The organism is Rhizobium sp. 01T437, from assembly GCF_056398505.1.
This window is the reverse complement of sequence record NZ_JBFTPM010000003.1, coordinates 1-113751: the sequence shown is the minus strand read 5'-3', so window position 1 is coordinate 113751 and position 113751 is coordinate 1. Positions and strand designations below refer to the sequence as shown.

Here is a 113751-nt window from a genome sequence, read left to right as displayed (position 1 = left end):
GGTCGATCCTGTCGACCGCCATCAGGCAAGTGCAGAGCGCACCGGCCGTCGGGCCTTTCAGCATGACCACCTCGGAACGGCCGTTGGTGCTGAGGTCAAAGATCCGCTCGTAGGAATATTTGACGGCATCCAGCTGGTCGACGAGGAAGAGGAAATGCGCGTCGCTGCCGAGCGACTTCATGTTTTCGATGGCCCACAGGATCATCGGCTTTCCGGCCACTTCGATGAGCGGGCGCGGATAGGCATAGTCTTCCGGGCTGAAATGCGGGCTTGTGCCCGTGGTGGGGAACAGGACGATCATGCCATCACCTCCGATACACGCTTGATCTCCGACACGATCCGGCCGTAGACAACGTCGGCCGGTGTTCCGATCTGCATGACGTAAGCGCCGCTGTCGCGCGCGGCCTTCAGGCCGTATTCATTGTCCTCGAGGATCAGGCATTCATCCGGTCTGAGGCCGAAGCGCTCCATCGTCGTCACATACATTTCCGGATCCGGCTTGGCACGGGTGACATCCTCGTTGGACACGATGAGGTCGATATATTCTATCAATCCGGCGCGCCGCATCATGGACTCGATGGTGACACGGATCGAGTTCGAGCAGACGGCGATCTTGTAGCCGTCGTGCTTGAGACGGCTGAGCGCGTATTGATGGGCAAACACCGGCTTGCAGCGGGTGTAGATCAGCTCCATCGTATAGTCCTGCTTCAACTCGTGGATCAGCTCGTTGAGCCCCTTCGGCAGGCCATTGGTACGGGAGAGGATCTCCAGCTTGCGGCGGGTCGGCAGGCCATCGAACGTGGTCAGATGTGCCTGGCGATCGATCGGCATGCCGAAAAGATCGAGCGCCCGGTTCAGCGCCTCATAATGCCATTCCTTGGCATCGATCAGCACGCCATCCATGTCGAACAAAACAGCACGGATCATGTGACTTCCTCCTCAACCATCCAGGCAAAGCTCTGCTCGGCTGCATCGGGCAGATCGGTACAGATCATCAACCGCTCGAGCGGAAGACCACTCTTCGCAGCCTGTCGCAATGCGCCAGACCAGGCGGCCCAGACCGCTTCATGCGGGCGCTTGTGCAGTTCCGGCGAAACCATCGCGACATATTTGCCGCGTCTCAGATCGTCGATTGCGCGTTCGATCGAGGCCGGCTTCTCGGTGAAGGAATCCACCCAGACGCCCTCACAGCGTTCGTAGAAGGACGGGTAGAGCTCGACCTCACTGTAGCGGGTGAAAACCGGGATATCGCTATCGAGATAGGGCCTGAGATCGGGAACCGACGCGTCGAAAACGAAGGAGCGTTTCGTCACCCCATATTGTTCCAGCATCGGCAGCAGGGCAGGGCAGAGGCCGTCCGCCTTGATATTAATGGCCAGCCGTCCCGGAGCGCCGTTTGCTGCATAGCACTCAAGAACGCGCGCAAAGGACAATGCCCCGGCTGTGGCAGGATCGTGTGAAATTACAAGTTCGCCATTCAGATCGCGAACATCCAGTTCAACGCCGTGTCCGGCGGCAAATGCCTTGTCGAATGCCCCTAAAGTGTTCCGCTCATGGGGTGCAAGCCACCAGCCACGATGTGCGAGTATCATCATTATGTCCCTCCGGCCCAATTGGCCAACAAACGATTTTGTGTCGTCACAAAGGGCCGGATGAAATCCATGCATGTGCCGACCAATCTTCATATGCATGATTGTAATTTCATCTTGACTATGCAGAAGTGAGTATAGATCGTCAATATCGAATATACATCAAAGTTGTTACTTCGGTAACACATGTGATGCGCGCAATAATGCCAATATAAACCCCAGATAAACTCAAAAGAACATGTGACCATGGGCACATCTAGTACGGCATCACTACCCGGCGCAGAGGAAGACCAGGAGCCGCGTAGTGTCTCTACATCACGGGATGCGCTATGGGTTTCGGGCGCCCGTCTGGTCAGCCAGATCTGCGGTATCGGTACGTTGCTGGTCGCAGCCCGCGTCCTCTCACCGGCCGAGGTTGGCGTCTTTGCCATGGTCTCCTCGACCGTTTTGCTGCAATCGAAGATTGCTGAAGCCGGATGGAGCGAATATCTGATTGCTGCACCGCATGATAGGGAACTGCCCGGAACGGTTCTCTATTGCGCGCTTGCAAGCGGACTCGCCTTCACCATCCTCGGCTTGATTGGACTTGCTGTTTCCCTCGTCTGGCTGGCGCCGACCGGGTCAATCTTCTTCACTCTTCTGCTGCTGATGGCGACCATCGTGCCCGGCACCTTCATCATCTGTCAGAGCGGCGTATTGGTCAGGAGGCGACGCCTGCGCGAACTTGCCTTCTATCAGGCGGCCTCGGAATTTTCGGGCCTTCTCGTGACGACCGGAGGATTATTGCTCGGCTGGGGCATCGTCGCGCTTGCGGCAGGACGCTGTTGCGTCGTGCTTGTCGCACTCCTGATGTCCACCGGCTTTGCGCGCTGGCTTCCGCGCTTCGAATTCCAGCTCACGACTGCCCGCCAGGCGCTTGCCTATTCCACCCGGCTCCTGGCATCGCGCCTCATGCAATTTGCACAAAGTTACGGCGCGGAGTTCCTGATCGTGTTCTTCATCGGCGCGACGGAGGTCGGCCTCTATAGAATGGCAAGCCGCATCGTCGGCGCCGTCACAGAGCTGATTTCCGAACCCGTGCGGATGCTGGCATGGAGCTATTTCTCCCGTCAGCAGAGCGCGACGGGCAGCGGGGCGGAAGGCCTCAGCCGGCTCATGGGATTGATCATGGCGGCCACCGCTTTTGCCGCTCTTCCCGTCTTCATGGGCCTTGCCGTCATATCTGAACAACTCGTCAATGTGCTGCTCGGGGTGCAGTGGCTCGCAGCCGCGCCAGTCCTCATCCTGCTGGCGGCTGCGCGCGGCATTGCCGTCATCCAGATGCTCAACGAGCCTGTGCTCAGCATCATCGGCCGGGTTGCCCTGCTGCCGCGGTTGAACATGCTGTTTACGGCAACAAGCCTCGCTTGCCTTGCGATCGCCGGCTGGATCCGACCGGACCTCGTCAATATCGCTGTTGCGCAGGTCGTGGCCGCGGCATTGACGACTTCAGTGTCTCTCTACTTCCTGCAGCGCGGCACCGGATTCCGTTGGCCCTCCTTGTTGCGTCGGATCCTGCCGGCCGGGCTGGGCGCCTGTGTCATGGTCGGCGCCGTCGGCCTGGCTCTCCATATGGCAGGCGATAGCCTGCACCTTCCCTTGGTGGACTTGTTCATGGGAGTTGCGGTTGGGGGCCTCGCCTATGTCGTCATTGCATGGTCCAGCGGTCGCGCCTTGATGGCGGAACTCAACCATGTGACAGGTGCGCAATAGCGGCATGGATGTGGATGCCTGCTAAAGCCGAGCTTTCGTTGGTCGCCTTAGCCAACGCTCGAAAGCCATGCCACCAAACAACTGTATCCTTCGGGGTATTTCACTCTCAAATGGGCGGCTGAGATCGCCTCGCTCGACTGCTGCTGCTCCGGATCCAGGCGCAACGCGGGATGTATCAGCGAGCTTCGAACTTATGACGGCTGAGCGCGTTCTCATTTTGTGATAATCGACTCGCCGGATGGGAGGTGCCTATGACGGATATACGCACGCGCGGATTCAAGACGAAGGCCGAGCTTGACGAACATCTTGGCGACATTGAAGAGGCCGCCGAAACGGAAGAGGCTCTGTCACCTCCGGTCGATTACGCGGTGGAAAAGCAGGAGACCGTCGAGCTCGCAAGATTGCAGGAGGATCTGACGCTGCTGCGCAGACACCTCGCTCTTCTTCGCGAGCAGGCGAACACGGCGATCTCGGCACGCGCCCAATGGGCGGATGCGGACGCCCATGAGCAGCTTGGAAATTATCCCTGGCTGAAACTCGCTGGGGTCATTGCCATAACATTCCTGGCGGCCAGGCGGTTGCGGTTGCTGCCTGCTTCGGGAATGGCGACGATGCCTCTCGCTTTTTCACGCTTCAACCGAATGTGATCAGACTTTTGAGCTCAAAGCTCGGTATACGCACCTGTCCGTCGTGAACCAGCGGACGCCTGTCAGATCCGATCCTCCACGAATTGTTCCGCGCCGTCGACCGGCTGCAGCCAGGGTTCTCGCCGCTTGATCCAGAGCTCATAGGTGGGCTTGAGGCCGGTCGGCGCATCCTGCAGTGTCCCGAGTTTGATCTCGGCCTCGTCTTCGTCATAGGCAAAGACCCGCGAACCGCAGGCCAGGCAGAAGCGGCGGCCTTGATGCACTGCGGTTTCCCCGGTGGTTTTGAAGGCGGACGTCTGCCAGATCGCGTAATAGGTAAAGGCTGCGCCACTCTCCTGGCGGCAGTCGGTGCAATGGCAAAGCCCGACGCGTTTGGGTTCTCCCTCCACCTGATAGCCCACCTTGCCGCAATTGCAGCTCCCGTATCGAATGATCATCCGAAGCCTCCCTTAATGTTTCACCCCGAAAGGCGGTTGATCGTCGTCAAAATTGCCGTTGCTCAGACTGTCGTAGCGATTGAGGCTCGGCTCGCCGCCTCGGGTGCCAAAGGGTGTCAGCTGCACCATCATTTCCCTCGCACGATCGATTGCGTCTTCTTCGCTCAGCGCCGCTGCCTCGGGAAGGCGCACCGTCAGTTGCTCACCGGCGTCGCCGAAGAAATCGACATGCCAGGCCTTCTGCCGATGCGTCACCTTTGCCTCGTTCAGATGCATTGAAACCTCCGTTCGGCCTTTCTGCTGGTTTCGCTTCTCTCGGGCATGGAGATCAGTGTATAAACCGATSTACTGGCGATWGGTTCCGAGTTCTCCCTCCTTCGGGTCTTCACTGCCGGCTTGCCGGCCTGGTTCACTCAAGGCTTCACTCCGCTGGCACCTGTCGAAGAACATAAGCTTTCATTGAAGAGCAGCGATCGGCACAGTTTTCGTTCGGCGGTCATACATAGAGATGATCGACGCATCTATTTGCGGTCCTCTGCGTTCACCGCAAGGACGAATCTTGTTCGAACCCTCGAAAGGAACGCAGATGAGTTTTCCAGCCCCGACAAGCAATGATCCCACGCGCCGGTTTCAGGATGCGACCGATGCTGCCCGCGTTGCCCTGGAGGCGCTAATCGCCGATGCCAACGCTGCGGGTTGGAGCACGGACGAGATGACCGTGGCACTCGTTGAGGCAGCACGGTCTCTCAAAGACGCAAACACCAGGGACCCCGACCCTGCCGACGATCCGCCAATCAGCGGCGTCGATGCGAGGCAAGGGCAGATTGGACGTGGCGAGTTATTTGACTGAGTGACGACCCAGCGGTGCTCACAACAGGACAAGCGCCAGGAGGGAGACCGTATTTCGCACCCCATCGCCTCATCAGATCCTGATCTGCAGTAGACCCCCTCGGGCTACCTGTCTGCCGTGGCACCAGAACGGATGGATCATGTCATTGATGGTCAGGATGTCGGCACATGGAACAAGTGGCGACCATCCTTCATTGGCATCGAGCCCGACAAAGGCCAGCCTTGTTAGGGATCTTGTACCTGCCAGCAGATCTTCGTCATCGATGGTAATGTCCACCAGCAGCACTTCCGGCGCCCGCACGGAGCAATCGACTGCTTCCCGAGCGATTGTCGTCACCGACGTGCTTGCTCCGATATAGTAGGCCATGACCGTATTGTTGTCGAAATCGGCGATGGCGGGAATGAGCAGATTTGCGGGCAGGGCCGTCAGCGTATCGCGTGCACCGTCAAACCGGTGCCCGGTTGCGTCCTCGCCTGCGAGACTGCGATTTCCCGAAAATTGATAGAAGACCTCGCGTCGTGTCAGATATTCGACCGTCCAGCGACCGGAATGGTCTGCTGCGGTAGAAGTCGCGAGCGCCTCGATCTCCGAGACGACTTCATGGAAGGTGGTGCGAGCGTTGGCCATGGCGATTCTCCTTGAGGGGAACAAAGGCGGATGGCGGGTGAATGTTCCTGCCAAAAGAGAATAACTTCCTATGCGGGCCTGATAACCAATGACGCCGATCATGACGCGGTGCCTTCGGTATGGTTCCGCTGAAAGGCACAAATAGCGCCATCATATTGACGCAGTGCGCGTTAACCCTTGAGAGCGAAAGGAGATGAGCATGGCCGGACACGATAGCTACTATATCGAGATCACCACGCGTCTTCGATCGGTGCGATCCTTCTGCGACTTCCTGTCGAGTGGCGGGACTGTCGGCGTTGCTTCGGCGGACGGCTCACGCTACGGCGATGTCACCACCGATCTGCTTGCAAGAACACGCAAGGAAGCAGAGGCCCTCGATCGCATGCGCCGTCAACTCTTTCCGGATCGTGCAGACGAAGAGGTTTCGCCGGCACTCTATACTTGTGGACTCACCGCCTCCCGCCGGTCGCGTAAGGCAGGTCGAGCTCAATCATGACTGGCGCATGATCGCTCGTATGGTCCCAGCTCCGCGGATTGCGCCGGACGTTGGCAGAGCGAAGATGCCCAGCGAGGTCGGGACTGAGAAGAACATGGTCGATCCGCAGTCCCGCATCCCGTTCGAACGAGTTTCTCCAGTATTTCCAGAAGGTGTAGATCCGCTCATCCGGGTGAAGATGGCGAAGCGCATCCGTCCATCCCTGTTGGACCAGCCTGGCATAGGCCTTTCTGACCTCAGGTCTGAACAAGGCATCATCGCGCCATCGTTGCGGGGAATAGACATCCAGGTCCGTCGGCATGACGTTGAAGTCGCCGATGAGTAGGGTCGGGACTTTGAGGTCCAAGAGCTCTCCGGCATAGTGATGCAGGCGCCGAAACCAGCGCAGCTTGTATTCGAATTTCGGGCCAGGCACCGGGTTGCCGTTTGGAAGGTAGAGGCAGCCGATCAACATCCCGTTTATGGCAGCCTCGATGTATCGGCTGTGGGTGTCGTCCGGATCGCCAGGCAGGCCACGGCGTGTCAGCACCGGCAAAACGCTTCTCGCAAGGATCGCCACACCATTCCAGCTCTTTTGGCCATGCCAGACGGCACGATATCCGGCGCTTTCGATTTCCCGTCGCGGGAATTTATCGTCAGAGGTTTTCAGTTCCTGAAGACAGACGACATCAGGCGCATCTTCTTCCAGCCATCGCAGCAGTATTGGAAGGCGGCCGATGATCCCGTTAATATTATAGGTGGCTATCTTCAATCGACCTCCAAAGGGTGTGATGGGCCGGACAGGTTGGGCGCTCGTCTGCCATTCGTCGGCCATGGCGGGAAACCGGAAAAAGCGCCATGTTCGCCATCCCGTCGCGTCCGGTTGACACGGCCCTCGCTCGGCAAAGGGAATGTGCATGGCTTCAGAAGGTTCCCGTCGGGCCGTTGGAGGCGGATCAGGCTGCCTTGCAATGCCGCTATGCCTTTCTTATTTACCTCCCATCACCCCAATCGGTTTGGTCAGGCCCAGAGAACGATGCGTAGCCCTCCAGAAGAGGTGTACGCGCTCCAGCCAGGACCGTTACAGATATCGGCTACTGGCCGTTCAGCTCATGATGCAGCCACACTGACGCAACGCGGCGGCAAAGCGCGATCCTCTGATCGTTTCAGCTAAGGCTTCCTTCGATTGCGCCATTTGCGCAGAACGAATGCCGAGAGATCGCCAGCCGAGCGGGCTCAACACCTTTATCCGCAAGGAGAAAACATGCAGGTCATTGTCAGAGACAACAATGTTGAACAGGCTCTCCGCGCCCTGAAGAAGAAGATGCAACGCGAAGGACTATTTCGCGAAATGAAGGAACGCCGGGCCTATGAGAAGCCCTCGGAGCGGCGTGTCCGCGAAAAAGCCCAGGCAATTGCCCGACAGCGCAAGGCTGCCCGCAAGAAGATGCAGCGCGAAGGGCTTCTGCCTGCCGCAAGACGCCGCGCGTCCACACGTTGATGACAGCGGCGCCGCCGCAATATGCCGGCGGCGCTTTATTCCGGCCCTCTATTCTAGGAAGGGACATCATGGAAGAGTTGCGTAGTTTGATGGTTTCCGATGATCGGCTTGACGACTGCCGCGAGGCTATTGGCCCGGATCTGCAGGATCTGATCAATGCGAGTGTCGCCTCCGGGTTTACGATCGAGGAAACATTGATCGCGATCAGCGAACTGGTGGCAGAAGATTTCGCCTCCGCGGTGAAACTCCCGAGCGTTCACTGAGGCGGAAGATCAGAGAATGGTTGCGAGCGCATCAGATCAGCCAGATCCGAGAGACGTTGGAGATTCGATCACTCAAGCGCGCGACACGCGGTCGCGAGACGGTGCATCATGGCTGTCGCCCACTTTTTCTTCTCCATCGAGGGCGTTTTGCATTTCTTCGAGAACTCGAATGAGCTGCGAGGTCGCCGGCGCATTATCGCCTGAGGAGACTGTGTCGGAAGCGATATTGGCGGGCGTTTTCTGGCCCGTTCGCGATAGCACCGGTAGCAGGTTGACGATGAGTGAGGCGAAGAACTTCTTTCGGCGTTCTGCGACTTCCGCCAACAGGAAGCAAAGGATGAAACAGGCGACGAGCAAGGCAGCCGCCATCGGAACGTGCTCCTCCACCGGATGCAGGAAGGCCGCAAACATCAGGATGAGCGGCTGGTGGACAAGATAGAGCGTAAAACTGCCGCCCGCCAGCCATTTGATCGTCGGCCCTGTCTTCTCGAACAGTACCGGAGCATCATAAAGCAACGATGCCGCGCCGATGAGGTGCAGGACCACCGCAACGCCGATCAGATTGAAGTATACGAAATTGATCACTTCCTGAGACAGTGACCAGGTATCGTACATGTTGGTCGCAGCGCGATCGGCGAAAAACTTCAGGCTGAAGAACAGCAAAAGCGATGCGCCGATCATTGCGATGGAGACGGCGCGCCGGAATGGCGGGCGTTCGATGACGCACTTCATCGTCAACCAGCCCATGAGCCACAGCGGCATATACATCAGGATTTTCGGGCCGGCGACCGCGGCCCATAGGCACAGCAATGGTATTTTCGCGCGCCGCGGTGAAAAGGCGAACAGGGCGAAGAACAGGTAGTACTGAACTTCGAAACCAAGCGACCAGTATGGTTCGCCACTGCCAAAAACGGCATGGGCAAACCACAACTGATTGGTGAAGGTCACATAGGCGAGCGCGGCTTCGATTGATACCGGAGTGAAAAATCCGGTGTTGATGAAATCATAGTAAAAGGCGTTTGCGTGCATCCCGATGCTGTCGGCCACGAAGATCACTGCAATCGCCAGCAGAGCAACAGGCATTATTCGAGCGAGACGCGCGACGAGGTATACGCGCCATTCTCTTTCGCTCACCTGCCCGACGTAGCTGATGACAAATCCTGAGAGAACAAAGAAAACCGCGACGGCTTCCCGTCCCCAACCAAGAGGTCCGATCTTGATGGTGGGGAGCAGGAAAACATGCGCATGGGAGAGAAATACGACAACGGCTGCGCCGAGCCGCAGCAGATCAAGATAGATGGAAAGATTGCCGTCAATCTTCCTGCCTTCGATCGCGCGCATGACTGTTTTCCCGTCGGATGACAAAGGGCATGTTCAGCTGGAAGCCGCTTTGTTCAGGAGCTGATTTCTGCGCGGATGCGCGAGGGCGCATTCGATCAAGCAAACCTTTTAAAAATGTTTACTGAACAAGCTTAAATATTGAGGAAACGGTTGATATTAGTGGGAATATCGCGTCGGGCGAGCGTTGATTTGTTCGTTACAACCGTTCTGCCCAGGCCGTCGTATATTCGGACAGTCGCCGCATATGGTCGCCAGTGGAATATCCGGAGATCTTCTTTCGCGGCTTGAGATCGTGGTCGCCATCTTCCAGCCAGAGCAGATCGATCTGATCTGAGAGCGTATAGGATGCGACCTCTTCCCTTGATCCGAAGGGATCACGCGTTCCCTGGCAGATCAATGTGGGCGTGCGCAGGCTTTCCAGATGCGCGGTGCGAAGCTGGTCCGGCTTTCCCGGTGGGTGAAACGGATATCCGAGGCAAAGCAGGCCCCGGACTTTCTTCGCCACAAAACTCTCGTCGGCGATCATGCTTGCAACGCGGCCTCCCATCGACTTACCACCGATGATGAGTCTGCCGGCATTTAGTTCGCCGATCGCCGCGCGATATTCATCCAGGAGATGGTCGGCACGCGGAGGAGGCTTGACCGCTCCGGTCAGGCGGCGCTGCGCCATATAGGCGAACTCGAATCGCGCCACCCTAAATCCTCCGTCTGCGAGCGCTTTCGACAGATCCGTCATCGACGCGGAATCCATCGCTCCGCCTGCGCCATGAGCCAGGAGGATCGTGAAGGTGGCCGTTTCCGGTCCTGTGATCAAAAAGCTGGTCATTCCTTTTCCGTATGCTCTTATTGTGAGTCCATCATATTGGTAGCGTCATTCTGCGAGCGAACGCGCGATTTTAGCAAGAGTATGGCGTTTCATTCGAACAAAGGCTTTCCGATTTCCTGTTGCGTTTGAAATCAAGAAAGGCCCTGATTTTTCGTGAGAAGGCCCAATTGTAACCGGCTGGAGGCGCGAAATTTGTGGGTGGGTCGCCGCCGCTTCCGGGCGCCATTTTTTGGTCCCGCCAGCCCTGCGTTAACGATTTGTTAACCATGAAGCAGCTAAAGCTTTTAAATCGAAATTAACCAAGTTTACTAACGTGTTAACCGAAGCGCGCTCCATTCGTATCAAAGGCAGATCGTTTCTTGCGGTCGTGCTGACGCCTGATCTGCCATTCGAGGACTGGCTCGTGCGCCTCGACGACCTCGCTGCGCGCTCCGCTGGGTTTTTCCTCGGCAGGCCGGTGGTTCTGGATGTGAGTGAGCTCTCACTGGATCGTGCCGCGCTCAAGGCAATGGTTGCGGCTCTCGGTGAGCGTGGCGTCAGGGTGATGGGCATTGAAGGCGCACGGCCATCGCAGCTCGATGCCAGCATGCCACCCGGGATGGTTGGTGGGCGCCCGGCTGCTGACGTGGAGATGCCCGCAGCTGATGCCCAGGCGCAAGCGCAGAAGCCAGGTAAGGCGCAGCCGGCCGAGGTGCGGGAAGTTGTTGCGCCGATTGTGCGCGCTGCTCTGTCGTCGCTGGTATTGCACGAACCGGTACGCTCCGGCCAGTCGATCGTCTTCCCTGAAGGGGATGTAACGGTCATTGGATCCATCGCTTCGGGGGCTGAAGTTATCGCTGGTGGCTCGATCCACGTTTATGGCGCGCTTCGTGGACGCGCACTTGCCGGATCGATCGGTAATTCGGCGGCGCGAATCTTTTGCCGCAAGCTTGAGGCCGAGCTTCTGGCAATCGACGGGATCTACAAGACGGCGGACGATCTGCCGGCGGAGCTGCGCGGTCAGGCCGCACAGCTATGGCTTGAGAACGACGCGATCATGGCATCGCGACTGACTTAACTGGGTGAATGGTTGAAACAGGAGAGGGATATGGGAAAAGTCATTGTTGTAACCTCGGGTAAAGGTGGCGTTGGCAAGACAACCTCGACTGCAGCGTTGGGGGCGGCGCTGGCGCAAAGGAACGAGAAGGTTGTCGTCGTCGACTTCGACGTCGGTCTTCGCAACCTCGATCTCGTCATGGGTGCCGAACGTCGGGTCGTCTATGACATGATCAATGTCATCCAGGGCGATGCGAAGCTCACGCAGGCTCTGATCCGCGACAAGCGGCTGGAGACACTATTCCTGCTGCCGGCATCCCAGACCCGCGACAAGGACTGCCTCACCGAAGAAGGTGTCGAGCGCGTCATCGGCGAGTTGAAGAAGCATTTCGACTGGGTCATCTGCGATAGCCCGGCCGGTATCGAACGCGGCGCAACGCTGGCGATGCGGCATGCCGATATTGCTGTCGTCGTCACCAATCCGGAAGTTTCCTCGGTGCGTGATTCAGATCGCATCATCGGCCTTCTGGATGCCAAGACGGAAAAGGCGGAGCGCGGCGAGCGCATCGAAAAGCACCTGCTTCTGACCCGCTACGATGTCACCCGCGCCGAACGCGGCGACATGCTGAAGGTGGATGACGTGCTCGAGATCCTGTCGATCCCGCTGCTCGGCATCATCCCGGAAAGCATGGATGTGCTGCGTGCTTCCAACCTCGGCGCTCCGGTGACGCTTGCAGACCAGAACAGCACCCCGGCAAAGGCCTATTTCGAAGCAGTCCGCCGCCTCAACGGTGAGGTTCTCCCGGTGACGGTACCAGGCGAGAAGCGGGGTCTGTTCGGTAAGATCTTCGGACGGAGGGCAGCATGAGCGTATTCGATTTCTTTCAGAAGAGAAAAACCGCGCCGGTTGCGCGCGAGCGCCTGCAACTGCTTCTGGCACACGAGCGTATGTCTCCCGGTTCGGATCTCGTATCTCTTCTCAGGGAGGAGATCCTTGCCGTTATCGCCAAACACGTCGAGATCGAGGGCGATCGCCTGCAGATAAGGATTGATCGCGGCGAGAACGTCTCGATCCTCGAGATCGACGTCGAGATCCCCGCCAAAGCCGCCCGGGCGGCATGAGGTTCGAATAGACTATCCGGGAGATCGAAATGTCTCCCGGATAGGTCATCGTGATGGCACGCGGCAGATTTCTGTTGCTACAGGATCACCGGCGACAGACCGCAGTCCGCGCGAAACGCCTTAAAACCACTGAGCGCACGCAGCGAGCGGCCGTCATCGATGGCGGCGAGGTCGAGAATGACAGCATTGGCGATCGTCATGGGAACGACGAGTGACTGAGACTCGCCGGCTTCACCGCGGGAAACCGAGATCTGACGGTCGGGTGCAGGATCGATGCGGGCGCTGAGCAGATCGGTCAGCGCCAGGACCTTGGCGCCTGTTTCTGCGGCAATCTTTCTGATCTGATGGATGAGTGGCGAGGCCTTGCGGAAAGCGAGCAGCCAGACGACGTCGCCAGGTCCCAATGTCGCGAGCGCTTCGGCGATCAGATGCATCTGGCTGGCGAGATCGACTGCCGGATAGCCCGAGCGATTGAGCCTCAGCGCGATGAGCGAGGCAAGGGCGGCAGAATGACCACGCCCGAAGACGAAGACCCGGCGGCAATCGCGCAGCACTTCCGAAAAGCCTCTGACATCGGCGTCGGAGACGGCGTTGCGCACCTGTTGGAGGGCTGCAATCTCGCTATCGAGAACGGAGGAAAGCACGCCGCCGTCTTCTGCCCGGACGAGACGGGCGGCCATGCGGGCGGCCGGACTTTCGAAATCGCCGCCGCCTTCGATGAGATTCGCCTGCAGGAAGGTGCGGAATTCAGGATAGCCTTTGAAGCCGAGGCGGCGTGCCAGCCGCACGGCTGAAGCCGGGTGCACTCCGGCGCGGAAGGAGACGGCCTTGCCGTTTTCCATCGCCGCGCGAATGGGATCCTGCATCATCACGTCGAGAAGGCGCGTGTCGGCTTCTGTAAGCTTTGTCGAGTTGCGGCTGATAAGATCGCCGAGAAGCTGCGGAATTTCGCTCTGTCTTTCCATTGCATCACTTCTTGCGGTGCCGCTTCCGAGACCGGAGCGGTCAGCGGCGTCTAAATTCGACGATCTCCGGCTGAAAGATCGACGCGGCTCCCGCTCTGGTTATCGAAAAACACCGCCTGGTCAAGGTCGCACATGACCCAGAAGTTGTCGGCATGGCGCGGCACGTCCTTGCGCGAACTGGTGAGCGTGATGCGTCCGGCCGGGCTGTCGCAGTGCAGGATGATATCAGAACCTGTCATCTCTGACAGCATGAGCCGTACGGGTAGGGCGGGTTGCGCAGGTTCTTCGGCGCGGATCGCCATGGATTCGGGCCTTAATCCGGCGGTCAGTCCCTGCCGGCCCTGCCAGCCGGGAAGATGTTCGACAGGCAGGAAATTCATCGCGGGAACGCCGAGGAAGCCCGCGACAAAGCGGTTCTGCGGCTGGTCATAGATCGCTTCAGGAGTGTCGAACTGCAGGAGATCTCCGTCCTTCATCACCGCGATCCTGTCGGCCAATGAGAGTGCCTCGGTCTGGTCATGCGTCACATAGACGATGGTGGCGCCGAGCTGGCGGTGCAGCTCCTTGATTTCGGTGCGCATGGCGACGCGCAGCGCGTTGTCGAGGTTCGACAGCGGCTCGTCCATCAGGAAGATCGAACTGTTGCGCGCCATTGCCCGGCCCATCGCCACACGCTGACGCTGGCCGCCGGAAAGCGCGCCCGGCTTGCGGTTGAGATAGGGTTCGAGCTGCAGTGTCTTGGCCACACTTTCAGCCCGCGCATTGCGTTCGGGCTTGGGCATGCCGCGCAGTTCGAGGCCGAAGGCGATGTTTTCGCGCACGGTCATGTGCGGATAGAGCGCATAGTTCTGGAAGATCATGGCAATGTCGCGATCCTGCGGCGCAAGATCGTTGGCACGCCGGCCGCCGATTTCGATATCGCCCTCTTCGCAGCGCTCCAGCCCGGCAATCAGGCGCAGCAGGGTGGACTTGCCGCAACCCGACGGGCCGACGATGACCACGAACTCGCCCGACTTGATATCCATGGACACGCCGTGCAGGATTTCCGGCCCACCGGGGTAGGACTTTCTGATGTCGCGAAGGGTGATACCGCTCATTGTGCGGTCTCCGCTTCGAAGCGATTGCGAATGGCGATGGCAAGGCTCGGCCGGTCCGTCGTGAAGACCTTGACGCCGAGCGCTAGCACCTTCTCGATCTGCCGTGCCGAATGGGCGGCCCAGCAACCGAAATCGAGACCGGCTGCCATGATTTCGGCCATCAGAGCGGAATCGGCGGTATCCACATGGACGCCGATTTCGGGGATGTCATGCGCTTTCGCGACTTCGATCACAGCCTTGGTCCCAAGCTGACGCAGCACTGGCGGGCTGACGAGCCAGAGCTTCGGCTGGCTGGTGGCTGCCGACAGCGCATCCTGCGATTCCAGTAGAAAGGAAGAGAAGATCGTCCTTTCGAGCATGCCGTGGCGCGCGAGCGTTTCGACGACGCGGGGCACGAAGTTGTCGTAGGGGCGGCCATCGACGCCAGGTTTGATCTCGCAGCGAAAATTTACCGTGCTGTCGGAATAGATCGCACAGAGTTCTTCCAGCGAGATCGGATGTCCGCCGGCGCCGTAATTGATGACGGCGGCGCGAACCTCCGCTTCGCTCATGGCGGCGATCGCGCCGGTCCGGTCCGTCGTGCCGTCAAGCGTTGCGTCGTGATGGATCATGATCGCGCCATCGGCTGTCGGATGGACGTCGAACTCCACCTCTTCCAGCGGCATTTTTGCGGTTGCAACGAAACCTTGCGGCGTGCTGTCGCCGAACTCCAGAGTGCCGCCGCGATGCGAAGCGATGCGTGTCATTCTATGCTTGTCCTTGTTCATGATTATTTGACCGCGCCGAGCGTGATGCCGCGCACGAGATGGCGCTCGACCAGCAGGAAGCCGAGCAGCACGGGCAACATGCTGAGGGTGCAGGCGGCCATGACGAGCGGCCAGTCGACCAGGCCCTCGCCGGGATTGATACGATAGAGGCGGGCAAGGCCGATCTGCAGCGTGTAGAGGTCTTCCTTGCCGACGGCGACCAGCGGCCAGATGTAATTGTTCCACTCGGTGATGAAGATGTAGAGGCCCATCGAGAAGATGGCCGGCCTGGCAATCGGCACGATCACCCGCCAGAGCACCTGCAGCGGTGTTGCGCCATCCATATAGGCGGCTTCGTCCAGCGCTTTTGGAATGCCCTTGATGTACTGGCGCAGGAAAAAGGCAGCAAAACCGTTCGAGATCGCCGGTAGGATGAGGCCAGCATAGGTATCGAGCAGGCCGGCCTTGGCGAGTGTCAGATAATTAGGGATCAGGCTTATATGGCTCGGGATCATCAGCGTGGCAACGGTGGCGCCGAAGAGCAGGTTGCCGCCGCGAAATCTGTAGCGTGCAAAGGCGAAGGCAGCCATGGTCGCGACCGTGATGCCCAGCAGCGTCACCAGACCGGAGACGATGATGCTGTTCAGAAGATAGCGAGCGAAATTGTACTCGGTGACGGCACGAACATAGTTGTCCAGCGTGAACTCGTACCTGCCCGTGTAATAGGCTTGCACCGTCTCGAAGGACATCCAGATCGAATAGAGCACGGGCGACAGGAAGATCAGCCCGGCAAGCAGCGCGAGGCCGGTGACGATTGGGTTCTCAAGCTTCATAGTGGACCCTCCGGCCGATGACGAGGGCTTTGATCAGCGCCAGCAGGATCAGGAAGATGAAAAGCAGGACGGCGAGCGCCGACCCCCTGCCGATGTCGAAGAGGGTAAACCCGACGCGATAGAGCAGGTTGACGAGCATGTCGGTAGCACCTGCAGGGCCGCCATGGGTCATGATGTTGACGATGGTGAAGACCTGGAAAGCCTCGATCACGGAAATCACCAGCAGGAAATAGGTGGTCGGCATGACGAGCGGCACGGTGATCCGGCGGAACACATGGAAGCGCCGGCCGCCATCGACGGCGGCGGCATCATAGAGCTCCTGCGGCACAGCCTGCAGGCCTGCGATATAGATGACGATATCGTAGCCGAGCTGTTTCCACGTATTGACGAAGATCAGCACCCACAGAGCAAGCTGCGGATCCTGCAGCCATTGCACCTTGCCGAGGCCGAGCGAGGTCAGCGCGGCGTTCACCATGCCGTAATCGGTGGCGAAGACCCAGGAAAAGACGACCGCAATCGAGACGGTCGATGTGACTGAGGGGAGGAATAGCGCCCCGCGCAAGAGCCGCGAGGGCAATGTCTCGCGGACGAGATAGCTTGCGACAGCCAGCGCCAGCGCCAGTCTGATCGGTACTGAAATCAGCGCGAAGATGGCGGTGACCTGCAGCGAGTTCCAGAAATCGCGGGAGTTCAGAAGCAGGCGGTAGTTCTCAAAGCCGACGAAAGGCATGGTCGGCGACAGGAAGTCCCAGTGCCGGAAGCTGAGGTTCACGCTGGTGATGACGGGAATATAGGTGAAGACCGTGATGAAGAGGATCAGCGGTGTAACGAGAAGATAGGGTGTGAGTTTGCGCAGCATGGGACCGGTACAGTTGAGACGACGGGCCGTTCAAGGCCCGCCCTCTTGGCTTGGGGGAGAGGCTTAGTTGCTGGAACGTTTGGCTTCTTCTCGGGTCTGTTCAGCGAAGTCCTTCATCGTCTCTGCGACATCACGCTGGCCGAGTGCCATGGCTTCCCACATCTTGTACTCGGTCGTGCGCATCCAGGTGACGACAGGCGGACGGGCGCGGCCATGGGCGAATTCGAGCTGTTTGATGGCGACGTCGATACCCTGCTTCTTGGCAAGTGCTTCGGCGGCAGCCGGCTGAGCGGCGCTCTTCTTGTTGATCGGCAGGTAGCCGGTTGCGGCAAACCAGATGGCATTGGCTTCCGGCGAAGCGGCATAGCTGATGAATTTGTAGGCAGCGTCCTGAACATCCTTCGGCGAGGTCGACAGGATACCGATACCGGCACCGCCGATCGGAACGGAGCAGATCTTGTTGCAGGGCATCGGGCGGACTTCGAGCTTGTCGCCGAGCGCCTTCTTAGCGCCACCATAATCACCCGTCGAGTTGAGTGATATGCCGACCTTGCCAGCGAAGAAAGCGTCGCGGCCGACATCCTCATCGGTGACGCCATCGGGAGAGGCAACCTTCTGGTCATGAACCAGCGACGCCATCCACTGATAGGCCTCGATCGTGTTCGGTGAGTCGAGCAGGATATCGTTGGTCTTGGAATTGATCAGCTCGCTGTCGTTGGACATCACGAGACCCCAGCGGGCGAACTGGCCGGGGGCCGCAATACCGCTGATGCCTTCCGAGCCGAGCTTCTCGGTGATTGTCTTCGAAACGGCAAGAATATCTGCGAAAGTCTTCAGCGAGGGTTCCGTCGTAAAGCCGGCACGCGCCAGGATGTCCCTGTTGTAATAGAGGACAGGCGTCGAGGAGTTGAACGGAACGATGTAGTTCTTGCCGTTGTAGACGCCGACCTCACGTGCATAGTCGTATAGGTCGTCCTTCAGCGGGTCGGCGTTGAAATAGGGCGTGAGGTCGATCAGCGCGCCGCGGTCGGCGAAGAGACCGTAGCGGGTGACTTCCATGATGACGGCATCCGGCGCACGTTTGGCGGGAATGGCCGCCTGCAGCTTGGCGACGATATCATTGTAGTCACCGACGAATTCGCCTTCGATATGGATGCCGGGATTGGCGGCTTCGAAATTGGCGATGATCTTGTTGAGCGCCTCGCCGGAGGATTTGCTGAAGCTGTGCCAGAACTTCACGGTCGTATCGGCATGCGCCGAACCGACCATGGACATCAGGGCGACAATGCTGGCTGCGACTGTATTCTGCAATTTGTTTGACATAAATTTCTCCTCTGCAAAAAAAATTGCATTCCGTTTTGGCGACGATTAGCGCGCAGACGAGACAGTTTCTTGAAGGCTGTGTGAAGTTTTGGTGACGGAGGAGGTGGTGCGATCCCCGAGCCGCTATGCGCAGCGGAAGAGAGCTTCAATCCCAGCGGAAGCGAATGGGCCGGCGAGCGGCGATCTGGTTGGATTTTCGTAGGTTAGCGCGAATGAAGTTGCTTTCCGGTACGCGCAATAACGTTCTTCTGCTGAAAGTTGACTCCAGCCTATCAACATCGTTCCGGGTGGGCTCAGCGTGCGCCGCGGGCGCTTTGTGCTTTGCACGTCGCCGACAGCGTGATATTCCCGACAACGCCCGCCTTTATCTCAAATGCTAAATAGAGATCATATGTCCCAGCAAGAAGACGCGGCGAAGACGTCGCAGATGGATGCAGCCCCACAGCCCGTAGCAAGACCTCAGCGCAAATGGCTGGGTGATATCGAACGCCTCAAAGGATTGGCTATCATCCTCGTCGTCTGGGGGCATACCTATGACGCTGCCTTCCCTGTATGGGCTATTGATCTGCGCAAGGCGATCTATGCTTTCCATATGCCGCTCTTCATGTTCCTGAGCGGTTATGTCTTCGTCTATGTCGGCGCCCACAAATTGAAGGGTTCGTTGTCCGCCTATACGTCGAAGCGAGCAAAGCGGCTTCTTATTCCGTTCTTCATTATGGCCGCGATCGTCATTCTCGGAAAATTCTTCGCGGGCCAGTTCGTATCGGTCGACAAACCCGTCAATGACCTGCTGCTCTCTGTCCAGCACGTCTTCATCCACACCGAGCAGAGCCCATCCATGTTCGTATGGTACCTGATCGTACTTTTCTACTTTTCGATCGGTACGACGTTTCTCTTCTCGCGCATGAATGTAAGCCTGAACATATTGTTTGCGGCGTCGATCATCATGTTTGGCCTGCATGTCGTGATGTTCTACAGTGACGCGATATTGGACTACATCTATATAAACCGCATCTTCATGTTCTATGCCTTCTTCATGGCCGGCTGCACTGCCTGCCTGCACAGGGGCGTTTGGGAGCCGTTCGTCGAGCGGTATTTCATTCCTGCAATAGCTGTCTTCCTCGTGCTTCTCTATGTCTCGTTCGATTCCGAATGGCGCTATTTTCTCGTTGGCATGGCATCGCTCGTCGTGTTCCATGGCCTCATCCGCTCCCGGCTTTGCAATCAGAACCGTCTCCTGGAATTCATTGGCCAGAACGCCTTTGCCATCTATCTGTTGAACACGATGTTTGTCGGTGCGGTGAAGGCCGTCTTCGGGCGGTTCTTCTCGGTCAGCGATCAGGCGCTGCTGCTTCTCGTGCTTGCAACAACGGCAGGCGTTGTCGGGCCAATTATCGTCAAGTATGCGATCGGCCGCATCGGATCGCTGCGTCCAATTGCGGCTGCCATGGAATGAGGAGAGAGGCGCGGTCAGAACGGGCCGCGTATTCAGTGCAGCTTAGGCTGAACCAGCGGAGCAGCCACACTCTCTGTTTCAGGTAATTTCAGGCGGCAAGTGCTTGACAAGTTGCCCATCGAAAACGGCTTTCCCAACAAGGAAAGCCGTTTCGGTCACTTCCCGCTTCAGCTGGCGGTGCGTGTTCTCGCTTCGGAGACATCAGTCTCATCATCGGTCGGTACCGTCCGGTAAACCTTCTGGCGTTCGTCTTCGACGCTCTTGCTGCCGGCTTTCTTGGACCAACGCTTTGTCGCCGTCGTCGTCAGGTTATAGAACGCATAGGCTATAACGATTGTCAGGATCAGGCTCGTTGAGAACTGTAGCCAGTAGTTTCCGGCAAGGACAAGCCCGACGACAAACCATACGTGCAGATGCCAAAGATACATCTCGTAGCTGATGCGCCCGCCCATCTGGATGGGTCGCCATTCTGCCAGGCGAACGAGTTTCTCCGTTGCTGTTCCGAAAACAAAGGCGTTGATCAGCAGAAACATGCCGAGACCGTGAACGGTGTAGCGGAAGGTATCCTGGAAAAACTCATTGCGGAAGGCAATGCCGCCAAGCAGAAGAATGATGGCAAACAGGAAGGTCTTCCAGCCACGAAATTTGACCAAATGGTTTCTGGTTGCTTCATTCGCGAGCCCGAATGTCAGCAGGCAGCCCCAGGCGATCGAATCCAGGCGCGTCAGCGTAAAATAATAGTTGAAGCTTTCCGGGTCTGTAACGGTGCAGGCGGCCAGGATGCGCAGTACCAGGCTGAAAATCAGGACGCCGATAAGAAGAGTAACGCGAGAAGACCATGTGCGCAGGGCCAGAAGCAGGAACGGGAAGAACATATAGAAATGCTCTTCGACAGCCAGCGACCACAAGGGACCGTAGCTGTGAATTCCTTCGGGCATCGGAGTGAAGACATTCATCACGACCGGTACGTTGCCGAGATAGAAGATCGCCAGCAGAATCTGGCTGAGCACCACGTTTTCGCGATCGAAAATCAGGTAGATCGGCAGGGTTATCGCGATCATCAGAAAAAGCGGCGGCATCAACCGTAGAAATCGTCGGGCAAAAAAGCGCGGCAGGGACATTTTCCCATAATGCCGTTCTTCCGATAGCAGCAGCCTCGAGATCAGAAATCCGCTGATCGCGAAGAAAATTGTGACGCCGAAACCGCCGGGGATCGCGGCAGAGAGGCGGAAATGCGCCACGACGACGATCAGGACCGCGGCAAGCCGCAAGCCGTCAAGACCTCTTATGTAACCATAGGCGGGGCTGTCGGCCGGCGGCGGGGAAGCAGGTGCTAGCAGCGTCATTGAAAGCCTTTCGTTCGCTCGATTTTCATCGATGATTCAAGCAAGATTTTTACCGCTGTCACCCATGCACGCCGGTCTATGCTTCCGCGTGTCATTATTGGCAGCGGTTATGTCTGTCGGTACCTGAGAAGAGCCGAGAACGATTTTGTCCCTGCTTTCTTAGGACCCCAGAGTCATCGCGTCCAGAAGCATTTTCTCTCCGGCTTCAATTCGGATAGGAGAAATTGGCGACGAATTCCGATATGATACCGCATTGCAACAAAATTCGGAACGGTTCCTAGCGAGATCACAATATTTCGCGAAATTGTCACAGTCGCGCCGTTTGCGCTTCCTTCCGTTGTGCTACGGTGCCAATCGAAAATGGCTCGCTGCTATGCTGGCGTGAAGGGGCTTATGGCTTGGCACGGCTGCATTCCGTTGATAGTCTTGGGCCTGATTTAAGTGTAGAAGCTGGAGAGCGCTCCATCGCCAACCCTTCCAAACGGCTCCAGAATTCCGTCAAAGCTGCCCGATGAAGCTCCAGGACGTCTGTTGCGGTCGACATCGATGGCCGGACGCCAGGTTCATCTCTTCGGTCTGATATCAATACCTGCCAAGGAACCAGTATGCACGAAATCTATCAGAAGGTATTCGGTGTCGGCAAAGCTATCAAAGGTCTCGACGGCCTTCGAGCGATATGTGTTCTCTTCGTTCTGACCGATCATGCAGGCCTGACCAAAAGGTCGGAGTCGGGCACGCTTGCCGTTTGGGTATTCTTCGCCTTGAGCGGCTTTCTCATCGTGCCAATCCTGTTTCGGGCGCGGCAGCGCATCGAAGCGGGCAGCTCCGATGCTCCGACCGAGATCGTGCTTTTCATGCGCAATCGAGCCTTGCGGATATTCCCGGTCTATTATCTGACGCTCGCTTTGATCTTCCTGTCGACCGTCACCGTCGTCGCGGGCGACAATGTCGACAAATTTTACGGCAGTATCAGCTGGCTCCTGACCTACACGACGAATGTCTATATCGGCTTCGTCAGACATGATTGGCTGGGGCCGTTGTCTCACCTGTGGACGCTTGCGGTGGAGCAGCAGTTCTACGTGCTGTTCCCGCTGCTGTTCATCTGGCTGCCATCCCGATTCTGGCGGTCCAGCCTTCTGATATTCCTGKTTCTGTTGCTYGCGGTTTCGAGCCTGTGGGTGTTCGGCGACGAACTCATGTTCCGCGTCAATTCGCTGTCGGGCTTTTATGCTATTACAGTTGGCGGAGTTTTTGGCCTCGTCGCCAGACAGCTTGGCGCGGTCAACTTACGTTTTTCCGGTTTGGCGATCCTTGCGCTCGGTGTGATTCTGGTTCTGCAGCACCTCTATTTCATTTTTGGCGGACATCCGAACGCAGCCCTGATCATTGCTCCGCTTCTGTCCGGATTGCTGATCTTGCTGGTGACGGTCTGCCAGAACTCTAGCGCGACCCGATTTCTTGAGCTTCCGCTGATCCGCGGCGTGGGCGTTGTCAGCTATGGTTTCTACCTGTTTCACGGTCTGCTGCTTGGTCCGTCAGGACGGCTTGTCGCGATAGCAACGGGGATGCGGGACGGGACGGTCTTCCAGATCATGCAGATTGTTACGGCCTTCATTCTGACGATGGTCGTATCGATTGCTTCCTTCGTCTTCTTCGAAGAGAAGATCATGCAGATGAAGAAACGGCGAGCGGCGCCCACAACCGTTGCCGCCGGTTCGAATGGCTGATGAAACTTGCTGCCGGTTTGATCGCTCTCTTTCTTCTGCAGGGGGCTGATGTGGCCGCGGCAGGACTGAAGATCGCAACATTCGGAACATCGCTAACGGCGCGGGGCGGGTGGCAGGCAAGTCTCGAGAATGCTCTCGAGCAGTGCCTTCACCGTCCCGTTGATATCACCGTTGTGGCTAAGAGCGGCTCAACGACGGAATGGGCCTTATCTTCTGTGGACCGCGTGATCGCCGAGCGCCCGGATATAGTGCTCGTCGAGTTTTACGCCAACGATGCTGCCCTGAACCGCTGGATGGGGGTCGGCGTCAGCCGGCGGAACTTTTCAACCATCCTCGAAAGGTTGCGGATGGGACTGCCCGATGCACGAATCTTCATGATGGTGATGAACCCGATGTCGGGCTTGCGGGGGGCGATCAGGCCGTTTCTAGAGAGCTACATTTCGGCTCACCGCAGCGTTGCCGCAGAATGGAACGTTGCGGTCATCGATCATAGCGCCGGCTGGGCGAAGTTATCGAGTGACGAGCTCTCGACGGGCATCCCGGATGGCGTCCATCCGACCGCTGCGGCTGCGGCAAGTGTCATGGTCCCGACAATCGTCGAGGCGATTGGCGGGACATGCTCCGACTGACGTCGGTTCAGGCAAGATTATCATGCCCGAAAGAAGGCTCTCGACGACATCTGAATGCATTGGGCGCTTTAATGAAGTTCGCCAATCGATTGCCGGTTGGCAGCGATGTTCGGTCAGCGATTGTTGTTTGATCTTGGCTGGACGATGGCGGGGCCGGGCGCTTCTTTGTATTTGATCTTCGCCGGCACGCCGACAGCGATAGCTCCGGCCGGCACGTCCTTGACGACGACGGCGTTCGCGCCGATGACAGCACGTTCGCCGATGACAACGGCTCCCAGGATCTTCGCACCCGCGCCAACGTCCACTCCATTGTGCAGGATCGGAACCTCGTTGGGCTTGTCGGCCGATTTGTTGCCGATCGTCACACCTTGACGCAGACGGACGTCATTGCCGATCCGCACTTCCGAATGGACGATAATCGATCCGAAATGCTCAATGACACATCGCTCGCCGATCTTCGCGTTGGCTCCGATATATATTCCGAAAARGATCTCGGAAAATTTAATAAGAAAGAGGTGAATGACTTTCAGTGGCAGACGGATAGGCGCGAATTTTATCGAACGTACAGCGCTTCCGTATCTGTGAAAGGCAAGCGCCCAGAAGCCTTGTGAGATCAGCGCTCTCTTATGACTTCGAAAGTCTCCAGCTATTTCTCTAAACATGACGACTCGTTTCCTTGGAAAATTACGCCTTTTTCCAGGCTCTTATCATTCGCGCTCTATTCCACCATCCACGCAGGGCGTCCCGGTCGAGCAGCCCGATACCAACAACATAAGTGGCGACGAACAGCATTCCCAGCATCAGCGCCTTCAGCAATATGGGATAATCCGGTGAGATGGCATAAGACCTTGTCAAATGAACCGCGGCTAAAGCGGCGAGGGCCGACAAGAAGAAAGCTCCGCACTTACTTATCATTGTTTTTACTGAAACCTCAGTTTTATGAGATCCGTAAAGTATACCTCCAACAATAACTGTTATATGGCAGCAAACATATGCTGTTACAAGTGTAAACACGCTGCTATGTTGAAGAATAGTCAACATCGCCGCGACGAGAAGTGCGGCGCAGCATTGCATGCGGAAAACGACACGCGGCAAGCCCCATGCGTTCAGCATGACCTCATTACAGTAACCGATGGATTGGGCTGCTCCGAGAATCGCCGCCAGGAACATGATGTAATCGGAATCTATGCCGTTGCTTCCAAAGCAGATGCGGGCGATCTCAGGCGAAAGCGCCGCGATGAAAATGAAGGCCGGCGCGGAAATCATCGAAAGCGATCGCAGGCTCGTATAGAATGCCTCCCTGAGGAGCGGTGGCCGGTCAACCAGACGGGAAAAGTGCGGGAGATTGACGTCGACCATCACGGCGGTCAGCATCTGTGCGACCACCGCCGGAACACGCGATCCCATGATATAGAGTGCGAGTGCTGCTGGCCCGAAAAAAATCGGAATGACGATCTCGATCATTCGAAGCGAGGCGTAATTGAGCACGCGGGAGCCGAAGATACCCAAGGCGTAATGGAGAACGTGCTTCATTCCGGTAACTTGCGGAGCAGCAGGCCGCAACACGGGAGGGTACCAGAGAAAGGCGACGTTTATCAGCGTGGTCGCCAGCAGCTGGCCGACCATGCTGTAGACGCCGAAACCCAGGAAAGCCATAGCCAGTCCGGTCAGTGCGCCGAACACGGTTGACGCTAGTGAACGGAACGCAAGACGCTTGAACTGAAACTCCTTGCGCAGCAAGGCCTGCGGAACATAGCCAAAGCTGTTCAGAACCAGCGAGAGGCCAACGAGTTGCAGTACCGGCTCTATGCCTGTGACGCCAAGGAGGCCGCCGATTTCGGCGGAGAAAAGCGTCAGCAGTCCATAAATAAGGACGGCAAGGCCGAAGTTCAGGATCAGGATGCTGGTCGCCATGCCGCGCGTGACGTCCTGAGTACGCACGATTGCATCACCGAAACCGTTATCGGCAAACAACTCCGTCAGTGATACAAGCGCGTAGGCAGCAGCGAACATCCCGATCTCGGTTTTATCGAGAATACGGGCCAGCACGAAAAAGGTGAGGATCGTGCCAAAGCGCGGTCCCCAGTTACGAACAGCCGACCAGAGTACGGAACTACGATTCATGCGCGCCTCGTTTTGACATTGAGCGAAGACGTCAAGAGCTTCTCACCGCCATTACGCATTCCGCACCGCAGCAATATAGCTTGAAAGCGGCAGTTTTCCGCTCATCACCAAGGATGCGCCGACAAGAAGTTTGCGTATGAAGGCGACTACGCCGGGCAGGCTGCGCTTCTTGTGAGCGGCGATGGCATAAAGCGTCCCCGGGAAATATTTCGGCTTGAGGCTTGCGTCGTGATCCCGGTGGCCGACGAGCGCGGCATCCGTAAAAAGCGTGCCACGGGCGAGATAGAAAGCGCGTATCGCGTAGTCGGTATCCTCGCCGCCATTGAGACGAGCACCGACTCCCAATGTTTCGTCGAATGCCGCCAAGTTCGGCAGCAGCCGTCCGCGGAAGAAGAATGTGTTCGATGATGCTCTCGATATCACTTTCTGCAATGCAGGTGCTTCCGTTGCCAGAACACTTCGGATTTCGGGTGTTGAGCTATAGCGGCAGAACCAAAAATCAATCTCCGGCTTCTCTGAAAACAGATTGGCAACCAGCGTTAGAAATTTTTCCGGATACCAGCAATCGTCATCAGGGAAGGCATAGATGCTATCGGCGGTTACGATTCCGGCCTTGGCCACGTCCTGAAGAAGGAGATTGCGAGCCGCCGAAAGCGAAATCTGATGATTGATACGTCGTGTGCTGATCCACTCCGGAAAGTCGGGATCGGCGGCATCGTCGGGAATATTCTGCAGAAGAAGATAAAGGTGGACATCGATCGAAGGGTCTGCGGCCTTGGCGCTTGCAATCGAATCAATCATCCTCTGGAGATGCTCGGAGCGACCCTGCTTTAGATTACTTGTCGAGAAAAGTGTGATTTTCGGCATGACTACTCTATTGTTCGAGAATATGTCAGTAGAGCTGTTTAACCTTCAGCGTGCGGCACGGCGTGCGGCCCTGATCTTGCGGTGCAACATAGACATTGCGGTCGGGGTTGAAAAGGAGAAAATGGCCGGTAAACGTTAACTTTGCCGCAAACATCCCTTTATGGTTATCTGCCACGAACAGCACGGCCAATCACCGGAATCGGAGAGACATATGCCAATGGCTTCAAAGGCCCGCCGGAAGGCAGAGCCTTTCAATCGCGTTGTATTGTGGCTGATTTTTGCCCTGCTGGTATCCGGAATTCCGGCAAGCGCCGAAGAGCCGCTTCGATATCTTTTCGAGCTGCCAGCTGGCAAGGTTCAAGATGCCGGTGCTGGCAAGAAAGCTCGTCCTTTCATATGCCCGGTACCAGTCGCGCCATTGATCGACATGAGTAAGCTGTTCAGCTTTTATAAGCCAAGCTACACGCAGTCGGAGGTCGATCCAGTCGCGATGAAAGCCTTCGCAAAGCGCTTGTGGCCGACAGGTGCCGTGACGAAGAGCATGCTGGAAATGATGCAGACGGCGCTTGACGTGCCAAGACAGCGAAGAAACGCCGCCAATTGCATCGTGCGACAGACCCGCGTCTGGGCGGATGCCAATGCGCTACTCGGCGGGGTCGAGGACAATGATCCGCTCGGACATCGTCAGGCGGTTCTCGCAGGGGGGTGGACAACGATTTCCTTTTCGAACGCCTATGCGGTGGCAAAGGAAATCGCGCCGCCGCCAAGCTCTGCCGATGCGCCCATCAGGGCCTGGTTCACCAAGCTTTCGGATATGCTCGTTGCAGAATTCACGCCGGCGCCGCGCGAGCCCAAATATGTCTGGCTCGACGGCAACAGCAACCATCGATACTGGGCCGCGGCTGCAGTTGGCCTGATGGCAGTTCATCTGCAGGATCGCAAGCGGTTCGACTGGTCGATGGATATTTTGAAGTCAGCGCTGGATGAAGCGCCCTATGACGGCGGATTGCCGCGTGAGCTTTCCCGAGGCGGACGTTCGCTGAAGTATCAGAATTTCGCCATGGATGCGATCGCGATCCTCGTGCGGCTTGCCGATGTCAACAATGTCACGCTCACTCCTGACCAGGAAAAGAGGTTGCGGGCAATCGCCGGATTTGCCGCGACGATGTATCTCCACCCCGACCAATTGGAGGCAAAGATAGGATATCCTCAGGAGGTCGAGCCCGGTATGGTCACCTGGATCGATGTTCTACTGCCGCATTTCAGGAGCCGCGATCCGGAGCTTGCCGAAAAGCTGGACGGGATAGCGCGACCCTTGCGGCCGATGACCAATACCTTCGTCGCTTTGCCTGCCACCCGCCTCTTCGAAAATGGTGGGCGCGACTAAGAGACTAATGCCTATGCCTTTCGGACATTCGTGCCGCTCTTCCTCTGATCGGCAGCACGCTCCGCTTCGGGGATGTCAGCGAACAGGAAGCGGCCGTAGGGGCCGACCTCGATGTTTTCGCGAATGATGGTTGCTGGATTGCCGGCTGCGATGCAGCGCGACGGTATGTTCTTGGTCACGACGCTTCCTGAACCGATGACGCACTCGTCGCCAATCTCGACACCCGGCAGGATTATGCTTCTGGCGCCGATGAAGCAGTGCTTGCCGATCTTGGTGTTGCGATAAAGGCCACGCGTTCTGTCGTGAGTAAGAATGGCCACGTCGAATGCGACATACGACTTTTCGCCGACATAGATGCCCTTGGGATAGGTCTTGTCCAGCCGAACGCTCAGCGAGAAGGTTGCCGTCGGATGAATGTTCATCCCCCAGAACCTCGTATAGTAATGGTACTTAGCCTTTACCAAAAGCGATCTCAGCCAGAGGAATTTGTTCAAGCTGCGTGCCATTAAACACCATCTCCTTGTTGCGCGAACATCTCAGTTCTATCGGTGCCGAACGCGGGGCATATAAAGCATGGACAACAGGCCGGTGGAAGCTGCTTTGTGTGCAGTGCCAGAAAAAGCTTTGGATTGTCCGTTGTCATTTTGGGTGGCGCCTCCCCGAATTTCTGTTAGCGTCGCAACGCCATCAGGGCGGGCAGAACCTTTAGGCTCATCCTGACGGGCCTGATGGTTTCATCACGCCGCACGAGATCCGAGTAGGCTCTATCTCATTCTTTAACCCCGAGGCATTTTCGCATCGCAGGACCCGATATGAATGAGACATAATGTTTTTCGCGTTGTCTGCATCATCGTTTCTCTCCTTCTCCTCCTCGTTTCCGTCCAATACGTCGCCGATCTTTGGCCCATGGCGATCGTCGGTGCGCTGCAGATGCAGATCGGTGCCGTGTGCCTTGCCATCATCCTTCTTTCCGCTTTCTTCGTGCGGCACTGGTATAGCCTGCTGCTCGGCACGGCTTGTGTCGTGTTGATCGCGCACCCGATTCTGGCGCTCAGGGAATTTGCTCAGGCGCCTGAGCCAGGTGCGGTGCCGGCTTTGCGCTTGCTGTCGATCAAGATTGTCGATGAAAAGGTGGACGATGTGGCACTAGGACAGGCGATCGACCAGGCCAATGCCGACATTCTTGTCGTGACAAGTGCCAGCTCTCTTGCCAGCCGGCGTGATCTCGCCCGCCAATCTTATCCATTTCACGTCGGCTGCGACGATCCAGCCAGTTCACGCTGTACCGTCATGCTTCTGTCGCGCCGGCCTCTTGCGGATCCTCGTTTCCAGCAGCTGAGCCCTATTGGCAGTGAGTTGGCCGCCGCTTCCCTTTCTATTAATGGAATGCGTGTGCGCGTTTTTGCCACTCGTCTTTCCAAAATGTGGTTCGACACATTCCATAACTTCGAGCTCTTCACCATTACACGCACGCTACGGGAGACCCGCGAGCCTGTTCTGCTGGCCGGAGATTTCAGTGCGCCCGTCATCGTGCCAGACATGCGGTGGTTCCTTGGCAACAATAGGTTGAGCAGCACCTATCCGGAGCCGGCCACCTGGCCGGTCTCTTTCGGCCCCCTCGGCATCAGCAACGATCACATCTTTTTCAAAGCGCCGTTTTCCGTCCTGTCCCTCAAACGCACCGATGAAAGGGGGCAATCGGGATATATTTCGCTTCTTTCCGATGTCGCAATCAAGACGGAATAAGATTCTCGTTATGCGGGAGTTTTTCGCCTTTCGGTCGCGGGCTGTCTCGGATTATTCCAAAAAAAGCGATAGTTGATTAAAACTTTAACGGTTGTTTGATGCCGATCTTAAAACTGTGGCCCTCAAAATAGCTCCTGCAGCACTGATGCTCCTGGAGATTTTGATGCCCAGCACGATCTATCTCGATGCCACAGCCGGTGAAGCCGAATTGCGGAAAGCGCTTGCGACCGTCGCCAATGGTGGCGGCACGGTTGTCCTGGCAAAGGATGCCGATATTACGGTCAGCAAGGCCATCTATGTCGCAATCGGATCAGGCGATGTCACCATAGATCTCAACGGCGGCACCCTGCATCAGGTCACGGCTACTGAGAGAGTTCTCGGCGTTGGGGGAGCGGAATCGCCCCTACAAAGCGTCACGCTCGGATCCGACGCATCGAACAATGCAACCATCACCTATGCAACCCTGCCACAGAACATACAGGTCGGCAGTTGGATAAAGGTGACTGCAGATGACAGCCTGCCAGGAGACCACATAGATCCCGGTGATGCGGGCCAGACGACGAAGCTTGGGCAGGCGGCCAAAGTCATCGCCATCAATGGTAACACGGTCGTTCTGGAGGGCTCGCTCGTCGAGCAGAACCTTTACGCGACCAATGTCCGTGCGACCGTCTATGCCGAAGGCCAGTTTACGATCAAAAATGGCACGATCGACGGCGTGAGCGGCGAATACAGCACGACCGGCGGCGATCTGCTCAACCTGCGCAATCTGGTCGATGCGGTCGTCGATAACGTTACGATAAAGGACGGTTCCGGTGGCATCAATATCGTTAACAACGTCAATGCCCACCTGACTGATATCATCGGCGCCAATCTGTATGCTGCCATTCACACCGGCGCATCGTTGAACACGCTGATCGACGGCCTCTTTGCCGAGCACGTCGGCCAGGCCATTGCGGTTCAAGGCATCGGAACGATCGCAAACGCCGCAAGCGCATCGGCCTATGGCGCCGAAATCAATTTCCTTGCCAAGAATTCGGTCGTCTACGACGCATCGAACTCGGCATACGACTTTCATTCGGAGAGCCGGAACGGGGTCTATACGGATGATCTTTCGTTCTATTCGCGCATGTTCGGCGATTTCCGCGGCATAGGAAATTCCTTCACGAACAGCGGCAGTGTCGGCGATGCCTACGGTATACAGTTCTATGAATATGGCGATGGCGACGCCCGCAATTCGCTTGTCGACAACCTAATCCTGCGTGAAATACAGAACTACGCCTTCATCATATCGAATTCGCCGGAGGCGAATATCGTCAAGAACAGCGTCTTCGAGAGCCTTCTGCAGGGATACAACATCCCTGAGTCGATGGTCAAATTCATCAATACGGTGCTGCTCACTGGCGTCGTGCCCGGGAATGACACCCTTGTCGGCACGGCGGCTGCCGACAAGCTTCTTGGCGGTCTGGGCGCTGACAACCTCTCGGGCGGCGACGGTGACGACTATATCTGGGGCGGTGACAAAGCCGATTTGCTTACCGGTGGGGCCGGACACGACCGCTTCGCCTATCATGCGCTGGGCGAAGGCGGAGATACAATCACGGATTTTCAAGTCGGCGCGAATGGCGACGTTATCGATGTCTCGGTTCTAGCCGCGCGCTTGGGATGGGGAAGCGGTAGTGACCTGATCGCAGATGGCCATATCCGGGTCATCCAGAGCGGAACATCAACTGTGGTTCAGGCCAATGACGGTCAGGGCTGGTCTATGCTCGCCATGTTGCAAAATACGGTTACCGCGAACTTCGATACGCACAATCTCCAGACGTCGCTCTCTGCGACCATGCAATGGGCAGACGACACGCCTACGTCTCCTTCGACGCCCCCCACACCACATACAGGCACGGACAGGGCCGATAGTTTCGCCGCCGGCAAAGGTGCCGATCTCTATTACGGTTCCGCCGGTGACGACAGCTATGTCTTCAACGATACCCGTGATCACGTCACCGGCGAATTGGCCGACGGCGGCAAGGATACGATATGGTCTTCCGTCGGCGTCGATCTCCGCGGCGAGTCATTCGTCGAGAATTTGCGGCTTACCGGGGCCGCCGAAATCAGCGGTATCGGCAATGCTCTCGCCAACATGATTAGCGGCAATGCCCAGAGCAATACAATCGCTGGCGCCGGCGGCATTGATTCTCTTTATGGAGGTGGTGGAGCGGACACGTTCCACTTTGCCGAGATGGGGGCGGCAAACAAAGATACCATCTGGGACTTCAGTGACGACGATAAGATCATGCTATCGGAGTCGGTATTTGCGGGGCTCGATTCAAATGGCGATCATATTCTTGATGAGGCGGCGTTCACGATCCTGACCAAGGTAGGAGCATTTACGACGAGCAGCGGACCGCAAGTGATCTACAATTCGGCAAGCGGCGTAGTCTCTTACGACGCGGACGGATCTGGCGGGAAGGCGGCGCAGGACATCGCTTTTATCGGTGCAAACAAAGCGTTCTTCGGTTATGACGACGTGATATTGACCTATTGACCTCGGGTAAAAGGGGCAATCGATCTTTAGTACTGCCACGGATGGACCCATGGACGCGAGTTGTCGTCCAAATTTGGGCTGATTTGATGTAGATATCTCAACAAGCGCTAAGTTGTTTTATCTCTTGGCTTTCCTGCTGTGTTGTTATGCTCTCTCGAGGCGCATGTTGACATTAATTTTGTTGAGAGATTCTATTTTACCCAAAATTTATTTTATTTTAGGTTCGAGATCGGAGGCGCGACCTTGCCGTCGCAGTGTCGCATATCTTTTAAGACGTTTCTGTGATGTTACAGAGTAGATCGCCGGAGGGGGAATTACCTTTGAGCGCTGTTCAGAAGGTGTCGAAGATTTGAATAATTTGATAGCTGGCTTTGTGCTGCCACGGAACAAGAACACGGGTGCCGAGGCTTTCTCGCGCTGTAAGAGCGCGTTCGTGGTCGTCGCACTGGCAAGCGCTCTGGTCAATATTCTCTATCTGACCGGTTCGTTTTTTATGCTGCAGGTTTACGACCGCGTCATTCCCAGTCGAAGCATCCCTTCTCTCATCGCGTTATCGCTGCTCGCACTTTTTCTCTACGTTTTCCAGGGCGTTTTCGATGTTTTGCGCGGCCGTATGCTCGTCCGTATTTCCGGCGTCTTCGATGAGGTGCTGAGCGGGCGTATTTTCAACTCGGTCATGATGGGACCAGTCAAAACAAAGGTTGACGGCGACGGGCTGCAAACCCTTCGCGATTTTGACCAGATTCGCAGCTTTCTTTCGAGTTCTGGCCCGGCGGCGTTTCTGGACCTGCCCTGGATGCCCATCTACATTGCGATATGCTTTATGTTTCATCCGATCATCGGCGCGATTGCCATCGGAGGCGCATTGGTTTTGGTCGCGCTGACATTCCTCACCCATCGAGCAGCACAGGTGTCCACAAAACAGGCGACCGAACTCGGCAATCGGCGCAACGCTTATCTGCAGGCCGCCCAGAGGAACGCCGAAGTCGTTCAGGCCATGGGAATGAGGGGCGACTTGGCCGACAGGTGGCTCGAACAGAATGATGCATACCGGATGATGTCGCGCGCAGGTTCCGACACTGGCAACGTCTATTCCACGATCTCCAAAATTTTCCGGGCGGTCTTGCAGTCTGGAGTGCTTGCAACTGGCGCCGTTCTGGTGATCGAAAACCAGGCGACCGGCGGGATCATTATCGCATCGTCGATCCTTACGTCGCGATCACTGGCGCCTGTCGAACAGGCGATTGCCAACTGGCGAGGGTTTGTTTCAGCCCAGCAAGCATGGAAACGTCTCAAGACTACCTTCCGTGAATTGCCGGAGAACACGACCCCGCTCAGACTACGTGCACCTTATCGCCAGCTGACGGTGGAACAGCTCGTGAGTGGCCCCCCCGGCAGGCAAGACTTCACCATCGCGGGAATCAGCTTTTCGGTCGATGCAGGTAGCGCTGTCGGCGTAATCGGTCCCAGTGCATCCGGTAAATCGTCGCTCGCCCGCGCGATTACCGGGATCTGGCCTGCCTATCGCGGTTCGGTCCGGCTTGACGGCGCTGCACTCGATCAATGGGATGACACCGCCCTTGGTTCACATATCGGCTATCTGCCACAGGATATCGAGCTTTTCTCGGGCACTGTTGCCGAGAACATCTCGCGATTTCAGCCAAATGCTGAGGCTGAAGCGGTTATTGCTGCTGCTGAAATCGCCGGAGTGCACGAGATGATCCTGCGGTTGCCGAACGGCTATGAAACCCAGATTGGTCCAAGTGGTTCGATGCTGTCTGCTGGCCAACGGCAACGCGTCGCGCTGGCGCGCGCGCTTTACAAAGATCCTTTCCTTGTTGTCCTGGACGAACCCAATTCCAACCTGGATGCCGAAGGAGAAGCTGCACTTGCAGAAGCCATTCTTGCCGTGCGCCGGCGCGGCGGTATCGTGGTTATTATTGCGCATAGACCTAACGCGCTTGCCGGTTGTGACTTCGTGTTGATGATGAAGGACGGTAAACTTGCGGCATTCGGGCCCAAGGATGAGGTGCTTGCGCGCGTTCTACGGCGGGAAATCAAGCCAATTCCGGCAGAACGATCGACCCTGAAAATCGTTGGCGACTCCCAGGAGCAGTAACATCGTGACGGTATCTGAATCTCAGCGTTCGCTACGGCGCCATTCGGTGATGGTCGTTGCAATGGCAATCTTACTCATCGGCAACATCGGGGGGTGGGCAGCGACAACAACACTTTCAAATGCCGTTGTCGGCGAGGCGACTGTTGTTATCGACGACAACGTCAAGAAGATACAGCACCTTGTTGGTGGTATTGTTTCCGAAATCTCGGTCAGCGAAGGCAGCCATGTCAACGCAGGTGATGTGCTGCTGAGGCTCGACGGGACTTCGGTTAAGGCCAATCTCGGTATCATCAACAGTAACCTCGCGCAGCTCTACGTGCGTAGAAGTCGTCTCGAGGCGGAACGACTTGGGCAGCCCAGTTTTTCAATGGACGAACTGCAGGCAAAGGGCGTCGATCTCGAAGGAAACAAACTGCTGATTGATGGCGAAATGCAACTCTTCAAGACGCGTCAATCTTCAATGGTCGGGCGCAAAAAGCAGCTTGAAGAGAAAATGGCTCAGCTTGACGAGGAGATCAAAGGCGACACCATACAACTGCAGGCGATCGACGATGCCACCTCCCTCGTCAACGAAGAGCTTGCCGCAACGGAAGAGCTTTATGAAAAAAAGCTCGTGACCATGCAAAAGATCAACAGTCTGAAACGTCAGAAGGCCGATCTTGATGGCAGTCGCGGTAGTCGGGTAGCATACCGCGCGCAGGCGGAGGGCAAGATTGCCGAGATCAAACTGCAAGTTCTTCAGCTTGATGCGGACCAAAGTGCCGAAAACTCCAAGGACCTCACGGATGTTGAGGGCAATATTGCCGAGATGGAGGAGCGTCGTATCGCTGCCCTCGATCAGCTTCAGCGGCTGGATTTGAAGGCTCCGCTGAGCGGCCGAATTTACCAGCTCTCAGTCCACACGGTCGGCGGCGTCGTCACTCCAGGCGAAACGCTTATGCTGCTGGCGCCGGACAATCGTGCACTCACGGTCGAGGCAAAGATCGCAACGCGCAACATCGACCAAGTGCATGTCGATCAGGATGTTGACATTCGATTCACCGCATTCGATCAACGGTCGACGCCTGAAGTTCAGGGCAAGGTCTTGTCGGTATCTCCAGATGCCATCACCGAAGAGCGGACAGGCGCAAAATATTATCCGGTGCGCATAAGACCGGAACCCGAAAGTCTTGTAAAGCTGCAGGGCATGAAGCTCTACCCGGGCATGCCGGCTGAAATCTTTATCAAGGTTGCCGACCGCTCAGTCATATCCTATCTGACCAAGCCGCTAACGGACCAGATGAAGCACACCTTCCGCGAGGAATAGTCGATTACTGGACTGCGTTTGGAGACCCGCTCAAAAAAGCATTGCTGAGATCGCGGGTAGAGCGACCACGGTGAATTGCGAAGGCATTGCAGCTTGGGGATTCGCTGCCGATAACCCATCAATGGGTGAGCAATAAAGATAAAGCCGCATGAGAGCAAACTCATGCGGCTTTTTGTTTGCGCTTGCTTGCTAACGAAAATCAGCTCTGCCGCTTCACCTTCTTATAGGCAGCGATCAGATTGGGGATCTGGTACGGCCATGCAAGGCTGCTTGCGACACGTTTGCGGCCAATGGCGCCCATCCGCGCACGCTCTTCCGGATTTTCAAGGAGGGCCACGATTTTCTCAGCGAAATCCTTCGCATCGTTGGCCTTTGCGTAAAGCGAGGCTTCCTCGGCGCTGCGTCTGCCTTCGGTGACGTCAAACTGAACGATCGGCTTGCCGAGCGCCATGTATTCGATGATCTTGTTCATCGTCGACTTGTCGTTCATCGGGTTGACGCGGTCGGGATTGACGCAGACGTCGGATGTCGACAGCACTTCGAGAAGATCATGGTCGGATACGCGTCCCGTGAAGGTCACGCACTCTGCAAGGCCCATTCTTTCCGCATCGGCAGCCAGGCCCTTGGCGCTTGGGCCGCCACCGACCAGGACGAATTGAATGTCGTCGCGACCCATCTGGTTCTTGATATAGGCCACGGCATCGAGAAGGATATCAACGCCTTCCTGAGCACCCATCACGCCTACGTAGCCAACGAGGTACTTTCGGCCCTTCTTGAGCGCTTCATTGGGTTCGACGGCAACGAAGCGTGAAAGATCAGGTCCGCTTCTGACGACGTAGATATCCTCGGCTTTCTTGCCTCCGCGCACCTGGGCGATTTCGCGATAGCTTTCGTTTGTCGAGATGACGACGCGAGCGCTCTTGAAGGTGATCCACTCGAAGCAGCACATCAGTCTCCAGAAGAAGCCGCGCTTTTCGTACTTAGCCTCGTAGAGCTCGGGATTGATGTCGTGATGATCGAAGATATACGGAACACCAAAGAGCCGGAACTGCCAGGCCACCAGGAAAATCAGGTCCGGCGGATTGCAGCCGTGAACTGTATCGAAGCCGTGACGGAAGAAAATCTTCCAGGCAAGGACAGTTTCCCAAAAGAGCGCGACACCATATTCCAGCAGGTAGCCTAATGCTCCGCTTGCATCGAGCGGCAGGGGATGCCGGTAAACATGGATTCCCTCGATGCATTCGTAGCGTTCGGTGAAGCCCTTTCCAGTCGGGCAGATGACGCAAACCTGCGCACCGGCGGCGGTCAAGGTCCGGGCTTCCTGCCAGACGCGACGGTCGAAGGGAACCGGCAGGTTCTCGACGACGATCAGCACTTTTCGCCCTTTCAGGGGCAAGACACTGAGATCCGTCGCATCATCCGGGGCCATATCGATTGTTTCTTGAATTGCCATCGATTGCCTACTCTCGATAATTCTCAAAGAATCGGCCCCCGGAGAGGCCGACGGCGTGTTTTTGCTTCTTAGTGCAAAGTATTTGTGTCGACTGTCTTTGCAGCCTTCACATCTATCTTTGCCAAACTTCCGTTTGTGTCGATCACCAGATCGTATTCGGTGCTTTCGGCCTCTTCCTTGGAAACCATGATTTCCGAGATGGATGGAAGGTGCGAGAAGGCATAGCCCATATTCTGACCCAGCAACTGCGTTGGCTTGACGGCCGGATCATAGATGCTGAGCTTGTACCCGGAGGTGATCAGCTTGTGGGCTAGGTTAAGCTGGGGGCTTTCGCGCAGGTCGTCGCTTTCTGCCTTGAACGCGAGTCCAAGCATGAGGATGTTCGCCTTCGGCGCGACGTCGCGCGTAACGTAGTCGAAGATGAAGCGTTTGTGCGCCTCGTTCGAACGCAGCAACGAATCGACCAAGTGATTGAAAGCGCCGACCTCCTCGGAGATATGGGCCAGTGCCCTCACATCCTTGGGAAGGCAGGAGCCGCCGAAGGGGCCACCGGGGCGCATATAATAAGGCGAGATATTCAGCTTGGTATCGGAGATGAAGATCTTGTGTACGGTCTGAGGGTCGATATCAAGCTGGACGCAGACGCGGCCGATTTCGTTGGCGAATGCGACCTTGACCGCGTGCCAGGTGTTATCGACGAATTTGGTGAACTCGGCTTCGCGGTAGCCGGTTACGAACATTGGCGCACTGATATTCTTGTAAAGCTCAGTCATGCGCTCGGACGGCTGACCGTTCTGAGTGCCAACGACGATCTTCGGCGGATTGAAGTAATCTTTGATCGCCACGGATTCGCGGAGAAATTCAGGATTGTAGACGATTTCGACCAACTTGCCGAAATCCTTGCCAAGATGTGCCTTGAAGATCGGTGCAATCAGTCCGTCGATCGAACCCGGCCGGATCGTGCTGCGGAAGACCACGGTCAACGGCTTCTCACGACCAGCGTTCACGCCCAGAGCAATCTGACGCGAGACTTCGGCAATGAATGTCATATTATGCGAGCCGTCAGCTGCACTCGGTGTACCGACGCAGACAATGGCCAGGTCACATTCCGAAAGCAATGTTCCGACCTTCGAGACGACCGTCAGGCGATTGTCAGCCAGACCTTCAGTCAGGAGGTCGTCGAGCCCGGGCTCATAGATTGGCGAATGACCGGAGAGAATGAGTTTTACCTTGTCTTCGTGAGGCTCCACGCCGACGATGGAATGACCTTCTTTGAGCAGGCATCCGGCACCTGTGAGGCCGACATAGCCAAGGCCAAAGATTGCAATTTTCATTCGCACGCTCCTGGGGTTTGTGACTGTGCGGAGATAGTCGAAAATTTACATCGATTACGCAACCGCAAAAAAATGAACGTTTTGCCGATGATCAATTTCGATCACATTTGTATAGTGCATATGACATTTTCGAAATAGCCATTCTGGGGATTTTTTCGAAAACGGGCAGGCGAAGCTTCGACTGCTGGCGGCATCGAATTGTTTTTAAACGCGTTTTTCAGTTTTCTCTTTGCTCCCTTTATGCTCGTCGGGCATGACGGCACATTTCTTGGCTGGTCGCTGCAGCAACGGCGATCCAGTCAACGAAAAATTGTGCAATGCAGCATGCACGTTGTATTTGGGGGCTCGAAAGGTCGCGATTGATCCATGAATTTGAGAAATTTAGTGCCAGCTGTGATTTAAAAACGACAAGCCCACCGCTCCCTCAAGGGGGGTCAGATGGTCTGAACTGGCTGTTCCCTGGGTCGCCAAAACGATGTTTGCAGGGTCAGAATGCCGATGGCGTCATCAAATTCAGACGCAGAATACCTGCGTTCAGAGGACGCCACCTGGGGTGATGCCATCTGAACGCTGGAATTCTCTAGTAGCGATTTGAATAGAAAGCGCCGGCCGCCAGCAGCTTCAGAGCACGGGTGACGTTTTGCGGGCCTGCGTTCGCCGACAGGCTCTTCCATGCATGCTTAAAGCCCATGCTAGGAGAGCCGATTGTGCGAACTGCAATTTCAGCCATCTTCATCTCATGGGCGGCGATGATGATATTTCTCTGCCGCTGATTGCTGACGCTCGCCAATATTTTGTCGCGCATCATGTTGTGGCCAAGAATGAGCTTGTCGATATTGCGGGAAAGCTTGTCGTTTCCGTCATAGCTATAGCGCACCATTATTTCACTGGTGCTCAGGAGCGAAGAAATCTGCGACAGACGGAACCACAGATCCCAGTCTTCACAATTCGGCAGGCTTTCGTCAAATCCACCAATATCCATGAAGCTGCTTTTGCGGATAAGCGCAACAGAAGCCGAGCCGAAGATATTTCCCTGGCTCAGATGTTCGAGCGTGATCACCCGCGGCGGCACGCGCGAAACGCTTGGCCTATCGATGTAGTCGTATTTCATGCCGCAGCCGGCTGCAGGGCATTTTTCGTCGTCCGACAGGAGCTTCAACTGCAGCTCCATTTTTTCGGGAAGCCACTCATCGTCGGAATCAAGCAGAGCAAGCATGTCGCCCGACGCCGCGCGGCAGCCTTCATTTCTTGCACCAGAGGCGCCTCGGCTTTTGCTCAGGAAAATTGGCTTAATAATTGAATGCGCTTCGGCAAGCTGGCTGATTACCGCCGGAGTAGAATCTGTCGAGCCGTCATCAACGATGACTATCTCATGTGGAACTACCGTTTGAGCTAAAATACTGTTTACGGCTCGGATGATCTCGGTAGGCCGATTCTTAACAGGTATTACTGCTGATACAGCGTAAGCCATTAGAATTCCTCGCGAATGAATCCCTACGCCCCGTTCAGGCCTAGAATGGATATTAATATTCCCTGGCGATTGCAACGCCTAAATCTCTGTGGAAATTGGCGACATTGCGGCCTGACTTTGACCTTCATAAAGAAATAATGGCGGGCCAACTGGATCCCCAGGGCCAGCATAAGCTCGATTAGCGCAGTGAAAACAAATGGCTAAGGCTTCACGTGATGCACGCTGACGGCCTTATTTATAAGTGAATGAATGCGCGCAAATTGGCTTTGAAAGGCACTGCCTGAACGCGGCTCACCGATGGTTTCCACAGGCGATGATCAATCGATATCTTTGGAATTGAGCCGTGGGTCCGACAAGCAGGGTGCCTCATGACCTGCATACTATAATGTGCGCAAAAGTCTCAAAAGGGCACTCCATGGAGGCTCGCGATCACATCTTTAAATATGATCCGTGCCAGTTCATCGCTCAACGACGTGTGAAAAAGTTTGCGACCGTGTCGCCACATGACCGACAGTCGTTGATGGATTTTCGCTCGTGGTCCGTCACATCCCGGCACCAGCCCTCCTGGCATGTTTCTGAACCTGAACATTAGTCGTTCCAGCTAGAATATCGGCGGCTCAAGACGAATAAATGAAGTCGATTGAGCTCTCAGTCGCCATTCCCCGCGACAGATAGAATGAAACGTGTCTGCGGAACGCCCTGCGGCATTGAAAGTCCGCAGGCAGCGTTGGTTTCTCGGCTGCGCTATCCCGCCTAATTGGCGTCCCTCAATATCGCTATTCTTGTAATTCCCTCTGTTGGATATTTTAACGTGCAATAGTTGCGATACTCCGCTGTTGAGCACGAGTACACTTTAAGCGAGTGATCTCGAGTTAAGTATATTTTTATCAGCCCAATTTTGTTCTCAACTTCAGGGTTTACAATAAATTAATTCTTTAATAGTCAAGGGAACGAAAGCCGACAGCGCTTCACTATAAATATCTTACTTGTGTTTCAAAGGGAGAATCGAAATGGCTAACGTTCTGGGTACCAATTCAGACGACACTCTCAAGGGTACGGCTGGAAATGATGAGATTCGTGGGCGCGACGGTAACGACGCAATCTATTCTGGTAACGGTGACGACAAAATACTCGGCGGCAACGGCAACGATCTGATCGGCAGCGGCACCGGAAAAGATGCAATCTACGGTGATGCTGGCGACGACGTAATCAACTCGCGTGGAGGCGACGACTTCGTCTTCGGTGGTGCTGGTAATGACATCATTGCCTCCGGCGACGGTAGCGACCATGTTTGGGGTGGCGAAGGCAACGACGCGATCTACGGCGGCGCAGGCAACGATTTTCTGGGCGGTGGTGTTGGCAACGACATCGTGCGCGGCGGTACCGGCGCTGATTTCATCACTGGCGATGCTGGCGATGACCGCGTTTACGGCGACGAAGGCAACGACATCGTTCACGGCAACGAAGGCAATGACCGCGTATACGGCGGCGTCGGCAACGATAAGGTGCTCGGCGACGACGGTAACGATTTCGTCTTTGGCGATGACGGCGATGACGATGTCTATGGCGGCGCTGGCGACGATTTCCTTTACGGCGGCGCAGGCAACGATTACCTTGTAGGTGGCACCGGTAAGGACACTTTCGTTTTTGAAAGCGGTTCGGATTACATTGCCGACTTCACCATCGGCCAGGACAAGCTGAAGTTCGGCGCTGCTGGTGTAAGCCAGTACAAGTTCGCCGACATCATTTCGCATGCTGCTCAGGACGGCGCCAATACCGTCATCACCCTTGATGCGAACCATATCGTGACGCTGCAGAACGTTAATGTAGCGGATCTCCACGCTTCCGACTTCCTCTTTGCATAGTCGAAAGCCGGAACGTCATAACCGGTTCGGTCTGGCTTGCAAAAAGGCGTGACAGGCGGATTGGAGATTTATTAGAGAGTTTAGGGCGGCAGTATCGGTGGATATTGCCGCCTTAATTGTGGGCAATTGAGCGTTTCCCCAGTGGCGGCTCTCGCGCCCGATGGCAGATGCTGGCGGCATTTCGAGTGCCTAGCCACGAAATAGCCTGGATACTCTGCCCAAATTGGGTGCTGGAAAATCAGGACGATGATTGCGGCGAGTCCGCTGGCACGATGCCTGAAAATTCTGGATCAAGGGAACATGCCGGGTTGCTTAATTATACGCGCGCCATCGTTCGACGCTTGATGGTGCATTGCGAAAAAATGAGGATTGAAGATATATAGGTCCTTGAATGTTGACGGCGACAGGCCGAGCACGCTTCGTCTGGAGAAGGCCATATTGCTGAATCGATGCGCCAGTTCGACAAGGACCATACTCGATTCGGTTTTGTTGATACGAAAGAGCATATCAATTACGTCCTTCTAGTTAAGTTAGGTCAATTGGAAGCGATATATGGCGTTTAGAGCGATCTTCGTCTTTTCTCTTGTGTTGCTGGTATTTAATATCGGCGCAGCCCTGCATCTTGCCGGTAGCAACGCTATTGAGAAGTCTTTTTTTATACTTGCTTCTTTCGCGATTTTGTTTCGCGGTCGCCCCGACAGAACGATATTGGCGCTTCTCTTTGCGGAATTGTTGCTTGTAATTATTCTGGGTGCATCGACGCCCTATAACGGCTTCAGTTGGTCTGTTCTATTTGTTTCTCTGAACCAGATCATTGTTCTCTTCGCGTTGCTGGCCGGAAAAACCAGCTACCGAGATCAGCAGCTCATCTGGAAAGTAACCGCGTTCCTGCCGTTGGTGTGCGTGGTCCTCGGTTTTGCCTATCAGGCCGTGGGCATCAAACCCATGATCGCCACCGAGTTTGCAACCGGTGTTCCGCGCTATCTGGGTTCGTTGTCGGCGGCAGCATTCACATCTGCGCTCGGAATGTGCGGCGTATTTGCCGGTGTGCAGTTGGTGCTTGGCGGTCAAAAGAAATACGCGGCGCTCGTGCTCATCAGTCTGCTGATTCTCGTTGCTGCTGGAGGCAGGGCGACCCTGGCGGTTTGTGTTGTGGTGACAGGTGCTTCGGTGCTCGTTCAACGCGGCGTAACCATCACGACCAAGATTTCGCTGGTGGTGATGGGCCTGGTTGGCGGTCTGGCGATCGTGGCGGTGTTCTGGGACAATTTTGCGACGCGCTTTCTGCAGAGTGGCGACAGCGGCCGCGGTATCATGTGGGACTATCTGCGTACCGTCATTGCCCAATATCCCTACACGGGCATCGGCTTCGGTCACCAGTTCTATATCACGCCGCACGAAATCGAGATTATCGTCGGTTCTACTTCAGCTCATAATGACTTCATCCGGCTGTCGGTCGAGCTCGGCAGCACGGGAATGATCATTTTCTATGTGCTGCTAAGCCTTGCCGTGCTCAAGGCCAGCTTTCGGGGTGGCCGTCCAAACGTGGTTGCTATTCTGGCTTATTCCGGCTTCCTGTTCCTCTCCAACTCAGATAATGCTCTTGCTTCGCCTCTGGAATTTCCGCTTATTTTCCTCGCGCTGCTTGCAGGGCATAAAAAGCCCGTTCCTCGACGGGTGCGTCAAAGACAGGAATTACCGGTAATGCAGCAGGTCCCGCATCAGGCTTCCGCTTCTCCAGGAGAATAACAGGAAGCTACTATTGGCTACGATTTATCGGCAAGCACTCGGTTAGATGCTGCTCTGTCCAGTAAGGCTCAGTGTCTGCATTTGGCAAGCCGCTCGACGGTTCGAGATCCAATCAGTCTTCCTGTTGAGTGCTCTTGCGGCTTGAGCGCTTGGATGCCGGATGACCTACATGCGGTTGGCCTCTATATGTTGATACCGAAAGTCTGGAGGCGGCTGTATTGCCGAGATTGCCCCGACATTGGGTTGGCTGTTGCATGAGGTCCGGGAAAGCGACCCCTAGGCCTGCAGTCGTGATACCATCGGGCGGTCGATTGAGCTGAAATAGTGTCTGCAGAACCTGATGGAAGCCGACGATCCTGCAACGCCGCAATTCTGGTCAAGGAGATCAGGTCGGGTGTTGTGACCGGCGGCGAGCTCGTAGAGCTCCACGGAACTGTCTACCTGGCGGCATTTCTGAGCAAAGTTAGCGAGCTAGCCCGCGATGGATTGTTGAAGAGCTTTAGGTCCTGTCGCAGGTGCCTCGTGTTTTGCAGGTGATCCCGCGACGGTAAGGTTTGTCGCTCTAACCCGCGCTCCACGGCCTGCTGCGAGGTGGTGCCGTATTCGAGCACTTGGCCCGGGATGAACCAGCGTCAGGCCAAGTCAGGGCAAGGGCATCTTAACTGRTCATCAGCTTGTTGGAAGAGGTGAAGACGTCGCGCGGAAGAAGCGTCGGATAGGCTCGTCAAAGCAAACCGCAGCCAAGTATGCCAACATGATTGCCGTAACCATCGTTATCCCAATCATGGTGAACAAAGCTATGCCTTCCAGCTTCAGCCGGACACATATGTATGTGCTGATAAGTACAACCGGCATATGCGTAATATATAAGGGATAGGATATCAGCCCGGAAAACTTGGCCAAGGCTTCAAATCGAGATGAAGGCTCCCTTACGGCGCCTAGCATTACAATGAGCGGGAAGACGAGTAATACGCCCACCAGTTCAAATATGAAGTTGAACCGAGTCACAGGAAACAAAAATATTGCGAGCAAGACAACGCTCAGCAAAGCCGGTGACACGGTCGGCATGTTCCTCAAGCGACCCGCCATCATCAAGCGCCCAAGCAACACACCTCCTGAAAAAGAGAATGTTACACGAATGGCTCCCTCGAAGAGTTCGCTGGAGCTATCTCCTACATCGAAACTGCCGTGATAGGTCACCATTACAATAGCGGCCACTGCCGAGGCGGCCAAAACACCCAATAATCTCGGCAGGGTGAGGTAGGTCACGGCCAGCGCATAAACTGCATTGATGGCAACTTCAAAAAACAGCGACCAGGCTGGTGAATTGAACGGGAAGAGATAATCGTTGCCCTCCACTCGTCCGAAGGGTGATATCAAAAAAGCATTCAGCGATGCAAACACAAATTCCGAAGTATTAAATTCACCTTTGGGCAACATTCTCAATATAAAAACTGCGGCGCTCAACGCCATGCCAAGTGCAAACAGAGGATATAGTCGACGTAGTCGAACTATCATAAATTGCTTGAACCCCATTCCTTGTTGCAATCTGGCATCATAGGCTATTGCAATAACGAAGCCGCTCAAGGCAAAAAAGAAATCTACTCCGAGGTAACCATGCGGCGATAAAGAGCCAAGGCCGTTTTGCCAAACGATGTGAAAGAAAAGCACCGAGATCGCGACAAGGCCGCGAAGGCCATCGAGCGTCAAATAATGCTGACGAACAGGCATAGTCCTTCACCCGCAATTAAGGTTACGCTGCAGGAATCGATAGCATGCTGCATTAGCGAAAGGAAGCGCAACAATTGTGCGCAGCACTATTTGTTGCGGCATTCCCCAGCCAAGACATTCCCCTTGGTGCCGTCACCCGTCTCAAGGACTGGTGGGCCGGATATAGTCTTAAGATTTTTGCAGTTATCGGCGACTGTGGCGCCTGGCAAAAATACGACTGATGGTTCGCGATGAAAAAATTGCTCTGAACATCGAAGGCCACAGGTCGTTTTCGGGTCTCGGACACTGCTATCCCCAATACCGTTCAAAGCTATGCGTTGTCATGCAAATGTCGAGTTTTCAGTCATGACTGAACGACGGTGTAGCGCTAAGATCGAGATGGAATGTCATGGATTTACAGCTTTATCGTCGTACATTTCTCGCCGGCTTATTATCACAATTCGGTTCCTATTTTGTCCAAAGCTCTCAGGCGCTTTCTGCCGCCATGCCGTCGATCAGGCGGGATTTGCCCGGTCTACCGCTCAAAGTTGGAGCAAAGGTTATGGGACTGGGGCACAGCTTCGTAGCCAACAGTGGTTATACGGTAATATATCCTGGGAATCCGACGCCCCGTATCGATATTGTGACAGCAAATTGGCTCGGGACCATCGGGCCGCTACGAAACGTCGATAATCGTTTTAATCTTGACTGCTGGTATGATCCGACCGTGCCGACCAAAGCAGCGGTAACGGGCAGAATGGCGGGGGCGATTGCAGGACGCGGAGGCGAGCACATACCGCAGACGCTCGCGCGATTGCCCTGGTACATTGAGCGGGCACCCGACATCGTTGTCCTGGACATTGGCACGAACGACGTTGCCAGCGATAAGATCACCCTTGAGGATGCGATAGCGCGGTACGAGGCGCTTTTGAAGCCGTTGCGAGATGCCGGGATCTGGGTCGTTTGCATGTTGCCCGTCGACCGCATCGGTCACTCAGTTGGGGCCTGGCCTGCGAGTGATCCTCGGCATGCCCTCAGCAACGGCCTTGCTGACTACATCGTCTCCATCGACGGCCGGGACGGCGTCAAAGTTGTTGACGACCGGGAGGTTCTCTCGAAGGCGATCGCCGAGGGCATCGCAATCACAGAGGACGATGTTCACTTGAACACGTTGGGCCAATGGTTGCGCTATTCCGTGCTTCTGCCGATATTGCGCAAAATGGTGACGGAAGGCGACTTCTACAGCAGAGATGTGACGTTGGCCAACCTTTCGCCGCTTGGCTGCTTCCTGGGGGAGAGAGGCAAGCGATTCGGTGTTGAAGGCGTTGTCGCCGACGGCCTTGCGGCGACACGCGGCGGGGGGCAGACGKATAAAATTACCGGATCAAAGGAAATCGTATCCGATGGCCTGGAAAGGCAGATCTTTACGATCGATCCTGCGGACAATGCAAACGACTCTCGGGTATGCACATTAACGCTGTCCTGGCCCGACATGGACCTGGAGAAACTCGGTCTCTCTGTGGGCGATTGGGTCGAAGCGGGGTTCGACTACGAATTGTCGGAGAGCAATGACTGGCTTGGGCTCGAATTTAGTCTCGAGGCGAACAGCCGACCGGCGATATGCCGTTATGCTGCTGTCGGCGGCATGGTCGTGCGCCTCAATGCGACACAAAATGGACCACGATTGACAGCGCCGTTGTCCGGGCGAGCAACCATCCCGCGCTTTAGATTGCTTGGATCGGATGATATCGCAGCTCCGGCAGATTATTTTCGGAGCTCACTTCGGCCAATCCGCCTTCACTGGAACAAGGATTCTACAGACACACTGGTCGCAAAATTCTCTCCGATCATCATACGCAAAAGTACCGATCCCCGTCCTGCCTGGAATCTGTGAAACGCGTCAGCCATTGCTCCGTCGGCGGTTGGGTCGGCAGGTTGAAGAGAGCCAACTCCATACGACTTGCTTGCCTCAGCAGCCCGGCAAAGACGTGGGCGAGGGCAGGGCGCTTGTCCCAACGCCGAATGAGGCATCTTCTGCGGATTGCAATACAACGTAGCAAGGCCCATTAAGCCCGCCAGCTCATGCTCGCCTTCACCGAATAGAAACGACGAGCCCTGCCATTCTGTGGTGAACTGGAGCAGCCTTAAACTTTTTCGGGTTTCTTGCCGACAGCAAAATAGCCGAAGCCATATTTGGTCACTTCGTTGACCGGATAAATGTTTCTAAGGTCAACGATAACCGGCTTTTTCATGATGGTCTTGAGGCGCTTGAGGTCGAGCGCGCGGAATTCGTCCCATTCGGTGACGATGACGATTGCATCGGCATCCGCGGCGATCTCGTATGGGTCGTTGCCATAGATGACCGGGCCGAGCATATCCTTTGCCGCGTCCATACCCTCCGGATCGTAGGCATGCACCGTTGCACCGCCATCGAGCAGAGCCTGGATGATCGTGAGCGACGGCGCATCGCGCATGTCGTCAGTGTTCGGCTTGAAGGTAAGGCCGAGGACCGCAATCTTCTTGCCACGCACGTCGCCATCGCAGGCGGCGATGACTTTGCGGCCCATCGCGCGCTTGCGATTGTCGTTGATCGCAACGGTCGTCTCGATCAGGCGTACCGGGCTGTCGAAGTCCTGCGCGGTCTTGACGAGAGCGAGCGTATCCTTGGGGAAGCATGAGCCGCCGTAGCCTGGGCCTGCATGCAGAAACTTGTCACCGATACGCTTGTCCATGCCGATGCCTTTGGCAACCTTCTGGATGTCGGCGCCGATCTTCTCGGAGAGGTCGGCAATCTCATTGATGAAGGTGATCTTCATCGCGAGGAAGGCGTTGGCGGCGTATTTGATGAGTTCGGAGGTGCGGCGTTCGCAGAAATAAAGCGGCGCTTCATTGAGGTAAAGCGGGCGGTAGACCTCGCGCATGACCTCGATGGCACGCGCATCCTCAGTGCCGATCACGATACGATCGGGTCGCTTGAAATCGGTAATAGCCGCGCCCTCGCGCAGGAATTCAGGATTGGAAACGACGGAAATATCCTTTTCCGGAAATTCATCTCGGAAGATCCGTTCGATTTCGTCCCCGGTACCGACCGGCACGGTGGATTTAGTCACGACGACTGTGAATCCTCTGACCGCGGCGGCGATCTCTCGCGCCGCTGCATAGACATAGCTCAGGTCCGCATGGCCGTCTCCGCGGCGGGACGGTGTACCGACGGCGATGAAGACCACGTCGGCTTCGCCAACGGAAGGGGCGAGATTCTTCGAGAAATCGAGGCGGCCGGCGCCGCGATTCTGCTGGATAATGGCTTCAAGGCCGGGCTCATAGATTGGCACTTCGCCCGCTTCGAGAGCGTTGATCTTGGCTTCAGATTTGTCGACGCAGGTTACATGGTGGCCAAAATCTGCAAAGCAGGCACCCGAGACGAGGCCAACGTAACCCGAACCAATCATCACAATGCGCATGGCGTAACCTTCATTCAACAAAAAGTGGTCCGACCATAAAGGCGGACCACTATCCGTTACAGGGGCGGAGAACCAAGTTCAAGACCGCCAAAAAGCTTAGGTTCAGGTTCTGCCGAACTCGTCGACGATACGGATGATATCGTCTTCGCCGAGATAGGAGCCTGTCTGAACTTCGATGAGTTCCAGCAGAATCTTGCCGGGATTTGCGAGGCGATGGACCTCACCGAGCGGGATATAAACCGACTCGTTTTCGCGCAACATCTGAACATTGTCGCCGATTGTAACTTCGGCCGTTCCCTTCACCACGATCCAGTGCTCAGAGCGATGATGGTGCTTCTGCAGCGACAGTTTTTTGCCGGGCGTAACGAAGATACGCTTCACCTGGAACCGATCACCATTGAAGATCGAGGTGTAGCCGCCCCATGGACGATAGGATGTGGGGTGCGTCTCGGTCAGCTTCGACGTCTTCTTCTGGCCGGCAAGTAGCTTGACGAGCTTGCCGACTTCCTGGCTTTCCTTCAACGGTCCRACATAAACAGCATCTTCGCTGGCGATGACGGCGACATCGTCCATGCCCTGGACGGCGAGGTGAACGCCATGGGTCATGACAAGCGAGTTGCGGGTGTTGACAACAGTCGTGTTGGCGGCGGCGATGTTACCGTTTTCATCCTGAACGCCGGTTTTCCATACCGCATCCCAGCTGCCCATGTCCGACCACCTGAAGGCGGAGGGCACGACCACCGCCTTGGACGTCTTTTCCATGACTGCGTAATCGATGGAGATGTCGGGGCTCTTTGCGAAGTGTTCGGCATCGAGACGCGTGAAATCGAGATCACGCGTTGCTTTGGACAGCGCCTTGTCAGCTGCCTTCAGCACATCAGGTGCATATTCCTGCATTTCGGAAAGCAGTTCGGCGACCGGGAACATGAAGATGCCAGAGTTCCAGTAAAAGCCACCGGCGGCCAGCATTTGCTCGGCCTTCTCGCGTGCCGGCTTTTCGACGAAGCGCTTGACCTCGTGCGCGCCGCTGGGAAGCTGCTTGCCGAYCTCAATGTAACCATAACCGGTCGCCGGCTCCGTGGGCGTGATGCCAAAAGTGACGAGCTTGCCCTTGAGAGCCGCATCCCGTGCCGTGCGGATGGCGTCGAAATAGGCTTCGTCCGCCAGGATTTCATGATCGGAGGCCAGCATCTGGATGATGGCCTCCTTGCCGAAATGCTCGGAGGCCAGGCTTGCCGCGGCTGCCACTGCAGCAGCAGTGTTGCGGGCAACCGGCTCCAGCAATACCGCGGCGAGCGGAATATCGAGTTCGCGGGCCTGTTCCGCCACGAGGAAGCGAAAGTCCTCATTCGTCACAACAACAGGGGCTTCGTAAAGCGCCGGATCGGAAACGCGGACCAGGGTTTCCTGAAACAGCGTCTTGTCCCCGACAAACTGGATGAACTGTTTCGGCGCGGTTGCGCGCGAGAGGGGCCAAAGGCGCGTGCCCTTGCCGCCAGCCATGATCACGGGGACGATTTTCTGTGTCATCGGATACTCTTCCTTGAAATGAACGGCCAGGTTTGTCGCATGCTTATCGGGCTTCTGCCCAGCGCTTAATTCGGGTCAATCCCGCATTCAAGAGTTCTAAGGCGGCTGCCTCTCCTTCGGCTTCCACGTAGCAACGCATTTCCGGCGCGTTGCCGGACGGACGAAAATGGATGATACGGCCATCGCGCAAGGTCACGCGCAAGCCGTCAATATCACTTTTCGAACCGACCTCGCCAATGGGCAGCAGGAATTCTGCGAGATTGGCGTTGGATCCACGCAGGTAGGTCATCAAGGCTGCGCTGGTTTCGACCGGGAAATTCTCAAGACGGTCGGCCGCCGCGAAGGGCAGTTTGTATGAGGTCGCAACGATCGAAAGCGGTTCCTTGCGGATTGCGGCGAGCGAAAGCGTTGCCAGCATCGGCAAGAAGCAATCGCGCGTGGGCAATGCTCGCACGCTCCGGCCGTTGATATCGAAGGGCGTTGCGGTCAGGAGCCCACCATTCGCCTCGAAGCCCATCACGAGATCCTTGCCTGCGGCGACGGCCTCTTCCATGCCGGCGATAACGAAGGGAGAGCCGACACGGGTGCGAATGACCTTGAAAGATCCTGCCGCTTCAATTCCTGAATTGGAGGTAACCGGCGTGACGACGGTGCCGGCGCCGAGGAAATTGGCTGATATCAACCCCAGAAGGTCTCCGCGCAATGGCGTCCCGGTTTCGTCGGCAACCAGCGGACGGTCGCCATCGCCATCGGTGGAAACAATTGCGTCAAGGCCATGCGTGGAGGCCCAGCTCTTCAGGAGGGCGATCGTCTCTTCGGAAACGGCTTCGGTGTCGACGGGAATGAAGGTTTCGGACCGACCAAGGGCCACGACCTCGGCGCCATAATGGGCGAGAATATCGACCATCAGGTCACGGGCGACCGTGCTGTGCTGATAGATGCCAATCCTCATACCTAGAAGTGCGCTTGCCGGCAGGAGAGCCGCGTTGCGCTCGAAGAAGAGCTGCAGACACGGGGCAGAGTGATCTTCCACTGCAGCCGACGCGCTCACCACAGCCTCGCCCGAGGCTTCGATTTCGGCGGCAAATCGGGTAATTGCTGCTTCGTCCGTTTTGTCGATCTCGCCGTCTGGACGATAGAATTTGATGCCGTTGCGGTCCGCAGGGATATGCGAACCCGTTATCATCAGGCAAGCGGCCTTTCTTTCCAAGCCGTAAAGCGCAAGCGCCGGTGTCGGGACGGTGCCGCAGTCGAGAACTTTGAAGCCGAGGCTCGCAAGTGCGCCGGCGCAGTTACCGGCAATCTCCGGGCTGGACTCCCGGAAATCACGGCCAATCAGGATGACATCGCCCTTTGCGGCTTTGTTGCTCTGCAGCAAGTATTTGCCGAAAGCCATGGCATAAAGCGCTGATGCGCGTCCCGTGAGATCCACCGAGAGACCACGAAGGCCGCTTGTCCCAAACTTCATACGAAACACCCTCGCGCTGTGAACAACCGATTTCTACTGTGCTGATTTGCTTGGGTAAACAGCAAAATTAGGGCATAGTTAAAACGGCAGACGGCATAGCAAAGTATTGCCATCATTTGCGTATCGTTACCAGCACTTTTGGTAATGGTAGAGAATTTCCAATTTATGACAGCTGGAGCGCTCTTCGCATCTGCGAGATGGCAAGGCATAGCGTCACAACCGTCGCGTATTGTGGCTCTGCGTAATTTTGCTAGAACGGTTTTCGTACATAGGCTGCATCGATCCGGGAGGTTTGCGTCGTGAACGACACGTCAGTCACTCTTGAAGAGAGTTGGAAAGCGGCGCTCGCCGGCGAGTTTGCAAGTCCCTACATGCAGCAGCTCAAGATCTTTCTCGTGGAGCAGAAGCAGCTTGGCCGACGGATTTTCCCGAAGGGCGGGGAGTATTTCCGCGCCCTGGATCTGACGCCGCTTGCGAAAGTTAAAGTCGTGATTCTCGGGCAGGATCCCTATCACGGCATCGGCCAGGCTCACGGACTCTGCTTCAGCGTTCGCCCCGGCGTGCGTATTCCGCCGTCGCTCGTCAACATCTACAAGGAGATGGAGACGGATCTTGGAATTTCGCCGGCGCGGCACGGCTTCCTGGAACATTGGGCACAACAGGGCGTGCTTCTCCTCAACAGCGTGCTGACGGTGGAGGAATCTCAGGCTGCCTCGCATCAGGGCAAAGGCTGGGAGCGCTTCACCGATGCCGTCATCCGCAAAGTGAACGACGAATGCGAAGGCGTCGTTTTCATGCTCTGGGGCTCCTATGCTCAAAAGAAGGCGGCCTTTGTCGATGCAAGGCGGCATATGGTGCTGAAGGCGCCACATCCGTCGCCGCTTTCGGCCCATAACGGTTTTTTCGGATCCCGGCATTTCTCCAAGGCGAATGCGTTTCTGCAGTCGCATGGCCGTGAACCTATTGATTGGCAGCTTCCCGTCAATCCTTGAACGCTGCCGCATTGTCGTTCACAAAATGGAGACAATGCGTGTCAGCTTGCCGGACTATGAGAACCGGCTCGAAAAGCTCATCTATGACCCATCGAAAGCCCGCCTGTTGCGGGCAGAAAGAGGTCTCAAATGCTCGATCAAATCAAGGGTCTGCACCACGTCACATCGATGGCGGAGGACGCCCGGACCAACAACCAGTTCTTCACCAATGCGCTGGGCCTGCGCCGCGTCAAGAAGACCGTCAATTTCGACGCTCCTGACGTCTATCACCTCTATTACGGTGACGAAACCGGTTCCCCGGGCACGATCATGACCTACTTCCCATTCCCGAAGATGGCGCAGGGGCGTCCTGGCACCGGTGAAGTCGGTACCACGGTTTACTCAGTTCCGCAGGGCTCGCTCGGCTTCTGGAGTGATCGCCTGACGAAGCTCAATGTCACCGGCCTGAAGACGGAAGAATCGTTTGGTGAAAAGCGCCTGAATTTTGCCGGTCCCGATGGCGACGGCTTTGCGCTCGTCGAGGTCAAGGACGATACCCGCGCTCCCTGGACGCATGGCGGTGTCAGCGAGGATCATGCCATCCGAGGCTTCCACTCCGTTGCCATGCGGCTGAGAGATGATGGCGCTACGGCCGAACTTCTGAAGTTCATGGGTTATGAGGTTCAGGACGAACACGATGGCGTCAAGCGTCTCATCATTCCCGGCGGCAATGGCGCGCATCTCGTCGATCTCGAAACCATGCCCAATATTGCCCGTGCGCTCCCAGGCGCAGGTTCAGTCCACCATGTCGCTTTCGCTGTTGAAAACCGCGAAAAACAGCTGGAGGTTCGCAAGGCGCTGATGGACACCGGCTATCAGGTCACCCCGGTTATCGACCGAGATTACTTCTGGGCGATCTACTTCCGCACACCGGGCGGCGTGTTGTTCGAGATCGCTACCAACGAGCCCGGCTTCGACCGCGATGAGGATACGGCGCATCTCGGCGAAGCACTGAAACTGCCGCAGCAGCATGCCCATCTGCGTGCCCTCATCGAGCAGCACCTGCAGCCGCTCGAAGCCTAAGCGGAGGTAGGACGATGACGAACAATGGTTATGTGCACCGGCTGCATGCCGGTGCACCCGGAAAGCCCATCCTCTTCGTGCTTCACGGGACGGGTGGCGACGAGAATCAGTTCTTCGATTTCGGCAGGCACTTGCTGCCGGAAGCGACGATCGTTTCGCCGCGCGGCGATGTTTCCGAATATGGGGCGGCGCGCTTTTTCAAGCGAACCGGCGAGGGGGTCTATGACATGGCTGACCTTGCTCGGGCGACGGACAAGATGAGTGGCTACGTCCAGGATCTGGCGTCGGCACATAGTGCATCCAGAATTCTCGGGCTGGGATTTTCGAACGGCGCCAACATTCTGGCGAACGTGCTTATCGAGAAGGGCTTGTTCGACGCGGCAGCTCTGCTTCATCCGCTCATCCCTTTCCGGCCTCGCGCCAATCCCGATCTTGGCGGCCGTAGGATATTGATTACGGCAGGCCAGCGCGATCCGATCTCGCCAGCCGCGTTGACCGAAGCGCTTTCCGCTTATTTCGAGAGCCAGAAGGCACAGGTGCAGACGGAATGGCACTCGGGAGGGCATGACATCCGGCCGAATGAGATCGAGGCCATCGGCAGGTTCTTTTCGGAATTGGCGTGACCAAAAAAGATTATGCGGCGAAATTCGCCGCATAATCCCATTTCAGATCTTGCTCGAAAAGTGTTCTTACGATTCGTGATAATAGGCGGAGTAGCGGTTGTAGTAATACTCGCCGGAACCATAGGAACGATAAAGCTTCAGCTTCTCCGTATCGACCTTGTTCAGCACGACGCCGATGCACTTCTGCATGAGTTCAGGCTGAACCGCGAAGGTCGTGCGAACGACGCGCCGCGATGTGCGGCCCCACTCGATGACGGCCAGCGAAGCATCGAGCATCGGGCTGATCGCGCGGGCATCGACGACCGGGCCAAGCGGAGGCAGGTCGAGAACGATATAGTCGAAGTGTGCCTTCAACTCATCCAGCATGTTGACCATGATAGACGAGGAAAGCAGGTCGGAGGAGTGCGGTACACGGCGCTTGACGACGGCCGGCAGGAAGGCAAGCTTGGTCTTGCTGTCGAGCAGCAGCACGTCCTTCAGCGGCCTGCCTTCCAGCAATGCTTCCAGAATGCCCTGTTCCGCATGCCGGCCGATGGCGCGCGTCGCACCCGGGTTGCGAAGGTCGGCGTCGATCAGCAGTGTGCGTGAACCTTGCATTGCAAGGAGCTGCGCAAGGTTGATGGCGATGGTCGACTTGCCTTCGCCCGGGAGGCTGGAGATGACGCCGATGACCTTGCTGCGTGAGCTCGGATTTTCCATATCGACGGCGATCTTCGCGCTGCGCATCGTTTCGGCGAAGGCCGACAGCGGATGGTTGACCACGTAGTTGGTGATCCCGTTGCCGGTCTGCAGCCCGCGGGTCGATTCCAGCTCGCTGGCGCCGTTGGCGGCTTCCTTCGCGTCGACAGCAGGCACATGGCCGATATATTCCAGCGACAGCACATCGCGAACCTGATCACCGGTTCTGAAGAAGCGGTCACGGAACTCTCGATAAGCCCCTACGCCGCTGCCAAAGATTGCACCAAGCGCAATTGCAAGAGCAAGAACGAGCGGCTTCTTTGGCGAGCTGGCAGATACCGGTACCTGCGATCGGGTGATGACGCGCGCTTCCGTGATGGGGAAAGTCTGTTGCTGAGTTGCTTCCTGGAAGCGGGCGAGGAAGGTCTGGTAAAGATTGCGATAGGTATCAGCGGTGCGCTCAAGCTCGCGCAGTTGAACCTGGGTTTCTCCCGCGGCAGCCGTTACGCTCGTCGCTTGCGTAACACTGTCCTGAAGGGATTTTTCCCGGCTCTGGGCGACCTGAAGCTCACTCTGGTAGCTTTCGGCAATACGATTTAGCTCTTCGAACATCAGCCGCTGATATTCGGCCATTTCGCCGCGCAGTCGAACGGCTTGAATGTGATCCGGTCCGAGGCGGGCCGATATATCGGCCTCGATCTTCGAAGCCTCAAGATACTTTTTGCGCAGATCGTTGGAGATCGAGTTATCAAGAACGTCGGTTACGATCGCATCCGTACGCTTGTTGTCGATGATTGATTTGACGCGCTCATATTTCGCCTGTGCTTTTGCCGTTTCGGCTTGCGCAGTAATAAGCTGTGTCGTCAATTCCGAAAGCTGCTGATCGCTGAGCAGCTGGTATTGTCCGCCAGTGCTGACGAGCCCCTTCGCCGTACGGAACTTCTGGACCGCAAGGTCTGAATCAAGCGCCTTTTGTCGCAGTTCATCTATCCGTTCCTGGAGCCAGTCACTCGCGCGGCGCGTCGCCTCGTATTTCGAGTTCAGCTTATCCACGAGATAGGCGTCAGCAATTGCACCTGCAATGTTTGCTGCCAGATCCGGCGAAGTCGAGGTGTAGCTTATGGACAGTGCGTATGTGCGCCCTACGCGCTCGACATCCATATTGGAAACGATTTTGTCAGACGCCGCCCGTCGTATAGCGTCCATATCATCGGCATCGACATCCGCACTCGCAAACCATTTACGGAAATTGAGCATTGAACGAAGCATGGCGATTGGTGAGCGGTCCGGCGAAGTAAAGGCCGGATTGTCCAGCAACTTTAACTTATCTATGACGGCCAAGCTGATTGTGTCAGACTTGAACAGCTCGACTTCGCTCAACACCGATGCATCATCCTCTACGGGGACGCCGGCGTTGGAAAGTTGGCTCAGGAGTTCGCTGTTGCCACGGTCGATAAGCACGCTCGTCGATGCAGTATATTTCGGAACTGCAGTGACAATATAAACAATTCCTAATGCAAGGAAGGCAACTGCTGCAATCGCAACCGGTCGCCATTGACGTGCGGCGATTGCGATCAGCTTTTCAACGTCGATAGTGTCTCTTGACTCTGAGTGTTCCCACTCTTCGTTTGCGTATGCCGGGACCTTATCTGGCGAAAGCAATCCGAGACCTCCATTAAGTTGAGTCATATAAGGTAAAGGGTCTGTAGGTGCGCTTAATCAAATGCTTCCAGGAAGCCAATCGAAAGTGGGCGCACGCTACATGAAGGAGTAGCGTCAATCAATGTTTAAGCTCAAGCCGAGACAAAGCGCCCCGGCTTCAATGCCGTCGATTCGCATCAGGCCGCATTGACACCGTGTCTGCGCGGCGGTGATTTCTAGTCACTATCTTAGCATCCGGCAACGCTGCTGTGACACCCCAGCTGGTCTGAATTTTATGAGAGGAATTTAGCTTTTTCTCACTGTCTGCATGTAGGATAGGCATGTATTGATGGATAGGCGATCGATTCCGTGTTCAGTGGTATCCTGTAATCTTTGGTCATTGTTAAGCAAATCTGGGGATATGTCGAGGTCGTGCGCAGGTTAATGGTGGATATCGATAGTGTTAAGCTGGTGCATATTGTTGTTTCCTCTCTTCCAGGATAGCGGGTTATTTTAACTATTCGTTAACTTACGCTTACAGCCCGCGGAAGTTGTGAGGCTGTTTTATGCGCGCAGCAAGCTTCAACTACGATACGAGGCCTCGAGGATCAAAATAGAATGTCGAATTCCCACGTGAAGCGCCATCAAGGCTTTATAAAGCCAACTTTATTTGGGGTGTTTCAGAAGCTCCTAGGCAAAGGCGGGGCTCTGCCGGCGGTCCGCGAGCAAACTCGGCAAAGGCTCCATTTCGATCCGGCTGATTTCTCTGCTATCTACGCTATTGGTGACGTGCATGGCTGTCACAGCAAGCTTCTTGAAGCAAAGCAGAAGATATTCGACGATTTTTCGAGATATACGGGCACTGCACTAATAGTAATGCTTGGGGATTATGTAGACCGCGGCGTCTCTTCTAAAGATGTTATCGAGCACCTTACCAGGCCAACCCCAGCCAATATCAAGCAAGTCGCGTTATGCGGTAATCACGACGACGCGTTTCTGCGATTGCTTGAGGAGCCGGATCTGCTTCCGAGCTGGTATCGCTTCGGTGGCTCGGAAACGCTGAAATCATACGGGATCGACGTCGGCTATTTGCTGAAGCATGGCGACAATGGGGCGGTCGAGCGTGCAATCAACGATGCTGTACCAGCTCACCACAGAAAATTACTGGCTGAAATGCCGTCAATGCTCACGGTGGGGGATATCGTCTTCGTGCATGCCGGGATCAGGCCGGGTATTGCTCTGCCTGAGCAAAGAGACCGTGATTTATTCTGGATTCGCGAGCCCTTTCTGACGCGAGGCCCCGAGCTGCCTTTGCTTGTGGTGCATGGTCATACGCCTGTTGCTCAACCGTTTTTTGGTAATGGGCGCATCGCCATCGACACCGGCGCGTTCGCCACGGGTAGGTTGACTGTGCTGCGCATCGTGAACCGCCAAGCGGTCGTGCTGAGCTGAAGCGGCGGCTTGCCTTACGGCAGTTTGTCAGGATTGAAGCCGAACCAGGTGAGCGAGCCCTTCTTGTTGGCTGGCAATTGTGTGACGGCCTGCTTCACATAAGGCAGCAGGGCAGTGCTGATTCTGGTCAATGCCGGCGCGACTTTCCGTGAATCTCCAAGCTTCAGGAGAAGGCTGACGTCGCTTTCGACCGTGGTTCGTGCATTTTCAAGGGTTGCTACGTTCAGATGGTTCCAGAAATAGACGCGGGCGAGAAGGGCGAGTTCGTCGGCGGGGGCGAGCCGGGCTGACATTGTCATCAGCCGGGCAATTGATTTTGGCTCTTGGGCGATTACGGCACGAACGATCGCAAGCCTGAGCCAGAGATTGCTGTCGGTTGGCATGCAGGAGACGGCGTGGCGCATGTATCGCTCGGCGTCGTCTGCAGCCTTGGCCCAGGCCTCGTAACCCGTGATCTCGTTTGCCGTGTCCAGCCTGTTCAGTACGAGTGTGGTGCCTGCCATGACGATATCCGAGCGGCAATAGTCGCCGGAGACGATCGTGTCGGTGTTGGCTGCCGTCCTGGCGACCGTTTCAGCGCTGATCTGTCCGGATTGTTCAAGTCTTTCCGCCACGAGAAAGATATCAGCAAAGCGCGCTGACTGCCTGATATCGGCAACGGCAAAGGCCAGCAATGCAATGCCCGTCAGACTAAAAAGGACAGATAGGGCAGAGGGAGGTGACAGCGCAACCAGGGCCGTGGCCCTTCGCCGCGTTTGTTCGCTTGCCTTGGCGCGCTGAGACATGTCCTACCGGTCCGACCTGCTGCAGGAACGATCGGCTCCACTGCCGGCAACGACTCGCGCGAGATAGGAGCTTTTTTTTAAATGTTGAAAGGCGAGGAGAGGCCGAACGGCCTCTCTGATAGCATTACGTGAATTTTGGAAGCGGACTAGATGCTGCCGCTGACAGAATTGTTGATTATAATCGTAAAATTGCCGCCGCCTGAGGCGCCCGTCTGGAGCGAACCAACGCCTGAAGCGTTCGTCTGGAGCGAACCGCCGCCTTGGGTGGCGCCGCCGGCATCCGCGCCAGCAGCCGGTCCACCCAAACCTGATGCACCAGGGCCGCTGATATCACCGCCACCTGCAGGGCCTGCGCCCGCGCCGCCGAGTGCTGCAACAGCGGTCTGGCTGGTCAGCGAAGCTTCAAATGCTGTGCGGAAGCTACCGAGCGCCGGGTTGCTGACGATTGCTGCTGCGACAGCTGCCGCAATCTCGTCGGCGAGATCGGAGTGCTGCGGACGGCAAACGTTGACGGCGCGCCCAAGGCCGGCGCCGATAGCTGCTCTTTGAGCATCGGTTGTTGCTGGGTTGGCTGCCAGCGTCAGCAGCATTGCCGTGACGTTCGTTTCGGTTGCTGCAAGATCGCGAACCGAGCCAGTGAGCACGGTGTCAGACGGATTGCCCGTGAGAATGCTTGCCGGCGTCGCGTTAAAGGCGTCCATCTGCGAACCGCTTGCCGCGCCCGGACCCGAAAAGCAGTTGCCTGCAAAGGACGACGTCGCAAAGCAAAGGGCGCCGAATGCGAAGACAGCCGTACCTTTCAATATATTCTTCCCTGCTTTTACCATTCCCAGCCTCCAAAGATAACGGAGCTTATAACATAAACTCCGATGAGCACCAGTCCGTTCAATGTCAGGTGCTCGAAGTATCGTTTAATATATTTAATTTCCAAGATCTTGGACTGCGTCGCGGGTATCGAGGGCATCGTTAGAAACACCTCTGACCGTAGATGTAACCGAGTTCAGAATGTCGAGGAACTTCACGAGCTCAACAGTGTGTGCGTTGGAGATATACATGACGTCCTTGTCCGTCATGCGGAACTCCTGAACTGCGAAAAGGGTCGCCGGATCGCGCAGGTTCGCCCGGAAGATGACCGGCACCTGGTCGCTCTTAAAGCGGCTGGTGTCGATATTCAGGCGTTGAAGAGTGCTACGGTCGACCTTTCGATAGACCACGACTTCGCGCGGATCTGCACGCGAATCGAGGAGACCGCCAGCCTTCGCCATGGCTTCGCCAAGGGTCAGGTTCGAATCCTCGAAGTCGATGCGGTTGTTGATGCCTGATGCGCCAAGTGCGATGAAGGTTCGGCGCTCATGTTCGACCGAAACAGTGTCGCCCGGCGCGAGGTAGATGTTTTCGGACGGATTCTTCAGCAGTGTTTCGTAGGCGATGGTTGCTGTTTTACCGCGACGCTGCAGCGTGACGTTGGTCTCAATATTGGGAGTCGTGAGGCCGCCTGCCTCGGAGATCGCGTCGAGGATACGATCACCGGCCGGCGAAAGAACGATCTTTTGCGGGTTATTAACGTCGCCGACGACGGCTACTTCCGAAGAGCGGCTGGTGGTGGTCGTAAGAACGACCTGAGGCTCGATCGCGCGGCTCGCCAGCTTGTCTTCGATATCCTGCTCGACTTCCTCCTTCATGCGACCGGCAGCGGGAACTCGGCCTGCATAAGGAATGCTGATCGTGCCAGCCTTGTCGATCGTCTGCTGCGGCAGGGTGATGTAGTTGCCGGGGCGGCTGCCCGCGTCGGATGGGATGAAAAGACCGCCCGACTGAGCTTCGAAAATTGAAACCTGCACGACGTCGCCGAAGCCGAGCGGGATGTCAGGAGCACCCCCGCGACCGCCGCCGAATCCAGTCCGCAGAGAGCTCGACGGGATCTTATCGAAATAGGGCAGAATCCCCTTGTTAAGATCGATCAGAACGTAGTCAATTCCAACCTTCCGCTCAGGTGTTGTGACCTTAATTGCTGCAGCGCGGTCGATATCCGTATGGTCCGGACCGGACCTAGGGAGAGAAGTGCAGCTGGAAAGCACGATCAGCATCGATACAATGATGCCGCCGCGTCGAGTTACAGGAATGCCCATCATGACCCTACTTGGTAATAGCACTAAAACTGTCTAGCCCGCTCACAACTTCAATGACAAGTAAATATCCGACTCTGTCAGATACTGCATACCTAACAGAAGGTTATTGTGGCAATAGCGCAACATGGATTGTCCCATTTATGGTAAATTAGAGAGAGTTGATACGTTAAGATTCTGTGGTAATTCGCATGCAACCCAAACGAATATTCTGATCTTCTTTAGTGGCGATTTTATGGGCAGCCAGCCTTCAAATCGTCATATTTCAAGGATCTCCGCTGAATGCTCGATTCTTAAGCCGGATGAAAGATCTTTCCTGTTCTCGCCGACCCTTTCTTCGCGCCCGCAGCAAATGGAGATGACTGTCGCAAGAAATGCCATGAAAAAAATGGCAAAACCGGGTATTTGAATCGAGAAATCGACTGCGGAATGAGCCGCTGTCAACAAGGTGCCTGCGCAACCCAAAATTGAATAATGTCTCAGCCGACGGCGAGCCTGATAGCCACTCCAGAAGGCCCGCATGAGCACGAAAAAGATCAGGCAGGCGACGACCGGGAATATTATTCCGAGAGTCAGAAAGCCTTCGAGATAGGAGCTATGAGCCCTGTCGACGATGCCGCCAATTCCGCAATCGGGTGTCCGATAGGCCGAAAAGACGGTGCGGAATGTGCCGAAGCCCGTTCCCTGAAACCAGTTCTGCGAGAGGGCATGCATCGTATCGGACCAGACGCAGAAGCGATCGTCATCAGCGCCTCGCTGATCTGCACGCAGGATGGCTCTGCCGCCGAAAATAGCGGCGAAAACGAGAACAAGGGCGATCGCACTGGCTACCGTTAACCAATTTCGGGTCACAGAACCGCCTGCTTGAGGAAGCAGCCTGGAGCGTCTGCCCTTCCACTGCCGGGCGAGATAGGGGAGGTAGAAGATCGAGCCGAGGCCTGTTGCGGCCAGTCCGGCACGGGACTGGGTGAGCATCAGCGCGGTCAGGCAGGAGAGGCTGAGGCCGGCAAAAAGCCAGAAACCGAGGCCCTCCTTGAAACTGCCTGATGGCGCGGATGAAAAGCCGAAATAGGCGCGGCCATTTTCCGACGCAAATGTCGCAAGTATCAGAAAACTCAGTCCCAAGAAGGTCGCTGCCGTGTTGCGGTTGACGAAGACTGCAGTGAGGCTGTCGAGATAATAGCGCTTGCTTTCAGTCAGCAACATCTTCGGAAACAGCAGGAACTGGCCAAGCCCGAAGAGCGAGATCAAACCTGCGCCAACAGCAAGCACCATCAGGATACGGCGCGCCCGCTTGTCCGTATCTGCAACAATGAGGCCGGTCAAAAACGTCATGACAGGCAGCGCTATATACAGCAGCGAAGTGAGTGTGTCGGCCGGCGCGACTGATATAGTGTCTCTCGAGGCGCCGGCGAGCGCGTTTGCATCCTTCCAGATCGGATTGATGAGAGATGGCCACGGGATGCGGACGGTCTGGATAGCGATCCAGACCGAGGTAACGATAAAGAGAAGCAGCGCCCATACGAAGACCCAGTGAGCTCGCCGGGGCTCACCGAAAAGCAGGAGCGCCGCAAGGCTCAGCGCGAACATGCAGATCGCGACGGCCGCGAAAGGCTTTGCATCGACCAGACCGAACGGAATGACAGCAGCCAGCACCACCGTGCTGTAGAGGCCGGCAAGTATGGTCTTCAATCTATCCGTCACAGCCGCGGCCAAACTTTGAAAGGTCGGCCGCCCCTCCGGCGCCGCTGCGCTTGTCTCTGCAAGAATTCCGCGACTTTTGCAACCCTGCGCCATTCTGGCGCGACAATCGCCCCAGAATTGGTGGCGGCACATTCGATCGCCTCCAAAAAACGCACTTCGTTAAAATTGTTGGGAACGATTTAAAAGGATCGAGAATGCTCCCTCCGTATGTTCCCCGTCATTGGCTGGAGCTGAATAGAACTTCGACCAAGGATCAAAAGCCGGATTTCAACCGGCATGGACATTTGACCGCGTAGCGGTCGTCGAAACGGGGTACGAAAATGTTTAAGCACGCACTGATTACGGCGGTGACGCTTGCATCTCTGTTTGCGGTTCAGACCGCGGAGGCGGCCGGTCCAGGCGGTATTGCCCGCGGATTGAAGACAGCGCCGGCATTCAGCTATATTTCTGAAAAGCGCCGAACGACAGCACCTTTCGCGCATGTGATGTTCTGCGCGCAAAATCCCAATGAGTGCGTGGCCCGCGGCGGAGCTTCGGAAGTTGCCCTGAGCGCGTTCGCAAGCAAGCAGCTTCGATCGGTCAATGCCTCGGTCAACCGCTCGATCCGCCCGGTCAACGACCGACCGGATGAGGGCGATGTCTGGCAGGTGAACGTGAAATCCGGCGACTGCGAGGATTTTGCGCTGACGAAGCGTGATCATCTCATCGCCATGGGTTGGTCGCCGAAGGCTCTACGTATCGCCGTTACCAAGACGCCCTATGGCGAAGGCCACGCTGTTCTCGTCGTCAAGACCGATCAAGGCGATCTGGTGCTCGACAACCGCTCAAACGCGATCAAGGGCTGGAAGGATACGGATCTTCGCTGGCTGATGATCCAGTCGGGCGACAACCCGCGGGTATGGTACGAACTTTGATTGAACTCTGCCGTAGCAGACGAAACGGCAGCATAAGTGGTTTTGAGCGGAGTCGTTCGTTTCTTATCAAGAACATGGATAGAGTGACGCACATTGCGTCACATCTCAGGTTCTCTGAAGAACGCATCACTTTCCCCGGGCACAAGCTCCAGTGGCCAAATCTGGTTGCGCGCACCACCGCGGTGGATCTCCGAATAGGCAGGCATGCTGGAAAGCAAGGTTTCGGCGAGTGCTGCACCAAGGTCGCGTAGCGACATGCGGAAGCAGGTGAGCGTCGGCTGCAGGAACTTGGCGCGAGGTTCCTCGCGGAAGCCGATGACGGCGAGATCGCGGCCCGGAACGATGCCGGCTTCGACCAGGCGGCGGTAGAGGCCGATCGCCATCAGTTCGTAGATCAGGATGATCGCCGTCGGTTTGTCTTCTATCAGCAGCAACTCGTCGCCGGCCTGATAGCCGCCCTGTTCGCTTGATTTCACGCGGATCACCAGCTCCGGATCATATTCGATCCCATGCTTTTCCAAAGCCTTTCGATAGGCGCCCACGAAGACATAGCCGAGATTGATTTCGCCTGACGGTGCGGCAATCGCGATGCGGCGATGCCCCTTGGCGACGAGTCGATCCACGGCGCAGGTCGCGACGCCTTCGAAATCAAGGTCGATCCAGGTGAAGTTACCGCCGCCGGAAGAGCTTCGGCCGAGTGCGACGAAGGGAATTTTTGCCTTGACGAGCAGATCGATACGTTTGTCGACGCGTTGAGTTGCAGAGATGATCATGGCATCGACGACGCGGCGCGCCACCATGCGCTTCAGATATTCGTAGGGGTCTTCGTCGCTGGGGCAGGGCAGCATGACGAGATCGAGCTTATGTCGTGAGAGTACGCTCTGCAGCCCGCCGGTGACCCCAAGGAAGAAGTTGTCGCTGTTTTCGACCGTCTCCTTGCTGGATTCGATCATCAGGCCGATGACGTTGGTCGTCCCCTGACGAAGGCTGCGGCCGGATTGATTGGCGACGTAACCGAATTCTTCGGCGGCAGCCAGCACTCGCTTGCGTGTCTCCTCGTTGACATCGGCCTTGCCGTTCAGCGCACGAGAAACCGTCCCGATCGATATATCGAGATGTTCTGCGAGCTGGCGGATACCCTTCATCTGAGCGATCTTTCTTCCGGTAGACGGATCATCTCATCTTATTGCCATGGGAAAACGTTTACGGAAAGCATTTGCCATGAAGGCAGAATGTATTTTTGCACGCTCTGAAAAAAATCTTGTTGCTGCATTGCCGAAGGTTTTGCCTAAGCGCCCGTTCGCATTGTGATTTTTCGCAGCATTTTGTCGAAACGCGCTGGCATTGACAGCAGCAAACGTTTCCGCTTAGTATCGTAAACGTTTACGGAAGGCGTTTCGGGAGGAATCTGAGGCGCACCGCTGGAGGAAATCGTGAAATTGAATGCCATTCTGTGCGGGTGCGGAGCTATGTCTAAAGGCTGGCTGCGTGCTATCAAGGAAACGCCTGATCTTGCCGAGGCAATCGAGGTCGTCGGCCTCGTCGACGTCAATCTGGCCGCTGCCGAGAAACTCGCCGAGGAATTCGGCTTGAGCGCGGCTCGCACCGGCACTGACCTCGCTGCCGTCATCGCCGAAACCAAGGCGGATATCGTCCTGGACGTCGTTATCCCGACCGCACGTTTCAATGTCGTGTCAACGGCCATGAAGGCCGGTTGCCATGTGCTGAGCGAAAAGCCGATGGCGACTTCGCTTGCCGAAGGCGCAGCACTCATCGATCTCGCCGCCGAAACTGGCAAGATCCATGCGATCATTCAGAACCGTCGCTTCATTTCCGGTGTGCGCCGCCTGCGTCGCTTCGTCGAAAGCGGTGCGATCGGCGAGCTGACCGGCATTCATTGTGACTTCTTCATTGCTCCCCATTTTGGCGGCTTCCGTGAAGAGATGGACAATGTCCTGCTGCTCGACATGGCGATCCACACTTTCGATGCCGCCCGCTACGTGGCCGGCAAGAAGCCGCTGGCCGTCTATTGTGTTGAGCGTAATCCCAAAGGGTCCTGGTATCGGCATGGCGCCTCGGCCAATGCCACCTTCGAATTCTCTGACGATGTGGTCTTCACCTATCGCGGCTCCTGGTGCGCCGAGGGCGAGCGCACGAGCTGGGAAAGCCAGTGGCGGATCGTCGGCTCAAAGGGCATGCTGACCTGGGATGGTGAGGACGGGTTCAAAGCGGCTACCTCCGGCGACGAGGCGGGCCTGCTTCACGGCTTTTCACCCGTCGAGGTTCCCGCGCCCGAGCGCGAGGAAGAAACGCATGGTCATGCCAGCGTGATTGCAAGTTTCGTCGAGGCGATCCGCACTGGCAAGCGGCCGGAGACGGTCAGTTCCGACAATATCAGAAGCCTCGCCATGGTCTTCGGTGCGATCGAGAGTGCCAAAACCGGGCGTCGCGTTGAAATTTCAGCATAAGGATAGATGACGTGAGCAACCCCGCCAAAGCCATTCGCATCGGTACCATGGTCAGCGCCTCCAAGGGCGGCGCCGACAAGCGCATTGCCCAGATCGCCGATATGGGTTTCGAAAGCTTCGAGCCCTTCTTCTGGCAGACCACCAATGGCCAGGATCTTGCCGAACTCGGAAAGCGCAGCGTGGAGGCGATCGGTGATCGCGACATCACGATTTCAACGCTTGGCATGTTCGGCAATCCGCTCGAGGAGACTGAGATGGACCTGCAGACACTGCAGGGCTGGAAGGATTGTATCGACAACGCTCATCACTTCGGCGCCACTTGCGTCGCCGGCTTCACTGGTCGCATCCGCAACAAGCCGCTGACTGAGAGCCTGCCGCGCTACAAGCAGGTCTGGAGCGAACTCGCCAAGCGTGCCGCCGACAAGGGGATCAAGATCGCCTTCGAAAATTGCGCCATGGATGGCAACTGGGCGACCGGCGACTGGAACATTGCCCATAATCCCGATGCCTGGGAGCTGATCTTCAACGCGACGCCCGACGACAATATCGGCCTGGAATGGGAGCCGTGCCATCAGATGGTCTATCTGATCGAGCCGCTGCCGCAGATCCGCAAATGGGCCAGCAAGATCTTCCACGTCCACGGCAAGGATGCGACCATCCGCTGGGATGTGATCAAGGAACACGGCATCTTCGGCAAGGAAAAGTTCGTCTTCATGCGCACGCCGGGCTTCGGCGACAGCAACTGGACCGACATCATCTCCGAACTGCGGCTTGCCGGCTGGTCCGGTTCCATCGATATCGAAGGCTGGCATGACCCGGTCTATCGTGACGCCCTGGAAATGACCGGGCAGGTCTATGCGCTGAACCATCTGAAACATGCCCGGGGCGGCGATTTCGTCGCCGATCCGGTGTGAGTGAATATGGTCGGCGTGGAGGAAATCGCCGGCCATTTTAATGGATAACCACAAAGGAGGAGAATCATGGCTATCCGTAAATCCGTAATTCTGGGCGCGCTCGCGCTCGCAGGCGTCTCGCTCTTCGGCCTGTCTGCCAAGGCGGAAGACGTCAAGCTGACGCTCTGGTCGCTGGACAAGGACACCCAGCCGGCTCCGACCCTGGTCAAAGAATTCAATGACCAACATAACGGCATCACCATTGAATATCGCCTGATCCAGTTCGATGACGTTGTTACCGAAGCGATGCGCGCCTATGCCACCGGTCAGGCGCCGGACATCATCGCTGTCGACAATCCCGAGCACGCGCTGTTTTCATCGCGCGGCGCCTTTCTTGATCTCACCGACATGATCAAGAGCTCAAAGGTCATCAAGCCCGAAAACTACTTCCCCGGACCACTGAAGTCAGTCGAGTGGGACGGCAAATATTTCGGCGTGCCGAAGGCGACGAACACGATCGCGCTTTACTATAACAAGGACATGTTCAAGGCGAAGGGCCTCGATCCGAACAAGCCGCCGCAGACCTGGGACGAACTTGTCGAGGATGCTCGCAAGCTGACCGATCCGGCCAAGAACGTCTATGGTCTTGCCTTCTCGGCAAAGGCAAATGAGGAAGGTACCTTCCAGTTCCTGCCCTGGGCGCAGATGGGCGGTGGCAGCTACGAGCACATCAATGCCGATGGCGCAGTCAAGGCGCTCGAAGTCTGGAAGACGATCATGGACGAGAAGCTCGCCTCTCCTGATACGCTGACCCGCGGCCAGTGGGATTCGACCGGCACTTTCAATTCCGGCAATGCCGCCATGGTAATCTCCGGTCCCTGGGAGCTGGACCGCATGGTTCAGGAGGCCAAGTTCGATTGGGGCGTAACGCTGCTGCCGGTTCCGAAGGAAGGTGCAGAGCGCTCTTCGGCAATGGGCGACTTCAACTGGGCGATCTTCTCGACCAGCAAGCATCCGGCAGAAGCCTTCAAGGCGCTCGAATATTTCGCCTCGCAGGACGACAAGATGTTCAAGAACTTCGGCCAGCTGCCGGCTCGTTCCGACATCTCCATCCCCGAGACCGGCCAGCCGCTGAAGGATGCCGCGCTGAAGGTCTTCCTCGAGCAGCTGAAATACGCCAAGCCGCGCGGTCCGCATCCGCAGTGGCCGAAGATCTCCAAGGCGATCCAGGATGCCATCCAGGCTGCGCTCACCGGCCAGATGAGTGCCAAGGACGCGCTTGATCAGGCTGCCGATAAGATCAAAGCAGTTCTCGGCTAACCCGGCATCACCGGATGGCCATTGGCCATCCATCTTTTCCTCCCGGCAGGGGCTGCTGCGGCATTAGCCAAGCAGCCCCGTTCGGAGCATCGGAGGACCCATGAGAAGGATCCTTTCCAGCGTCAGAGATGGCCGCGGTTTCGATATCGTGCTTGTCGCCTTTCCGCTTGGCTTTCTGTTTCTGATGGCAGGTCTGCCGCTCATCTACAATGTGGTGATGAGCTTCCAGGAGGTTGACATGTTCAGCCTCGGCACCTTCTCGCGCCCCTGGGTGGGCTTCAAGAATTACACGGATCTTTTCGCGCAGCCGGAAACGCTGCCGATCCTCTACAATACGGCGATCTTCGTCGTCGGCTCGATCGCCGGCCAGTTCTTGATCGGCTTCGGCCTGGCGCTGTTCTTCTGGGTCAATTTCCCCGGCGCATCCTGGCTGCGCGGTCTCTTCCTTGTCTCCTGGGTCATGCCCGGCCTCGTCGTCGGTGCGATCTGGAACTGGATCCTCTCGGGCGATTTCGGCGTACTGAACTTCATCCTGAAGGAAAGCGGCATCATCTCCGGCAACATCTTCTGGCGCTCGGACCCGCATTATTCGCTCTACGCCGTCATCATCGCCAATATCTGGCTCGGCACGTCCTTCAACATGATCCTGCTGTCCGTCGGTCTCTCCGGCATTCCGGGCGATCTCTACGAGGCTGCCGAACTTGACGGCGCCACTGCCTGGCAGCGCTTCTGGACGATCACGCTGCCCATGATGCGCTCGACAATCGGTGCCATCATTGCGCTCGGCCTGATCTTCACGCTGCAACAGTTCGACCTCTTTGCCGCCATCACTTCAGGCGGGCCGAACAACTCCTCCAACGTCACGCAGTACTGGGCCTGGGATTTGTCTTTCCGCCAATATGATTTCGCCAAGGGCGCGACCATTTCCGTCATCATGATCGTCTTCGTGATGTTCGCCTCTGTCGTCTACGTGCGCTCAACCCGCCATGAGGTGCGCGGATGAGCGAGACTGCACGCAATCGCCTGATGCTCGTGATCGCCATCATCATGGCGGCGATCTATCTTTTCCCGCTTTATTGGATGTACATCACCGCGCTGAAAAGCGGCTCGGAGATGTTCGCCACACCCCCAAGCTTCTGGCCGGCCTCGCCGCAATGGAGCACCTATGCCTATGTCTGGGAAAGCCGGAGCATGGGGCTCTATCTCTGGAACTCGCTGGTGATTGCGATCGGCGCGGTCGTCATCATTACGGTGCTCGGAGTCGGCTGCTCCTATGTGCTGGCGCGCTACCGCAACATCTGGGTGGATATCGGCCTCTTCCTGATCCTTATGCTGCAGGTTCTGCCGGCTTCGCTGATGATCACGCCGATCTTCGTCGGCTTCTCTCAGATCGGCATGCTGAACTATCCAAGGCTTGCCGTCATCATCGCCATTGCCGCAAAGAGCATGCCGTTCTTCGTCGTGCTGGTGCGGGCGACCTTCATGGCGGTTCCGATGGAACTCGAAGAGGCTGCCCTCGTCGACGGCAATTCGCGTGTCGGCGCCTTCTTCAACATCGTGCTGCCGCTTGCCCGCAACGGCATTCTGGTCAGCGCCATTCTCATCTTCATGCAGGCGTTTGGCGAATTCGTCTATTCCAAGTCGATGATCCAGGCGGCCGAGCTTCAGCCGGCGAGCGTCGGGCTCAACTCCTTCATGGGGCCGAACACCAATGAATGGAACAACATCATGGCCTACGCCACGATGTATGTGACGCCGATCCTTGCCATCTTCGTTCTTTTGCAGCGCCGCATCGTATCCGGCCTCACCTCGGGAGCCCTCAAATGACCCCTCAGATCGAGCTTGCCGGCGTCAACAAATATTACGGCGCCTTCCATGCCTTGAAGAATATCGACCTCTCCATCGCCAAGGGGACCTTCGTCGCGCTCGTTGGCCCTTCCGGCTGCGGCAAGTCGACCCTGCTGCGCTCGCTGGCCGGGCTGGAAACCATTTCCGATGGCAGCCTGAAGATTGCCGGCGCGCTGATGAATGGAGTGCCGCCGCGTAAACGCGATGTCGCCATGGTATTCCAGTCCTATGCGCTCTATCCGCATATGACTGTTGAGGAAAATCTCACCTACAGCCTGCGCATGCGCGGCGTTGCAAAGGCGGAGGCGAAGAAGGCAGCCGAGGAGGTCGCGGCCACTACCGGCCTTTCGCATCTGCTGAAGCGCTATCCGCGTGAGCTCTCCGGCGGCCAGCGCCAGCGTGTCGCTATGAGCCGCGCCATCATCCGCCACCCGAAGGCTTTCCTCTTCGATGAGCCGCTATCCAATCTCGATGCGGCCCTGCGCGTCCATATGCGCAAGGAGATCCGCGCGCTGCACGATCGTCTGCATGCGACCTCGGTTTATGTGACGCATGACCAGATCGAGGCGATGACCATGGCCGATCAGGTCGTCGTCATGCGCGATGGTATCATCGAGCAGCAGGGCAGGCCGCTCGACCTTTACGACAAGCCTGCCAACAAATTCGTTGCCGGTTTCATCGGCTCGCCCGCGATGAACTTCATTCCGGCGATTGCCGGCGAGGATGGAAAAAGCCTGATGCTCGATCTCGGCGCGCTCAGGCCGCAGGTCGCCATCGATCATCAGATCCAGCCAGGTCGCAGGGTCACCGCCGGCATCCGTCCGGAGCATATCGGCATCACCAATCAGGGGCAGGGGAGCTTTGACGTGCCGATCGCGGTCGTCGAATCCACGGGTTCCTCGACCTTCATCACTGCTGCGACGACACCCGAAATGACGATCGTCGAAACGGGCAGGGGATCGGTTCAGCCGGGCCAGGCGATCGGCGTCACCATCGATCCGACGCAGGTACATCTCTTTGACGAGACGAGCGGCGTCAGAATTTGAGATCTGGTTTCGGTCTGATTGGTTCCCGCAGCAGCCTACTGCGGGACACCGCGCGACCATGACTTATCAGGGATAGATCTGATTGCCATATTCTCGGCCGCGATGATCGTCGGCCGAGCCATTGCCGTGCTTATCGAGCGAGCGAAGCCGGCGCAGCTTGCTTAACTGCCACCTCTGTATCGTGCGGTCGTTCGCTAGAGCTTGCCCATACGGCCACAGCAAGTCCTGCGACGATAAAGTAGGGCAGTTTGCTTGAAAGCTTGAGCTTGCCGGAAACGACATTGCCGCGGGTGCATTCAAAGCCGGACATTTCTGGGGTCATCAGTACCTGTCTCGTGTGAATATCACATCGCAAACATAGTACATGCAACGATTCGAATGAACCCCCAGATTGGGGGATATACAAGAAGTTGCTGACATCAGGCAGATTAGCGTCCGCCCCAATGGCCCGAACCCCCGCCAAGGTCGATCTTGCGCAGGATGAAGGCGAGCGGCAGAACTGCGAGCGATAGCCACATCAGCGTGTGGAAAACGTCGATATAGGCGAGATAACTCGCCCAGGACAAGCTGCAGAAGATCGCCGGCTTCGACGCCGGATATCTGTTGCTCTCGATCAAAGCGCGATAATGATGTCTGTGATGGGAAAATGTCAGACCCAACAAGCGAGCGCATCATGATCAACCGTTACATCAAACCTCGGGACGAAGCGCTGACATCGGATGACCTCGCCACATGCCAGAATGTGTTGGATGTGCTGAAGGCCGAGTTCGGGCTTGCCGATGACGACGAAGCTGTGGCCCGTTCGGCCGCGATCATCATTGAACTCTACCGTCAGGGCGTGCATGACGAGGAACAATTGAAGACGCTGGTCTTTGCCACGCGCGGCAAGATCTGAAGCCAGCCCGTCTTCAATGTGGATGGATCGATCTGGTTTGCCATCCGCGCAAATCCTACCTTTATCGCGCGACATCAGCGCTGCTGTTGCGATTGAAGCCGCAAGCGTTGCTGCCAACCCGCCCGCATCAGGAGGTCTTATGAGAAGTTTGATTTTAGCGGCTGCCTTCTTCGTCCCCACAGCTGCCTTTGCTCTCGACGCCGTGGAGGTCAATGCCCGCGACCATTCCTGCCGCGAGCTCGCGCAGATTATCCAGCAGAAAAAGGCCGTCTTTGTTCGCATGGGCATCGGAGGCCGGAGCTTCCGATATCCGCCTGCACGATGCCGGCTGGGCGACAAATATGATGTCGCAAGGGTGCGCGCCGCCAATGGGGAAATATGCGTGCTCGACTACGAGTGCGTTTACGACCCGCAATCCTTCTACAACCGCTTTCCCAAGTAATGCTTTCTATCGCTCTGCCGCTGCGGCGTAGACGACCTGAAGCTCCATCTGTACTGCATCCATGAACAGGGCGGCCTGCCGCGAGAGTTCGTGATCGCTGCAGCCCTGTTCTCTTAAATTGGCCGCGAACCCGGCCATCTCCGACCGCCAGAAGCGGTTGGCGGCCTCGCCGTGAAGGTTCTGAAGGGCCTCGGCGCAGCGCCTGATATCGGCTGTGCGTCGGTCGGCGGGAAACTGCAGAAGCGGCATGCTATCTCCGTCATTGCTGGGCGAATCGCCAAGTGTCCCGCAGAATGGCTGTGAGTTCTTCACAAGTAGTGAAGCCGATCGCGCAGACATGACTCCTCAAATGCTGCCCGTTCGTTCGATTGCACCCGCCATCACCGAAAATTGACAGGATGCACTCTGGCAGCAGTCGCCGTCGCGCCAAGCTATTATGTTAGAGTTCTCGGCATAACGCAGTGATGGGAAGTGATGATGCTGACAACACTTGCGATGCTCGCGAGCCTGTCCGGCGCTGCCGCCACGATCGCGCAATCAAGCCAAAATGAAGTCGATGTCGAGCTGGTGCTGGCCGTCGATACGTCTCGCTCGATGGATTACGAAGAGGTCCGCATCCAGCGCGAGGGTTATGTCGAGGCGTTGCGGCACAAGGAGTTCCTCGACGCCGTGAAAGGAGGGCTGACCGGGCGGATCGCTGTCAGCTATTTCGAATGGGCCGGCTATGTCGTGCCCGGCTCCGTCATCGATTGGCAGGTGATCGAGACGGAAAAAGATGCGCTGGATTTTGCCGACAAACTGGAGGCGCGGCCGATTGCTACCCAGCGCCGTACATCCATATCGGCCGCGATCGTTCAAGGCGCGTCGATGCTTGCCACAAGCCCCTATAAGGGTCATCGCGAGGTGATCGACGTTTCCGGCGATGGTCCCAACAATTCCGGCGATCCCGTCACACCTGCACGCGATGCGGCTCTGGAGGCGGGCATCGTCATCAATGGACTGGCCATCATGCTGCGACCATCCGATGTGCCCGAGGGGCTCGACAAATATTACGGCGATTGCGTGATCGGCGGTCCCGGCTCCTTCGTCTTGCCTGTCCATAAGATCGAGGATTTTGCCGTTGCCGTCCGCAGGAAGCTGGTCTGGGAAATCAGCGGGCTCGAACTGCCGGCACAGATCCGCAAAACTGCGCTGAATCAGCCGACAACGGACTGCCTCGTTGGCGAGAAGCTTTGGCAGAATTTCTTCGACCGCTAGCCGCCCACCTCAGAGATTACCGAGACGCCTGCAGTTCTGCGGCCTGGTTCAGCCGTGGCAGGACTTCCCGTGCGATGATCTCAAGATCGGTGAGAGCCTTGCGCCCATTGACGAGCAGGTTGAAAGCAATGTGGTGAACGCCGAGATTGCGGAGGGCGGAGAGGGCGGCGAACAATCCCTCTGGTCCGGTTCGATATCCAAGATTGATCTCGTCGATATGGTCTGATGGCGTATCCAGGAGATCGAGGGCCATGGCCTGACCCATGCCCCGGAATTCAGTGGTCGTTCGCTGTACCGCCCCATGCCACAGGGCTATCCGGTCCTTCTGTGCGCCGAGGGGCCGGTGGTAGGTCATCCAGGCGCCGGTGTTTCTGGCGATCCATTCGAGTGATTGCGAGGACGAACCGACGGCGACCAGTGGAAGGCGGCGCCCGCTGCGTGGACGAATCTCGAATTGGTCCTCACCTGTCTGCGAGCCGACATGGCCGTCAAGCGCATTGCTGAGTGCAGCCCAGTTGGACCTAAACAATTCGCGCCGGTCGTCGACACTGCGGTCGAAGGCCGCAAATTCCGACGGACGGTCGCCGGAACCAAGGCCGAGAACAAACCTGCCCGATGATAAGGCGTCCATCGACAGGGCCGCTTTGGCGACATGAAGCGGATGGCGCAAGGGCAGAACGATTGCGCCGGTCGCCAAAGCGATCGAACGGGTAGATGCCGCCAGCGCACCAAGCAGTACCCACGGGTCGGAATGCCCGATGGGATCAGGATAGGCGGGACTGTTCAAGGGGACGTCGCGGACCCAGATTGCCGAGAAACCGAGTTCATCGGCGCGGCGCGCAAGCTCCAGCTGAAGGCCGAAGTCGATGTCGTGCCGCTCTCGCTCCTGCATGGGGAGAACGACACCGATCGTCAGCCGTGAATCTTCGAAGAGCATCAGTCATGTCCAGCACCGCCCAAATGCACTTGGGTGATCCGGGCAAGCTTTGCAATAGGATGAGATGCTGCGGCTACCAGAGGGCGACCGGCGCACTTGCGAGAAACTGTTCGAGAGCAGAAGCGACCGCGGGGGCGATGGCCACGATCTCCTCGTGGGCGGCGAAGACGAGCAGCCCCAGCAGTGAAATCACCGATCCGACTTCCAGGGCAGACATCGGTTTGGCCTCGGACACTGGAAGGCTAGTGGGTAGAGCGACCACGGGTGGCCGGATCGCATTTTGTCTGTTGTCGTTTGCGGGATGGAACAGGCGGGCAGGACGAGGGTGAGCGAGACGGGATTTACTGCATATTCCAGGATAGGTTTCGCAGACTGAGCTAGACATCGAATGGCCCCTGATCGGCTTTGGAGGATCGTGGGGATCACATGGGGCTTCGGCAGGCCTCCTTCAAACTATACTCACGGATAGGAAACTGCCTCAGAAGAGGCCAGTAGCCCACCGCGTCATGCGTTTTGTGCATAGGTGAACTGTAGTCTGAACGCTACTCATTCCTGCAACCCCATATTATATATTTCTCATCAAAGCGAACGAAGCGCCGCTACCTGGCAGCTGTCGCTGGACCCACGGAAAGGGGATTACAATGAGCATCGCACGCACCTTCAACAACTGGCGCAAGTATCGTCAAACCGTTACTGAGCTTGGCCGTATGTCGAGCCGTGAACTGAACGACCTGGGTATTGCTCGTGGCGATATCCGCGACGTTGCGCGCGCAGCTGTAGGCCGCTAAGACCAGTTCTTAATGAATGCAAAACGCGCTCGCCTGATGATGGCGGGCGCGTTTTTTGCGTCATATGAGCTCTTCGTTTGACGCATAACGCATGGCAGCTTTGCAAATATGTGCCTAGAGGACTGGCAGCGACCGGCCTATATTACAATTCAACGAAGCGATGAAACTCCTCCCTTGTCGCTTTGTCCGAGACGCGGCTTACCTCCTCCCAAGCCAGCGTCTACGTGGCGGCATCCTCCTCCCGCTGCCACGCGTCATAAAAGGCGTCTGCTGGATCTCCTCCCCCGGCAGACGCCTTATTCTTTTTGGGCAACTGCCTCAGTCACCAATAGTCTCGATAAGCTCTATCAGGGTTCTGCGGGCATCATTCACCGGTGCAGCCTTTGAAGCCGATAAGATCCTGGACCGGTACCGGCGGTCGCCGATTGCGATCCATCAGGTGGAAGGGCTATCCTTTGACGGCTCCCGCCATGGGCGACCGGGTGCGATCGGATCGCTTGCCGGAAATGTTTCCTCAAGCGACTCCTCGAGAAAGTCGTCCTGCTCCTGTTCGGAGGTGTCTGTCTCGCTGGATTTGCTGGCAGCTTCGGCAGTTCTGATCATTTCAATCCCCTTGATACTTGGCCCCACGAACGTAGCAAGCCTGGCGGCACTTCGGCACTAAACTGTCGGATAGGCCGAGCCGCGATGTACTTCGGATCAGCGGTTTCGGAAGACGGTGCAGGCAACGCCGGCGGCGCGGATCGTACTGCAGAGCTTGGTCGCTTCGGCGCGGGTCTCCCGGCCGATCCTGGCGGCATAGCGCGGGCGATAGCCGAAGTTTCCGCCCCTCTGGCGCACGATCAGAGCGCGCTCGGCGTTCAGCGGTTCGGGAAGCTTTGTGAGCGATATGGTGAAGAGCCGGTCGGCCACGGACGGATTGTAATGGGCGGCAAGCTGTACGCCCCACGGCGCCCAGTCGGCCGATCCGGTCAGGACAGGTTCATTCATTTGTCGGGTTTCGGCAAGCGCCACGCATGCGTCACGGAACGGCATGCCGTCCCGCAGCTCCGGCGCGGCGGTCTCCGGAGGGCTGTCCCGCCAGGTCTCGACGGTCTGCCCGGTAATCGCGAACACATAGTCGCGGGTCTCGATCGGTAGGCGGTCGGAGGAGAGAAACCGGCTGAGGCCGGATTCACCGGCATTGTAGGCAGCGGCGGCAAGTCCGAGATTGCCGAAACGAAGCCTGAGTTCGTCGAGATAACTGGACGACGCTTTGAGCGCCTGGACGACATCGAAGCTGTTTTCCAATGCCCTCAGCCGGGCAGTGCCCGGCATGAATTGGGCAATGCCCTCCGCGCCCTTCGGACTGACCGCTTCCGGGCGGAACAGGCTTTCGCGCCAGATCAGGCGGGCGAAGAAGGCAGGTGGGATGTTATGGATCGCTGCGAAACGGTCCATGACCGCGCAGAGATCGGCATTGAAGTGATCTTTTCGAATGCAGAGCGTTTGCCCGTCACCTGCGTCCCCTTGGTAAAGGCAAGCCGCTTCGGGAGTGGATGGCTCGGCAGCGCTGGCCGTGGTCGCCAAGATACCCCACGCTGCGGAAACCAGCGCCGCAGCCACTAAGCCTATGCCGCATCTCATCATCGCCAAACCTTGCCTCGCGACATCGTCGCGGTTTTCAGGCAAGACGGCAAGCTTCCGTTGTCAGTCCCGCGGCCCTGGCCGCGGGCGACTGGCTTCAGTGCACAACGGTCAAGATCGCAATGCCGGCTTCAGCTGCCGCACGGCGAATAGCGTTCTGCAGTTCGCCAACATCGATCTGTCCGCTGATCGCGTCGACGCAGGCCTTGACGGCCACGACATATTCCTCGCCATCTTCTGATGGCCAGTCCGTTATCAAAACCTCAGCGGCGTCTCTCAACGTTCTGAGGACCCTGTATTTTTCCCGGCCACCCAGCATCAGCACTAGAGGGGGAAAGCGCTCGTATGTGTTCCATTCCATTACACTTGGTCTCCCCAACGTAAGGATATTGGTAACGTTGCAAGAACCATACCGATCGCGTGTGAAAATCCTGCATCCGACAACTTTAGGGTTACGGGCCGAATCTGAGGTTCGGGTAACCATCAAAAATGGAGACAGAAACTCAAGTTTTTTATTGCGTCGTGTTCCGGCCTTCGCTAGAGAAGGATTATTGGCCGGAGACGATCCAGCCACGTAAGCGTTAACGTCACTCAACGCGTATGATCGAACGGCTTTGCGGCTTCGATCTGCGCGACTGTGTCCTGCGGATCGTTTCCCGAAGCCCCGGAAGGACATGATGGATAACAACCATTCCACACATTCCCAGTTCCCTGCACCGACTATCGAACGGGTCCGCCATGAATTGCGCCGCCGTTCGCCGACGGTCGAAAGCGTGGCCGATATCACGCCCGGCATGCGGCGCATCGTCCTGATTGGCGAAGACCTCGCCGATTTCACCAGCCTTGCACCTGACGATCACATCAAGATCATCGTGCCCGGCGCCGATGGCGCCGAGGAACGTCGGGACTACACGCCGCGCCGCTATGATAACGCTGCCTGCAGCCTGACGATCGACTTCGCCCTGCACGAGGCCGGTCCGGTCACGCAATGGGCAATTGACGCCCAGCCAGGCATGTCTCTTGAAATCGGCGGCCCGCGCGGCTCAGCCGTGGTTGCCGGGAGTGTGACGACATGGCTTTTGATCGGTGATGAGACGGCTTTGCCTGCCATCGGCCGGCGCATCGAGGAGAGCGGGGCCGATACGACCATTGTGACAGTCGCCGCAGTCGCAGGCCCGGAAGAAGAGCAATCCTTCGACACAACTGCAGCGCTCAGAACGCGTTGGGTCTACCGTCCTCTCTCCGATGCGACGAACGCCGAACCGCTGATTGCTGCCCTGGCGGGGACCGACATCGTTCCCCAGACCTTCGTCTGGATTGCAGCCGAGGCGTCGGTGGTGCGGGCAATCCGTGCCTATCTCGTCGAAGAACGCGGCTATCCGCTGAGCTGGATCAAGGCCTCGGGCTACTGGGTCAAGGGCAAGGCCGATACGACCGAGAAGTTCTGATAGCCGGGAAAAATTCCTCGGCTCCGCCATCTCGCTCCTGCCAGTCGGCCGGAGCGGCGTGGCAAGGCCCTCATTTGAACTCTACGGCGGAACCTCGAACGAATGCCGGTGTTTCCTAGGAAAGGAGATGCGTCATGGGCACGAAGGATACCAACGCCAAAGCCGAACAGCGCCGTCCCAGGGATGTCGGACCGATTGCGGAAGCGCCAGATTGTGCGGACAAGGAAGCCATTGCTCCACCGACGGTCCAGCCGCCGGGTGCCAGGGATGAAAGCGAGCGGGTGATCGTCGATCCGATCACCGGCGTCGCCCACTAACGAGAGGACGCCGGCAGATTGAGGCGATTGGAGGCAACAGAATGGCTAGGGACAAGGAAGAAGCAATTCGGCAGCGCGCCTACGAGATTTGGGAGCAAGAGGGCCGCCCGGAAGGGACCGCGCTTCGGCACTGGCTGCAGGCATCTGACGAGTTCAGCGAGGATGATGAACACGAGACGATGCAGGAATTGATCGATGAAGACGATCGCGACGATGCAGCTTTACTCCAGGGCGCCGGCGAGAGCGGTGACATTCATACGCGACACTAATCGCGCATAGGTAGATTACTTCTCGGTTCGCTCCAGCAGAATTCGGGCTTCCTCGAAGCGGCGTTTTCGATCGGCATCATCTTCACCTGGTGAATAACAGGTATTCGATACGCAGAACCGCGCAAGGTGATGCGGCTTGTCAACCTTGTCGAATTCGCATTCGAATGTATCGGTCATCTCGCCCGGTGCGGTTCCCGATCGCGTCGAATAGGTCATGCGAACCCCCGGTGGCTTGAGTTCGGGGAAGGATTGAACCGTGCCGATCGAAAGCTGATCGCTCATGAAGAAGCCCTTGGCGACTGATTGGCATGTCGCCTCCAGATCCGGGGATTGCGCGAAAGCTGTCGCTGGAAACAGGATAATGCCGAATAATACTAGTCGTTTACGCAAAGGCGTCTCCTCACGGTATCGTTCAGAGTGAGGTAGCGCCAATACGGCAAAAACAAGTGGGCCGCCTCAGGCGGCGCCGGAAAAATCTTCCGACAGCAGGCCGAGCAACTCGTCGCGATCCCGCACACCGAATTCGAACCAGTCGACCAGCGCTTTCGCCTTTGCCATTCCGAGATTGCTGCAACGGCTGCAACGTGCGGCCGAGCACCATTCCTGGTGAATGCCGTCGAGAAAATTCATCGTCTCCGACGTCAGCGCTTCCTTCGGCCAAACCGTTCGCGTCATCGCATTGCTCCCTGGTGCGGCCCTACACTAGATGACCTATGGTTGAGGGCAATGGCGAGAATGCAACACCGATCGATTAGTTGTCATTGGCCGTTGTGCCGTCGCGCAACAGAAAAGCGGCAGGCGTTGAGGGCTGCCGCTTGTCGTCACGTACTCTTTGGAAGAGGCAATCAGCCCTCCAGCCACTTCACCTGTTCGGGCGTCAGCGTGATGTTCAGTGCCGAAAGGCTGTCTTCCAGCTCGGCGATCGTGCGCGGTCCGATCAGCGGAATGACCGGGAACGGCTGAGCGATAACATAGGCAAGCGCGATATGGATCGGATGCCGGCCAAGCTCTTTGGCAAGCGCGATTGCCCGGTCACGGCGCCCGAAGTTGCGATCCGAATACCAGCAGCGAACAATCTCCTCATCATCGCGCTTGTCGCGGCCGGCCCGGTCGGTGAAGAAGCCACGACCCTGGCTCGACCAGGCGAAGTTCGGGATCTGCTTTTCGTTCAGCCACTTTTTCCACTCATCGTCCGAGGCGGCAACGCAGCCGGCCCAGATCGGATCGAGCATTTCGGCGAGCGAGAAGTTATTGGAAAGGGCGGCAGGCGCTTGCTTCCCGTTCTTCTTCGCATAGGCGATCGCCTCGTCGAAACGCGCGCGCGTCCAGTTCGAGCCGCCGAAGATGCCGCGGATGCGGCCGCGCTTGACTTCGGCATCCATGGCATCGACGAACTCACCGACCGGCACGTCGGTGTTATCGCGATGCATGAAGTAGATATCGACATAGTCGGTCTTCAGGCGGTTGAGAGACTGATCGAGCTGCTTGCTGATGACATCGGGATAGCAGAGCGGCGAGTGGGCGCCTTTGCCGATCAGCACGATCTCCTCGCGCGGAACCTGCCGGCTCGTATGCCAGTCGCCGAAGATAGCCTCCGTCTTGCCGCCGCCATAGACGAAGGCGGTGTCGAAGACATTGCCTCCGGCTTCATAGAAGGTATCGAGCGTCAGCGAGGCGGCCGCGAAATTCGGAAAGAATTCGAAGCCGAGGGTGACGACCGACGCCGGCTTGGAAATGCCGGGGATCTGGCGCTGCGGAACGGAGTTGCCGCGCAGGACAGCGCCGCCGGCAATGTTCAGGGTGCGCTTGGCTGCTTTCTCGACGCCATATTCGAGACCAACCGAAGCGCGCCACTGGTCGAGCACCTTGAGATTGTTGATCGAATCCGCCCAGCTCATGCCCGGTGAGCGGAATTCCTGTTCGCCGGCGCGGATCGCGTCACCTGCAGCGTCCGCTTCGAACGAGTAGAGCCAGCGGTCTTCCGTGACTTCGATCGTCTCCTGCTCGCCGTTCCTGAAGATCTCGATTTTGCCGACGCCGCCCTTGTGGCCGGAGGCAAACCAGAAATCCTTGACTTCGATGCGGCCTGCAGACCCGATGATGCGCAGTACGTTATCCTGCTGCGCCATGATCGAGCACGAAACTTCGGCGATGATGTCGTTCGGGAATTTGAGCACGGCAGACGCCCATTCATCGACGCCGGATTGGCCGAGATGGGCCACACCAGAGACCTTTTCCGGGTCCAGGAACGGCTTGCCGGCCGTTGCACCGGCAATCAGCCGGGCCATGGAGACAGGATAGCCGCCGACATCGAGAATGCCGCCGCCTGCCGTCTCATTGGCAAACAGGCGGTGTTCCGGCTTGTAGCTGCCCATGCTGAAGCCGAAGCTGGAGCGGATGATGCGGATTTCGCCGATCGTGCCGCTCTTGACGAGCTCGATCAGCTTTTCGGTCTGCGGATGCACACGATACATGAAGGCTTCGCCGGCAAAGACGCCGGCCTTCTTCGCCTCGTAATAGATTGCCTCGGCATCATAGGCCGAGAGAGCGATCGGCTTTTCGACCAGCACATGTTTGCCGGCGCGGATTGCCTTGATAGCCCATTCAGCATGCCCGGTATGGGGCGTGGCGATATAGATCGCGTCGACTTCCTTGTCGGCCAACAGCGTCTCATACCCATTGACGATACGCGCACCTGGAAAGCCATCGGCAAGGCCTGGCTTGTCGGGATTGCGGGTGGCGATCGCCACGAGTTTGCYGGTGCGCGAATGCGCGACGCCATCGGCAAAAGTGCGGGCGATGGTGCCGGGGCCGATAATGCCCCAGCGGATCGGATTATCTGAAGTCATGACTATCCTCTTTCGTCTTTCGGTCTTGGGATTGCGTTATCGGAGCCGCTTGCCGGCTGCATCGAACAGGAAGGTGCGGGCGGCGGACAGCGACACTGTCAGCCGCTCGGTCTTGCCGAGGCTGCGGGATTCTGGTTGTTCGATGATGAGCTGCTCACCGCCAAAGTTTGCGTAGATGTAGCTGGTATTGCCGAGGTGCTCGGCGACATCGACGGCAACCGTCAGATCCGTTTCGCCCTGACCCGCCTCGCCGAAATGCTCTGGCCGGATGCCGAGCGTGACGGGCGTGCCCGATGTGATGGGGTCGTGCAATGGTACCGCGAGGCGCACCGTTCTGTCGTCCGCGAGCACGACTGTCGCTTTGCCCGCCCGGACCTCGGCCACCTCGGCCTTGAGGAAGTTCATTTTCGGCGAACCGACAAAGCCTGCAACGAACTGATTGGCTGGATCGTCATAGAGGTCGAGCGGCGCGCCGATCTGTTCGATATTGCCGGCGCGCAGAACGACAATCTTGTCGGCGAGTGTCATCGCCTCTGTCTGGTCGTGTGTCACATAGATCATCGTCGTGCCAAGCTGCTTGTGCAGCCTGGAGATCTCGACGCGCATCTGTACGCGCAGTTCCGCATCGAGGTTCGACAGTGGCTCGTCGAACAGGAAGACCTGCGGTTCGCGCACGATGGCGCGGCCGATTGCGACGCGCTGGCGCTGGCCGCCGGAAAGCTGCTTTGGCCGGCGCTTCATCAATTCAGTGATCTGCAGGATCTCCGCGACATGGCGCACGCGCCGTTCGGTGTCTGCCGTCGGGTTGCCATTCATGCGCAGGCCGAAGCTCAGGTTCTCCTCGACTGTCAGATGCGGGTAGAGCGCATAGGATTGGAAGACCATGGCGATGCCACGGTCGGCCGGCTCGACATCGTTGACGACACGACCGCCAATCTTCAGCTCGCCGCCGGTGATATCCTCAAGGCCGGCGATCATGCGCAGCAGCGTGGACTTGCCGCAGCCGGAAGGGCCGACGAAGACGACGAACTCGCCGTCCTTCACGTCCAGATCGGCGCCATGAATGATTTCAAGCGCGCCGTAGCGCTTGACGATATTATTGAGTGAAAGCTCTGCCATAGGCCCCTCGATTATTTGATTGCGCCGGCCGCAATGCCGGCGATGAAGTGACGCTGCAGTGCCACGAAGACGACGAGGATCGGTGCCGTCAAAAGCACCGCACCCGCCATGATGCCACCCCAGGAAACCTTGGTGAGGCCGATCAGCACGCCGAGCGCCACCGGAGCCGTCATCATGCCGGGCTTCGAATTGATCAGCAGCGGCCAGAGATAATTGTTCCAGGAGGCGAGGAAGAGAATGATTGCCAGTGCCGCCATGGTCGGCCGGGCAAGCGGCAGCGCGATGCGCAGGAAGATCTGCCATTCCTTGACGCCTTCGACGCGGGCTGCATCGAAGAGGTCATTCGGCATCATCGAGAAAGACTGCCGCATGAAGAGCACGCCGAGCGAATTGAAGAGAGGCGGCACGATGAGGGCGATCCAAGTATTGGCGAGCTTGAAGTCGCGCGCCACCATGATGAATTGCGGAATGACGACCACGAAATAGGGCAGAGTGATCGTGCCGAGGATGATGGCGATGACCAGCGAACGGCCAACGAAACGGTAACGCGCGAGCGCCCAGCCGGCCATGGAGGTCAGCATCACCGACAGGGCAGTATAGATGGTGGCGACGACGATGGAGATTACCATGGCGCCGACGAAGTTCGTGTCTGCCTGCAGGTTTTGGAAATTCGCAACGAAATTGGTCGAGGGCCAGAGCACGATCTGCGGGCTGAAGATGCCGTAATCGGGCATGGTCGAGAAAACGAACATCATCCAGAGCGGAAAGAGCCAGATAATCGCGAGCGGCAGCAGGAAGGCGTGCAGGGCGATCTGGCGGATGAGAAGCGATTGCGACTTGGATCTCATTTCGGCTCCCTCCCGACCCAAAGGTTGAGCAGCGAGATCGCGACTGCGAGCGCTGCCATCGTATAGGCGATCGCCGAGGCATAACCGAAGTTCAGCGATGTAAAGCCCTGACGATAGAGCAGCAGGCCAAGTGTCTCCGTGCCACCGCCAGGTCCGCCTCTGTTGGTAATGAGGAATGGTTCGGCGAAGAGCTGCATCGTACCGATGACGGACAGAACCACGCAGAAAAGAATGATCGGCTTCAGGAGCGGCAGGGTGATGTGGAAGAACTGTTGCAGCTTGCTGACGCGGTCGAGCGTGGCCGCCTCGTAGACATCTTCCGGGATCGATTGCAGGCCGGCCAGGATGATGATGGCATTGTAGCCCGCCCATCGCCAGGTGACGGCAATGATAATGACGACCATGGCGGCATTGGCATTGTCGAACCAGGAAACGGGGGCGAGGCCGGCTGCGCCGATCAGCTTGTTGATGATGCCGAAATCGAGATTGAACATCAGCCGGAAGACCGCCGCATAGGCGACTTCGCCAACCACGACCGGCGCAAAAAAGGCGAAACGGAACAGGACGCGCGCTTTCAGAAGCGGCGAATTGAGCAGCACGGCCATGATGGTCGCAAGGGCGATCATGACGGGCACCTGGATGACCAGGATGATGAGCGTGTTATAGACGGCGTTGTAGAAGGCCGGGTCGGCAAAGAGGCGCCCCCAATTGGCCTGAAGGCTGAATTTCCACGGATTGATGCGCGTGTTCTGGAACGAGATCAGAAACGAATTGATGATCGGCCAGACCCAGAAGGCGGCAAAGACCAGAAGATAGGGCGCAAGGAACGCATAGGCGCTGCGGTTTCTGATCGGCATGAATCCTCCTTACCGAAACGAATGTGCCAGCCGCCTCCCGCGGCAGGCGAGGCCGGGCGCTTTGGCGCCCGGCTTGCCATTCATTGTGCGATCGGAAGACCGGTCGCCGATGCGATCTGTTTGGCGGCATCGTCGAGAGCCGCCTTCGCATCGGGATAGCCGCCGGCGAAATACTTCGTCTGCGTCGTCTTGTAGATGGCATCCGCATCCGTCTGGAAGGCCGTACCGCGGCTCGGCACGATCTTCGGCAGGGTAGCCAGGATGTCGGCCCAGATCTTCTGGCCACCCCAATAGGGCTGCGGCTCGTTGACGAAGGGATCCTGAACAGCCGACAGCAGCGACGGCACGAGACCGAACGACTTCAGCATGGTGACCTGGCCCTCATTGGTGGTGAGCGCATAGGTCAGATATTTGAAGGCTGCTTCCTTGTTCTGCGAATTGGCATTGATGGCGAGCGAGGAGCCGCCGAGGTTGGCAGCATGCGGGCTGTCTGCGGTCATGCCGGGCATGGCGTAGACGCCCCACTTGCCTGACAGATCGGGAGAGCCGGAACGGATCGTGCCTTCGTACCAGCCGCCGAAGACCTGGCTTGCCACTTTGCCGGCGGTGTTGGAGGAGATCTTCTCATCCCAGTTCGCCGCCGTCAGCGTGCCCGCATCCTTCATCGCCTTGACTTTTTCCAGCGTCTGCACACAAGCCGGCTTATTGATGGTGATCGACTGGCCATCGGTCGAGAAATAACCGCAGCCCTGTTCATTGGCGAGCATGCGGAACCATTCGCTGTCGCCGTTGAAATCGCCCTGGCCCATGACGACGCCGGGATTGGCTGCCGAGACCTTCTTGCCGGCGGCAATGAAATCGTCCCAGGTTGCGATCGACTTCGGATCGACACCGGCCTTTTCGTAATAGTCGCGACGATAGAAGACTGTGACCGGACCGGAATCCCACGGCATGGCATAGGCGACATCACCGATTTCAAGCTCTGTACGTTTGAACTCGGGGAATTTCGCCTGCATGTYGGCGTTGTAACCGAGGTCCTTCAGATTGGCGAAGCAATCCGGGAAGCGGCTCCAGAAGATTTCCGCCTCGAAATTCTCTATCGTGACAATATCAGGAAGGCCATCGCCGCCGGCAGCGCAGGCGGCGAGCGTCTTGTCGAAGACCTGCTGGTTTCCGAGATCCTGGACATCGACCTTGATGTCGGGAAACTGCTTGTTGAAGCCTTCGACCGTCGATTTGAGAGCGGAAGCTGCGACATTCCAGCTCCAGATGGTAAGTGTAGCGGACTGCGCATAGGCAGATCCGGATGCAAGCAGCACAAGCGCTGTCGTTGCAGTGATGAGTTTAGAGCGCATGAAAATCCTCCCTTTTCAATTGCCGTCGCTGAGCGAACGTGCCTAATTTAGCGCGGCGGGAGCGGCTGTCTCATAAAAAGGGAATATGGAATTGGCGGAAAGTAAGGTCGTTGACAAACCTGTTTACCAGCCTGGTGCCAGCACGATTGAAGGCATGCCGATGGCGCTGCAGATGTTTTATGCCCATCCACCGGTCATGGCGATGCCGCATTGGCATGCCCAGGTTGAGGTCAATTACATCATGCGTGGCAGCGTCCATTATCGCATGAGCGACCATGACATTACGCTAAAAGCCGGCCAGATGTGCCTTTTCTGGGGCGGGCAGCCGCATCAGATGGACGAGTCCTCAGATGATTCCCTTTATGCGGGCGCGCATCTACCGCTCGTCTATTTCTTCAGGCTGCGTCTGCCTCCGACCATAGGCACACGGTTAATGAAGGGGGAAATCCTGCTGACATCGGCGACCGATGCGGCGGATGAGGCAAATTTCCCACGCTGGTATGACTATGCGAGATCCAATGATGTCAGGAAGACGCAGCACGCCGTCGATGAATTGCTTCTGCGCATCGAGCGGATTGCCCTGGAATCATATCTGATGGTTCCAGGCACCAGCACAGGCGAGCTTGAGCAGCCCAATTCGCATCTTTCCCGCAGCGTCGCGCGCATGTGCGATTTCATTGCGAGCAATTTCCTGCAGGACATCGATACCGTCGAAATCGCCCGCGCGGTCGATCTTCATCCGAAATATGCGATGAACCTGTTCAAGAAGACGACAGGCATGACGATCAGCAAATACATCAATCTGCTGCGTCTTTCGCATGCCCAGGCGCAACTGATGGGCGAAGGGGCGAACGTTCTTCAGATCGCGATGGATAGCGGTTTCGGCTCGATCAGCGCCTTCAACAAGTCCTTCCGCAATATCGCCGGCATGTCTCCATCTGATTTTCGGCGGGACATGCGTTCGATGATCGGCGCTATCTCCGCCGCTAGTTGAGACGCCCGAGCTTGCCTTCGAAAACTGATCCCGAATGCGGGCATGGATAGGGTCGGTCCAGTCCCGCTCGGGCGCTAGTTCGACTGCCGATCGTCAAGATCTGCCCCGCAAGAAGAAGTGTTGAACGGGTGCATTTTCCACCGATGGAAACATGACCCTTGCAAAGAGCGCCGGCAGCGACATCATCTGGTTGTCGGAGAGGAGCCCAGATGACCGCGACCCAGGATGCTTTTCGTGTGTACATCACCGGCGGCGTGCAAGGTGTCGGCTATCGCGCCTGGACCCGCGGCCAGGCCCTGCAACTCGGCCTGACGGGCTGGGTGAGGAACGAGGCCGACGGCTCGGTCAGCGCTTTGATCGTCGGTTCTCAAGGCGCCACGAGCTCCATGCTCGAGCGTTTCTGGAGCGGTCCCGCCGGCTCCTCCGTGGCAGACGTGAAAGCGGAGCCGGCAAATCTCGATGAGATACCGAGCGACTTCCGCATCGTACGATAGAGATCAGGAGAACCGGTGTTCTTTCCCGGCGAGCGGTGAGGCGAACTGCGTTTCACCTGTTGTCACCGGCCGGTCGCCGTCCGTACGCACGACAAGTGTCTGCAATTCCGGCACATCGAGGTAGACGACCGTATCTGCGCCGAGCCGCTCGATATGGCGCACCTTGCCTTGCCATTTGCCTTCCGTCGGCGAGAGCGTGATATGTTCGGGCCGGATACCGTAGGTCCGGCATCCCTCCTGTGCGGCGATCTCTCCCTCGAACAGGTTCATCTTCGGCGAGCCGATAAAGCCGGCCACGAAGGGGCTGGCCGGATTGTTGTAGAGCGTCATCGGCGTTCCGACCTGCTCGATCTGTCCGCCATTCAGAACAACGATCTTGTCCGCCATCGTCATCGCCTCGACCTGATCATGGGTGACGTAGATCATGGTCGCGCCGAGCTTGGCATGAAGCTCGGTCAGCTCGATGCGCATCTGCGAGCGCAGCGACGCATCGAGATTAGACAGCGGCTCATCGAACAGGAAGACTTTTGGATTGCGGATAATCGCCCGACCGATCGCTACGCGCTGCCGCTGCCCGCCAGAGAGTGCCTTCGGCTTGCGATCGAGCAGGTGCGACAGCTGCAGGATATCGGCGGTCTGTTTCACCCTTTCGGCGATTTCCGCCTTGGATCGCCTGGCGAGCGACAGGCCGAAGCCGATGTTTTCTGCGACGGTCAGATGCGGATAGAGCGCATAGGATTGGAAGACCATGGCGATCCCGCGCTCGGACGGTTCGGCATAGGTCACGTCCTTGCTGTCGATGAACACCTTGCCCGAAGTCTGCGTCTCCAGTCCGGAGATAATACGCAACAGGGTCGATTTCCCGCAGCCGGACGGGCCTACGAAGACGCAGAATTCGCCCGGTTCAACGGTGAGATCGACGCCCTTCATGACCTCCAGGTTGCCGAAGCTCTTGCGGACACTTTCGAGAACAACGCTTGTCATGGTTTATCCCTTGACTGCACCGGCGGTCATGCCTGCAACGATCTGCCGGTTGAAGAAGATGAAGACGATCAGGGGCGGAATGGTCACCAGAAGGATGTTCATGAACAGCAGGTTGAACTGGGTCTGGAACTGTCCCTGGAAATTATAGAGCGTCAGCTGCACCGTGACGTTTTCCCGACCCGGCAGATAGTAGAGCGGGTTGGTGAAATCGTTGAAGATGGCGATTGACTGGACAACGATAACAGTCACGGTGACCGGCTTTAAGAGCGGCAGGATGACGCGAAAGAAGATCTGGAATGGTTTTGCCCCGTCTATGATCGCAGCTTCGTCGAGATCCCGCGGGATCGTTGCGATGAAACTGCGAAACAGGAGAACCGTGAAGCCGAGACCATAGGCGACCTGGATCAGCACCATGCCGGACAAGGTCTTGAAGAGGCCGAGTAGTTGCAGCACCCAGATGGTCGGAACAATGGCCGGCGGGATCATCAAGCCGGCGAGCACGCAGCCATAAATGACCGTATTCCAGCGCGAGGGGCGGCGCTGCAGCACATAGCCGACCATGGCGCCGAATAGCACCAGCAGGGTGACGGCGGCCACCGTGATGACGGTCGAGTTGAAGTAGGCCAGCAGCAGCATGTAGTTGCGGGTCTGCACGACCTCCATGAAATTCTGCCAGAGCTGCCACTCGACCGGCCAACTGAATCTCAGCGTTGCCGCATCCTGTTTCGTCTTGGCGGCCGTGATGAAGATGAAGATGAACGGCAGCACGAAGATCACGCCACAGGCGGCCAGTGCCGCAATCCCGGTATAGAGCTGGCGGCGGCTCATAGATCCACCTCCTTGCGGTTGAACCAGGCCGTCAGCGGAAGGACAATGAGGCCGATGAGCAGGAAGAGGATGACATTGCCGGCCGTCGAAAGGCCATAAAAGCCCGCCTGGTACTGCTTGTAGATGACGCTTGCGAGCACATCCGAGGAGAAACCGGGACCGCCGCGTGTCATTGCCCAGATCAGGTCGAAGCTTCTGAGACCGCCGATCAGCGAGAGCGTCACAACCGTCACCGTCGCGGGCTTGACCAGCGGTACGGTCACTCGGAAGAACATCTGGGTGCGGGTCGCGCCATCGATGCGAGCGGCCTCATAATAGTCGGGGCTGATCGATGCGAGCCCGGCGATATAGATCACGGTCGCAAGCCCGATGCCCTTCCAGAGGTCAACGAAGACGATGGAGTAGAGCGCGAGAGCCGGATCGGTCAGCCAGCCGGGGCCATGGATGCCAATGGCGGCGAGCGCCACATTGATCAACCCGCGTGTCGGATGCATGAGCACCGAGAAAGTGATACCGACACCGATCGTCGATACCAGAACCGGAAAGAAGATCACGGTGCGCAGCAGGCCTTGTCCCCAGAGGCCGGAGGTCAACAGCACCGCGAGCAGGAGACCGAGAACGGTTTTCGTGCCTGAGGTCAGCACCGCATAGATGACGGTGTTGACCAGGCCCTGGATCAGAAAGGGTTCGCGGAAGAATTGCCGGTAGTTTTCCAGGCCAATGAACTGCGCGGTGAACAGGTCCCAGCGCGTGAGGCTGAACCAGAGGGAGGCGACCGTCGGAGCCAGAAAGAGAACGGTGAATATCACCGCCGCCGGCAGGACGAACCAGTAGGGATAGGGTGACTTGCGTTTTATCATACGGACACCGTGAAGCGTCCCCCACCCAGGCTCAAAGAGGTGAGTGAGGGATCGGCTGGAAGGTTACCAGTTCGGCAGGCCGAGCTGCTTGGCCTGCTTCTCGACATCCTGGTCGTAGAGGGCGGCTGCATCCTTGGCTGAGCGTATGCCGGTTCCGACCTCGACTGTGATCTGCTCAAGCGCCGGTCCCTTGACGGGCGAGAGGAATTCGAGCGCCGGACCGTTGCGTCCCTCAGTATCGAAATAGGGCAGCATGTCGGAAACGACCGGCGGAATGTCCTTGGGAAGTTCGCATCCCTTGACGAGGTAGGGACCTGACGGAACGGCCTTGGCCATCAGGTCGCACGCTTCCTTGGAGCCGACGAAATCAAGAAATTTCTTGGCCTCTTCCAGGTTTTCAGACTTTGCGGAAGCATAGAGCGCGGAAGGCATCCAGACGGTCAGGCCGTTCTTGGCAGCGTCCGTTCCAGGCTGAGCGAAGAAGCCCAGATCCTTCAGGTTGTCAGGGAAATTCTGCTGGATGTTGCCGATGCCGAAGGTGAGGTTCGGATAGTGCGCGGCTTCGCCTGTGGCGACCATGCGCATGCCGTCGTCAAAGGTCGCCGCGCCGAAGTCCGCGTTGAGGAAACCGCCTTTCGCGACCTCCTCAAGATGTTCGAAGCCGCGTAGCGCAGCTGGCGTATTGGCATATTTGATCTTGTTGGCGGTATAGTCGGCCGCGAAATTCGGAACCTCGGCCTGGACGTTGTAGAAGTCGGCAAGCACGAAGAGCTGCGAGGTCCAAGTCGTGCCATAGGTCTGCGCCACGGCAACCTTGCCGGCCGCCTTGATCTTCTCGTTGTTGCTCATGAACTCCGCCCATGTCTTCGGCGGGGTCAGCCCGAGATCGGCGTAGATCTTTCTGTTGTAGAAGATGCCGCCGCCCATGGCGGGACCAAAAGGAAGGCCGCGGACATGGCCGTCCGGGCTGGTGACGACCTTCTTGAAGCTGTCGAGAATTCCGGCTTCTGACGGAAGATCGGAAAGATCTGCGATCGTTTCCTGCGGCTTCAAAGCCTGGAAGAGGGAGCCGCCGTTATATAGGAAAATGTCGGCCATTTCGCCGGTGGCGAGCCGGGTCTTGATGATGTTATCGCCCTCCGAGCCTCCGGCACGCTGCTCGACATCGAATGTGACGTCGGGATGCTTTTCCATATAGGCTTTGGAAACGGCATCGAATGAGGCAATCGTCTCCGGATTGGTGTCGATCAGGACGCTGAGGGTCACATCCGCATGGGCCACTCCAGCGGCAAGAGCCATGATACTGGCTGCAAGGATGCTGCACTTCGTCATTCGCATAGTCATTTCCTCCTCTTGAAGACCGGAATGCGTTGGGCTGCTTGCCCGCGGATCGAAAACCCGCGAGCAACCGCATCAGATAGAAAACGTAATCGTATGTTCTCCTGCGCCGAGCCTGGTCTCCTCACCTTGCTCGATCAGGGTGCCATCTGCCCGCAGTGACTTGCGGTCGCCCCTGCCTTGCAGGCGCGCAGTCACGCCCTGCGGCAGTACCAGGCGGCACGTGACGGTCTCCCCCTCCAGGGCCCATCCAGCTTCGATACGGCCAAAGCGCGTGTCATGCCAGGCCGAAACGGGCGAGAGAGCGGGCAGGATGGCGGGATCGAAGGCAATTTCCTCGAAGCCGGGCTTGTCTTCCAGCGGCTTGATGCCGGCGACATCTTCGAAGAGCCACTGGCATACCGCGCCATAGGCATAGTGGTTGTAGCTGTTCATGTCGGGATCATAGATCGTGCCATCTTCGGCGAGCGCATCCCATCGCTCCCAGATCGAGGTCGCGCCACGCTCGACCTGATACAGCCATCCCGGAACCTTCCGGTTCAGGAACATCTTTTCGGCAAGGTCCAGCATGCCGAGCCGGGTCAGCGCCGGCAGAAGGGCAGGGGTGCCGATGAAGCCTGTGCCGATAACGCCGTCTGTCTCTTCCGCGACCCTGCGGAAATAGTCACGGGCAGCCGGTTCATATTCCGGCGGGACGAGGTCGTAGAGAAACGCCAAAGACCACGACGTCTGGTCGTTATGGGCAATACGGCCCGAGGGCGAGAAGAACTCGTGCTTGAACGCCGCCTTGATTTCATCAGCGCGCTTATCGAGTCTGGCTGCTTCGACACTCTCACCCAGAATGCGCGCGATCTTTGCCGTCAGCTGCGTGGAAATGAAATGATACAGTGTCGCTGCGCAATCATCTGCCACGGTCGGGCGCGGCTTCCGGTTATCCCCGACCGGTTGCAGCCAGTCGCCGAAGGTGAAGCCATGCGCGCCCCAGATTGCCGGCGGACGGATAATCGGTCCATCTGAGATGCCCCAGAGGTAATCGAGCCAGCGAAGCATTGCAGGGAAGCATTCTTCCAATACGGCGCTGTCACCGTAATGCAGGTAAAGCTGCCAGGGAATGATGGTGATCGCATCGCCCCAGCCAGTTGAACCCGCCCAATCGCCGCGCCCGTCGATCGGGTGAAGCCGCGTCGGATCAGGTGAAAAATGCGGGACTGCGCCGTCGGCACGCTGGTCGTGGATCACATCGCGAAGATACTTCTTGAGGAAGGACTGGCTGTCGGCAAGCCAGCAGGCCGTTCCGGCAAAAACCTGGGCATCGCCAGTCCAGCCGAGGCGTTCATCGCGCTGTGGGCAATCGGTCGGCACTTCGATGAAATTGGAGCGTTGCGACCAGATGGTGTTGTCGACGAGCCGGTTGACGGCCGCAACACCCGACGTGAAACCGCCGGCACTTGTTGGCACCGAGGTAATCGGCACCATAGTGATCGCGATCAGTTCAACCCGGCCTGTCAGGGTGATGCGCGCATAGCGGAAGCCCATGAAGGTGAAGAGAGGCGCGTATTCCTCTTCGGCTTGTCCAGAGAGCGTATAGATCAGCTCGGCACGCGCGCTGCGATAATTGCGATTGTCGAAGAAGCGGTCAGGGCCGAGCACTTCGGAATGCTCGACGCGCACCTGCGCACCGGCTGCACCCTTGAGGCGCAGGCGGATATAGGCGCCAGCATTCTGCCCGAAATCATAGACAATCCGACCATCGGCCTCCGTCCAGCGGTCGATGGGAGAGAGCCCGGCCAGTTCCTTGACTGCGCCGGTCTCGTGAGGAACGAGCAAAGCCTTGTCGAAGGAGAGAACGTCGACGCCGTGACTGTCCTGCAGACGGATACGGGCGTCATAATCCTCGCCATAATAGATCCCGTTGCGGACAACGGGGGTAAAGCCGCTCTTCCAGCTGTCATCCGTCTTCACAAGCGTTTCACCGCCGGTACGCAATTCTGCGATCGCTGCCGTCCGGTCGCCCCAGCAATTGATAATTGGATTGGAAGCCCACATCAGCTGGCTGCGATACCAGCCGTCGCCGAGCCAGATCTCGATGCGATTGGCACCGGGTTGCAGGAACTTCGCGACATCATAGGTCTGATAGGCGATCCGGTCATCGTAGCAGGTCCAACCGGGCGTCAGAAGATCGGCGCCGATGCGCTCGCCATTGACGAAAGCGCGGTAGAGACCGAGGGCCGAGATGCGCAGCGTTGCTTCCGCTGGAACGGTGTCGAGCGCGAATTCGCGTGAGACGAAGGTGCCTGATGTTGCCTGGCCACTATCGCAGGACGGGCCGATCATCGACGCTGTAAACTGGAAAGCAGAACCGGCAAGGCCGTCTTCTCCCGCGATGCCGTGGGCCGAAACAGTCTTCATTTAGAGCCTCCCTCAACCGCCAATCTCCTCAAGCGGCCGCTCAGTGTGTATCGTTCTATGTATATCATTCTACATTATCAATTGCCGCGCAAGAGGTTTTGTGCCTATAATTTCCCAACACTTGAGAGTGAGGCAATTTGGAATGAAAAATCAGACCGTTAACGCAACGAGGGACAGGGTTACGATCCGCGATGTGGCGCAGGATGCCGGCGTCTCCGTCGCTGCGGTATCCAAGGTCCTTCGCAACGCTTACGGCGTCAGCGAAGTCCTGCGTACGAAGGTCGAGATCTCGATTGAAAAGCTGAATTACCGACCTTCTGTCGCAGCCCGCGCCATGCGTGGCCGCACGCAGACAGTCGGCGTCTTGGTGATCGAATTGTCGAACCCGTTCCTGGCGGGCGTCATCGAGGAGGCCAACGCCACGCTGGCGGAAAGCGGCTTCAAGGCGCTGATCGGGATCGGCCGCTCTACAAGTCCGATCGAGGCTTCGATGATCGAATCGATGATCGATAACCGTATGGATGGCGTGTTGATCATCGCTCCGCGAATATCGGGCAAGATCCTCGAGCTCTATGCGCGGCAAATTCCGATCGCGGTCATCGCCCATCACGAGCCGCATGCCCAGACCTACGACACCGTCAATTCCGATGACCACAAGGGCGCTTATCTGGCAGTCGAAGCCGCCTTGCAGCGCGGCTATCGGGACATCGCAATGCTCGGCTACGATCTTGGCGACTCGCCGCCGACCATCGTCGCCCTGCAGCGCGAGAAAGGGTATCTGGATGGCGCGAAGGCGGCGGGGCTCGTAGGCCGCATCATCCGCCTGCCGTCGGTAGGCGCTGACCGTCGGGCGGCAATCAATGATTTCCTGGCCTTAGAGGATCGCCCCCGTGCGGTCTTCGTCTGGTCCGATCTCGATGCCGTGCCCCTCATCAATGCCGCGCGTATGAGCGGCATCCGGGTTCCGGAGGACCTCGCCATCATCGGCTACGACAATTCGCCGATGGCGGCCATTCCGCTCGTCGGCCTGACCAGCGTGGACCAGAACGCCGCTGCACTCGGCAGAACAGCGGCGGAGACGCTGCTCGGCAGGATTGATGGCCGCGAAGAGGCTCGTCATCTGTTGATCGAGCCGCATGTCGAGATGCGCGGAAGCACCTGAAAGCTGACAGCCTTTCGGCAGTCTACAGCCTATGCTGCGGCAAAGAGCGTTCTCAGCACGTCTTTCCGTTCTATGATATCGGCAACGCTATAGCGGTCGAAGACGCCGACAAAAGCGGCCGTCGCCTCTCGCAGGATGGGCGGCATGCCGCAGCCGGCTCTGATGGAACAGGAAGAGCATTCGAGAATATCGTCAAGGCCCTCAGTATGTCTGAGCAGGCGACCGAGATTGATGGAGGCGGCCGGACGGCCAAGCCGGATTCCGCCGTTTCTACCCCTGATCGATTCCACGAAACCGGCTTTCGCCAGATCCTGAACCACCTTCATCAGATGGTTCTGGGAGATTTCATAGGCGTCAGCGACCTCCTTGATCGAACGGATTTCTCCATCGTGTGATCCGAGGTAAATCATCACGCGGATCGCATAGTCGGTGTACCGTGTGAGCTTCATGGCACCTGCGTCAAAACGCCCAAAAAGAAATGATGCATTTCAATAGCATCTTTTATTGGTGGCGTATACATGCATTCCAGATGCATGATTATGGAGTGACGCGATGGATGCGGCCAAGTTGGAAGAGAGCCAAATTCCGCCGGTGTTGGAGCGGTTCTATGAGAAAGTCCGGCGCGACCAGATGCTTGGCCCGGTTTTCACCGTCGTGGCGGATTGGCCGGAGCATTTGCAGCGACTGACTGAATTCTGGTCTTCGCTGATGCTCACGACTGGCAAATACAAGGGCAATCCGGTCGCGATCCACCTGATCCATGCCGACAAGATAGAGCCCGCAATGTTTGAGCGCTGGCTTGCGATCTGGCGCGAGACGACAGACGAGATGCTGCCTCTCGCAGTTGCGCAAGAGATGCAGATCAAGGCGAGGCGGATTGCCTCGCGGCTGAACCTGGCGCTGACCGGAGAGATGCTTGAGCTGCAGGCAGAAAAACCAACGCCACCGAGACCGAAGCCATACAAGACAACAAAGATCTTCGATGAAACGACTGTGCCAACAGCACTTCTCGAAAGTCATCGCGTCAAATCCGGCGCCTGGGCACTCATTCGCGTTCTGACGGGCAGCGTGCGCCTGGTGACAGGGCAGACCGTGAGCCCCTTAAACCCCGATCACATCGGCCGGGTCCTGCCGGAGGTGGAGCACCACCTGGAGCTCTACGGCCCTGTTCGATTTCAGATCGAATTCTTCGATCGCGACCCTCTCCATATTGATAGCATTGAAAGGAAACAACATGCCTAACCCACTTTCGGCACGCACCATTGAACTGGTGAAGCAGAGTGCTCCGGCGGTTGCCGCCCACGCGAGCGACATAACGAAGACGATGTACGGGCTGCTCTTCAAGGACGAGCACATCAAGGCGCTCTTCAATCAGGCGAATCACGGTGAAAATGGCTCTCAGGTTCACGCGCTGGCGGCGGCAATCGTCGGCTATGCGCAGAACATCGATAACCTCGCGCCTCTTTTGCCCGTCATCGAAAGGATCGCGCATAAGCACATCGGTTTTCATATCCTCTCCGAACATTATCCCTATGTCGCCAAATCACTGCTGGCAGCAATCCGCGAGGTATTGGGTGAGGCGGTATCCGAGGAACTGATCAACGCCTGGGGAGAAGCTTACTGGTTCCTTGCTGACACCCTGATCGAAAGAGAGGAGCAGATACGGGCCGAGCTTGAAAAGCGGGCAGGGGGCTGGAACGGCTGGCGCGAATTCAGGGTTGCCGAAAAAATCAAGGAAAGCGATGTGGTGACATCGTTTGTCCTGCGTCCGGTCGACGGGCAAGGCGTCGCACTTCATCGAGCCGGCCAGTATCTGACCTTCGATCTCAGCCTGCCCGATGGCAGCAAGACGAAGCGGAATTATTCGATCTCGTCCGGACCGAATCAGGGCTTCTATCGCATCTCAGTCAAGCGGGAAGAGAACGGCAAGGGCGCTTCGCGCTATCTGCACGATCACGTCGCGGTCGGTACGGTGCTGAAGGTCACGCCGCCTGCCGGAGACTTCTACCTGCCTGAGGAGCCGACCAGCGAAATGGTCCTGTTGTCAGGGGGCGTGGGTCTTACGCCGATGGTCAGCATGCTGGAGGCGATCGCCGGCGATTATCCTGACGTCGAAGCCCATTTCGTTCACGGAGCGATGAACAGTTCGACGCATGCGATGGACAAACATGTCCGCTCGCTTGCCCAGCGGCACGGCCGAGTATCGGTCAGCACCTTTTACAGCGAGCCCGCAGCCAGGGATGTTGCCGGGTTTTCTCACGACGAGGATGGTTTCATCACCAGAGGATGGCTGGAAACGAATACGCCGATCGATACGGCAAACTTCTATATTTGCGGTCCAAAGCCCTTCTTGCGGTCGATGGTCAGTGATCTGCGGGCGCTTGGCGTTTCCACTGATCGCATCCATTACGAATTCTTCGGCCCGGCCGATGAATTGCTGGCGGCCTGAAAGCGTCCGGCTGCCAGCCTAAATCCACAGCACGAACAGATATTCGACCAGGCGAAGCCACCGCGGCTCCGCCTGGTCGATTGCATTTTCAGAGACGGCAATGGACGCGGCGGCATGGCGATAGGGGTTCATTTTACCCGGCCGACGGTTCGATTAATCGTCCGTTCATTTTGCGGCCGCTATTGACCACTATCCGCCATTTCGAACAATCCACGTTTGAATGTAAACTCCTGCTCAAAAGCAATGAAGATGCCCAATTCGAAACGCTCGTGCCCCTTCTCGCATCCAGTTCCGCAAGAATGCATCGGCCGGACACGAACCCAGTAGAAGAGAAAACACTATGTCCTCTCAAAATATTACGGGCGCTTCGGGCGCGAATGTTCATGCAACCGCCGCTGATCCCGATTTCGGCATCCGCGCCGCTCTCCTGTCGAATGATCAGCTGAGGGTAAAGGCCGCGCAGTTTGCGGAAAACCGCGCGCTTGACGTGGCGAGCTTCAAGAATTTCGATTTCTTCCAGCGTCACCGGGAGAACGAAGCCGAGATCCTTAGGGTCTATCGCGCGGCTGCAGCCGAGGTCGATGCGGGCGAGAGCATCACGCCGGCGACCGAATGGCTGCTCGACAACCACTACATCGTCGAGGAAGCCATCCAGGAAGTCCGTCGTGACTTTCCGAAGAAATTCTATCGCGAACTGCGCAAGATCAAGCTTGACGGTACGGAAGTGCCGCGCACGCTGGCGCTTGCCTGGCTCTACATGGCGCATGCGCATAGCAATATCAGCAATGCTGGTATGGCCGCGGTCACGGAAGGCTTCCAGGACAGGGAGACGCTGCGCATTGGCGAACTCTGGGCGCTGCCCTCGCTCGTGCGCTACGTGCTGATCGACAACCTTCGCCATGTTGCGACGCATGTCGACAAGAGCCGCGAAATGCGCACCAGCGCCAATGGAGCGGCCACCCAGGCGATTGCGCTCGGTGATGCCGGGTCCGCCGGTTTCCTGGAGACGCTGGTTGCCAATCTCGATGATACGACCTTCGTCACCCAGCTGCATTATCGCCTGCGCAACGCGCTGGAGCCGACCGAAGCTGCGCTGAGCTGGCTCGAGGCCAAGCTCGCGGCAAAGGGGACCGATGCCGAAACGGTGATGTCGGCCGAGCAGGTGCGTCTGGGCGCGGCCAATACGTTGATGGGCAGCATCATCAAGAGCCTGCGTGAGATAAACGACACCGACTGGTCCGAATGGGTCGAGGAGGTCAGCACGATCGACAAGCTGCTCTGGCAGCAGACGGATTATGCCGAGCTCGATTCCGGCTCCCGCAACAGCTACCGCCGCCAGATCGAAAAGCTTGCCAAGCGCTCCGACAAGACGGAAATGGATATCGCCGAGGCGGCCGTGCGCCTGGCTGACCGCGCAAAGGCAGGAAGCCAGGATCCATCTTCCTCCGCCGGCAATGTCGGCTATTATTTCGTCGGCAACGGGCGTCCGGCGCTGGAGTCTGAGATTGGCTTCCGGCCGACGCTTGGCCTGCGGTTCATGCGCGTAATCCGCGAGCTGAACTGGCTGGCGATCGCCGTGCCGGTTCTGCTGCTGACGCTGCTGGCGCTGGTCATCACCGATGCGATTTTTGTCGATGCCGGCATGCCGCTTTTTGCGACGATCGTGCTGCTGCTGATGTTCGCGCTTCCAGCATCCGAAGGCGCGACGGGCCTGTTCAACTTCTTCGCCACCTTCTTCATCACGCCCGACCGTCTTGTCGGCTATGAATTCAAGAAGGGCCTGCCTGCGGAAGCCCGCACGCTCGTCACCATCCCTTGCCTGATCGGCAAGCGAGAACATGTCGATGAACTCGTTCGCAATCTTGAGGTCCATTATCTCGCCAATGCGCGCGGCGAAATCTACTACGCGCTTTTGAGCGATTGGCCGGACGCGCAGGAAGAACAGAACGCCCGCGATCTCGAAGTGCTCGACTATGCATTGAGCAAGATTGCCAATCTGGAGGCACGTTACGCCGAGGACGGCAAGCAGCGCTTCTATCTGCTGCATCGCCGCCGCCAGTATAATCCCGCCGAAGGCGCCTGGATGGGCTGGGAGCGCAAGCGCGGCAAGCTGCATGAGCTCAACATGCTGCTGCGCGGCGAGCCGAACACGAGTTTCCTGCCAGGCGCCGATATTGTGCCGCAGGACGTGAAATATGTCATGACGCTCGACAGCGACACGCGTGTCGTCCGCGACACCGTGACCAAACTTGTCGGCAAGCTGCATCATCCGATCAATCGCCCGGTCTTCGACGCCAGGAAACAGCGGGTCGTCGATGGCTACGGCGTGCTTCAACCCCGTGTGACGCCGTCGCTGACGACTGGCAAGGATGCATCGACCTTCCAACGCGTTTTCTCAGTGAATCGCGGCCTCGATCCCTATGTCTTTGCCGTCTCCGACGTCTATCAGGACATCACCGGCGAAGGCACCTTCACCGGCAAAGGTCTCTATCACGTCGATGCCTTCGAAGCGTCGCTGAAGGGACGGATCAAGGAAAACTCGGTTCTCAGCCACGACCTGCTTGAAGGCTCGATGGCTCGTTGCGCACTGGTGACCGACTGTGAACTGGTCGAGGACTTTCCGATCCGCTACGAAGTGGAAGTCTCGCGCCAGCATCGCTGGGCGCGTGGCGACTGGCAGCTTCTGCCTTACATCTTCGACGATCGTCGTGGCGTCACTGCGCTTGGCTGCTGGAAGATGTTCGACAACCTCCGTCGCTCGCTGACGCCGATCGCCTGGTTCCTGGCATCCGTGCTCGGCTGGTACTGGATGGACCCGCTCGGTGCGCTCATCTGGCAGATCCTCTTGATCTTCAGCCTGTTCGTCGCACCGACCCTGTCGCTGATCAACGGCATCATCCCGCGCACCAGCGACATCATCCTGCAGGCCCATCTGCATACTGTCTGGAAAGATATCGAGAATGCCAACGCCCAGGTGGCGATGCGCATCGTCTTCATCGCTGACACCGCCTGCGTCATGGCCGACGCCATCATCCGCTCGCTCTACCGCCTGTTCGTCAGCCGCAAGCTGATGCTGCAGTGGCGCACCGCCGCAAGCGCCCAGGCCATGGCGCAGACGACCATCCTCGGCCATTACAAAGTCATGTGGCGGGCTCCGGTGCTCGCCGTCCTGGCATTGCTTTTCGTCATTTCCTCCGGCGACAGCGCCTGGATGGTCGGTCTTCCCTTCGTTATTTTGTGGGTCCTCTCGCCGGCTATCGCCTGGACGGTCAGCCAGACGGCGGAAACCGAGGACCGGCTCGATGTGCCCGACAATGTCCGCAACGAATTGCGCAAGATCGCAAGGCGTACATGGCGGTATTTCGACCACTTCGTGGTGCCCGGYCAGCATTACCTGCCGCCGGACAATGTCCAGCAGACGCCGCATGCCGTCGTCGCCATGCGTACCTCGCCGACCAATATCGGCGTCTACCTTCTGTCGGTGATTTCGGCGCGCCGCTTCGGTTGGATTTCCTTCGAGGATGCGGTCAAGCGCATCGAGCAGACGATCGAAACCGTCGACAGGCTCGAGAAATATCGCGGCCATCTCTTCAACTGGTATCATACCGATACGCTGAAGCCACTCGGTCGCCGATATGTGTCATCGGTCGACAGCGGTAATTTTGCCGGCCATCTGATTGCGGTATCGTCGGCATGCCGGATCTGGGCGCAGGCTCCGCTTGCCCACATTCACACCGATCTCGATGGCATTGGCGATGTCGCGGCCATTCTTCGCGAGGTGCTGAACGAGCTTCGGGAAGAAGACAAGTCTGTCCTATCCCTTCACGATCGGCTCGATGGCCGGATCGCCGATCTCGAAACGGCGGTTGCCACCGGCAAGCGGGAGAAGGAATTCTCCTCGGGCCTGATCGAGCGATTTGCCGGACAGGCCCGCGAAATCCGCGAACTTGCCGGCAGCCTCGACCGAGAGGTCAAGACGGCGCAAAGCGACGAGATCGTCCAATGGGCGGAAAAGCTCGTGGCAACCTGCGAGCTTCATCTCACCGACAAGGCTTTCGATCCTTCGCAGGTGGATGCCATCAGCGAAAGGCTGATCCACGTCGGCAATCGCGCCCGCGAAATCGCTTTCGACATGGATTTCAGTTTCCTCTATCGCCCCGAGCGCCGGCTGCTGTCGATCGGCTTCCGGGTAGAAACGGAAGAAGTCGATGCGGCCTGCTATGACCTGCTCGCCTCGGAAGCTCGCCTGACCAGCCTGTTTTCCATCGCCAAGGGCGACCTGCCGACGGAGCATTGGTACAAGCTCGGCCGTCACGTTGTCCCCGTTGGACCGCGCGGGGCGCTGGTCTCCTGGTCCGGTTCGATGTTCGAATATCTGATGCCGCCGCTCGTCATGCAGGAGCGCAGCGGAGGTATTCTCAACCAGACCAACAATCTGATCGTTCTCGAACAGATGAACTATGCCCGCAAGCTCGGCACGCCGTGGGGCATTTCGGAAGCGGCCTTCAATGCCCGCGACCACCAGATGAACTATCAGTACAGCAATTTTGGTGTGCCGACGCTCGGCCTGAAGCGTGGTCTCGGCCAGAACGCCGTTATCGCGCCTTACGCTTCGCTGCTGGCGAGCCAGTACCACCCGGTCGCCGCACTCGAAAACCTCAACAGGTTGAGATCTGTCGGCGCGCTCGGCATGTATGGTTTCCACGATGCCGTCGATTTCACGGCAAGCCGCGTACCGGAAGGCAAGCAGTGCGCGGTGGTCTACAACTACTATGCCCACCATCACGGCATGTCGATCGCAGCCGTTRCCAACGTCGCCTTCGATGGAATGCTGCGCGAGCTTTTCCATGCCGATCCTGTCATCGAGGCAGCCGAGCTGCTGCTGCAGGAAAAGGCACCACGCGACATCCCCGTCATGGCGGCCAAGCACGAAACCGATGCGCCTGCTACCATCCAGGGCGACCTCATGCGTCCGGAAGTGCGCCGCCTGGAAGACCCGGCATCGCGCGAACGCGAATTGCTGCTGCTGTCCAACGGTCGCTATTCAGCCATGCTGACGGCGACGGGTTCCGGCTACAGCCGCTGGAAAAACCTCTCTGTCAACCGGTGGCGGGCCGATCCGACCGAGGACCGTTGGGGTTCCTTCATCTTCCTGCGGGATACGGAATCCAACGAATGGTGGTCTGCGACGGCCGAGCCGCGCTCGATCGCCAACGAACACGTGCGCGTCAGCTTCAGCGACGACAAGGCCGAGTTCGTCAAGACCGTCGGTGAGCTGACGAGCGAGATGGAAGTCTTCGTCGCGAGCGATCACGATGCGGAAGGCCGCCGTCTGACGATCACCAATACCGGCACCGAAGATCGCGTCATCGAAGTGACCTCCTATATGGAACCGGTCGCGACACTCGATGTCGTCGATACAGGCCACCCGGTCTTTGCCCGCATGTTCCTGAAGACCGAGATTGCCGCGGCCGGCGATGCGATCGTCGTCGAACGCCAGAAGCGCGGCCTGACTGATCCCGATGTCACCATCGCGCAGCTTATCGTCGATACGTCAGGCGAAAACGGCCCGACGCAATATGAGACGGACCGCATGCGCTTCCTCGGCCGGGGCCGTACCCTGACCGAAGCTGCTGCGTTCGATGCGGATGCCAAGCTGTCGGGCACGGACGGCTTCACCATGGATGCCTGCGTGTCGCTGCGCCGTACGCTTCGCGTACCGGCCGGCGAAAAGGTCAGCGTGACTTTCTGGACCATTGCGGCGGCCGAACGCTCTGAACTCGAAACGGCGCTGGAGCATTATCGCCAGCCGGAAAGCTTTGCCCAGGGCCTCGTTCAGGCCTGGACGAGAACGCAGAGCCAGTTGCGCCAGATCGGCGTAAACTCGAAGGAGGCAGCCGCCTATCAGCGGTTCGCGCGCTACATCATCTATCCCGACATGGCGCTGCGCGCCGACAGCAAGGTGGTTCGCGAGGGTCTTAAGTCCCAGTCCGTTCTCTGGGGGGCAACGCTGTCGGGCGATGCGCCACTGATGACGCTGCGCATCACCGACGAACTCGGCACCGATCTTGTCAAGGAACTGCTACGGGCTCAGGGTCTCCTGCAATCGCGCGGCGTCGAAGTCGATCTCGTGATCTTCAACGAGCGTGCCGGCGAGGCGGCTGCGGAAATGCAGCGCACGATCGACCAGCTCTGCGATGCGGCGCGCCATGCAAGCGAAATTGCCGGCATCCAGCGCAACATCTATGTGCTGCGCAAGGACCTGACGACACCGGAAGCATATGGCGCCATCATCGCTGCCTCGCGCGTTGTTCTGCGTGGCCGCGACGGCAGTCTCATCGACCAATTGCAGAAGGCTCGTTCCGTTGCCGGATCACCCGCGCTGCTCGGTCAGTGGGGCGATTCCACCCTGGTGCCGAGGATGGTCCGCGGTACTGCTGAGCCGGTACAGGCCGATGGCAACGATCTCGCCTTCTGGAACGGCTATGGCGGCTTTGCGGCCGATGGCAGCGAATATGTCGTGCGCCTGTCAGGCGGCGAACAGACGCCGCAGCCGTGGGTCAACATCATGGCCAATGACAGTTTCGGCTTCCATGTCTCGGCCGAAGGTGCTGCCTTCACCTGGAGCCAGAACTCCCGCGATCACCAGCTGACACCCTGGACCAATGACATGGTCACCAACCGGCCAGGTGAAGCCTTCTACCTGAAGGACCTCGATCGCGGCTCGGTCATCGTTCCCTATGCGTCTCTGGCGCAGCGCTCCGACACGCGCTTCGAAGCCCGTCATGGCCTCGGCTACTCGGTCTTCTCAACGGTTCAGGACGATATCGCCCTGGAGGTCACACAGACCCTGCATATGGAAAAGTCGGTCAAGCTGACACAGCTGCGCATCCGCAACGATGCGGGCGAGGCACGCAAGCTGCGTCTTTATGGCTATGCCGAATGGATCCTCGGCAACAACCCGACGAAGAGCAAACCCTTCATCATCTCCAGCTATGACAGCACGAGTGGGGCGGTCTTCGCGAGCAATCCGTTCAGCGTGAGCTTCGGGACGCGTGTCGCGGCATTTGCGGCAAGCGAAACACCGTCGAGCGTTTCCACCAGTCGTCGCGAATTCATTGGCCGACACGGAACGATCCAGCAGCCGCGCACCGTCTCAGCGGGCTCGCGTCTCTCCAACGCTTTGGATCTTGATGGCGATCCGGCAGCCGCCATGGCCTTTGATCTGGCGATCGGGCCTGGCGAGGTACGCGACATTTGCTTCTATATGGGCGATGCTGCCTCGCAGGAAGAAGCCGCTGCTCTGATTGCTGAGATCCGCTCGGTCAGCTTCGAAGCGGTTCTCGGTCAGACCCGCGACTTCTGGAAGAACTTTACCGGCAAGACGCGTGTTTCGACTCCGGATCAGCGCCTCGACTTCATGGTCAACAGCTGGCTGCCCTATCAAACCTACGGCTGCCGTATCATGGCTCGCACCGCCTTCTACCAGTCGAGCGGCGCGTGGAACCTGCGCGATCAGCTGCAGGATTCGCTGGCCTTCCTGCTGCACTCACCCGAGATCGCCCGCAAGCAGATCCTCGATACCGGCCGGCGCCAGTTCCCGGAAGGCGACTTCCAGCACTGGTGGCTGGCTGACAGCGGCGCTGGCGTTCGCACGAACATCTCCGACGATCCAGTCTGGCTCGCCTATGCGGTCGATCAATATTGCACGGCGACCGGTGATGCTGCGATCATGGACGAGATGCTGCCCTTCGTCGAAGGCGCGCAGCTCAGCCCTGGTCAGTACGACGCCTTCCTGCAGCCGCGTATCTCGGACACGACCGCATCGCTCTACGAGCATGCCGCCCTCGGCCTCGATCTTGCGATTAAGCGCACCGGGGTCAACGGCCTGCCGCTGATGATGAGCGGTGACTGGTGCGACAAGATGGACCGTGTCGGCATGGCCGGCCGCGGCGAGAGCGTCTGGCTCGGCTGGTTCCTGGCCGGCGCACTGCGTCGCTTCATCGCCTATGCCGAGGCGCGCGGCGACACTAAACGTGTCAGCCACTGGACGATGCATCTTGGTAAGCTCAAGGAAGCGATCGAAACGGCCGGCTGGGACGGCGAATATTATCGCCGTGGCTACTATGATAACGGTGCGCCACTCGGCTCCAGCCAGTCCGAAGAGGATAAGATCGACTCGATCGCCCAGTCCTGGAGCGTGCTGTCGGGCGAGGGTAATCCGGAACGCAGCGAGATGGCGATGACGTCCGTTCTCGACAAGCTCGTAGATGAAGAGGGTAAGTTCATCCGCCTCCTGACGCCGCCCTTCGTCAAGCCGGTCAACGATCCTGGTGTGATCAAGGCCTATCCGCCTGGCGTTCGCGAAAACGGCGGCCAGTATACCCATGCTGCCACCTGGACAGTGCTGGCTCTCGCCCGCATGGGTCGTGCCGAAGACGCTTGGCGGACCTTCGAGATGCTGAATCCGATCAATCATTCGCTCGATAAATCGTCTGCGGACGTCTATCGCATCGAGCCTTATGTGATCGCCGGCGACGTCTATGGCGAGGGTGCGCTCAAGGGCCGCGGCGGCTGGAGCTGGTACACCGGTTCGGCCGGTTGGCTCTACCGTGTGGCAGTCGAGGGCATTCTCGGCATCCGCTCGGAGAATGGTCGCCTGCACGTCAAGCCGATCCTGCCGGCCGGATGGAACGGCTTTTTCGCCGAACTCGATCTGCCGAGCGGGAAATATCAGGTTTCCGTTTCGAAGGTGGACGCGGATCGCTGCTCTGTGACGATCAATGGCACGGCGCTCGATGATTTGAGCGAGGGATATTTGCTGGCGGCCAAATGAGAACTCACTGCCGGGGCAGATTGACTGGTGTCACTGCCCCGGCGATTGCCGCGATCTGCGCGTCGTTCAATCCGTTGGCAAGGTGAAGACAGCGCAGGGATCGGCGATGCCGCGCAACTGGTGTTCACCTAGGGGGACCAGTCGCGTCGCAACCTCCGCAGCGAGCGCGCCTGATATCAGCACACGATGACCAAGGGACTTGCAGAGCCCTTCCAGCCGGCTGACCAGATTGACTGCGGGGCCGATGGCGGTGAAGTCCAGCCGGTCGGCCGCACCAATATTGCCCCAGAGCATTTCGCCGAAATGCAGCGCGACGCCGAAGGGCAGCGGCGGCAGACCTTGTGCTTGCCGTGCGATGTCGAGATGGGCCATGCCGGCACGGGCGGCCGCGACGGCGCGTAGCGACGCTTCGCAAGCCTCACCGGGCGTTCCGGTAACGGGAAAGATCGCCAGAACACCGTCACCAATGAACTTCAGCACCTCACCCCCGAAAGCATGTACCGCGCCTGCAACACGATCGAACCAGGCATCGAGGGTGGTGATCATGAGAGAAGGCTCGGTTGCTTCGGAGAGGGCTGTGAAATCGCGCAGGTCAGCACAGAGCAAAGCGGCGCGAATGGTTTCACCGCTGCTGCGGCCGAGTGCTCCGGCCTGCACCTGCGCGGCACTGCGTTTACCGAGATAGGCCTCTAGAAGGGTTGTCAGCGCCGTTCGTGCGGTCAGAGCCGCCAAGGGTGCCACTGCAAAGCGCGCGGCCTGGTGCAGCCGGTCCGCCTCGTCCGGATCGAACGAGCGGGATCCAGCCCAGCCCAATGTCGGACTGTCGGAGCCTCGGCCGATCTTTCCTTCGTATACTGGCCCAAGCCCGGCAAGCCAGTCGCCCGCAGCTTTGTTGAGCGAGCTGCCGGCAAAGTCGAGCGCTTCGATGACGGCGCCGGTCTCCGCCCGCCACAACCAGGTGCGGCGCGCAATGATCGGATGCGGAACGGTGAGAGTAAGGCCTCCGCCGGCAAGCGGCAGACCGTCGACAAGCAACTGGCGGCCAAGCTCGGCTATGAAATGTTCGGGGCTGGACGAGGCGCCGGCCTCATCGATCAGCCAGGCGAGGTGGGCGGGCAAATCCATGCCTCGATCATGCCATAGCGGTCACCTGATGTCAGCCAGACGTCGCTTTCCTCGTGAATTCGGCTTCTCATTTCAAATGAGAAGCTTGGTCATTTCTTGCCATAGAAGGGATCGGGTCCCGGGTCGCGTCCGGCCGCAACGGTGCTCAGCCGGCCAAGGTAGTGAGCCCAGCCCTCGGCGTGCCCGGCGCATTGTTCTGTATTGGGCAAGCCAGTATGCGTCAGACGCAGGAGCGTTCCATCAGGTTGTTCGATCAGATCGATCTCGACCAGGCTCGAGCCCGGCGGCACTACTTCGCTGCCATCCCAGCCAAAGCTATAGGCCAGGCGGTGGACCGGCACCACTTCGCGGAAAGAGCCGCGAGCGAAACGTGCGCCGGTCACGTTGACAAGATAGAGCCCTCCGGGCTGCGGCTCGAGCTCCGCCTCCGTCCCCATCCAGCGGAGGATCTTTTCCGGATCCGTCAGCAGGGCGAACACGGCCGCAGGCGGCGCTGAAAGATGCGTTTCGCGGCGAACGACGAGGGCCTCTTGCATCGCTTTCTCCCAAGTTTGGTTCGCGCCGAGGGCACGACGCGGTATACTGAACTAGAGGGAGGATCACTCGCAGCAAGGGTATCATGCGATACCAGCGCTTGAATTGTGGAGGGCGCTTCTGCTGCGAATTAACGTGGAGGAGGCGACAGAGCTCATATAGGCCCGCCGCCGTCCGCTGCCTGCGCTACTACGGATTTGCCTTCAGGAAGGCGATAAGGTCGTCGATTTCGAACCTCCAGAGTCCCCAGAAGCGCATCTTTGTGCCGGGGATTTTTCTGCTCGGGCTTGCCAGAAATTCCGCAAGTTCATGCTCGTTCCACACAAGCCCGTCTTCGCCGGCTTTCTTCAAAGCGGGTGAGTAGGCGTAATCATCTATGACAGCTGCCCGCCGTCCCACGACCCCCTTCAGAGAGGGGCCGAATGTACTTCTGGTGTCATCGATAATGTGACATGAAGAACAGGCCCGGAAAATTCTCGCGCCACGATCCGCATCAGTCGCGAAACCGTTGCCAGCAACTGACGCTGCCGTGATCGCCCATGCGATTGTTCTCAACATCGTTCTAGGCCTGAGCGTCGATTTTCGTGAGCTTGAAGAAGAACCGCCTTTCGTCGTCGCGCACGCACATCATCCCAGCCAGCGTATTTTCATCCACCCGCCTGAAGTGATCGACGACCGGCTGCTCGTTGTAGACCATTGCAGCGCTTGCGATCTGCTCGAATGTCCGAAGCTCCAGTGCGGCTGTCGTGCCTCGTGCGCGGAATGCCTTCTGAAGATACGAGAACGTCGTCCGGGCAAGGGCGGTCCGCCCGAATGGCGCCAGTTTGATCGCGAGCCCGATAGGGACGAAGCGCGGATCGATGGCCACGAGCCGTGCCGGATGCCACTGAAAGAGTAGGGCGTCGGCCCGCATGTCAGGATGAAAGCGTTTGCCGAACCATCGCAGGTTTTCGAGGACGCCATCGAGCGGATGCTCCGATGGAACGCCGGCGCCTCGCCACAATCCGACCATCTCAACTGGCTTGATAGGCTCCAGCGACTGGAACCAGGCCGTCATATCTTTCTGTACGTCCGCTTGCACGGGCTTACCTTCTCCTAAGATCGCATCAGGAACGAAGTAGCGATTGCCAGCGAAGATTCCGAGGCCCAATTGGATATCTCTGTGCGGAACCTTCAAGGTCGATGCTTGATATCTGCTCTTACCTGCCGTCGGCCTGTATCGCCACTAACGCTGACACCCATGCGGTATTTAAACACCAGCGCTCAAGGCACTGCATCGTAACCGCCTCGCCGGAAGGACGGTCGTTCCTGGAGGCGATCGAAGTAGGCTGTGACCGCCGACAGCGCGGGTCGTTCGATCGGTGTGCGAAACCAGCGATTGATCGACAGACCAATCAAAATATCGGCCAGCGTGAAGTGATCTCCTGCTACGAAAGGTCCGCCCGTCGAGAGGGTATTTTCCAGGACTTCCATCTTCCCGTTCCAGTCCCTGGCGCTTGCGGCAATGATCGAGGGGTCCGCATAAGCGGCGTCCTTGCGCACAAGACCCTGGAACGCGCCGCGCCAGGCACTGTTCAGCTCCGTTGCCTGCCAATCCATCCATTGCTCCACCAGTGCCCGCCTCCAGGGGGACGAGGGCAGGAGATCGTCGCGGCCGTGTCTGGATGCGAGATAGCGGCAGATCGTGTTGGATTCCCACAAGATACCGTCATCGCTTTCGATGACCGGCACGAGACCATTCGGATTGAGCGCGAGGAATTCCGGTGTCCTGGTCGAGGCAAACCCCGTTCCCCAATCCTCCTGCACGTAATCGATGCCGATCTCTTCGCAGGTCCAGAGCACCTTGCGAACGTTGATGGATGATTGCCTGCCAAGAACTCGAAGGACGCTCATGATCCACTCCAAACCAGTCGGCCTTGGGTATCAATTAAGACGTCACTTTGCACCACCCCAAACATGTTCCGGCGACAACAAAGCCTTTTGTGGTGCTTGCTCGGCGATCTAGCGCAGCAATTTCAGGGAACCAGTCAGCGACCTCACCCATTTCGCCGGCCCTGCAAGGCCCAGCCCATCGATCTCTTCTTCGCTCAAGTCCCTGTCCGGGAAACTGCGCTGATAATCAGTATAATCGTGCAGTGACCGCGCAAAAGCGGGAAACGGTACGATGGCATGTTCCTCCGGCTGGTTCAGCGCCTTCAACATGATCTGGCGGATCGTCTGTCCGTCGGCCTGCAGAATCGGCACAGGTCGGTTTGAGATGATATCGGCGGTCCTTCCGGCATGGTCGCTGAGCCTTTCGGCGCCGAGAAGTGGCATCTTGGCGCCCATGCCTATGCCGATGGCGCTGACGGTATTTGCAATAAGGGCTGGCGGGAGTTTGGGATCGACGACAATGGCAATGCGGATATCTGAGAGCATGAAAAAGACCTGAGATTGCGATGGCCACAGCCTAAGCGATCACCGCAGAAGGATCTTATCTGATATTGCCGTTCAGCGTGGATATTTGGTAGGCTTCACCCAGTCGAAGCGATTTTTGGGTAGATATTACCGATGACGACATTTGAGCCAGTTGAGCTGAAAATTCTTTCAAGCCTGCAGGCTGAGGGGCGGCTGACAAATCAGGAACTGTCCGAGCGCGTCGGCATGTCGACGTCTCCTTGTTGGCGAAAGGTACGTCAGCTCGAAGAGACGGGTGTGATCCGGGGTTACCGGGCCGATCTCAACCGGCGTAAACTCGGGCTCGGGGTTCTTGCCTTCATCCGGGTGAAGATCGATGGCCATAATGAGGCGGAGGCGGACGCCTTTGCTGCGGAGGTCGCGCGGCTGCGGGAAGTCATTGCCTGCTACAGCATTGCCGGAGACTCGGATTTTCTGTTGCAGGTCGTCTCGCCCGATCTCGATTCTTATGCCGATTTCGCCATGTCGGTCGTGCGCCGTCTGCCGCGCATCAAGGAAATGCAGACCACGTTCGTTCTTAAGGAAATCAAGCCGTTCGAAGGTTTTCCGGTAGGTCTTTAAGAGGCCGATCTGAGCCGACAGTCTTTGAAATAGCCGCCCAGCACATGCCGGACGGCTGATTGTCCTGAAAAGCAAGCCATCATGGCTTCAATATAGGCCGGATAAAAAATCACATTTCAACAAATTCAGTCTGGCTGACGGCGCTTGCGCCAAACTTTTCGCGACGCACAATAAGTATGACAATTTAGTTTTCTCGGCGGGGTCTACGGCTGGTGGGCATTTGCCGGCTCCATATCAAAGGCATGGGCAAGGTGGATCTCGAACTGATCCATTCTTTTTGGCTCGGCCTATCGATGAGGTCGAGACTGCGTCACGTCATCATAGAATTGCGCGAAAATCAGCCGCGACTGAAGCGGCAACGTCTCTCAGGGCACGGGCGCAGTGATGCTTCCCATTGACCTAGTTACCCGGAATTTCCCAATTCAGGCAATCGGGCGCCAAACCCGCCAAGGTTGCTCTGAATTCCGAGTGATCGGGTCTGGTTCCTGCGAACTATCCCCCTTCTCGTTGGGCTACTTCGGGTGAAGGCTTTGCCTTAAACGGCAAGGACTGATAAACTTATGCGAGCAAGCTTGTGTTTCAGTTGCCTGCTAGGTAGCGACAGCGCCTGTTGAGCAGTAGCACCCCAGAATTGCGTTGCCGCCCAGTCTTTGCCACAGCAAACCGGGAGAAGCATCATGAGGCATGGGAAAATCAAAGGAACCAACGGCCCAGACCACTTGGTCGGCAGCGTCTATTCCGATGACATCGTCGCGAAGAAAGGCGACGACCTCATCAATGCGCTGGGGGGCGACGACAGCATCAACGGCGGAGGAGGCTACGACACGGCGGTGTTCTCCGGTTCCGTCACAGACTACAGCTTTCAATGGTTGAGCGACGGCCGTCTTCAGGTTTCGGGACCGGACGGGGTCGATCTGCTTTCGAGCGTCGAGGCCTTGCAGATCGGTGGCGACACCTACGGCGTTCCAGCAGGCGCGACCTTCACGCTGGTCACGGCGGCCCCGTTCATTTGGACAGGCGGGATTTCCGACAATGGCAAGGTGCTGTCCTACGCCGAGATAAATGCCGACATTACCTCGGAAACGGCCTTCTTCTGGTCCCACGGGCAGCCGCATGAAATTGCCGGCAACGCCGATGGCCACTTCCTCGCCGTAGGCCCCGTCTCCGGCAACGGCCGCTTCGTGACCTACTTCGACCAGGACGGCACCACGCCTGCCGACGACAATTTCATCCTCGATCGCAAAACCGGGGATTTGACCAACATCACGGAGGGCGCGAGCGGCTTCACCTCCGTCACGTCCCTTTCCGACGACGGCCGCTTCGTCGCTCTCTACGGCATCGGGTCGAACCTCGTGCCGGACGCGGACAACCCGTATTGGGATATCATGATCTACGACAGGGTCCGCGGCAGCTTCGAGAACATCACGAAAGGCGAAGACCACGACAGCTTCAACCCGACTCTGTCTGGCGACGGCAAGACCGTGGCGTTCGAGAGTCTTGCCACCAATCTCGTACCCGGCGAGTCCGATAGTATTACGCGCGATGTTTTCGTTTTCGACATGACAACCGGAAAGATGGACAACATCACCCACGGAGGAAACGGGGCCAGTAGTGCGGCGGTGCTGTCAGAACACGGAAACGTCGTCGCCTTCCAAAGCGAGGCGACCAACCTGGTGGCGGGCGAGACCGATTCGAATGGCAATACAGACATCTTCATCTTCAATCAGAAGACCGGCACCATGGACAACATCACACACGGTGCCAACGGAACCTCCTCCGGGGCGTCCATTTCTGACGATGGCCGATATGTGACCTTCGTCAGCAACGCGACCAACCTCGTGTCTGGCGAAGCCGATCTGAACGGGAGTACGCTCGACGTCTTTGTGTACGACACCCATACCGGCAAGATCGCGAATCTCACGTCCGGAGCCAATGGCGATAGCGTCGGCGCTGCCATTTCGGGCGACGGGTCGACGGTGGAACTCGCTACATATGCCACGAACCTGGCCCCCGGCAGCCAAAGCGGCTTCCTGAATGCCATCGTCGCGGACGTGGGGGACTACTGGTTCGTCTGATCGTCCTTCGCGAGAGACAATACAGGTTCGGACCTAGGTGCCCGAACCACGACCGACTAGCGGACTTGCGGTTTGCACCCATTCGGTTGACTGCCGACTCTTCGCGGTCGTAGCGCGTCGTCGGGGCTGCCGCTCGTCGTCCGGCAGAACCTTGAAGCCAGCGTCTCTAGCGACGTTCACGAAGGCGCTCCTTGCTTTCGAGGCATCGTGATCGCCCTCCAAAGCCCGAAGGCAGGTTGCGAGTGCGTGCTGCCAGCCTGTGTCGTTGGGCTTCTTTCGCCACTGGTTGGCCATCAGGATTCCCACAATGTCTTCCACCGTCCTCGCGATCCTGGGGTGATCCGACCCCGGCAGAAAAACGACGACCTCTCTAATCGGTATCGATGCGATGTAATCCATCACGGCACCTCCTAGCCAGTCTTGCTGGTCTTCAGATCTCCTTCGATCGACTTCCGCAGGGCATCCATGATGTTGATGACGGCATCCATGATGTTGATGACATTCGAAG

The 113751-nt window shown here is 57.6% G+C and carries 107 protein-coding genes and 1 pseudogene (1 of these 108 only partly in view); 46 read left to right on the top strand and 62 right to left on the bottom strand.

All coding sequences use genetic code 11. From position 1 onward, the window contains the following. The 3 genes in view from AC1DM5_RS06790 to AC1DM5_RS06780 are tightly spaced (each overlapping or abutting the next) and all read right to left on the bottom strand, a layout consistent with a single transcriptional unit that may run on beyond the window. A protein-coding gene (locus AC1DM5_RS06790) for a glycosyltransferase family 2 protein (RefSeq protein ID WP_477818500.1) crosses the window boundary here: on the bottom strand, positions 1 to 301 show its 5' end (the start). It extends 1193 nt beyond the left edge of the window; 301 of the gene's 1494 nt are visible here — the first part of the coding sequence; its start codon is at positions 299 to 301; the stop codon falls past the left edge of the window. After that, positions 298 to 927: an HAD family hydrolase gene (locus tag AC1DM5_RS06785; protein WP_007823215.1), complete on the bottom strand. Its 630-nt coding sequence runs from the start codon at positions 925 to 927 to the stop codon at positions 298 to 300. The genes AC1DM5_RS06790 and AC1DM5_RS06785 overlap by 4 nt, the downstream gene beginning before the upstream one ends. After that, on the bottom strand, positions 924 to 1595 hold the full coding sequence (locus tag AC1DM5_RS06780; protein WP_477818499.1) for a PI-PLC domain-containing protein: 672 nt from the start codon (positions 1593 to 1595) through the stop codon (positions 924 to 926). Before AC1DM5_RS06780 ends, AC1DM5_RS06785 begins: the two co-directional genes overlap by 4 nt. Before the next feature lie 240 nt (positions 1596 to 1835). Between AC1DM5_RS06780 and AC1DM5_RS06775 the strand changes: the two genes are divergently transcribed. Together AC1DM5_RS06775 and AC1DM5_RS06770 are read left to right on the top strand one after the other, a co-directional pair. After that, positions 1836 to 3341: an oligosaccharide flippase family protein gene (locus tag AC1DM5_RS06775; protein ID WP_477818498.1), complete on the top strand. Its 1506-nt coding sequence runs from the start codon at positions 1836 to 1838 to the stop codon at positions 3339 to 3341. 251 nt (positions 3342 to 3592) lie between these two features. Continuing rightward, entirely contained in the window at positions 3593 to 3988 is a 396-nt protein-coding gene (locus AC1DM5_RS06770; protein ID WP_477818497.1) for a hypothetical protein, read from the top strand. A gap of 62 nt (positions 3989 to 4050) precedes the next feature. Here AC1DM5_RS06770 and AC1DM5_RS06765 read toward each other — a convergent pair whose 3' ends face one another. Together AC1DM5_RS06765 and AC1DM5_RS06760 are read right to left on the bottom strand one after the other, a co-directional pair. Continuing rightward, complete coding sequence (locus AC1DM5_RS06765) at positions 4051 to 4425, bottom strand: GFA family protein (protein ID WP_477818496.1); 375 nt, start codon at positions 4423 to 4425, stop codon at positions 4051 to 4053. A gap of 12 nt (positions 4426 to 4437) precedes the next feature. After that, positions 4438 to 4701, bottom strand: a complete 264-nt coding sequence (locus tag AC1DM5_RS06760) for a hypothetical protein (protein WP_113320106.1) — start codon at positions 4699 to 4701, stop codon at positions 4438 to 4440. Between the two features lie 310 nt (positions 4702 to 5011). Here AC1DM5_RS06760 and AC1DM5_RS06755 point away from each other — a divergent pair, with 310 nt between their 5' ends. Beyond that, complete coding sequence (locus tag AC1DM5_RS06755) at positions 5012 to 5275, top strand: hypothetical protein (protein ID WP_113184847.1); 264 nt, start codon at positions 5012 to 5014, stop codon at positions 5273 to 5275. A 72-nt stretch (positions 5276 to 5347) separates the two neighbouring features. Here the strand turns inward: AC1DM5_RS06755 and AC1DM5_RS06750 are convergent, their stop codons facing one another. Next, the gene (locus AC1DM5_RS06750; protein WP_477818495.1) at positions 5348 to 5902 is read right to left on the bottom strand and encodes a hypothetical protein; all 555 of its coding nucleotides are present in this window, start codon (positions 5900 to 5902) and stop codon (positions 5348 to 5350) included. A 199-nt stretch (positions 5903 to 6101) separates the two neighbouring features. On the opposite strand from AC1DM5_RS06750, the gene AC1DM5_RS06745 reads away from it, so the two are divergent. After that, positions 6102 to 6398, top strand: a complete 297-nt coding sequence (locus AC1DM5_RS06745) for a hypothetical protein (protein ID WP_477818494.1) — start codon at positions 6102 to 6104, stop codon at positions 6396 to 6398. Here the strand turns inward: AC1DM5_RS06745 and xth are convergent. After that, positions 6352 to 7149 (bottom strand): exodeoxyribonuclease III, encoded by a 798-nt coding sequence (xth, locus tag AC1DM5_RS06740; RefSeq protein WP_477818493.1) that lies wholly within the window; start codon positions 7147 to 7149, stop codon positions 6352 to 6354. The genes AC1DM5_RS06745 and xth overlap by 47 nt on opposite strands. Positions 7150 to 7641: 492 nt before the next feature. Here xth and rpsU point away from each other — a divergent pair, with 492 nt between their 5' ends. Continuing rightward, positions 7642 to 7878: a 30S ribosomal protein S21 gene (gene rpsU / locus AC1DM5_RS06735; RefSeq protein WP_192730906.1), complete on the top strand. Its 237-nt coding sequence runs from the start codon at positions 7642 to 7644 to the stop codon at positions 7876 to 7878. A gap of 68 nt (positions 7879 to 7946) precedes the next feature. Next, positions 7947 to 8141 carry a hypothetical protein gene (locus AC1DM5_RS06730; protein WP_477818492.1) on the top strand — a complete coding sequence of 65 codons (195 nt, stop codon included), beginning with the start codon at positions 7947 to 7949 and terminating at the stop codon, positions 8139 to 8141. Between the two features lie 72 nt (positions 8142 to 8213). Here the strand turns inward: AC1DM5_RS06730 and AC1DM5_RS06725 are convergent, their stop codons facing one another. Together AC1DM5_RS06725 and AC1DM5_RS06720 are read right to left on the bottom strand one after the other, a co-directional pair. Then, entirely contained in the window at positions 8214 to 9482 is a 1269-nt protein-coding gene (locus AC1DM5_RS06725) for an acyltransferase family protein (RefSeq protein WP_477818491.1), read from the bottom strand. A 196-nt stretch (positions 9483 to 9678) separates the two neighbouring features. Then, positions 9679 to 10308, bottom strand: a complete 630-nt coding sequence (locus AC1DM5_RS06720) for an alpha/beta hydrolase family protein (RefSeq protein WP_477818490.1) — start codon at positions 10306 to 10308, stop codon at positions 9679 to 9681. Positions 10309 to 10621: 313 nt separating this feature from the next. On the opposite strand from AC1DM5_RS06720, the gene minC reads away from it, so the two are divergent. The 3 genes from minC to minE are packed head-to-tail and all read left to right on the top strand — an operon-like array spanning position 10622 to position 12465. Next, positions 10622 to 11365: a septum site-determining protein MinC gene (gene minC / locus AC1DM5_RS06715; RefSeq protein WP_477818489.1), complete on the top strand. Its 744-nt coding sequence runs from the start codon at positions 10622 to 10624 to the stop codon at positions 11363 to 11365. A 30-nt stretch (positions 11366 to 11395) separates the two neighbouring features. Then, positions 11396 to 12211, top strand: a complete 816-nt coding sequence (gene minD, locus AC1DM5_RS06710) for a septum site-determining protein MinD (protein ID WP_477818488.1) — start codon at positions 11396 to 11398, stop codon at positions 12209 to 12211. Continuing rightward, on the top strand, positions 12208 to 12465 hold the full coding sequence (minE, locus tag AC1DM5_RS06705) for a cell division topological specificity factor MinE (RefSeq protein ID WP_007823242.1): 258 nt from the start codon (positions 12208 to 12210) through the stop codon (positions 12463 to 12465). Before minD ends, minE begins: the two co-directional genes overlap by 4 nt. A 77-nt stretch (positions 12466 to 12542) precedes the next feature. Here minE and AC1DM5_RS06700 read toward each other — a convergent pair whose 3' ends face one another. From AC1DM5_RS06700 to AC1DM5_RS06675, 6 genes are all read right to left on the bottom strand, one after another. Next, positions 12543 to 13430: a MurR/RpiR family transcriptional regulator gene (locus AC1DM5_RS06700; protein WP_477818487.1), complete on the bottom strand. Its 888-nt coding sequence runs from the start codon at positions 13428 to 13430 to the stop codon at positions 12543 to 12545. 50 nt (positions 13431 to 13480) lie between these two features. Continuing rightward, positions 13481 to 14527: an ABC transporter ATP-binding protein gene (locus AC1DM5_RS06695; RefSeq protein ID WP_477818486.1), complete on the bottom strand. Its 1047-nt coding sequence runs from the start codon at positions 14525 to 14527 to the stop codon at positions 13481 to 13483. Continuing rightward, a complete protein-coding gene (locus tag AC1DM5_RS06690) occupies positions 14524 to 15273 on the bottom strand; it encodes a glycerophosphodiester phosphodiesterase family protein (RefSeq protein WP_477818485.1) in 750 nt (249 codons plus the stop codon). Before AC1DM5_RS06690 ends, AC1DM5_RS06695 begins: the two co-directional genes overlap by 4 nt. Positions 15274 to 15296: 23 nt before the next feature. Further along, positions 15297 to 16106, bottom strand: a complete 810-nt coding sequence (locus AC1DM5_RS06685) for a carbohydrate ABC transporter permease (protein WP_477818484.1) — start codon at positions 16104 to 16106, stop codon at positions 15297 to 15299. Further along, a complete protein-coding gene (locus AC1DM5_RS06680; RefSeq protein WP_477818483.1) occupies positions 16096 to 16965 on the bottom strand; it encodes a carbohydrate ABC transporter permease in 870 nt (289 codons plus the stop codon). Before AC1DM5_RS06680 ends, AC1DM5_RS06685 begins: the two co-directional genes overlap by 11 nt. Positions 16966 to 17028: 63 nt before the next feature. Beyond that, complete coding sequence (locus AC1DM5_RS06675; RefSeq protein WP_477818482.1) at positions 17029 to 18288, bottom strand: ABC transporter substrate-binding protein; 1260 nt, start codon at positions 18286 to 18288, stop codon at positions 17029 to 17031. 391 nt (positions 18289 to 18679) lie between these two features. Here AC1DM5_RS06675 and AC1DM5_RS06670 point away from each other — a divergent pair, with 391 nt between their 5' ends. Next, a complete protein-coding gene (locus AC1DM5_RS06670) occupies positions 18680 to 19744 on the top strand; it encodes an acyltransferase family protein (protein WP_477818481.1) in 1065 nt (354 codons plus the stop codon). A gap of 167 nt (positions 19745 to 19911) precedes the next feature. On the opposite strand, the gene AC1DM5_RS06665 is transcribed toward AC1DM5_RS06670, so the two are convergent. After that, complete coding sequence (locus AC1DM5_RS06665) at positions 19912 to 21090, bottom strand: acyltransferase family protein (protein WP_477818480.1); 1179 nt, start codon at positions 21088 to 21090, stop codon at positions 19912 to 19914. 605 nt (positions 21091 to 21695) lie between these two features. Here AC1DM5_RS06665 and AC1DM5_RS06660 point away from each other — a divergent pair. After that, entirely contained in the window at positions 21696 to 22817 is a 1122-nt protein-coding gene (locus AC1DM5_RS06660) for an acyltransferase family protein (protein WP_477974789.1), read from the top strand. Beyond that, the gene (locus AC1DM5_RS06655) at positions 22817 to 23446 is read left to right on the top strand and encodes an SGNH/GDSL hydrolase family protein (protein WP_477818478.1); all 630 of its coding nucleotides are present in this window, start codon (positions 22817 to 22819) and stop codon (positions 23444 to 23446) included. The genes AC1DM5_RS06660 and AC1DM5_RS06655 overlap by 1 nt, the downstream gene beginning before the upstream one ends. A gap of 113 nt (positions 23447 to 23559) precedes the next feature. Here AC1DM5_RS06655 and AC1DM5_RS06650 read toward each other — a convergent pair whose 3' ends face one another. From AC1DM5_RS06650 to AC1DM5_RS06635, 4 genes are all read right to left on the bottom strand, one after another. Further along, positions 23560 to 23811, bottom strand: a complete 252-nt coding sequence (locus AC1DM5_RS06650; RefSeq protein WP_477818477.1) for a serine O-acetyltransferase — start codon at positions 23809 to 23811, stop codon at positions 23560 to 23562. A gap of 319 nt (positions 23812 to 24130) precedes the next feature. Then, a complete protein-coding gene (locus AC1DM5_RS06645; protein WP_477818475.1) occupies positions 24131 to 25570 on the bottom strand; it encodes an oligosaccharide flippase family protein in 1440 nt (479 codons plus the stop codon). Positions 25571 to 25621: 51 nt separating this feature from the next. Then, the gene (locus AC1DM5_RS06640) at positions 25622 to 26191 is read right to left on the bottom strand and encodes a hypothetical protein (protein ID WP_477818474.1); all 570 of its coding nucleotides are present in this window, start codon (positions 26189 to 26191) and stop codon (positions 25622 to 25624) included. 271 nt (positions 26192 to 26462) lie between these two features. Beyond that, a complete protein-coding gene (locus tag AC1DM5_RS06635) occupies positions 26463 to 26627 on the bottom strand; it encodes a hypothetical protein (protein WP_477974787.1) in 165 nt (54 codons plus the stop codon). A 21-nt stretch (positions 26628 to 26648) separates the two neighbouring features. On the opposite strand from AC1DM5_RS06635, the gene AC1DM5_RS06630 reads away from it, so the two are divergent. After that, the gene (locus tag AC1DM5_RS06630) at positions 26649 to 27824 is read left to right on the top strand and encodes an alginate lyase family protein (RefSeq protein WP_477818472.1); all 1176 of its coding nucleotides are present in this window, start codon (positions 26649 to 26651) and stop codon (positions 27822 to 27824) included. An 11-nt stretch (positions 27825 to 27835) separates the two neighbouring features. Here AC1DM5_RS06630 and AC1DM5_RS06625 read toward each other — a convergent pair whose 3' ends face one another. Next, a complete protein-coding gene (locus AC1DM5_RS06625; RefSeq protein ID WP_007823267.1) occupies positions 27836 to 28330 on the bottom strand; it encodes an acyltransferase in 495 nt (164 codons plus the stop codon). A 400-nt stretch (positions 28331 to 28730) separates the two neighbouring features. On the opposite strand from AC1DM5_RS06625, the gene AC1DM5_RS06620 reads away from it, so the two are divergent. The 4 genes from AC1DM5_RS06620 (at position 28731) to AC1DM5_RS06605 (ending at position 35537) form a co-directional block, all read left to right on the top strand. Beyond that, the gene (locus AC1DM5_RS06620) at positions 28731 to 29570 is read left to right on the top strand and encodes an endonuclease/exonuclease/phosphatase family protein (protein WP_477818471.1); all 840 of its coding nucleotides are present in this window, start codon (positions 28731 to 28733) and stop codon (positions 29568 to 29570) included. A 163-nt stretch (positions 29571 to 29733) separates the two neighbouring features. After that, positions 29734 to 32112, top strand: coding sequence for a type I secretion C-terminal target domain-containing protein (locus AC1DM5_RS06615; protein ID WP_477818470.1), 2379 nt, complete (start codon positions 29734 to 29736; stop codon positions 32110 to 32112). A 349-nt stretch (positions 32113 to 32461) separates the two neighbouring features. Then, entirely contained in the window at positions 32462 to 34231 is a 1770-nt protein-coding gene (locus AC1DM5_RS06610; protein ID WP_477818469.1) for a type I secretion system permease/ATPase, read from the top strand. Between the two features lie 49 nt (positions 34232 to 34280). Further along, entirely contained in the window at positions 34281 to 35537 is a 1257-nt protein-coding gene (locus AC1DM5_RS06605) for an HlyD family type I secretion periplasmic adaptor subunit (RefSeq protein ID WP_477818884.1), read from the top strand. 199 nt (positions 35538 to 35736) lie between these two features. Here the strand turns inward: AC1DM5_RS06605 and AC1DM5_RS06600 are convergent, their stop codons facing one another. From AC1DM5_RS06600 to AC1DM5_RS06590, 3 genes are all read right to left on the bottom strand, one after another. Further along, positions 35737 to 36990 (bottom strand): glycosyltransferase family 4 protein, encoded by a 1254-nt coding sequence (locus tag AC1DM5_RS06600; protein WP_442206723.1) that lies wholly within the window; start codon positions 36988 to 36990, stop codon positions 35737 to 35739. 68 nt (positions 36991 to 37058) lie between these two features. Further along, entirely contained in the window at positions 37059 to 38324 is a 1266-nt protein-coding gene (locus AC1DM5_RS06595; protein WP_477818468.1) for a nucleotide sugar dehydrogenase, read from the bottom strand. Positions 38325 to 38904: 580 nt separating this feature from the next. After that, positions 38905 to 39795 (bottom strand): glycosyltransferase family 2 protein, encoded by an 891-nt coding sequence (locus AC1DM5_RS06590; protein WP_477818467.1) that lies wholly within the window; start codon positions 39793 to 39795, stop codon positions 38905 to 38907. 1010 nt (positions 39796 to 40805) lie between these two features. On the opposite strand from AC1DM5_RS06590, the gene AC1DM5_RS06585 reads away from it, so the two are divergent. Continuing rightward, entirely contained in the window at positions 40806 to 41660 is an 855-nt protein-coding gene (locus AC1DM5_RS06585; protein WP_477818466.1) for a calcium-binding protein, read from the top strand. A 552-nt stretch (positions 41661 to 42212) separates the two neighbouring features. Continuing rightward, positions 42213 to 43409, top strand: coding sequence for an O-antigen ligase family protein (locus AC1DM5_RS06580; protein WP_477818465.1), 1197 nt, complete (start codon positions 42213 to 42215; stop codon positions 43407 to 43409). Positions 43410 to 44078: 669 nt separating this feature from the next. Here AC1DM5_RS06580 and AC1DM5_RS06575 read toward each other — a convergent pair. Continuing rightward, positions 44079 to 45140 (bottom strand): acyltransferase family protein, encoded by a 1062-nt coding sequence (locus AC1DM5_RS06575; RefSeq protein ID WP_477818464.1) that lies wholly within the window; start codon positions 45138 to 45140, stop codon positions 44079 to 44081. A gap of 388 nt (positions 45141 to 45528) precedes the next feature. Between AC1DM5_RS06575 and AC1DM5_RS06570 the strand changes: the two genes are divergently transcribed. Next, the gene (locus AC1DM5_RS06570; RefSeq protein ID WP_477974786.1) at positions 45529 to 47013 is read left to right on the top strand and encodes an SGNH/GDSL hydrolase family protein; all 1485 of its coding nucleotides are present in this window, start codon (positions 45529 to 45531) and stop codon (positions 47011 to 47013) included. A gap of 250 nt (positions 47014 to 47263) precedes the next feature. Here the strand turns inward: AC1DM5_RS06570 and AC1DM5_RS06565 are convergent, their stop codons facing one another. The 3 genes from AC1DM5_RS06565 to AC1DM5_RS06555 all read right to left on the bottom strand — a co-directional run bounded on the left by AC1DM5_RS06565 (position 47264) and on the right by AC1DM5_RS06555 (position 51578). Then, positions 47264 to 48580 carry a UDP-glucose dehydrogenase family protein gene (locus AC1DM5_RS06565; protein WP_477818462.1) on the bottom strand — a complete coding sequence of 439 codons (1317 nt, stop codon included), beginning with the start codon at positions 48578 to 48580 and terminating at the stop codon, positions 47264 to 47266. Between the two features lie 102 nt (positions 48581 to 48682). After that, the gene (locus AC1DM5_RS06560; RefSeq protein ID WP_477974783.1) at positions 48683 to 50110 is read right to left on the bottom strand and encodes a mannose-1-phosphate guanylyltransferase/mannose-6-phosphate isomerase; all 1428 of its coding nucleotides are present in this window, start codon (positions 50108 to 50110) and stop codon (positions 48683 to 48685) included. 43 nt (positions 50111 to 50153) lie between these two features. After that, entirely contained in the window at positions 50154 to 51578 is a 1425-nt protein-coding gene (locus AC1DM5_RS06555; protein ID WP_477818461.1) for a phosphomannomutase, read from the bottom strand. 299 nt (positions 51579 to 51877) lie between these two features. Between AC1DM5_RS06555 and ung the strand changes: the two genes are divergently transcribed. From ung to AC1DM5_RS06540, 3 genes are all read left to right on the top strand, one after another. Next, complete coding sequence (ung, locus tag AC1DM5_RS06550; protein WP_477818460.1) at positions 51878 to 52570, top strand: uracil-DNA glycosylase; 693 nt, start codon at positions 51878 to 51880, stop codon at positions 52568 to 52570. A gap of 129 nt (positions 52571 to 52699) precedes the next feature. Continuing rightward, positions 52700 to 53632, top strand: coding sequence for a VOC family protein (locus AC1DM5_RS06545; RefSeq protein WP_477818459.1), 933 nt, complete (start codon positions 52700 to 52702; stop codon positions 53630 to 53632). A 14-nt stretch (positions 53633 to 53646) separates the two neighbouring features. Then, positions 53647 to 54255 (top strand): alpha/beta hydrolase, encoded by a 609-nt coding sequence (locus tag AC1DM5_RS06540; protein ID WP_477818458.1) that lies wholly within the window; start codon positions 53647 to 53649, stop codon positions 54253 to 54255. Positions 54256 to 54321: 66 nt separating this feature from the next. On the opposite strand, the gene AC1DM5_RS06535 is transcribed toward AC1DM5_RS06540, so the two are convergent. Continuing rightward, complete coding sequence (locus AC1DM5_RS06535; protein ID WP_477818457.1) at positions 54322 to 56595, bottom strand: polysaccharide biosynthesis tyrosine autokinase; 2274 nt, start codon at positions 56593 to 56595, stop codon at positions 54322 to 54324. A 597-nt stretch (positions 56596 to 57192) separates the two neighbouring features. Between AC1DM5_RS06535 and AC1DM5_RS06530 the strand changes: the two genes are divergently transcribed. Continuing rightward, positions 57193 to 58026 (top strand): metallophosphoesterase, encoded by an 834-nt coding sequence (locus tag AC1DM5_RS06530; RefSeq protein ID WP_477818456.1) that lies wholly within the window; start codon positions 57193 to 57195, stop codon positions 58024 to 58026. A gap of 14 nt (positions 58027 to 58040) precedes the next feature. On the opposite strand, the gene AC1DM5_RS06525 is transcribed toward AC1DM5_RS06530, so the two are convergent. The 4 genes from AC1DM5_RS06525 to AC1DM5_RS06510 all read right to left on the bottom strand — a co-directional run bounded on the left by AC1DM5_RS06525 (position 58041) and on the right by AC1DM5_RS06510 (position 62773). After that, positions 58041 to 58700 carry a hypothetical protein gene (locus AC1DM5_RS06525; protein ID WP_477818455.1) on the bottom strand — a complete coding sequence of 220 codons (660 nt, stop codon included), beginning with the start codon at positions 58698 to 58700 and terminating at the stop codon, positions 58041 to 58043. Between the two features lie 257 nt (positions 58701 to 58957). Next, a complete protein-coding gene (locus tag AC1DM5_RS06520; protein WP_477818454.1) occupies positions 58958 to 59638 on the bottom strand; it encodes a hypothetical protein in 681 nt (226 codons plus the stop codon). Positions 59639 to 59731: 93 nt separating this feature from the next. After that, positions 59732 to 60943 (bottom strand): polysaccharide biosynthesis/export family protein, encoded by a 1212-nt coding sequence (locus tag AC1DM5_RS06515; RefSeq protein ID WP_477974780.1) that lies wholly within the window; start codon positions 60941 to 60943, stop codon positions 59732 to 59734. Between the two features lie 252 nt (positions 60944 to 61195). Further along, positions 61196 to 62773: an O-antigen ligase family protein gene (locus AC1DM5_RS06510; RefSeq protein WP_477818452.1), complete on the bottom strand. Its 1578-nt coding sequence runs from the start codon at positions 62771 to 62773 to the stop codon at positions 61196 to 61198. A 188-nt stretch (positions 62774 to 62961) separates the two neighbouring features. Here AC1DM5_RS06510 and AC1DM5_RS06505 point away from each other — a divergent pair, with 188 nt between their 5' ends. Then, positions 62962 to 63555, top strand: a complete 594-nt coding sequence (locus AC1DM5_RS06505; protein WP_477818451.1) for a transglutaminase-like cysteine peptidase — start codon at positions 62962 to 62964, stop codon at positions 63553 to 63555. 98 nt (positions 63556 to 63653) lie between these two features. On the opposite strand, the gene AC1DM5_RS06500 is transcribed toward AC1DM5_RS06505, so the two are convergent. Then, positions 63654 to 64700 (bottom strand): substrate-binding domain-containing protein, encoded by a 1047-nt coding sequence (locus tag AC1DM5_RS06500; RefSeq protein WP_477818450.1) that lies wholly within the window; start codon positions 64698 to 64700, stop codon positions 63654 to 63656. 288 nt (positions 64701 to 64988) lie between these two features. On the opposite strand from AC1DM5_RS06500, the gene AC1DM5_RS06495 reads away from it, so the two are divergent. The 6 genes from AC1DM5_RS06495 (at position 64989) to AC1DM5_RS06470 (ending at position 71130) form a co-directional block, all read left to right on the top strand. Next, a complete protein-coding gene (locus tag AC1DM5_RS06495) occupies positions 64989 to 66023 on the top strand; it encodes a Gfo/Idh/MocA family protein (RefSeq protein ID WP_477818449.1) in 1035 nt (344 codons plus the stop codon). Between the two features lie 11 nt (positions 66024 to 66034). After that, complete coding sequence (locus AC1DM5_RS06490) at positions 66035 to 66937, top strand: sugar phosphate isomerase/epimerase family protein (RefSeq protein ID WP_477818448.1); 903 nt, start codon at positions 66035 to 66037, stop codon at positions 66935 to 66937. A 66-nt stretch (positions 66938 to 67003) separates the two neighbouring features. Then, a complete protein-coding gene (locus tag AC1DM5_RS06485) occupies positions 67004 to 68236 on the top strand; it encodes an ABC transporter substrate-binding protein (RefSeq protein WP_477818447.1) in 1233 nt (410 codons plus the stop codon). A gap of 100 nt (positions 68237 to 68336) precedes the next feature. Further along, complete coding sequence (locus AC1DM5_RS06480) at positions 68337 to 69239, top strand: carbohydrate ABC transporter permease (protein WP_183743004.1); 903 nt, start codon at positions 68337 to 68339, stop codon at positions 69237 to 69239. Further along, a complete protein-coding gene (locus AC1DM5_RS06475; RefSeq protein WP_439017913.1) occupies positions 69236 to 70063 on the top strand; it encodes a carbohydrate ABC transporter permease in 828 nt (275 codons plus the stop codon). The genes AC1DM5_RS06480 and AC1DM5_RS06475 overlap by 4 nt, the downstream gene beginning before the upstream one ends. Next, on the top strand, positions 70060 to 71130 hold the full coding sequence (locus AC1DM5_RS06470) for an ABC transporter ATP-binding protein (RefSeq protein ID WP_477818446.1): 1071 nt from the start codon (positions 70060 to 70062) through the stop codon (positions 71128 to 71130). Before AC1DM5_RS06475 ends, AC1DM5_RS06470 begins: the two co-directional genes overlap by 4 nt. A gap of 130 nt (positions 71131 to 71260) precedes the next feature. Here the strand turns inward: AC1DM5_RS06470 and AC1DM5_RS06465 are convergent, their stop codons facing one another. Next, a complete protein-coding gene (locus AC1DM5_RS06465) occupies positions 71261 to 71452 on the bottom strand; it encodes a hypothetical protein (RefSeq protein WP_477818445.1) in 192 nt (63 codons plus the stop codon). Between the two features lie 106 nt (positions 71453 to 71558). After that, positions 71559 to 71696 (bottom strand): hypothetical protein, encoded by a 138-nt coding sequence (locus AC1DM5_RS06460; protein WP_477818444.1) that lies wholly within the window; start codon positions 71694 to 71696, stop codon positions 71559 to 71561. Positions 71697 to 71776: 80 nt separating this feature from the next. Here AC1DM5_RS06460 and AC1DM5_RS06455 point away from each other — a divergent pair, with 80 nt between their 5' ends. Further along, positions 71777 to 72025 carry a hypothetical protein gene (locus AC1DM5_RS06455; protein WP_477818443.1) on the top strand — a complete coding sequence of 83 codons (249 nt, stop codon included), beginning with the start codon at positions 71777 to 71779 and terminating at the stop codon, positions 72023 to 72025. 139 nt (positions 72026 to 72164) lie between these two features. After that, on the top strand, positions 72165 to 72467 hold the full coding sequence (locus AC1DM5_RS06450; protein WP_477818442.1) for a hypothetical protein: 303 nt from the start codon (positions 72165 to 72167) through the stop codon (positions 72465 to 72467). A gap of 6 nt (positions 72468 to 72473) precedes the next feature. On the opposite strand, the gene AC1DM5_RS06445 is transcribed toward AC1DM5_RS06450, so the two are convergent. Beyond that, on the bottom strand, positions 72474 to 72716 hold the full coding sequence (locus tag AC1DM5_RS06445) for a DUF6074 family protein (protein ID WP_025668238.1): 243 nt from the start codon (positions 72714 to 72716) through the stop codon (positions 72474 to 72476). 228 nt (positions 72717 to 72944) lie between these two features. Here AC1DM5_RS06445 and AC1DM5_RS06440 point away from each other — a divergent pair, with 228 nt between their 5' ends. Beyond that, positions 72945 to 73724, top strand: a complete 780-nt coding sequence (locus tag AC1DM5_RS06440; RefSeq protein ID WP_477818441.1) for a DUF1194 domain-containing protein — start codon at positions 72945 to 72947, stop codon at positions 73722 to 73724. Positions 73725 to 73740: 16 nt separating this feature from the next. On the opposite strand, the gene AC1DM5_RS06435 is transcribed toward AC1DM5_RS06440, so the two are convergent. Together AC1DM5_RS06435 and AC1DM5_RS06430 are read right to left on the bottom strand one after the other, a co-directional pair. Continuing rightward, positions 73741 to 74661: a TIGR03571 family LLM class oxidoreductase gene (locus tag AC1DM5_RS06435; protein ID WP_477818440.1), complete on the bottom strand. Its 921-nt coding sequence runs from the start codon at positions 74659 to 74661 to the stop codon at positions 73741 to 73743. 73 nt (positions 74662 to 74734) lie between these two features. Continuing rightward, positions 74735 to 74878 (bottom strand): hypothetical protein, encoded by a 144-nt coding sequence (locus AC1DM5_RS06430; RefSeq protein ID WP_477818439.1) that lies wholly within the window; start codon positions 74876 to 74878, stop codon positions 74735 to 74737. Positions 74879 to 75302: 424 nt separating this feature from the next. On the opposite strand from AC1DM5_RS06430, the gene AC1DM5_RS06425 reads away from it, so the two are divergent. Then, the gene (locus AC1DM5_RS06425) at positions 75303 to 75449 is read left to right on the top strand and encodes a DUF1127 domain-containing protein (RefSeq protein ID WP_113184802.1); all 147 of its coding nucleotides are present in this window, start codon (positions 75303 to 75305) and stop codon (positions 75447 to 75449) included. 435 nt (positions 75450 to 75884) lie between these two features. Here AC1DM5_RS06425 and AC1DM5_RS06420 read toward each other — a convergent pair whose 3' ends face one another. From AC1DM5_RS06420 to AC1DM5_RS06410, 3 genes are all read right to left on the bottom strand, one after another. Further along, on the bottom strand, positions 75885 to 76052 hold the full coding sequence (locus AC1DM5_RS06420; protein ID WP_477818438.1) for a hypothetical protein: 168 nt from the start codon (positions 76050 to 76052) through the stop codon (positions 75885 to 75887). 96 nt (positions 76053 to 76148) lie between these two features. After that, positions 76149 to 77078, bottom strand: a complete 930-nt coding sequence (locus tag AC1DM5_RS06415; protein ID WP_477818883.1) for a lytic transglycosylase domain-containing protein — start codon at positions 77076 to 77078, stop codon at positions 76149 to 76151. Between the two features lie 94 nt (positions 77079 to 77172). Next, a complete protein-coding gene (locus AC1DM5_RS06410; protein ID WP_442206701.1) occupies positions 77173 to 77436 on the bottom strand; it encodes a DUF982 domain-containing protein in 264 nt (87 codons plus the stop codon). Between the two features lie 316 nt (positions 77437 to 77752). Between AC1DM5_RS06410 and AC1DM5_RS06405 the strand changes: the two genes are divergently transcribed. From AC1DM5_RS06405 to AC1DM5_RS06395, 3 genes and pseudogenes are all read left to right on the top strand, one after another. Further along, on the top strand, positions 77753 to 78523 hold the full coding sequence (locus AC1DM5_RS06405) for a siderophore-interacting protein (RefSeq protein ID WP_477818437.1): 771 nt from the start codon (positions 77753 to 77755) through the stop codon (positions 78521 to 78523). A 134-nt stretch (positions 78524 to 78657) separates the two neighbouring features. Beyond that, positions 78658 to 78840, top strand: a complete 183-nt coding sequence (locus AC1DM5_RS06400) for a hypothetical protein (RefSeq protein ID WP_477818436.1) — start codon at positions 78658 to 78660, stop codon at positions 78838 to 78840. A gap of 41 nt (positions 78841 to 78881) precedes the next feature. Next, positions 78882 to 79091 (top strand): annotated as a pseudogene (locus AC1DM5_RS06395) (DUF2934 domain-containing protein); the annotation flags it as partial. Positions 79092 to 79124: 33 nt separating this feature from the next. Here AC1DM5_RS06395 and AC1DM5_RS06390 read toward each other — a convergent pair. The 7 genes from AC1DM5_RS06390 to AC1DM5_RS06360 all read right to left on the bottom strand — a co-directional run bounded on the left by AC1DM5_RS06390 (position 79125) and on the right by AC1DM5_RS06360 (position 86137). Beyond that, a complete protein-coding gene (locus AC1DM5_RS06390) occupies positions 79125 to 79499 on the bottom strand; it encodes a hypothetical protein (RefSeq protein ID WP_477818435.1) in 375 nt (124 codons plus the stop codon). A gap of 66 nt (positions 79500 to 79565) precedes the next feature. Then, positions 79566 to 79784, bottom strand: a complete 219-nt coding sequence (locus tag AC1DM5_RS06385; protein ID WP_477818434.1) for a hypothetical protein — start codon at positions 79782 to 79784, stop codon at positions 79566 to 79568. A 170-nt stretch (positions 79785 to 79954) separates the two neighbouring features. Next, a complete protein-coding gene (locus AC1DM5_RS06380; RefSeq protein ID WP_477974777.1) occupies positions 79955 to 81958 on the bottom strand; it encodes an aldo/keto reductase in 2004 nt (667 codons plus the stop codon). A gap of 36 nt (positions 81959 to 81994) precedes the next feature. Then, on the bottom strand, positions 81995 to 83077 hold the full coding sequence (locus tag AC1DM5_RS06375; RefSeq protein WP_477818432.1) for an ABC transporter ATP-binding protein: 1083 nt from the start codon (positions 83075 to 83077) through the stop codon (positions 81995 to 81997). 11 nt (positions 83078 to 83088) lie between these two features. Continuing rightward, positions 83089 to 83925 (bottom strand): carbohydrate ABC transporter permease, encoded by an 837-nt coding sequence (locus AC1DM5_RS06370; protein WP_477818431.1) that lies wholly within the window; start codon positions 83923 to 83925, stop codon positions 83089 to 83091. After that, the gene (locus AC1DM5_RS06365; protein ID WP_113320038.1) at positions 83922 to 84782 is read right to left on the bottom strand and encodes a carbohydrate ABC transporter permease; all 861 of its coding nucleotides are present in this window, start codon (positions 84780 to 84782) and stop codon (positions 83922 to 83924) included. The genes AC1DM5_RS06370 and AC1DM5_RS06365 overlap by 4 nt, the downstream gene beginning before the upstream one ends. An 80-nt stretch (positions 84783 to 84862) precedes the next feature. After that, the gene (locus AC1DM5_RS06360; protein ID WP_477974775.1) at positions 84863 to 86137 is read right to left on the bottom strand and encodes an ABC transporter substrate-binding protein; all 1275 of its coding nucleotides are present in this window, start codon (positions 86135 to 86137) and stop codon (positions 84863 to 84865) included. 85 nt (positions 86138 to 86222) lie between these two features. On the opposite strand from AC1DM5_RS06360, the gene AC1DM5_RS06355 reads away from it, so the two are divergent. Beyond that, positions 86223 to 87131 carry a helix-turn-helix domain-containing protein gene (locus tag AC1DM5_RS06355; protein WP_477818430.1) on the top strand — a complete coding sequence of 303 codons (909 nt, stop codon included), beginning with the start codon at positions 86223 to 86225 and terminating at the stop codon, positions 87129 to 87131. A gap of 209 nt (positions 87132 to 87340) precedes the next feature. Continuing rightward, positions 87341 to 87625 (top strand): acylphosphatase, encoded by a 285-nt coding sequence (locus AC1DM5_RS06350; protein WP_477818429.1) that lies wholly within the window; start codon positions 87341 to 87343, stop codon positions 87623 to 87625. Positions 87626 to 87628: 3 nt separating this feature from the next. On the opposite strand, the gene AC1DM5_RS06345 is transcribed toward AC1DM5_RS06350, so the two are convergent. From AC1DM5_RS06345 to AC1DM5_RS06325, 5 genes are all read right to left on the bottom strand, one after another. Further along, entirely contained in the window at positions 87629 to 88609 is a 981-nt protein-coding gene (locus tag AC1DM5_RS06345) for an ABC transporter ATP-binding protein (protein WP_477818428.1), read from the bottom strand. 3 nt (positions 88610 to 88612) lie between these two features. Beyond that, complete coding sequence (locus tag AC1DM5_RS06340) at positions 88613 to 89437, bottom strand: carbohydrate ABC transporter permease (RefSeq protein ID WP_113184794.1); 825 nt, start codon at positions 89435 to 89437, stop codon at positions 88613 to 88615. Continuing rightward, positions 89434 to 90297 carry a carbohydrate ABC transporter permease gene (locus tag AC1DM5_RS06335; RefSeq protein ID WP_477818427.1) on the bottom strand — a complete coding sequence of 288 codons (864 nt, stop codon included), beginning with the start codon at positions 90295 to 90297 and terminating at the stop codon, positions 89434 to 89436. Before AC1DM5_RS06335 ends, AC1DM5_RS06340 begins: the two co-directional genes overlap by 4 nt. 63 nt (positions 90298 to 90360) lie before the next feature. Continuing rightward, positions 90361 to 91641 carry an ABC transporter substrate-binding protein gene (locus AC1DM5_RS06330; RefSeq protein WP_477818426.1) on the bottom strand — a complete coding sequence of 427 codons (1281 nt, stop codon included), beginning with the start codon at positions 91639 to 91641 and terminating at the stop codon, positions 90361 to 90363. Positions 91642 to 91710: 69 nt separating this feature from the next. Continuing rightward, a complete protein-coding gene (locus AC1DM5_RS06325) occupies positions 91711 to 94044 on the bottom strand; it encodes a family 78 glycoside hydrolase catalytic domain (protein ID WP_477974773.1) in 2334 nt (777 codons plus the stop codon). A 142-nt stretch (positions 94045 to 94186) separates the two neighbouring features. Between AC1DM5_RS06325 and AC1DM5_RS06320 the strand changes: the two genes are divergently transcribed. After that, the gene (locus tag AC1DM5_RS06320; RefSeq protein ID WP_477818425.1) at positions 94187 to 95206 is read left to right on the top strand and encodes a LacI family DNA-binding transcriptional regulator; all 1020 of its coding nucleotides are present in this window, start codon (positions 94187 to 94189) and stop codon (positions 95204 to 95206) included. A 29-nt stretch (positions 95207 to 95235) separates the two neighbouring features. Here the strand turns inward: AC1DM5_RS06320 and AC1DM5_RS06315 are convergent, their stop codons facing one another. Continuing rightward, on the bottom strand, positions 95236 to 95655 hold the full coding sequence (locus tag AC1DM5_RS06315) for an Rrf2 family transcriptional regulator (protein WP_025668258.1): 420 nt from the start codon (positions 95653 to 95655) through the stop codon (positions 95236 to 95238). Positions 95656 to 95758: 103 nt separating this feature from the next. Here AC1DM5_RS06315 and AC1DM5_RS06310 point away from each other — a divergent pair, with 103 nt between their 5' ends. From AC1DM5_RS06310 to AC1DM5_RS06300, 3 genes are all read left to right on the top strand, one after another. Continuing rightward, complete coding sequence (locus AC1DM5_RS06310; RefSeq protein ID WP_477818424.1) at positions 95759 to 96448, top strand: TehB-like domain-containing protein; 690 nt, start codon at positions 95759 to 95761, stop codon at positions 96446 to 96448. Next, the gene (gene hmpA / locus AC1DM5_RS06305) at positions 96441 to 97655 is read left to right on the top strand and encodes an NO-inducible flavohemoprotein (protein ID WP_477818423.1); all 1215 of its coding nucleotides are present in this window, start codon (positions 96441 to 96443) and stop codon (positions 97653 to 97655) included. Before AC1DM5_RS06310 ends, hmpA begins: the two co-directional genes overlap by 8 nt. Before the next feature lie 340 nt (positions 97656 to 97995). Then, positions 97996 to 106491 carry a glycoside hydrolase family 94 protein gene (locus tag AC1DM5_RS06300; RefSeq protein ID WP_477974771.1) on the top strand — a complete coding sequence of 2832 codons (8496 nt, stop codon included), beginning with the start codon at positions 97996 to 97998 and terminating at the stop codon, positions 106489 to 106491. 66 nt (positions 106492 to 106557) lie between these two features. On the opposite strand, the gene AC1DM5_RS06295 is transcribed toward AC1DM5_RS06300, so the two are convergent. The 6 genes from AC1DM5_RS06295 to AC1DM5_RS06270 all read right to left on the bottom strand — a co-directional run bounded on the left by AC1DM5_RS06295 (position 106558) and on the right by AC1DM5_RS06270 (position 110568). Continuing rightward, positions 106558 to 107616: an adenylate/guanylate cyclase domain-containing protein gene (locus AC1DM5_RS06295; RefSeq protein ID WP_477818421.1), complete on the bottom strand. Its 1059-nt coding sequence runs from the start codon at positions 107614 to 107616 to the stop codon at positions 106558 to 106560. Between the two features lie 89 nt (positions 107617 to 107705). Continuing rightward, positions 107706 to 108152 carry an SRPBCC family protein gene (locus AC1DM5_RS06290; protein WP_477818420.1) on the bottom strand — a complete coding sequence of 149 codons (447 nt, stop codon included), beginning with the start codon at positions 108150 to 108152 and terminating at the stop codon, positions 107706 to 107708. A gap of 187 nt (positions 108153 to 108339) precedes the next feature. Next, a complete protein-coding gene (locus AC1DM5_RS06285) occupies positions 108340 to 108708 on the bottom strand; it encodes a c-type cytochrome (RefSeq protein WP_477818419.1) in 369 nt (122 codons plus the stop codon). Positions 108709 to 108712: 4 nt separating this feature from the next. After that, complete coding sequence (locus tag AC1DM5_RS06280) at positions 108713 to 109207, bottom strand: GXWXG domain-containing protein (protein WP_477818882.1); 495 nt, start codon at positions 109205 to 109207, stop codon at positions 108713 to 108715. Between the two features lie 206 nt (positions 109208 to 109413). Next, positions 109414 to 110043: a glutathione S-transferase family protein gene (locus AC1DM5_RS06275; RefSeq protein ID WP_477818418.1), complete on the bottom strand. Its 630-nt coding sequence runs from the start codon at positions 110041 to 110043 to the stop codon at positions 109414 to 109416. 108 nt (positions 110044 to 110151) lie between these two features. After that, positions 110152 to 110568, bottom strand: a complete 417-nt coding sequence (locus AC1DM5_RS06270; RefSeq protein WP_477818417.1) for a DUF2000 domain-containing protein — start codon at positions 110566 to 110568, stop codon at positions 110152 to 110154. A gap of 132 nt (positions 110569 to 110700) precedes the next feature. Here AC1DM5_RS06270 and AC1DM5_RS06265 point away from each other — a divergent pair, with 132 nt between their 5' ends. Together AC1DM5_RS06265 and AC1DM5_RS06260 are read left to right on the top strand one after the other, a co-directional pair. Next, positions 110701 to 111168, top strand: coding sequence for an Lrp/AsnC family transcriptional regulator (locus AC1DM5_RS06265; protein WP_477818416.1), 468 nt, complete (start codon positions 110701 to 110703; stop codon positions 111166 to 111168). 677 nt (positions 111169 to 111845) lie between these two features. Next, positions 111846 to 113243, top strand: coding sequence for a TolB family protein (locus tag AC1DM5_RS06260; RefSeq protein WP_477818415.1), 1398 nt, complete (start codon positions 111846 to 111848; stop codon positions 113241 to 113243). Between the two features lie 33 nt (positions 113244 to 113276). Here the strand turns inward: AC1DM5_RS06260 and AC1DM5_RS06255 are convergent, their stop codons facing one another. Continuing rightward, a complete protein-coding gene (locus AC1DM5_RS06255) occupies positions 113277 to 113642 on the bottom strand; it encodes a DUF982 domain-containing protein (RefSeq protein WP_477974769.1) in 366 nt (121 codons plus the stop codon). Positions 113643 to 113751: the final 109 nt, after the last annotated feature.

Bases quoted from the DNA above. Each gene is read 5' to 3' on its own strand.
- AC1DM5_RS06785 (WP_007823215.1), bottom strand. From the start codon at position 927: ATGATCCGTGCTGTTTTGTTCGACATGGATGGCGTGCTGATCGATGCC.
- AC1DM5_RS06780 (WP_477818499.1), bottom strand. From the start codon at position 1,595: ATGATGATACTCGCACATCGTGGCTGGTGGCTTGCACCCCATGAGCGG.
- AC1DM5_RS06775 (WP_477818498.1), top strand. From the start codon at position 1,836: ATGGGCACATCTAGTACGGCATCACTACCCGGCGCAGAGGAAGACCAG.
- AC1DM5_RS06770 (WP_477818497.1), top strand. From the start codon at position 3,593: ATGACGGATATACGCACGCGCGGATTCAAGACGAAGGCCGAGCTTGAC.
- AC1DM5_RS06765 (WP_477818496.1), bottom strand. From the start codon at position 4,425: ATGATCATTCGATACGGGAGCTGCAATTGCGGCAAGGTGGGCTATCAG.
- AC1DM5_RS06760 (WP_113320106.1), bottom strand. From the start codon at position 4,701: ATGCATCTGAACGAGGCAAAGGTGACGCATCGGCAGAAGGCCTGGCAT.
- AC1DM5_RS06755 (WP_113184847.1), top strand. From the start codon at position 5,012: ATGAGTTTTCCAGCCCCGACAAGCAATGATCCCACGCGCCGGTTTCAG.
- AC1DM5_RS06750 (WP_477818495.1), bottom strand. From the start codon at position 5,902: ATGGCCAACGCTCGCACCACCTTCCATGAAGTCGTCTCGGAGATCGAG.
- AC1DM5_RS06745 (WP_477818494.1), top strand. From the start codon at position 6,102: ATGGCCGGACACGATAGCTACTATATCGAGATCACCACGCGTCTTCGA.
- rpsU (WP_192730906.1), top strand. From the start codon at position 7,642: ATGCAGGTCATTGTCAGAGACAACAATGTTGAACAGGCTCTCCGCGCC.
- AC1DM5_RS06730 (WP_477818492.1), top strand. From the start codon at position 7,947: ATGGAAGAGTTGCGTAGTTTGATGGTTTCCGATGATCGGCTTGACGAC.
- AC1DM5_RS06725 (WP_477818491.1), bottom strand. From the start codon at position 9,482: ATGCGCGCGATCGAAGGCAGGAAGATTGACGGCAATCTTTCCATCTAT.
- AC1DM5_RS06720 (WP_477818490.1), bottom strand. From the start codon at position 10,308: ATGACCAGCTTTTTGATCACAGGACCGGAAACGGCCACCTTCACGATC.
- minD (WP_477818488.1), top strand. From the start codon at position 11,396: ATGGGAAAAGTCATTGTTGTAACCTCGGGTAAAGGTGGCGTTGGCAAG.
- minE (WP_007823242.1), top strand. From the start codon at position 12,208: ATGAGCGTATTCGATTTCTTTCAGAAGAGAAAAACCGCGCCGGTTGCG.
- AC1DM5_RS06700 (WP_477818487.1), bottom strand. From the start codon at position 13,430: ATGGAAAGACAGAGCGAAATTCCGCAGCTTCTCGGCGATCTTATCAGC.
- AC1DM5_RS06695 (WP_477818486.1), bottom strand. From the start codon at position 14,527: ATGAGCGGTATCACCCTTCGCGACATCAGAAAGTCCTACCCCGGTGGG.
- AC1DM5_RS06690 (WP_477818485.1), bottom strand. From the start codon at position 15,273: ATGACACGCATCGCTTCGCATCGCGGCGGCACTCTGGAGTTCGGCGAC.
- AC1DM5_RS06685 (WP_477818484.1), bottom strand. From the start codon at position 16,106: ATGAAGCTTGAGAACCCAATCGTCACCGGCCTCGCGCTGCTTGCCGGG.
- AC1DM5_RS06680 (WP_477818483.1), bottom strand. From the start codon at position 16,965: ATGCTGCGCAAACTCACACCCTATCTTCTCGTTACACCGCTGATCCTC.
- AC1DM5_RS06675 (WP_477818482.1), bottom strand. From the start codon at position 18,288: ATGTCAAACAAATTGCAGAATACAGTCGCAGCCAGCATTGTCGCCCTG.
- AC1DM5_RS06670 (WP_477818481.1), top strand. From the start codon at position 18,680: ATGTCCCAGCAAGAAGACGCGGCGAAGACGTCGCAGATGGATGCAGCC.
- AC1DM5_RS06665 (WP_477818480.1), bottom strand. From the start codon at position 21,090: ATGACGCTGCTAGCACCTGCTTCCCCGCCGCCGGCCGACAGCCCCGCC.
- AC1DM5_RS06655 (WP_477818478.1), top strand. From the start codon at position 22,817: ATGAAACTTGCTGCCGGTTTGATCGCTCTCTTTCTTCTGCAGGGGGCT.
- AC1DM5_RS06645 (WP_477818475.1), bottom strand. From the start codon at position 25,570: ATGAATCGTAGTTCCGTACTCTGGTCGGCTGTTCGTAACTGGGGACCG.
- AC1DM5_RS06630 (WP_477818472.1), top strand. From the start codon at position 26,649: ATGCCAATGGCTTCAAAGGCCCGCCGGAAGGCAGAGCCTTTCAATCGC.
- AC1DM5_RS06625 (WP_007823267.1), bottom strand. From the start codon at position 28,330: ATGGCACGCAGCTTGAACAAATTCCTCTGGCTGAGATCGCTTTTGGTA.
- AC1DM5_RS06620 (WP_477818471.1), top strand. From the start codon at position 28,731: ATGGCGATCGTCGGTGCGCTGCAGATGCAGATCGGTGCCGTGTGCCTT.
- AC1DM5_RS06615 (WP_477818470.1), top strand. From the start codon at position 29,734: ATGCCCAGCACGATCTATCTCGATGCCACAGCCGGTGAAGCCGAATTG.
- AC1DM5_RS06605 (WP_477818884.1), top strand. From the start codon at position 34,281: ATGGTCGTTGCAATGGCAATCTTACTCATCGGCAACATCGGGGGGTGG.
- AC1DM5_RS06600 (WP_442206723.1), bottom strand. From the start codon at position 36,990: ATGGCAATTCAAGAAACAATCGATATGGCCCCGGATGATGCGACGGAT.
- AC1DM5_RS06595 (WP_477818468.1), bottom strand. From the start codon at position 38,324: ATGAAAATTGCAATCTTTGGCCTTGGCTATGTCGGCCTCACAGGTGCC.
- AC1DM5_RS06590 (WP_477818467.1), bottom strand. From the start codon at position 39,795: ATGGCTTACGCTGTATCAGCAGTAATACCTGTTAAGAATCGGCCTACC.
- AC1DM5_RS06585 (WP_477818466.1), top strand. From the start codon at position 40,806: ATGGCTAACGTTCTGGGTACCAATTCAGACGACACTCTCAAGGGTACG.
- AC1DM5_RS06580 (WP_477818465.1), top strand. From the start codon at position 42,213: ATGGCGTTTAGAGCGATCTTCGTCTTTTCTCTTGTGTTGCTGGTATTT.
- AC1DM5_RS06575 (WP_477818464.1), bottom strand. From the start codon at position 45,140: ATGCCTGTTCGTCAGCATTATTTGACGCTCGATGGCCTTCGCGGCCTT.
- AC1DM5_RS06565 (WP_477818462.1), bottom strand. From the start codon at position 48,580: ATGCGCATTGTGATGATTGGTTCGGGTTACGTTGGCCTCGTCTCGGGT.
- AC1DM5_RS06555 (WP_477818461.1), bottom strand. From the start codon at position 51,578: ATGAAGTTTGGGACAAGCGGCCTTCGTGGTCTCTCGGTGGATCTCACG.
- AC1DM5_RS06545 (WP_477818459.1), top strand. From the start codon at position 52,700: ATGCTCGATCAAATCAAGGGTCTGCACCACGTCACATCGATGGCGGAG.
- AC1DM5_RS06540 (WP_477818458.1), top strand. From the start codon at position 53,647: ATGACGAACAATGGTTATGTGCACCGGCTGCATGCCGGTGCACCCGGA.
- AC1DM5_RS06530 (WP_477818456.1), top strand. From the start codon at position 57,193: ATGTCGAATTCCCACGTGAAGCGCCATCAAGGCTTTATAAAGCCAACT.
- AC1DM5_RS06520 (WP_477818454.1), bottom strand. From the start codon at position 59,638: ATGGTAAAAGCAGGGAAGAATATATTGAAAGGTACGGCTGTCTTCGCA.
- AC1DM5_RS06515 (WP_477974780.1), bottom strand. From the start codon at position 60,943: ATGATGGGCATTCCTGTAACTCGACGCGGCGGCATCATTGTATCGATG.
- AC1DM5_RS06510 (WP_477818452.1), bottom strand. From the start codon at position 62,773: ATGTGCCGCCACCAATTCTGGGGCGATTGTCGCGCCAGAATGGCGCAG.
- AC1DM5_RS06505 (WP_477818451.1), top strand. From the start codon at position 62,962: ATGTTTAAGCACGCACTGATTACGGCGGTGACGCTTGCATCTCTGTTT.
- AC1DM5_RS06500 (WP_477818450.1), bottom strand. From the start codon at position 64,700: ATGAAGGGTATCCGCCAGCTCGCAGAACATCTCGATATATCGATCGGG.
- AC1DM5_RS06485 (WP_477818447.1), top strand. From the start codon at position 67,004: ATGGCTATCCGTAAATCCGTAATTCTGGGCGCGCTCGCGCTCGCAGGC.
- AC1DM5_RS06480 (WP_183743004.1), top strand. From the start codon at position 68,337: ATGAGAAGGATCCTTTCCAGCGTCAGAGATGGCCGCGGTTTCGATATC.
- AC1DM5_RS06475 (WP_439017913.1), top strand. From the start codon at position 69,236: ATGAGCGAGACTGCACGCAATCGCCTGATGCTCGTGATCGCCATCATC.
- AC1DM5_RS06470 (WP_477818446.1), top strand. From the start codon at position 70,060: ATGACCCCTCAGATCGAGCTTGCCGGCGTCAACAAATATTACGGCGCC.
- AC1DM5_RS06465 (WP_477818445.1), bottom strand. From the start codon at position 71,452: ATGACCCCAGAAATGTCCGGCTTTGAATGCACCCGCGGCAATGTCGTT.
- AC1DM5_RS06455 (WP_477818443.1), top strand. From the start codon at position 71,777: ATGTCAGACCCAACAAGCGAGCGCATCATGATCAACCGTTACATCAAA.
- AC1DM5_RS06450 (WP_477818442.1), top strand. From the start codon at position 72,165: ATGAGAAGTTTGATTTTAGCGGCTGCCTTCTTCGTCCCCACAGCTGCC.
- AC1DM5_RS06445 (WP_025668238.1), bottom strand. From the start codon at position 72,716: ATGCCGCTTCTGCAGTTTCCCGCCGACCGACGCACAGCCGATATCAGG.
- AC1DM5_RS06440 (WP_477818441.1), top strand. From the start codon at position 72,945: ATGCTGACAACACTTGCGATGCTCGCGAGCCTGTCCGGCGCTGCCGCC.
- AC1DM5_RS06435 (WP_477818440.1), bottom strand. From the start codon at position 74,661: ATGCTCTTCGAAGATTCACGGCTGACGATCGGTGTCGTTCTCCCCATG.
- AC1DM5_RS06430 (WP_477818439.1), bottom strand. From the start codon at position 74,878: ATGTCTGCCCTGGAAGTCGGATCGGTGATTTCACTGCTGGGGCTGCTC.
- AC1DM5_RS06425 (WP_113184802.1), top strand. From the start codon at position 75,303: ATGAGCATCGCACGCACCTTCAACAACTGGCGCAAGTATCGTCAAACC.
- AC1DM5_RS06420 (WP_477818438.1), bottom strand. From the start codon at position 76,052: ATGATCAGAACTGCCGAAGCTGCCAGCAAATCCAGCGAGACAGACACC.
- AC1DM5_RS06415 (WP_477818883.1), bottom strand. From the start codon at position 77,078: ATGATGAGATGCGGCATAGGCTTAGTGGCTGCGGCGCTGGTTTCCGCA.
- AC1DM5_RS06410 (WP_442206701.1), bottom strand. From the start codon at position 77,436: ATGGAATGGAACACATACGAGCGCTTTCCCCCTCTAGTGCTGATGCTG.
- AC1DM5_RS06405 (WP_477818437.1), top strand. From the start codon at position 77,753: ATGGATAACAACCATTCCACACATTCCCAGTTCCCTGCACCGACTATC.
- AC1DM5_RS06400 (WP_477818436.1), top strand. From the start codon at position 78,658: ATGGGCACGAAGGATACCAACGCCAAAGCCGAACAGCGCCGTCCCAGG.
- AC1DM5_RS06385 (WP_477818434.1), bottom strand. From the start codon at position 79,784: ATGACGCGAACGGTTTGGCCGAAGGAAGCGCTGACGTCGGAGACGATG.
- AC1DM5_RS06375 (WP_477818432.1), bottom strand. From the start codon at position 83,077: ATGGCAGAGCTTTCACTCAATAATATCGTCAAGCGCTACGGCGCGCTT.
- AC1DM5_RS06370 (WP_477818431.1), bottom strand. From the start codon at position 83,925: ATGAGATCCAAGTCGCAATCGCTTCTCATCCGCCAGATCGCCCTGCAC.
- AC1DM5_RS06365 (WP_113320038.1), bottom strand. From the start codon at position 84,782: ATGCCGATCAGAAACCGCAGCGCCTATGCGTTCCTTGCGCCCTATCTT.
- AC1DM5_RS06355 (WP_477818430.1), top strand. From the start codon at position 86,223: ATGGAATTGGCGGAAAGTAAGGTCGTTGACAAACCTGTTTACCAGCCT.
- AC1DM5_RS06350 (WP_477818429.1), top strand. From the start codon at position 87,341: ATGACCGCGACCCAGGATGCTTTTCGTGTGTACATCACCGGCGGCGTG.
- AC1DM5_RS06345 (WP_477818428.1), bottom strand. From the start codon at position 88,609: ATGACAAGCGTTGTTCTCGAAAGTGTCCGCAAGAGCTTCGGCAACCTG.
- AC1DM5_RS06340 (WP_113184794.1), bottom strand. From the start codon at position 89,437: ATGAGCCGCCGCCAGCTCTATACCGGGATTGCGGCACTGGCCGCCTGT.
- AC1DM5_RS06335 (WP_477818427.1), bottom strand. From the start codon at position 90,297: ATGATAAAACGCAAGTCACCCTATCCCTACTGGTTCGTCCTGCCGGCG.
- AC1DM5_RS06330 (WP_477818426.1), bottom strand. From the start codon at position 91,641: ATGACTATGCGAATGACGAAGTGCAGCATCCTTGCAGCCAGTATCATG.
- AC1DM5_RS06325 (WP_477974773.1), bottom strand. From the start codon at position 94,044: ATGAAGACTGTTTCGGCCCACGGCATCGCGGGAGAAGACGGCCTTGCC.
- AC1DM5_RS06320 (WP_477818425.1), top strand. From the start codon at position 94,187: ATGAAAAATCAGACCGTTAACGCAACGAGGGACAGGGTTACGATCCGC.
- AC1DM5_RS06315 (WP_025668258.1), bottom strand. From the start codon at position 95,655: ATGAAGCTCACACGGTACACCGACTATGCGATCCGCGTGATGATTTAC.
- AC1DM5_RS06310 (WP_477818424.1), top strand. From the start codon at position 95,759: ATGGATGCGGCCAAGTTGGAAGAGAGCCAAATTCCGCCGGTGTTGGAG.
- hmpA (WP_477818423.1), top strand. From the start codon at position 96,441: ATGCCTAACCCACTTTCGGCACGCACCATTGAACTGGTGAAGCAGAGT.
- AC1DM5_RS06295 (WP_477818421.1), bottom strand. From the start codon at position 107,616: ATGGATTTGCCCGCCCACCTCGCCTGGCTGATCGATGAGGCCGGCGCC.
- AC1DM5_RS06290 (WP_477818420.1), bottom strand. From the start codon at position 108,152: ATGCAAGAGGCCCTCGTCGTTCGCCGCGAAACGCATCTTTCAGCGCCG.
- AC1DM5_RS06285 (WP_477818419.1), bottom strand. From the start codon at position 108,708: ATGTTGAGAACAATCGCATGGGCGATCACGGCAGCGTCAGTTGCTGGC.
- AC1DM5_RS06280 (WP_477818882.1), bottom strand. From the start codon at position 109,207: ATGACGGCCTGGTTCCAGTCGCTGGAGCCTATCAAGCCAGTTGAGATG.
- AC1DM5_RS06275 (WP_477818418.1), bottom strand. From the start codon at position 110,043: ATGAGCGTCCTTCGAGTTCTTGGCAGGCAATCATCCATCAACGTTCGC.
- AC1DM5_RS06270 (WP_477818417.1), bottom strand. From the start codon at position 110,568: ATGCTCTCAGATATCCGCATTGCCATTGTCGTCGATCCCAAACTCCCG.
- AC1DM5_RS06265 (WP_477818416.1), top strand. From the start codon at position 110,701: ATGACGACATTTGAGCCAGTTGAGCTGAAAATTCTTTCAAGCCTGCAG.
- AC1DM5_RS06260 (WP_477818415.1), top strand. From the start codon at position 111,846: ATGAGGCATGGGAAAATCAAAGGAACCAACGGCCCAGACCACTTGGTC.
- AC1DM5_RS06255 (WP_477974769.1), bottom strand. From the start codon at position 113,642: ATGGATTACATCGCATCGATACCGATTAGAGAGGTCGTCGTTTTTCTG.